Here is a 110,569-nt window from a genome sequence, read left to right on the forward strand (position 1 = left end):
GCGCCGCGCCGGCGCCGCTGGCGGCCGCCCGCGCCTGCTCGACGCGGGCGATCGACGCCGCCAGGTCCAGGTTCTGGCTCAGCGCGCGCTGCACGACTTCGGTCAGCATGGCGTCGTTGAAGCCGGTCCACCACTGGTCGATCGCCACGCTGGCGCCGGCTTGGACCTGGTTATGGAACGGCGCCAGTTCGGTCTGTGGCGCGTGGTAGTCGGGACCGACCGCGCAGGCCGACAGCACGGCGCTGAACATCGCGGTCAGCGCCAGCCGCATTGGAATGGAATATTTGCGTGTCATGATGCGCTCCTCGAACCAAGTTTGCGGATGAAGGTGTAGAAACTGGGGGTGAACAGCAGGCCGAAGATCAGCACACCGATCATGCCGGCGAACACCGCGGTGCCCAGCGACTGGCGCATCTCCGCGCCGGCGCCGCTCGCCACCACCAGCGGGAACACGCCGAGGATGAAGGCGAACGAGGTCATCAGGATCGGCCGCAGGCGGATGCGGGCGGCCGAGGTGGCGGCCTCTTCCGGCGCGTCGCCGTCGTGGTCTTCCTTCTGGCGGGCGAACTCGACGATCAGGATGGCGTTCTTCGCCGCCAGCCCGACCAGCACCACGAACGCGATCTGCGCCAGGATGTCGATCGGCATGCCGCGGAAGGCCAGGCCGGTGGCCGAGGCCAGCAGGCACATCGGCACGATCAGCACGATCGCCAGCGGCAGCTTCCAGCTTTCATACTGGGCCGCCAGCACCAGGAATACGAACACGGCGGCCGCGGCAAAGATGGCGATGGTCGGAATGCCTTGCTGTTGCTGCTGGTGCGACAACTCGGTCCACTCGACCTCGAAGCCGGGCGGCAGCACTTCCTTGGCGATCTCTTCCATACGCTTCATGGCGGTGCCCGAGGCCACGTCCGGCGCGGCAGAACCGAGCACGTCGGCTGCGGCGTACAGGTTGTAGCGAGGCTGGCGGTAAGGCGTGGTCTGGTACTTGAAGGTCGCCACCGAGCCGATCGGCACCATCTGGCCGCCAGCATTGCGCACTTTGAGGCGCGCTATGTCTTCCGGCGAGCGACGGAAACGTTCATCCGCCTGCGCCACCACCTGATAGGTGCGGCTGAGGTAGTTGAAGTCGTTGACATAGGCCGAGCCCAGGTACAGCTGCAGCGTCGAGAACACGTCGGTCGGGGTCAGGCCGACTTTCTCCGCCTTCTCGCGGTCGATATCGACGTACAGCGACGGCGCGCCGGCGTTGTACAGGGTGAACACGCCGCCGAAGTGCGGATCCTTGTTGGCGGCCGCCACCAGCTTGTTGGTGGCGTCGGCCAGTTCCTGCGCGCTGTGGTCGCCGCGGTCTTCCACCATCAGCTTGAAGCCGCCGGCGGCCCCCAGGCCCTGCACGGCGGGCGGGTTGACCACGATCACGGTCGCTTCCTTGATGCCGGCCAGCGCGGCGCGCACACGCGGCAGCATGGTCGCCGCGTTCACCCCCGGCACATGTTTGCCGTACAGCGAGGGCAGCGAGTAGAACACGGTGCCGACGTTGGGCGCGATGGTCGAGGTGGTGACATCGAGGCCGGCCACCGGCGAGTTGTGCTCGACGCCCGGCACTTTCAGCACGATGTCGTTGACCTTGCGCACCACTTCATCGGTGCGCGCCAGGCTGGAACCCGGTGGCAGGATCACCACCACCGCCTGGTAGCCGATGTCCTGGTCGGGAATGAAGCCGGTCGGCAGGCGCGACATCTGCACACCGGTCAAGGCGATCAGGCCCAGGTAGACCACGCCGACCATCACGGTGGCACGGACGAAGCGCGCGGTCATCTTGCCGTAGCTGTCGGACAGCCATTCGAAACCGTGGTTGAAGCGGGCGAAGCCATTGCGCAACAGACGGTTGAGGCCACGTGGTTCGGCATGCGCGTCGTGCGGTTTCAGCAGCACCGCGCACAGCGCCGGGCTCAGCGTCAGCGACACGATCACCGAGATGATGGTCGAGGCCGAAATGGTCACCGCGAACTGGGTGAAGAACAGGCCGGAAATGCCGCTGATGAAGGCCGACGGAATGAACACCGCGCACAGGGTCATGGCGATGCCGATCAGCGCGGTCGAGACTTCCTTCATGGTCTTGTGCGAAGCTTCGCGCGGGTCCATGCCGAGCGCGATATTGCGTTCGACGTTTTCCACCACCACGATGGCGTCATCGACCACGATACCGACGGCCAATATCATGCCGAACATCGACAGGTTGTTGATCGAGATGCCCAGCAGGTGCAGGATGGCGAAGGTGCCGACCAGCGAAATCGGGATCGCCACCACCGGGATGATGGTCGCGCGCCAGGTTTGCAGGAACAGGTAGACCACGCCCACCACCAGCAGGATGGCTTCGATCACGGTGACGATCACTTCGTCGATGGACTGGCTGACGAATGTGGTCGGGTCGTAGATCTTGATGTAGTCCATGCCTTTCGGGAAGGACTTCTTCAGTTCGGCCATCTTGTCCCAGATAGCGTGCTCGACCTGCACCACGTTGGCGCCGGGCACGGCGATCGGGAACCAAGGCGCCGACGGATAGCGGTCGGCGTAGGCGATCGAGCCGTAATCCACCGAGCCGAGTTCGACGCGGCCGATGTCGCGGATGCGGGTGATGCGGCCCTGCTGGTCGGACTTGACGATGATCTCGCCGAATTGTTCCGGCGTGGTCAGGCGGCCCAGGGTTTCGACGTTGATTTCATAGGCGGCCTTGGTCGATACCGGCGGCGCGTTCAGCACGCCGGCCGAGACCTGCGCGTTCTGCGCCCGCAGCGCGCCGAGGATGTCGCTGGCACTGATACCGTCGGCGGCGGCCTTGTCGGGATCGACCCAGATGCGCATGGCGTACTCGCGGTTGCCAAACAGCTGGAAGTCGGCCACGCCCGGCAGGCGGGCGACCTCGTCGCGGATTTTCAGCATGTAGTTGGAGATGTACTCCACGCTGCGCGATCCGTCGGGCGAATACGGGTGTATGCCCAGCAGCAGCGCCTGGATGGTCTTCTTGACCTGCACGCCCTGGGCCTGCACCTCGACCGGCAGGCGCGACAGCGAATCCTGCACGCGGTTGCGGGTCAGCATCAGCGCGGTGTTGGGATCGGTGCCCAGCTTGAAGATCACGGTCACCGTCAGCTGGCCGTTGCCGGTCGACTGGCTGCTGACGTAATCCATGCCTTCGACGCCGTTGATCGCCTGTTCCAGCGGCGTGGCGACGGTGCGCGCCACCACCTCGGCCGAGGCGCCCGGATAGCGCGTCTGCACCTGGATGGTCGGCGGCACGATGTTCGGATACTGCGCCACCGGCAGGAACGACATGGCGGCCAGACCGAATACCACGATAAAGATATTGATCACCGCGGCGAAGCGCGGGTGGTCAATGAAAAAGTGAGTCAGCTTCATGACATAGCTCCTGGCGTGGTTATTTCACGTTGGCCTGCAGCGGCGCGGACTCGTCATCCGCATACTTGATGGCTTCGGCATGCATGGCCACCTTGGCGCCCGGATGCGCCATCGGCATGCCGTCGACGATCACCTTGTCGCCGGCGTCCAGGCCGGCGCGGATCACGCGCAGGCCGCCGCGCATCTCGCCCACCTTCACCGCCTTGGTCGCCACCACGCCGGCCTGGTCCACCACCAGCACGTAGTGCTCGGTCTGGTCGGGGAACACCGAGGCGTCCGGCACCAGCAGCAGCGGTTGCGGCTTGGTGGTGGCGATGCGCACCCGCGCGAAACCGCCCGGCGTCAGCTTCATGTCGCTGTTGGGCACCACGGCGCGCGCGTGGATGGTGCCGCTCGAACGGTCCAGCGCGTTGTCGATGAAGTTCAGCGTGCCGCTGCGGCTGTAATCGGTGGCGTCGCCCTGCGACACCGCCACCTTGTTGCTGCCGCCCTGCGCGCCGCGGGCGTAGGTGTTGTGGTCGGCCTCGCTCATGTCGAAGTCCAGGTAGATCGGATCGAGCGACACCAGGGTGGTCAGCAAGGTGGTCGGGCTGGCGCCGCCGCGGCTGCCGGCCACCAGGTTCCCTACCGAGACCTGGTGATCGCCGATGCGGCCGGTGAAGGGCGCGACGATGCGGGTATGGTTCAGATCGAACTGGGCGTCGCGCACCAGCGCCTGCGCGCCGTCCACGGCGGCCTGGGCGGCCAGGCGCTCGGCCACGCGCTGTTCCACGTTCTGGGTCGAACCGGCGTCGGTGGCTTTCAGGGTTTCGGCGCGCGCCAGTTCGCGCACGGCCAGGCCGAGGCGGGCACGCGCCGCTTCCAGCTGCGCCTGTGCCTGGCTCAGCTTGATCTGATAGGGCTCGGGATCGATTACGAACAGCACGTCGCCCTTGTGCACGATGTCGCCGTCCTTGAAGTTGATGGCGGTCAGGGTACCGCCAACCTGGGCGCGCAGCTCGACCTTGTCCACCGCCGAATACTGGCCGAGGAAACTCAGCTGCGATTCCAGTTCGCGCTGCAGCGGCACGCTGACGCCAACCGTCGGCAGCGGCGCCGGCGCCTCGCTGGCCTTGCTGGACGATTGATGCAGGGCGGTGCCGGCCAGCGCCAGGCTGATGGCCAAGGCGGCGGTAGTGCCGATCCATACTTTCAGCTTCGGTTTGACGGCGGTGAGCGGGTCGCGTTGTTCATTTTGCTTATTCATTTTCAGCCTCACTAAAAAGTCGATTTATAGATGATGATGTGTCACTCATGGCGCGTGAGCAGCCCTGCACGGCGCGTGCATGAGTGCATGCAAAACAGTGGAAAATCAGCCGATCAGGTAGCGCGCGGCGGGCTTGCGGAAGGACAGTTTGTCGCGCAGCGCGTGGCGGGCGGCGTCGAATTTGTCCCAGTCGGCGGTGTCCGGCAGCGATGGCAGGGTGGCGAATTCGCCCTGGTCCAGGCCGGCCAGCGCGGCGTCGACCAGGTCGTCCACGCACATCACCATGTCGCCCGGGATGTCGTCGATGGAGGTGCCGGAATCGTCCCAGAATTCGGTGCGGATCACGCCGGGCAGGACCACCTGCACGCGCACGTTTTTGCCGTCCAGTTCGGTGGCCAGCGACTGGCTGAAGGCCAGCACATATGCCTTCGATGCGCCGTACACGCCGTTGAGGAAATCGGGCGCCACCGCCACGCCGGAGGAGATGTTGATGATGGTGCCGCCGCCACGGCGCAGGAATTCCGGCGCCACCGCATAGCTCAGGCGGGTCAGCGCGGTGACGTTGATGTCGATCATGGCTTCCATGCTGTCGACATCCGAGCCGACCAGCGGCGTGGCGCTGCCGACTCCGGCATTGTTCACCAGCATGTTCAGGCGCGCTTCCTGACGGGCGATGGCCTCGACTTTGCGCAAGTCATCGGGCTGGGTCAGGTCGGCGGTGACGACGCTGATCTGGCGGCCGGTCGCCACTTTCAGGCGGTGGCTGAGGTCATCCAGCTTGCCGCGGTTGCGCGCCACCAAGATTAGATCGTGACCGCGTCGGGCCAGCCGATCGGCATAGGTCGCGCCTATGCCCGCCGAGGCGCCGGTGATCAGGGCGACGCCGGAAGAAGGTGTGGTATTCATCGTTGAGCTCCTCAATATTTAAGTGACATGTCATCATCTTAGTGCTAAAGTTTCGTTATCGAAATGCCGTATAACCGTCTTTTTCAGACACCGGGAGAACAAGATGATCCGCATAGGAATTCTGCTGTACCCACAATTCCAGATGATTAACCTGGCGATGACCACGGTGTTTGAATACGCCAATTTGTCGATGGACGAACCGCTGTACGAAGTGACACTGATCTCGGAGCAAGGCGGACTGGTGCGGTCATCGTCGCTGGTGGAAGTGAATACCATGCCGTTCGGCGACACCCGCTACGACACCCTTCTGGTAGCCGGCGGCAACGACTCCACGGTCGGCTCGCCAGCGCTGATCGACTTCCTGCGCAAGTCCGCGCGCCGCACACGCCGTCTCGGCGGCCCCTGCACCGGCGCCTTCAACCTGGCCGAGGCCGGACTGCTGAACGACCGCCGCGCCACCACCCACTGGTTCCACGCGCTGACCATGCGCCACAAATATCCGGAAGTGAAGCTGGACGAGGACAGCATCTTCGTCCACGATGCGGGCATCTGGACCTCGGCCGGCGCCACCGCCTGCATCGACATGGCGCTGGCGTTCGTGGAAGACGATGCGGGCGTGGACATCGCACGGGTGGTGGCGAGAAAACTGGTGGTGTACCACCGCCGCATGGGCGGGCAGTCGCAGCACTCGGCGCTGCTGGAAATCGCACCGCGCACCGACCGCATCCAGAAAGCGCTGATCTATGCCAAGAGCAATTTGAATCAGAAACTGTCGGTCGAGGAACTGGCGGAGGCGGTCCACCTGAGTCCGCGCCAGTTCAGCCGCGCGTTCACGGATGAGACCGGCATGACGCCGGCCAAGGCGGTCGAACGCCTGCGCATGGAAACCGCGCGGCTGATGATCGAATCGAGCAGCGTGCCGATCGAGACGGTGGCGAAAGACACCGGCTTCGGCGACCCCGACCGCATGCGCCGCGCCTTCATCCGCGTCTACGGCCAGCCGCCGCAGGTGATCCGGCGCGCTTACGGCACTTGAGGAAATGATGAGTTACGACTATATGTGGGTGGATTCGCCCGTGGGGAAACTGCAACTGGTGGCGAAGGGCGATGCGCTGGCGGCCATCCTGTGGGAAGTGGACCGTCCCAACCGGGTCAAGCTGGAATCCAAGGTGGAAAACAAGCACAGCGCGGTGTTGAGGACAGTGGCGCAGCAACTGAGCGAATATTTCGCCGGCAAGCGTGACCGCTTCGACGTCAAACTGGATTTCAAGGGCACGGCATTCCAGAAAAAAGTCTGGGCCGCCTTGCTGACGATACCGTTCGGCGAAACCCGCAGCTATGGCCAGATCGCCGAGCAGATCGGCCACCCTTCAGCAGTGCGGGCGGTGGGCGCGGCCAACGGCCGCAATCCCATCTCCATCATCGCGCCGTGCCACCGCGTGATCGGCGCCACCGGCGCGCTGACCGGCTTTGCCGGCGGCATGCGGGCCAAGCAGGTGCTGCTGACGGTGGAGGGCTGCCTGATCGAAGGCGGCAAGGCCGTCGAAAAGATGGCCGACCGGCAGCAATCGCTGTTTGCCTGATTGCCGCCGGTGCGGGATCAGATACCTTCCCTGGTCGGCATGATCACGATCTGCTGCATGTTCACGTGCTTGGGCATGGACACGATGAAGCCGACCGTGGCGGCGATGTCTTCGGCTTTCAGGAACTCGATCGATTGGGCGGCGTTTGCCAGCCAGTCGATCGCGCCCTGGAAGGTAAAGTGGCCTTGCAGTTCGGTCTCCGTGATGCCGGGCTCGATCACCGACACGCGGATATTCTTCGGTCCCAGTTCCAGCCGCAGATGGCGCGTCAGATGGCTGACGAACGCCTTGGTGGCCGAGTACACGGCAAAGTAGCCGTACACATACTGGCTGGCGATCGACGAGGTGTTGATCAGATCCACTACCTTACCCTGCGCCGCTGCCGCTTCCAGCTGCGGCACGAAAGCCTGGATCACGCGCATGGCGCCGGTAACGTTCAGGTCGATCTGCGTTTCCCACTCACGCTGCGGCTGCGCCCCGATGGCGCCCGGCAGCATCAACCCGGCGTTGTTAAACACCAGATCCGCGTTGCCGAATTCAGCCAGCACGGCCGCCGCCGCCGCCTCGACCGAAGCAGGGTCGGTGACGTCGGTGGGGATGGCCAGCGCCGTGCCGCCCTGCGCACGGATGTCGGCGGCCAGCTGCTCCAGCGCATCCTTGCGGCGCGCCAGCAGGGCGACCCTGGCGCCGCGCGAAGCCAGCAGCAGCGCGGTGGCGCGGCCCATGCCGCTGGAAGCGCCGGTGATCACTGCGACACGGCCGGTCAGATCTTGAGCGATGGTATTCATGGTGGTTCTCCTTGCGTGGTTGGATGTTTGTCGGTTGACGGGATCCACTGTACGGATTGCCGCACCGCCCCGGTAGCCGCTGTCGGGCGACATCAATCACAACCAACGGTTGCCAATGCGATATACTCGCCAGTATCCAACCTCACTCAGAACCGCCATGGACGAACTTCGCGCGATTGCCACCTTCATCCGCGCCGCCGAGCTGGGCAGCTTCAACCGTGCCGCCAATGCGCAGGGCATCACGCCGCAGGCGGTCAGCAAAAATGTGCGGCAGCTGGAACAGTATCTGGGCGTGCGCCTGTTCCACCGCACCACGCGCAAGAGTTCACTGACCGAGGATGGCCAGCTGCTGCTGGACTCCGTGCGCACCAGCATGGAAGGCTTTACCAGCGCGCTGAACCGCGTGAAGAACGCCGCGCGCGAGGATGAGGGATTGATACGCATCAGCGCCGGCGGCGCCGTCGGACGCAAGGTGCTGATGCCGCTGGTGGCCGAGTTCAGCCGCCAGCATCCCGGCGTGACGTTCGACCTGGTGCTGGAAGACGGCGCCACCGATGCAGTCGGCGAACGCATCGATCTGGGCTTCAAGGCCGGCAATGCGCCGACCGCGCAGGTGGTGTCGCGCCGCCTGTTTCCGATCCAGCTGGTGGTGTGCGCCACGCCGGCTTATCTGCAGGCGCATGGCACGCCGCGGACCATCGAAGCGCTGGCCGGTCACCGCTGCATAGGCTACCGACAGCCGGGGACGGGACGGCCGGTGCCGTGGGAATTCCAGGTGAGCGGCGAGACGCAGTACAGGACGATGCAATACGTGGTGTGCTGCAGCGATCCGGAAGCCGAGATGCACGCGGTGCTGAGCGGCATCGGCATCGGCCAGATTGACAGCATCAACGCCACCACCAGACTGCGCAGCGGCGAACTGGTGCCGCTGCTGGCCGACAGCACCAGCGACCGCATGGGCCTGTATCTTTACTATGCCCAGCGCACCGATATGCCCAGCCGCGTGCGCCGCTTCATCGATTTTGCCGCGGAACGGCTGCGCGGCAGCGCGGATTTTCATGTGCCGGCGGCGGGGTTCGCCTAACCGATCTCCCGAAGTGCACACCCATGTGCCGGGCCGAATACTTCAGCGTGACTTTTTCAAGTGGCAGATCAACCGTTGCAGATGCCGCAAATAGCATCCAGTTTCTCAAGTGCGGCATCCAGCACCTTGCTGTGACCACCACCCCACGGGTGTTTCGTCGCACCTCGCTCCAACCAGTCAAACGATTTTGGCTGAAACGCCAGTATGTAGCCGACCTCACTTTTTGTCCCTAGGCATACCTTTCCCAACGTGTGGGCTGTGGTTCACGTAGATCATTTCGCCCTGATCAAGAACCCACTTAACGGAAGAGGAGGGCGCCATCAGAGAGCTACATTGCCGACCGCTGGAACCGCCATCACTTCACCACCGTGCTTCAACTTGTCAAACGAGGCCAACATTTCACTCAAACTCGGCTTGCGGTCGATCATCTCGGCGATGATTTTCCCGGCTGCGCAGTGATGCGAACAGGCGTGCCGTCAGCAATGCGGGCTGTCTTTGATATCACCTTATTCAAACGCAAGGCAAGGCCATTACCCCAAGTATTGGTCGAAGTCTCATTGCTTTTTGTGCCATGGCATTTTCCCCCAAACGCACAAGTTGTAGACACAACAATATGCACCCGAGTCAATGTGATACGCCCTCTTGCAGACGATCGGCTGGGCGAGCGAGAGATGACAAAAACTGACTCACTCGACCGTTACAGATTTAGCCAGGTTACGCGGCTTGTCGACGTCGGTGCCGCGCGCGACGGCGGCGTGGTAGGCGAGCAGCTGCAGCGAGACCACGTGCAGAATCGGCGACAGCAGGCCGTAGTGTTCCGGCAGCCGGATCACGTGCACGCCTTCGCCCGGGGTGATGCGCGAGTCGACGTCGGCGAATACGTACAGCTGGCCGCCGCGCGCGCGCACTTCCTGCATGTTGGATTTGAGCTTTTCGATCAGCGCGTCGTTTGGCGCCACCGTCACCACCGGCATTTCCTCCGTCACCAGCGCCAGCGGGCCATGCTTCAGTTCGCCTGCGGGATAGGCTTCGGCGTGGATATAGGAAATTTCTTTCAGCTTCAGTGCGCCTTCCAGCGCGATCGGGTAGTGCATGCCGCGGCCGAGGAAGAGGGCGTTTTCCTTGCGCGCGAAGTCTTCGGCCCAGGCGATGATCAGCGGTTCCAGCGCCAGCACGGACGAGATGGCAACCGGCAGGTGACGCATGGCTTTCAGGTGGGTGGTTTCTTCCTCGTCGCTGAGGCGGCCGTTGACTTGCGCCAGCGCCAAGGTCAGCAGGAATAGCGCGGCCAGCTGGGTGGTGAAAGCTTTGGTCGAGGCCACGCCGACTTCGACGCCAGCACGGGTGATGTAGGCCAGTTTGCATTCGCGCACCATGGCGCTGGTGGCGACGTTGCAGATGGTCAGTGTGTGTTCCATGCCCAGGCTGCGCGCGTGCTTGAGCGCGGCCAGGGTGTCGGCCGTTTCGCCGCTCTGCGAGATGGTGACCACCAGGGTGTTCGGATGCGGCACGCTGTCGCGGTAGCGGTATTCGGAGGCGATTTCGACATTGACCGGGATTTTGGCCACCGATTCGATCCAGTATTTGGCGGTTAGGCCGGAATAGTAGCTGGTGCCGCAGGCCAGGATCAGCACACGGTCGATCTGTTTGAAGACGTTGTAGGCGCCGTCGCCGAACAGCTCGGGCATGATGCCGGTGACGCCGTCCAGGGTGTCGCCGATCACGCGCGGTTGTTCGAAGATTTCCTTTTGCATGTAGTGACGGTACGGCCCCAGCTCGGCAGCGCCGGTGTGCGCCTGCACGGTTTTCACTTCGCGCTGCACCTGCTTGCCGTTGGCGTCGACGATCCAGACGCGTCCCAGCTGCAGGTCGACCACGTCGCCTTCTTCCAGGTAGATGATCTGGTCGGTGGTGCCGGCCAGCGCCATGGCGTCGGAGGCGACGAAGTTTTCGCCCTGGCCCAGGCCGACGATCAGCGGCGAACCCTGGCGCGCGGCCACCACGCGGTGCGGTTCTTCGCGGCAGAACACGGCGATCGCATACGCGCCTTGCAGACGTTTGACGGCTTGCTGCACGGTGTCGAACAGGTCGCCGTTGTACATGTGGTCGACCAGGTGGGCGATCACTTCGGTGTCGGTCTGGCTCTGGAACACGTAGCCGAGCGCGGTCAGTTCGGCGCGCAGTTCGTCGTGGTTTTCAATGATGCCGTTGTGGACCAGCGCGATGCGCGCCTGCTCGGCCGACGGCGAGAAGTGCGGATGGGCGTTGTGCGACGCCGGCGCGCCGTGCGTGGCCCAGCGCGTGTGCGCGATGCCGGTGAATCCTTGCAGGTGCACTTCTTCGACCTGTTTTTGCAGGTCGGCCACGCGCGAGGTGCTGCGCGAACGCTGCAGTTTGCCATCCACGTGCAGGGCGACGCCGCAGGAGTCGTAGCCGCGGTATTCCAGACGTTTCAAGCCTTCGAGCAGGACAGGGGTGATGTTGCGTTGCGCTACCGCGCCGACGATGCCGCACATGGTGAACCTCTTAGTTATTTGATGAAACCATCGTATTTCAGCGGTAATGAAATATGCTTTCTAAATTTCCCACCAAATGCAATAAAATTTCGCGATACTGATATCATGAAATTTTCTTTCATTTTTTGATTTAATTTTTATGGATGAGATAGATCGCCGTATTTTGAATGCTCTGCAAATGGATGCGTCGCAGACGAACGCCGAGCTGGCAGCCACTGTGCACGTGTCGCCGCCGACGTGTTTGCGCAGGGTCAAACAGTTGACCGAAAGCGGTGTGATCCAACGCCAGGTCGCCATCGTGGCGCCGGAAAAGGTGGGGCCCAGTTTGACCGCCATTGTGGAAATCTCGCTGGATGTGCAGGCTGCCGAGCGCATGGCGCAATTCGAAAGCCTGGTCGCCGACGAAGCGGCGGTACTGCAATGCTATCGCGTGGCGCCGGGGCCGGATTTCGTGCTGGTGGTGCAGGTCGCCGATATGCCGGCCTACCACGCGCTGGCGCACCGTGTGTTCACCAGTAATGCGAACGTGCGCAATGTGAAGGCGTATTTCTCCACTTTCCGTAGCAAATTCGAGACACGCATCGCTGTGTGAATAACGCTGTGCATAAGGCTGGAATAAAGTTGTACGCAGTTATCCTTTATATACGCACAAGCTATACACCTGCTTATCCCTTGCATTTGCACAGGCTTGCCCACAAGGATGTACACAGGCTTTACCTACTTCAACATGGTTTCTCATAGTATTCAGAATGCAGCAGAGTTATCCATGCGTTATCCGCATTATTTCATCTGCTTTTGCACAGCTTTATGCACAGCCACCAAAGTTATTCCGCAGTTATCAGCCGCTTATCCTTCAGTTACCCAGATGTTTACTCACAGAGTTATGCACATTTGCAGAAAACTGAGGCGGGGTTGCCCGGAAAACGCACAATGCCAGTGCTGTAAACCTGCGCCTTAAAAATACGCTGAGCTTACCCACCTGTTTTCCTGCTCTTACTCAGGCTTTACACACATGTTTATCCACAAATAAAAACGGCGCCCGATGGACGCCGTTGTGGAAAACCGTCTGCTTGCGGTTATTTTTTGGTCTTTACCGGGCGGACCCAGTTTTCGATAGTGATCTGGCGCGGACGCGAGATGGTCAGCTTGCCGGCCGGCGCGTCCTTGGTCAGCGTGGTACCGGCGCCCAGGGTGGCGCCTTTGCCCACCGTCACCGGCGCCACCAGTTGGCTGTCGCTGCCGATGAAGGCGTCGTCTTCGATCACGGTGCGGGACTTGTTGGCGCCGTCGTAGTTGCAGGTGATGGTGCCAGCGCCGATGTTGACGCGCGCGCCGATGGTGGCGTCGCCGATGTAGGCCAGGTGGTTGGCCTTGCTGTGCGCGGCCACCTGGCCGTTTTTGATTTCGACGAAGTTACCCACATGGACGTCTTCCGCCAGCACGGTGCCGGGACGCAGGCGCGCATACGGGCCGATGATGGAGACTTCTCCCACCACCGCATCTTCGATGTGGCAGAACGGCTTGATCTGCGCGCCGGCCAGGATGCGCGCGTTGATGATCACGCTGTTGGCGGCCACGGTCACGCCGTCGCCCAGTTCAACCTTGCCTTCAAACACGCAGCCGACGTCGATGGTCACATCGCGGCCACAGACCAGTTCGCCGCGCACGTCGATGCGCGCCGGATCCAGCAAGGTCACGCCCTGTTCCAGCAGCCGGTTGGCGATGTTGCGCTGGTGGATGCGTTCAAGCTCGGCCAGCTGCACCTTGCTGTTGACGCCGGCAACTTCCCACACCGCCGCCGGCTGGGCCGACACCACCGGCACGCCATCCGCCACGGCCAGCGCGACGATATCGGTCAGGTAGTACTCGCCCTGGGCGTTGTCATTCCTGATGGCGCTCAGCCACTGCTTCAGTTTGACGGTCGGCGCGACCATGATACCGCTGTTGATTTCCTTGATGGCGCGCTCGGCCTCGCTGGCGTCCTTTTGCTCGACGATGCGGACGATCTGGCCCTGCTCGCGGACGATGCGGCCCAGGCCGAACGGATCGTCCTGCTCCACCGTGAGGATGCCGAGCTTGTCGTTGCCGGCCACGTCCACCAGCTGCTGCAGCGTCGCGGCGCTGGTCAGCGGCACGTCGCCGTACAGGATCAGGGTGGGGACGCTGTCGTCCAGTTGCGGCAGCGCTTGCATCACCGCGTGGCCGGTGCCCAACTGCTGTTCCTGCAGCGCCATGGCGACCGGTTCCGGCTGTTTGGCAAGCAACTCCTGCACGGCTGCGCCGCCATGTCCGTAAATCACGCATACTTTGGCCGAAGCGTGCTGGTTCGACACACTGCGCGCCGTGTCCAGCACATGCTGCAACAGCGGCTTGCCCGCCAATGGATGCAACACTTTCGGCAGCGCGGATTGCATACGCTTGCCCATGCCGGCGGCGAGGATAACTACATTCATAGGTGCGGAATCGGGAGAGTTAATCAATGCGAAAGTCTAACATGCGACTGTCTGGCGGCCGGACGTTCTACGGCCTGTTTCTGCTGATGCTGATGGCTGCGATGACAGCCTGCAGCTCGCTCAGGCTGGCCTACAACAACGGCGACACGTTGCTGTACTGGTGGATCGACGGCTATGTCGATCTCAACGGCGATCAGAAGGAGTGGGTCAAGGACGATATCGACAAGCTGTTCCGCTGGCACCGCAAGACCCAGCTCAACGATTACATACAGTTGCTGCAGACGGCCCAGCGCCAGTTGACGGTCGGGCCGACCCAGGCCGATCTGCAAACCGATTTCGACGAGATCAAGAAGCGCACGCAGTCGCTGCTGATGAAGGCCGCGCCGGAACTGGCCGACCTGGCGCGTTCGCTGCAACCCGACCAGATCACCGCGCTGGAGCGCAAGTTCGCCTCCAACAACGCCGAATTCCGCAAGAAAAACATGCGCGGCGACGCCGAGGCGCAGCAGCGCTTCCGCTACAAGAAATCGATGGATCAGTTCGAGCTGTGGTTCGGCGGTTTCACCTCAGAACAGGAAGAGGCGATCCGCAAGGCGTCCGATGCGCGCCCGCTGAATAACGAGATATGGCTGGATGAGCGCATCCGCCGCCAGAAAGCCATCGTCGCGCTGGCGCGCAAGGTGCAGGCGGAAAAAATGAGCAAGGAAGCGACCACCGCCGCGATCCAGGAGCTGATCAAGGATGGCTTCGAACGGCTCGACAAATCCGAGCGCAGCGCCTTCTTCGATGCTTACGAGGCCGCCAATCTGAAACTGGTGCTGACCGTGATCCAGCTGGCCACGCCGGTGCAGAAAGCCCACGCGCAAAAGCGCATGCAGGGCTGGATCGACGACTTCCGCACCCTGGCGGCCGACCAGCGCTGACCCTGCCTGTGATATGATGGCCTGTTGAATCAAAGACTTAGATCACAGAGCCACATGTCCAGGAAGCCCGTCAGCAAATCCGCCAAGCCCGCCAAAGTCCCGGTCCACGGTCCCCAGCACGCCAATCAGGTGCGCATCATTGGTGGACAGTGGAAACGCACACCGCTGCCGGTGCTGAGCGCGCTGGGCCTGCGCCCGACCCCGGACCGCGTGCGCGAAACCGTGTTCAACTGGATCAACCATTTGCGCGATGGCGAGTGGGCCGGCACCCAGGTGCTGGATCTGTTCGCCGGCAGCGGCGCGCTCGGCTTCGAGGCGGCCAGCCGCGGCGCGCAGTCGGTCACCATGATCGACGCCAATGCCCAGGTCACGCGCCAGCTGGAAGAGATCAAGCTCAAGCTGAAAGCCGAGAACGTCACCATCACGCGCGGCGATGCGCTGGCGGCCGCGCAATCGGCCGCCGCGCGCGGCCAGCAGTTCGATCTGATTTTCCTCGATCCGCCTTACCAGCAAGGCTTGCTTGAACGTAGTTTGCCATTGTGTGCCAAACTACTGAAAGCCGGTGGCCTGGTGTACGCCGAATCCGGGCTGGCGCTGGAGTTCGCCGAGGGCGAAGCACCCGATTGGCTGGCGCCATGGGAAGTCATTCGCGCCGACAAGGCCGGCATGGTGTTCTATCATTTATTAAAATACACAGCTTAAAACGACGCGATCTGGGGTGAAAACTGCCCTAAATTAAGGCGAATTTAAGCGAAAAGCCGTTTTTCGGGCATAATGCGCGTTCTATATTGGTGCATATGCAGGGAGCCTAAATGGTAACAGCTGTTTATCCGGGAACTTTCGATCCGCTGACCCGTGGTCACGAAGATCTGGTGCGTCGCGCATCGGGTCTGTTCGACACGCTGGTGGTCGGCGTGGCGGACAGCCAGAACAAGAAGCCTTTTTTCTCGCTCGCTGAACGGCTGGAGATTGCCAACGAAGTCCTGGGCCATTATCCGAATGTGAAGGTGGAGAGTTTCTCCGGCCTGCTCAAGGATTTCGTGCGCGAGCACGATGCGCGCGTGATCGTGCGCGGCCTGCGCGCCGTGTCCGACTTCGAGTACGAGTTCCAGATGGCGGGCATGAACCGCTACCTGTTGCCGGACGTCGAAACCATGTTTTTGACGCCGTCCGACCAGTATCAATTTATCTCCGGCACCATCGTGCGCGAAATCGCCATGCTGGGCGGGGATGTGTCCAAATTTGTGTTCCCTTCGGTCGACCGTTGGCTGCAAAAGAAGATTGCCGCCACGCGCGCCGAGTAAGCGAGTCCTGCCATGTCTTTGATGATCACCGACGACTGTATCAATTGCGACGTTTGCGAGCCCGAGTGCCCGAACGACGCGATTTACATGGGCGCGGAAATTTACGAAATCAATCCCGATAAATGCACCGAGTGCGTCGGCCACTTCGATGAGCCGCAGTGCCAGCAGGTGTGCCCGGTCAGCTGCATCCCGTTCAATCCCGAACGCCGCGAAACCAAGGAACAGTTGTTCGCCAAGTTCGAGCTGTTGCAGGCCGCCAAGGCCTGACAGGCCAAAAAAGCATGACCGTGCGGCGGGGACGCGCCGCGCTCTCTCAGCGGTGGTATAGTCGGTCAGGTCCAACCCTGGAGACATACATGAACCGTAGACAAATCCTGCGCGGCCTGGTTGCTGCCGCCCTATTTGCCAGCCTGCCCGCATTTGCCGCCATCGATGTGGCCGGCGTGAAATTCGATGACACCACCACCGTCGCCGGCCAGCCGCTCAAGCTGAATGGCGCCGGCCTGCGCACCAAGTTCGTGTTCAAGGTGTATGCGGCCGGCCTGTACCTGACCGAGAAGAAAACCAGCGTGGCCGAGGTACTGGCCGTGCCCGGCCCGCGCCGCGTGGCCATCACCATGCTGCGCGACGTGCCGTCGGAGGATTTCGGCAAAGCCTTTACCGAGGGCTTGAACGCCAATACCAGCAAGGAAGAGCGCAACAAGATCTTGCCGCAGATCATGAAGTTCGGAGAAATCTTCGCGCAGACGCCGACGCTGAAGAAAGGCGACCAGCTGACGCTGGACTGGACGCCGAACGAAGGTACCCAGTGCTACCTGAATGGAAAGAAAATCGGCGAGATGATGCCGGACCAGGCGTTTTATAACGCCGTGCTGCGTATTTGGCTAGGTGATAAGCCGGTGGACAGTTCGCTCAAGCCGGCCTTGTTAGGCGAAAAATAATGTTGCGTTGCGATATACAGGCTTAAGTACGCGTCGCCAGCGCGCGCTGTTTCACCGCCAGCACGGCAGCACGCGCGCAACCGCGCAGCAATGGCTTGAACAGGGTCAGCAAGCCGCCAGCGGCTGCGATAAGCAGCGCCAGCTCAACGGCTTGAAACAATGAAAAATCTTGTATTGCGGAAATCATGATGGACATGGTGTAGCGCTAACCTATAGAATCTGATGTAACTATAGTGCGCCGCAACATAAGTATCCAATTAACTTTCTCGATAACAATTATGTGTTTCGTGAATGGGATATGTTATGTTGACCTAACTTTCTATCTGACTGAGCCGCCATGAGCTTTCTGACGCTGGACCTGAACCTGTTGCGCGTGTTCGACGCGGTGATGACGGAACAAAATCTGACCCGCGCCGCCGGCCACCTGGCCATGACCCAGCCGGCCGTCTCCAACGCCATCAAGCGGCTGCGCGAGAGCCTGGGCGACGAATTGCTGATCCGCACCGCCTACGGCGTCAAGCCAACCCCGCGCGCCGAGCAGCTGTGGCCGTCCGTGCGCAGCGCGCTGGCCAGTCTGGAGGCAGCGGTGGCGCCGGAAACTTTCGATGTCTCGGCCGCCCACGCGACCTTCCGGATGGCGATGGCCGACGCCACCGCCGCCATGTGGCTGCCCTCGCTGATGCGCTCGATCGAAAGCGAGGCGCCCGGCGTCAACGTGCGCATGGTGCCGCTGACCACGCGCGAACCGCGGCCGATGCTGCTGCGCGGCGATATCGACCTGGCGGTCGGCTTCTTCCCTGGCGTCGCCGCCCAGCTTTCGTACGAAACCGGTTCGCCGATCCGCCACGAGCGCCTGTATTCCGGTAAATATGTGTGCGTGATGCGGCGTGACCATCCGCTGTCCAAGGTCGAGCTGACGCTGGAAAATTATTGCGCCGCCAATCACCTGCTGGTCAGCTTCTCCGGCCGCGCCCACGGCCTAGTGGACGAGGCGCTGGCCCAGTTGCAGCGCGAGCGCCGCATTTTGCTGACGGTGAACCAGTTCTTCACCGCCGGCCGCGTGGTGGCCAATTCCGACCTGATCACCGTGCTGCCGCGCCACCTGATCGCCGCCACCGGCATGACCGACGCGCTGGTGCACAAGGAGCTGCCGTTCCCGCTGCCGGCCGTGCACCTGGACATGCTGTGGCACGAACGCGATGCGCGCAGCCCGGCGCACAAGTGGCTGCGCATGCATCTGGAAAAAATGAACTCGGTCACCCAGAGCAGGGTGGCCAATCCGCCCACCCCGCCGGCGTCTTCGCGCTGATCAGTGGCTGGAGCGGTAGCCGATACGGAAACCGCCCCAGTGCTTGCCGTTCACATAAATCGGCGCCGACAGGTCGTGCATCACCTCGCCGGTATCGCGCTTGTAGGTCTGTAGCAGGAACGGCTTGGTATTCGAGCCGCAACGCTTGCCGGTGCGGTCGCTGAAGATGCGCTTGGTGCGGTTGTTGACGATGTCGACATCGTAATCCCCCGTCAGCGGCTGCGAAAACTTCTTGTTGTGGGTGGGGAAATAACCATTGTTGTCCACAGCGCCGGCGTAGGCCAGCTGCGGCATGGCCTGCAGCAAGCCTTCCTGCAGCGGCGGCAGCACGCGGTCGGTGAAGTCGTCGAACTTGGTCTTGAACTTGGGCGGATCGGTGTTCGGAATCTGCACATAGGAACGGTCCCACAAGGCCTCGCGCGCGATCTTGCCGCTGCTTAGCGCCTGCTCGAACAGCTTGCCCACTTCCGCCGCCGCGCGCTGAGCCGCCTCGCGGATCTCGTCATGCGAGGTTTCGATCGCCGATTCGCCCAGCGCGCCGGTGATGATTTCCGCCCGTTCCGCCAGCGCCATCGCCGAACTGGCCGCGCGCGGCAGTTCCTTTTCGGTCGACAGCAGGCTGTCGCGGATGCTCTGGATGGCGGCGGCGATTTCCTCGGTGGTGACGACGTGCTCGCGCGAGGCGCGGGCGATTTCGCCGATCTGGCTTTCCGACACGCCCGACGATTCCTCGATATTGCCGAGCAGTCCGTGCACGGTTTCCACGTTGCCGGCCGCCTCGCTGACCTTGCTGGCCAGCGCGTTCATGCCGGACGCGGCCCTCTCCGCCTGCTGATTAATCTCGCGCACCATGGTGCTGATTTCGTCGGTGGCTTCCTTGGTGCGCAACGCCAGCTGGCGTACTTCGCTGGCGACCACGGCAAAACCACGGCCCTGTTCGCCGGCGCGCGCCGCCTCGATGGCGGCATTCAGCGCCAGCAGGTTGGTGCGCGCGGAGATTTCGCTGATCGCCTCGGTGAAACCGTAAATTTTGCGGGAATTGCTTTGCAGCTCGGACATGACCGCCGCGGCGGTCTGCGCATCTTCGCGCGCGGTGCGGATGCGTTGCAAGCCGTTGTCGGCTTCGGTACGGCCGGCCACGGTCTCGCCGCGCACCTGGGCGGCGATTTTCGCGGCGCGCTCGGCGTTGGCGGCGATGCGCTCGGTGGTGTCGGCGTTCTGGCTGGAGCTGTGAACGATGCCGCCGGCGGTGCTGACGTCCTGTTCGAGTTTCTTTTTGACCGAGTCGACGAAATACGAGGTTTCCGCCGCGCCTATCATGATGGCGTCGATTTCCTCGCCGACGGTGTGGGCGAAATGCCGCACGCCGCCTTCGTCGCTGTTCTGGCGCGCGCCCAGCCAGGCGATGGCGGCACCGCCCAGCGCGGCCGGAATGGCGGCAGTGACCGGTCCGCTTCCCATCAAATTGAACAAGTATGCGAGACAGGTGCCGCCTGCCGTCGCCCCCACCATCCACAATCCACGTTGCACCAGCTTATGCTGCAATTGCTTCATCTGTCTCCCCGTTTCTCAGAACAGGCGCCTAGGGCGGCCGGACTTATTTTATTTCTACGATGCTATTTTATGGGCAACTTGGTGGTATTCTTGACTTCCTCCATGACAGCATACGTGTGCGTCTCGCGTACGCCCTTCTGGAGCAGGGTTTTCCCCAGGAATTCGCGGTACGCCGCCATGTCCTTGACGCGCGCCTTGACCAGATAGTCGAAGCCGCCGGCAACCATGTGGCATTCCAGCACTTCCGGGATCACCTGCACGCTGTGTTTAAAGGCATCGAACACTTCCGGCGTAGTACGGTCGAGCACGACTTCGATGAACACCAGCAGGGACACATCCAGCAGCTGCGGATTCAGCTGCGCGGTGTAGCCCATGATATACCCGGACTCGTGCAGCTTGCGCACGCGTTCCAGACAGGCGGCGGGCGACAGGTTCACCCGCGCGGCCAGCTCCACGTTGGAGATACGGCCATCGCTCTGCAATTCCATCAAGATTTTTTTGCTGATCTTGTCTAACATTTACGTGAACCCCCCAGATAAATATTATTTGGTTAAATTGTCTCACTAAAAACTATCTATTGCTAGTCCTTCGTATTACCAGAATTAATCCCGAAGGATTCACTCTACAATCGAATCATTAGCAGTTCGCCTTTTTCACGCTCGCCAGCGCCGCTGACGGGCGTGTTTTTACGTGTGGCTGCTCAAAACTATTCTTTTGAGAGTTCGTTCCCATGCAAGCTGTTACCACCGGTTTTACCCCGTTTGCCGCCCTGCAGGCTGAAATCCTGCGCGATCCGTCGCCGCTGCGCGCGGCCGTCACCGCCGCCTATCGCAAGGATGAGGCCAGCGCCGTCCACTGGCTGCTGGATCAGCTGAAAAATCACGACGATGCAAGTCTGCAACAGGCGCAGCAGCTGGCGCATAAGCTGGTCAGCCAGGTGCGCGCCCAGCGCACTCGCGCCTCCGGCGTCGACGCGCTGATGCACGAATTTTCGCTGTCGTCGGAAGAAGGCGTGGCGCTAATGTGCCTGGCCGAAGCCCTGTTGCGTATTCCCGACAGCGCCACCGCCGACCGCCTGATCGCCGACAAGATCAGCAAGGGCGACTGGCGCAAGCACCTGGGCGAATCGCCGTCGCTGTTCGTCAACGCGGCCACCTGGGGCCTGCTGATCACCGGCAAACTGGTCTCGACCAACAGCGAGAACGGCCTGGGTTCGGCGCTGACCAAGCTGATCGCCAAGGGCGGCGAGCCGCTGATCCGCAAGGGCGTGGACCTGGCGATGCGCATGTTGGGCAATCAGTTCGTCACCGGCCAGACCATCGATGAGGCGATCAAGAACGGCCAGGCCAACGAGGCGCGCGGCTACCGCTATTCCTACGACATGCTGGGCGAGGCGGCGCTGACCGAGGCCGACGCCAAAAATTACTACGCCGCCTACGAAACCGCGATCCACGCGATCGGCAAGGCGTCCAACGGCCGCGGCATCCGCAACGGCCCCGGCATTTCGGTGAAGCTGTCGGCGCTGCACCCGCGCTACAGCCGCGCCCAGCACGCGCGCGTGATGCGGGAACTGTTGCCGCGCATGCGCGCGCTGGTGCTGCTGGCCAAGCAGTACAACATCGGCCTGAACATCGATGCGGAAGAGGCCGACCGCCTGGAACTGTCGCTGGACCTGATGGAAGCGCTGGCGCGCGACCCGGAACTGGCCGGCTTCGAGGGCATCGGCTTCGTGGTGCAGGCGTACCAGAAACGCTGCCCGTTCGTAATCGATTTCCTGATCGACCTGGCCAAGCGCAGCGGCCGCAAATTCATGGTGCGCCTGGTGAAGGGCGCTTACTGGGATGCGGAAATCAAGCGCGCCCAGGTGGACGGCATGAGCGGCTATCCGGTCTACACCCGCAAGGTCTACACCGACCTGTCGTACCTGACCTGCGCCCAGCGCCTGCTGGCGGCCACCGACGTGATCTATCCGCAGTTCGCCACCCACAACGCGCAGACGCTGTCGACCATCTACACCTGGGCCAAGCGCGACGGCATCACCGACTACGAATTCCAGTGCCTGCACGGCATGGGCGAATCGCTGTACGACCAGGTGGTGGGCAAGGACAATCTGGACAAGGCCTGCCGCATCTACGCGCCGGTCGGCACCCACGAAACCCTGCTGGCCTACCTGGTGCGCCGCCTGCTGGAAAACGGCGCCAACTCGTCGTTCGTCAACCAGATCGTCGACGAAGCGATTCCGATCGAATCGCTGCTGAAAGATCCGGTCGCCACCGCGCGTGAACTGGGCGGCAAGCCGCACGGCGGCATCGCCCTGCCGCTGGACATGTTCGGCGCCGAGCGCAAGAACTCGGCCGGCTTCGACCTGGCCAATGAAAACGTGCTGCGCGAACTGTCGCAAGCGCTGGCCCAGCCGCGCAGCTGGCATGCCGCGCCGCTGCTGGCGGGCGGCCTGAGCGCCGGTCAGCCGGTGCTGAACGTCACCAACCCGGCACAGCGCGGCGACATCGTCGGCCAACTGGTCGAGGCCAGCGCCACCGACGTCGAAACCGCGCTGACCAGCGCCAGCAATTTCGCCATGGACTGGCAGACCACCGAGCCGTCGCAACGCGCGGCCGCCCTGCGCCAAGCCGCCGACCTGTTCGAGGCCAACGCCACCGAACTGATGACCCTGGCCATCCGCGAAGCCGGCAAATCGCTGCCGAACGCCATCGCCGAAATCCGCGAAGCGGTCGACTTCCTGCGCTATTACGCCGGCGAAGTGGCGAACGCGTCGAACACGCTGGCGCTGGGTCCGGTGACCTGCATCAGCCCGTGGAACTTCCCGCTGGCGATCTTTACCGGCCAGGTGGCCGCCTCGCTGGCGGCCGGCAACGTGGTGCTGGCCAAGCCGGCTGAACAGACCCCGCTGATCGCCCATCGCGCGGTCGAGCTGATGCACGAAGCCGGCATTCCGCGCGCCGCGCTGCAATTCCTGCCGGGCCGCGGCGAGGTGGTGGGTGCCGCGCTGACGTCGGACAGCCGCGTCAAGGGCGTGATCTTCACCGGCTCGACCGAAGTGGCGCAGCTGATCAACCGCACCCTGGCCAAGCGCGCCGCCGCCGAAAACGCCGACATCCCGCTGATCGCCGAAACCGGCGGTCAGAACGCCATGATCGTCGACTCGTCGGCGCTGCCGGAACAGGTGGTGCAGGATGCGATTTCGTCGGCCTTCGACAGCGCCGGCCAGCGCTGCTCGGCGTTGCGCGTGCTGTTCCTGCAGGAAGATATCGCCGACAAGACCATCAAAATGCTGAAAGGCGCCATGCTGGAACTGAAAGTCGGCTCACCGGACCGCCTGGCGACCGACATCGGCCCGGTGATCGACGCCGAAGCGCAGCAAAACCTGCAGGCCCACATCAACAAGCTGAAAGCCACTGCGGTCGATTACTACTCGCTGGACCTGCCGCCGGACGTGACCGTCGCCGGCACCTTCGTGCCGCCGACCGTGCTGGAAATCCGCTCGCTGGCCGAACTGACCCAGGAAGTATTCGGCCCGGTGATGCACGTGATCCGCTACAAGCGCGCCGATTTGCCGAAAGTGGTGGAGCAGATCAACGCCTCCGGCTTTGGCCTGACGCTGGGCGTGCATTCGCGCATCGACGAAACCATCGACTACATCGCCGAGCGCGCGCATGTCGGCAATATCTACATCAACCGCAACATCGTCGGCGCGGTGGTGGGCGTGCAACCGTTCGGCGGCGAAGGCAAATCCGGCACCGGCCCGAAAGCCGGCGGTCCGCTCTACCTGAAACGCCTGCAACGCGGCGCGGTGACGGCGCCGGTGCACGAGCGCCAGGCCACGCCATCGCTGGATGCACTGGTGGTCTGGTCGAAAATGCACGGCCACGAGCGCATCGCCAGCCTGGCTGAGCAATACAGCCGCACCACCATGCTGGGCAGTCAGATCGCCCTGCCGGGCCCGACGGGCGAGCGCAACACGCTGGCGCTGGTGGCCCGTGGCACTGTCGCCTGCATGGCCGGCACCCTGGAGGGCTTGCTGAATCAACTGGCGGCGGCACTGGCGACCGGCAACATCGCCCTGGTGAGCGGCGCGACGGCGGCCTTGCTGCCAAATGATCTGCCGGCGGCGGTGCGGGACCGCATCCAGACCGTTCCGGCGCTGGAAAACAGCGAGTTCCAGATCGCGCTGGTGGAATCGATGATGGCCAAGAGCCAGCACAACCCGCTGGCGGCCCGTAACGGCGCCCTGGTGAGCCTGATCAGCACCAACGAGGAGAGCAGCATCCCCCTGTGGCGTCTGCTGGCTGAGCGCGCCCTGTGCGTCAACACCACCGCCGCAGGCGGCAACGCCAGCCTGATGACGCTGCAAGCGTCCTAAATAGTCGGGGTCAGGGCCGACATTCGGACATTTGATCGGTTGCGAATCAATATCCGAATGTCGGCTCTGACCCCGACTTGCAGAAGTTGTAAATCACTTCGAAGGCGTAGCGCGAGGCTACGGTTTTGATGAAGTGCATGAAATCCACCGCCGCATCGTCGTTGGCGTTGTCCGAGATCGTTCTGATCACTGCAAACGGTATTCCCAGCTCGAAACACACCTGGGCCACTGCCGCTCCTTCCATTTCCACTGCCAATACTGACGGTATGGCTGCTTTCAGGGCTTGAATCTGGCCGGGTTTGCCTATGAACTGGTCGCCGCTGGCGATCAGGCCGCGATGTACGCGCGTAACCGGCGCCGCGGCAGCGGCCAGTCTGTCAGTCAGATGGACGTCGGTGGCGAATTGCGACAGGCCGGTCAACGGGATTTCAAATCGCGGAAACAGCGGGCTGGCATCGAAGTCGTGCTGGATCAGCTGTTCCGCCACCACGATGTCGCCAACGGTGACGTTTTTATCGCCGCTTCCCGCCACGCCGGTGAAGACGATGTGCGTAACTCCGAACTTCTCCACAAGGATTGCCGCCGTCATGGCGGCGGCAACCTTGCCTATACGCGATAAAACACACACAGCGTCGATTTCCCACAGCTTTCCGGCCGTGTACTCCCTCATCCCATAAAAGTGCTTAAAAGGGCTCTCAAGGGCTTCTATGAGGCCGTGCTGTTCTTCAGCCAGGGCGCTGATGATGCCTAAACGCATGTTTTTTCTTTCTGAGCTGTGGAGAGCTACGCATTTTTCCACAACGCGTAGCGAAAAAAACTGAATTCTAAGGCGTTTTTAGGTGTGCAGATCGCTTTCAGATGCCAAGCAGGGCTGTATTTTCGTCTGCGGATTCGCAGAATGCGCGGTATTAGTTGTTTACAAAAGCTTTATATAAACATAGTGGTAGTAGTAAACGTGTAAGTTGCTGTGGATAAGTCGTGTATACGTTTACAAATCATTTGTTTACGGCGTAAACAAGGTGCTGAATAAGCGCTGTATCAGTTCAGGAATAAATTCTGGATAAAAATAGAGCCTGTGGCCAATCGAGTGGTTTGATCACATCCCATCCTGTGGATATCCAATCACTTATTCACAGGAGCGGACTAATTTTCAGCGGTTTTGGCCACTTTGGGCGGTTTGGCGTAGTAGTTGTAGTGATTCCGGCCATCTTGTTTGGCGGAATACATCGCCTGGTCGGCGTGTTTCATCAGCGTATCGGCGTCGCCACCGGCATCCGGGTCGAGCGCGATGCCGATACTGCCCAAAATATGGGCGGTGTCATCGCCAGGGGAGTAATTGCGGTCTGCGTAGGATGTGCCCAACACATCGGTTCGGCTGGAGGCCGCCAACGCAATCTCTTTGGCATCGATAAACATCAACGACAGTACATGCGCTTCCATCGGCCTCACATAGTGTTCGGTCTGGGTTTTGGCGGACAGTTCGCGTTCGACGTAGGAGCTGCGGAATTGGCTGACCACGACCGTGATGGCAATTGCCGCGATCAAAAAAAGGCCGGTGAGCAGGTGTAGCCGAAAGCGCAGATAAGCCGGCGACCAAGTTTTTCCTGTGCGGAGGACGAAAGGACTCCGGGCGGTTTGTTTGTCATTTCAGTATGTCGGGTTTCAAGGGGGGCCAGCCGGTGACGCCTGAGGTTTTTAGGGTTAAGGTTTACGCTAAAGATGAATATAAAAATAGTGATAGTTGTTAACACCGACACTTTTCTGTGGATAAGTAGCCATTTGAACGTAAAATCAGGTGTTTACGGGATGCATAAGCGGGCGCGTAAACCTTGTACTGGGACAGGGACGGTTTTTGGATAAAAAAACGGGTCCAAAAAAATCCACGGTTTACGCACATTCGATACCTGTGGATATGCATAGACTTATCCACAGCACCTGGGGGGCTTTTTTGGAATCAGCAGGCAGCTATGACTACATCATCATCGGCGCAGGTTCCGCAGGCTGCGTCCTCGCCAACCGGCTCAGTGCCGATCCCAATCTGGAAATTCTGCTGATCGAAGCCGGCGGGCGAGACGATTACGTCTGGATCCATATTCCTGTCGGCTATCTGCACTGCATCGACAATCCGCGCACCGACTGGAAATTCCGCACCGAAGCCGATCCCGGCCTTGGCGGCCGCAGCCTGCTATACCCGCGTGGCAAGGTGCTGGGCGGGAGTTCTTCCATCAACGGCATGATTTACATGCGTGGCCAGGCCGGCGATTACGACCGCTGGGCCGAACTGACCGGCGATGCCAGCTGGCGCTGGGAGTCGGTGCTGCCGCTGTTCAAAAAGAGCGAAGATTATTACGGCGGTCCGTCGGAATTTCACGGCGCCGGTGGTTTGTGGCGCGTGGAAAAACAGCGTTTATCGTGGCAGATACTGGATGCGTTCCGCGACGCGGCGGAGCAGGTCGGCATACGTAAAACCGATGATTTCAACCGCGGCGACAACGCCGGTTGCGGCTATTTCGACGTCAACCAGAAACGCGGCATCCGCTGGAATACGGCCAAGGCGTTTCTGCGGCCGGCGTCGAAACGGCCGAATCTGACCATCATGACCGGCTGCCATGTGGAACGCCTGCAAATTGGAGCGGGCGAAAACGGACCGGCGTGCAGCGGCGTGATTTTTACCGGCGGCGGCACGCAATATTCCGCCAGCGCCAGCAAGGAAACCCTGGTGGCGGCCGGTGCCATCGGGACGCCGCAGATTTTGCAATGCTCGGGCATCGGCCCGGCGGAGCGGCTGCATCAGCTCGGCATTCGGCCGCTGGTCGACCTGCCCGGCGTGGGCGAAAACCTGCAAGACCATTTGCAGCTGCGCATGGTCTACAAGCTGGGCAAGAATGCGCGCACCTTGAATACGATGGCTGCCAGCTGGTTCGGCAAGATGCGTATCGGGCTCGAGTATGCGATGTTCCAGAGCGGGCCGATGTCGATGGCGCCCTCGCAGCTGGGCGCGTTTGCGAAGTCGAATGGCGCCGAGCGCACGCCGAACCTGCAATATCACGTGCAGCCGCTGTCGCTGGAAAAGTTCGGCGATCCGTTGCACACGTTTCCCGCCTTTACGGCCAGCGTGTGCAATCTGCGGCCGACCTCGCGCGGCCACGTGCGCATCGCCAGCGCCGATCCATATGCGCCGCCGAAGATCGCGCCGATGTATCTGAGCACGGCGCAAGACCGTAAAACCGCCGCCGAGGCGCTGCAGCTGACCCGTCGCATCGTCGCCGCGCCGGCCATGCAAGCGTTTGCGCCGGAAGAGTTCAAGCCCGGCAGCCAATACCGCAGCGACGAGGAACTGGCCGCGGCCGCCGGCGCCATCGGCACCACGATTTTTCACCCGGTGGGCACCTGCCGCATGGGGCGCGCCGACGATCCTGGCGCGGTGGTCGATGGCCAGCTGCGTGTCAAGGGCGTGGCCGGGTTGCGTGTCGTGGATGCGTCCGTCATGCCGTTCATCACGTCCGGCAACACCAACTCGCCGACCATCATGATCGCGGAAAAAGCAGCCCAACTAATCCGCGCTGTTTGAATCCAGATCAAAAAATAGCCGTATTTATACTGTATTGTTAGCTAATTTGTTACTGTGTATGATGAGATAAAAATTAGTAGTTTGAAAAGAATAACAGGGAGACAGGATGTCCGACGTTATCTTGGAAACGAAGCATCTGACCAAGGAATTCAAGGGTTTTACCGCGGTCAACGATGTGAATCTCACGGTGCAGCGCGGCCATATCCACGCGCTGATCGGGCCCAATGGGGCCGGAAAAACCACATGCTTTAACCTGCTCACCAAGTTTCTGGTGCCGACTTCCGGCCAGATTCTGTTCAACGGCAGGGATATCACGCCGGCGCGGCCGGCACAGATCGCGCGCATGGGCGTGATCCGTTCGTTTCAGATTTCCGCCGTGTTTCCGCACCTGACAGTGTTGCAGAATGTCCGCATCGGCCTGCAGCGCCAGCTGGGCACCAGTTTCTTCTTCTGGCAGAGCGAACGGGCGCTGGACCGCCTCAACGAGCGTGCCATGCAGCTGCTGGCCGAGGTCGATCTGGCCGGCTTTGCCGACACCATCACGGTCGACATGCCCTACGGCCGCAAGCGCGCGCTGGAAATCGCCACCACGCTGGCGATGGAACCGGAGCTGATGCTGCTCGATGAGCCGACCCAGGGCATGGGCCACGAAGACGTGCACCGCGTCACCGAGCTGATCAAAAAAGTCTCGGCCGGCCGCACGATATTGATGGTAGAACACAATATGAAGGTGGTGTCCGGCATTTGCGACAGGATATCGGTCCTGCAGCGCGGCGCCATGCTGGCCGAGGGCACGTATGCGGAAGTGTCGCGCAACCCGCAGGTGATGGAAGCGTACATGGGCACCGAAGCCTCCGAGCTGGAAGGAGCGCACTGATGGCTGCCGCGCTCGACATCGCCAATCTGCAAGCCTGGTATGGCGAATCGCACATCCTGCACAACGTCAACATGTCGGTGCAGCCGGGCGAGGTGGTGACGCTGCTGGGACGCAACGGCGCCGGCCGCACCACCACCTTGCGCGCGATCATGGGCCTGACCGGTACGCGCAAGGGTTCGATCAAGGTCAACGGCGCAGAGGCGATCGGCCTGCCGACGCACCGCATCGCCCACCTCGGCATCGGCTATTGCCCGGAAGAGCGGGGGATTTTTTCCTCGCTGTCGACCGAGGAAAACCTGATGTTGCCGCCGCAGTTGAACGGCAGCGGCAAGGGCATGTCGGTGGCGGAAATCTACAGCATGTTTCCGAATCTGGAAGAACGCCGGCACAGCCAGGGCACGCGGCTGTCCGGCGGCGAGCAGCAGATGCTGGCGGTGGCGCGCATCCTGCGCACCGGCGCGCGCCTGCTGCTGCTGGACGAAATCTCGGAAGGGCTGGCGCCGGTGATCGTGCAGGGTCTGGCGCGCATGATCACCACGCTGAAATCCAAGGGCTACACCATCGTCATGGTGGAACAGAATTTCCGGTTTGCCGCACCGCTGGCCGACCGGTTTTATGTGATGGAACACGGTCAGATTGTGGAGACCTTTGTTGCATCGGAATTGAACGCCAAGATGCCGGTGTTGAACGAGCTTCTGGGTGTTTGAGCAACCATGGAAGGGAGACAAAAAATGAAAATCAAAGCCATCACTCTCGCAGCGGCCGTGTGCGCGTCGTTCTCTGCCCAGGCGCAGATTTCCGGCGATACGGTCAAGATCGGTTTCATCACCGACATGTCGGGCCTATATACGGATATCGATGGCGCCGGCGGCGCCGAGGCCATCAAGATGGCGATCGCCGATGCGGGCGGCAACATCAATGGCAAGAAGATCGAATTCGTGTCGGCCGACCATCAGAACAAGGCCGACATCGCCGCCTCCAAGGCGCGCGAATGGTTCGACCAGCAGGGCGTCGACATGCTGATCGGCGGCACCAATTCCGGCGCCAACCTGGCCATGGCCAAGGTGGCGGCCGAAAAGAAAAAAATCTTCATCTCCATCGGCGCCGGCTCGGCACGGCTGACCAACGAGGAATGCACACCGTACACGGTGCATTACGCTTACGACACCATCGCCCTGGCGCGCGGCACCGGCGGCGCGATCGTCAAGCAGGGCGGCAAGAACTGGTATTTCATGACCGCCGATTATGCCTTCGGCCAGTCGCTGGAAAAGGATACGGCGGACCTGGTGAAGACCTCCGGCGGCAAGGTGCTGGGGGCGGTCAAGCATCCGTTGTCGGCGTCGGATTTTTCGTCTTTCCTGCTGCAGGCGCAGTCGTCGGGCGCGCAGATCCTGGGCCTGGCCAATGCCGGCGGCGACGCGATCAATTCGATCAAGGCGGCCAACGAGTTCGGCATCACCAAGAAGATGAAGCTGGCCGGGCTGCTTATCTTCATCAATGACGTGCATTCGCTGGGCCTGAATCTGACCCAGGGCATGTACCTGACCGACGGCTGGTACTGGGACACCAATCCGGAAACGCGCGCCTGGTCCAAGCGCTACTTCGAAAAAATGAAGAAGGAGCCGTCAATGCTGCAGGCGGCGGATTTTTCGGCGGCGTCGAATTATCTGAAAGCGGTGAAGGCGGTCGGCACCGACGATTCGGACAAGGTGATGGCTTACCTGAAGGCGAACAAGATCAACGACATGTTCGCCAGGAATGGCGTGATCCGTCCCGACGGCCGCATGGTGCACGACATGTATCTGATGGAGGTGAAGAAGCCGTCCGAGTCGAAATATCCATGGGATTACTACAAGCTGGTGGCCACCATCCCCGGCGATCAGGCATACGCCACCAAGGCGGAAACCAAGTGCAGCCTGTGGAAATAAGCCGAGTTGCAAGCTGAGTTATCCCCGCCTTTCGGGCGGGGTCATCGATCTCTGAATAACGGATTCCCATGGAAATCTTTGGCGTTCCCATGCCCGCGATGATGAGCCAGCTGCTGCTGGGTCTGGTCAACGGTTCGTTTTACGCGATGTTGTCGCTGGGCCTGGCGGTGATTTTCGGCCTGCTGAATGTGATCAATTTTTCCCACGGCGCGCTGTACATGATGGGCGCCTTCCTGGCCTGGATGGGCATCGAGTATTGGGGCCTGAATTACTGGGTCATGCTGGTGCTGGCGCCGCTGCTGGTCGGCGTGTTCGGGGTCATCGTCGAAAAGACCATGCTGCGCCATCTGTACAAGCTGGACCACCTGTACGGCCTGCTGCTGACCTTCGGCATCACGCTGCTGGTGGAGGGCGTGTTCCGCTCGTTCTACGGCGTCTCCGGCCAGCCGTTCCAGGTGCCGGACGCGCTGGCCGGCGCCACCGACCTCGGCTTCATGGTGATGCCGAATTACCGCGCCTGGGTGGTGGTGGCGTCGCTGGTGGTGTGTCTATCGACCTGGTTCGTGATCGAGAAAACCAAGCTCGGCTCGTATCTGCGCGCCGGCACCGAGAATCCCAAGCTGGTTGAAGCGTTCGGCATCAACGTGCCGCTGATGGTGACGCTGACCTATGGCTTCGGCGTCGCTTTGGCGGGCTTTGCAGGGGTGCTGGCGGCGCCGATCATCCAGGTGCAACCCCTGATGGGGCAGAACCTGATTATCGTCGTGTTCGCCGTTGTGGTGATCGGCGGCATGGGGTCCATCATGGGCTCGATCCTGACCGGGCTGGGGCTGGGCGTGATCGAGGGGCTGACCAAGGTGTTCTACCCGGAGTTTTCCTCGACCGTGGTGTTCCTGGTCATGGTGGTGGTTCTGCTGCTGCGCCCGGCAGGTTTGTTCGGCAAGGAAAAATGAGATGAACAAAAAAATCGGTTACCTGATTGCGTTTGCCATTGCTGTCGCCGCGCCGTTTGTCGGCTATCCGGTGTTCCTGTCCAAGCTGCTGTGCTTCGCCTTGTTCGCCTGCGCGTTCAATCTGCTGATCGGGTTCACCGGTTTGCTGTCGTTCGGCCACGCGGCGTTTTTCGGCATGGCCGGCTATGTTGCCGGCAATGCGATCAAGGTGTGGGGCTTGCCGGTCGAGCTGGGGATGCTGAGCGGGGTCGCCGCCGGCGCGCTGGTCGGGCTGGTGATGGGCGCGCTGGCGATACGCCGACAGGGCATTTATTTTTCCATGATCACGCTGGCATTGGCGCAGATGGTGTATTTCGGCGCGCTGCGGGCAGGGGAGTTCACCGGCGGCGAAGATGGGCTGCAAGGCGTTCCACGTGGAAAACTGCTGGGCGTTATCGATCTGGGCAGCGACCTCAATCTGTATTTCTTTGTGCTGGGCATCTGTGTGTTGGCCTTCATGCTGATCGTGCGCACCGTGCATTCGCCGTTCGGGCAGGTGCTGAAGGCGATCAAGGAGAACGAACCGCGCGCGGTGTCGCTGGGCTATGACGTCGACAAGTACAAGCTGCTGGCCTTCGTGCTGTCGGCCGCGCTGTCGGGGCTGGCGGGCGCCAGCAAGACGCTGGTGCTGGGCTTTGAAACGCTGACCGATGTCCACTGGACCATGTCCGGCCTGGTGATCCTGATGACGCTGGTGGGCGGCATGGGCACGCTGGCCGGGCCCATGCTGGGCGCCATCCTCATCATCGCGCTGGAAAACAAGCTGGGCGATTGGGGCGCGCTGCTGGCGCGGCTGAGCGGTATCGAATGGTTCAACACCATCGGCGAAGCGGTCAACATGGTGGTGGGGCTGATCTTCATTGTTTGTGTGCTGTCGTTCCGGCGCGGGATCATCGGCGAGTTCATTGCCCTGGCCGGAAAACGAAAACCCGTGTGAGGAGCGTATGCAAATTAAAACCGTTGTGCTGGCGCTGGCCGGCGTCACCCTTTCCGCCTGCGGCTCGGACCATCGCGAGGACCAGCTGGAAAATCTGAACGCGAAGCCGGCTTATCTCGGCGCCATCACCGCCAATACCTACGACGGCGTCAGCGACGATCTGCTGACCGCTGGGCTGGGCAAGACCGGGCTGGCCGGCGCCGCGCCGGCGTATGCCGACCCCGTCAATCCCACCGCCGCCGAACTGCGGCGTAACGCGATCTACGCCAATTATCGCGCGGTGCTGGATATTTCGGCCAACAGCGGCTACGGCAGCCTGTACGGCCCCAACGTCGACGCCAAGGGCGTGGCCGGCACGGGCGAGGGCAGGATCGGCGGCACGGAATATATCGCCTATTCAGACGATGGCAGCGGCACGCAGAATGTGACCTTGCTGGTGCAGGTGCCGACCGGGTTCGACGCGAAAAATCCCTGCATCGTCACCGGCACCTCGAGCGGTTCGCGCGGGATCTACGGCGCCATCGGCAGCGCCGGCGAATGGGGGCTGAAAAATAACTGCGCGGTGGCCTATGCCGACAAGGGCAGCGGCACCGGCCTGTACACGTTCGACGACGACAGCGTGAACCTGCAGAACGGTGTGCGGGCCACGCGCACGGCGGCCGGCAAGAACGCCAGCTTCGCGCCAGCGCTCGGCGATGCCGAACGGGCGGCGTTCGCCGCGGCTTCGCCGGGGCGCATCGCATTCAAGCATGCGCATTCGCAGCAGAATCCTGAAAAGGACTGGGGCAAGTACACGTTGCAGGCGGTGGAATTTGCCATGTACGTGCTCAACGAAAAGTACGGCACCCTGGCCAAGGACAACAAGAGCCACATCGTGATGTTCACGCCGCAGAACACGATCACCATCGCCTCCAGCATTTCCAACGGCGCCGGCGCGGCGCTGCTGGCGGCCGAGCAGGATACCAAGGGATTGATTTCCGGCGTGGCCGCGACGGAGCCGCAGGTCCAGCCCAAGAGCGCCACCGGCTACACAGTGCGCCAGGGCGCCGCGGTGGTGAGCGGGCAGGGCAAGCCGCTGTTCGATTATTCGACGTTTGCCGCGCTGTATCAGCCCTGTCTTGCCGAGACGGCGGCCGCGCCGGGACGCTGCACGGCGCTGGCCAGCAAGGGCCTGCTGAACGGTACCGATCTGGCCTCGCGGCAGAACGACGCCAAGGCGCGCCTCAAAGCCTATGGCTGGCTGGCCGATTCCGATGTATTGCAGGCGGCGCATGCGGGCACCAATATCCTCGTCGCCGTGACCTACGCTTATGCCTACGGTAAGTTTTCCGTGACCGACAAGGTGTGCGGTTTCAGCTTCGCGTCGACTGACGCGACCGGCGCACCGATCGCGTTCACGGCAGCGCAGAAGGCGTCCAGCTTTGCCACGCAGAACGGCATCGTCGGCAATGTGGTGTACGAGGATTCAGTCGGCGGCGCCCGGGTGTACAACCTGGGGGTATCGCCGAGCACGCAGTTGGCGGATCAGTCGCTCGATGGTTTCCTCTGCCTGCGCTCGCTGGCGACCGGGGTGGATGCCGTGACCGGCGCGGCGCTGACCGGCACGCTGGCGGCGCAAAGCGCCCGTGTCCGCGCCGGCATGGCGGAGGTGGCGGCGACGGGCAATCTGAAGGGCAAACCGGCCATCATCGTGCAGGGACGCAGCGATACCCTGATCCCGGTGAACTTTGCTTCACGCGCCTATGCCGGGCTGAATGCCTCGGTGGAGGGCAGCACCAGCAAGCTGCGTTATATCGAGGTGACCAACGCCAACCACTTCGATTCGTTCACCAACGCGCTGCCGGCCAACGTGGTGCCGCTGCACGTGTATCTGTTCCGCGCGCTGGATGCGATGCTGGCCAACCTGCGCAACGCGACGCCGTTGCCGCCGTCGCAGGTGGTCAGGACGGTGACGCGGGCCGATAACACCGTGCCCATCACGGCCGCCAATGTGCCGCCGTTCACCGCGTCGCCGGCCAACAACAACACGATTACCGTCAGCGGCACGACGGTCTCGGTACCGGATTAAAGCGCCGCCGCGTAGATCGCCCGCGCATCGCCCCTGGTGACGGTGCGCGGGTTATTCCCCAACAGACGGGTTTGCAGCATGGCTTCGTCGGCCAGCCGATCCAGGTCCGTTTCCCTGATGCCCACCTGCTGCAGCGTTCTTTCGATCCCCGTCACGGTAGCGATTTGTTGCATCGCAACAGCCAAGGCCTCGGCCCGCGCTTCCTGTGAGCCGGTGGCGGCCGGTACCACGATCTCCGCCAATTCCGCATACAGGTGCGCCGCTGCGGGCGCGTTGAAGCGCAATACATGGGGCAGCACCAGCGAGTTCGACAATCCATGTGGCACGTGGAACACACCGCCGATCGGGTAGGCGAGGGCGTGCACGGCCGCAACCGGCGCGTTGGCAAATGCCTGCCCGGCCAGCATGGCGCCCAGCAGCATGGCCTGACGCGCCGGCAGGTTGCGGCCGTTTTCGCAGACATGGATCAGATTGGATGACAACAGCTTCAGCGCCTGGCGCGCCAGCATGTCCGACAACGGATTCTTTTTGTGTCTGCTGGTGTAGGCTTCGATCGCGTGGACCATGGCGTCGATGCCGGTGGCAGCGGTGACGGTCGCCGGCAAGCCGATGGTCAGCTCGGCGTCCAGCAATGCCATATCGGCATAGAGTTGCGGCGCGACCACGCCCATTTTTGTGGTGGCGCCGGTGGTGACGATGGCGATGTTGGTGACTTCGGAGCCGGTGCCGGCCGTGGTCGGAATCTGCACCAGCGGCAGACGCTTGCCCTTCACATTGCCGATGCCGTAAATATCGGCGATAGGCTGATCGCTATTGGCCAGGATGGCAATCAGCTTGGCCACATCCATGGAACTGCCGCCGCCCAGGCCGATAATGATGTCGGCGCGAAAGGCGCGCGCTGCGCCCACCGCTTCCATCACCACCAATTCCGGCGGATCGGCCACCACCTGTGAATAGATATCCACCGCGATGCCTGTCGTGCGCAGACTCTCTGCGGAGATTTCCGGTAGGCCGGTCCGCAGGAAGCCTGGATCGGTCACGAGCAGGGCGCGGCGGATGCCCGGAAAGTGCTGCGCCACGTGTTCGCCCAGTCGGCTGGCGGCGCCCGGTTCGGACACAATATGGGGAACGGTGCTGAAACTGAAGGCCGGAAAATCAGTCATGATGGCATCCGCTGAATGGTAGGGTTCAGCTGCAAGCTTACCCCAACCATGCGCCATCGGCATCAACTAGCGCAGATTTCTTCCGTACAATGGAGCCTTTGCTCGTTGAGGATGCAGGGTCATGGTGGATTTTCTGGTGTTGGGGGTGGCCGCGTTTGGCGCCGGTCTGGTCGATGCGGTGGTGGGCGGGGGAGGCCTGATCCAGCTGCCGACCATGTTCACGGTGTTCCCCAATATGGCGCCGGCCACGCTGATCGGCACCAACAAGCTGGCCAGCATCTTCGGCACCAGCGTGGCTGCGGTAAGCTATGCACGGCGTGTTGCCATCGCCTGGTCGGTAGCGACGCCGGCGGCGCTGGCGGCGCTGGTGTTCGCCTTCCTCGGCGCCTATACCGTGACCCATGTATCGGCCGACTTCATGCGTACCGCGCTGCCGGTGGTGCTGCTGCTGGTAGCCATCTACACGTTTGCCAGGAAGGATTTCGGCAGCGTTCACGCGCCCATCCATTCGGGCGCCAGGGAACAGTCGCTGGCGCTGGTCGTCGGCGCGGCCATTGGTTTCTATGACGGCTTTTTTGGTCCGGGCACCGGTAGCTTCCTGGTGTTCCTGTTCGTACGCGTGTTCGGCTTCGACTTCCTCGGCGCATCGGCGGTGGCCAAGATCGTCAACGTGGCGTGCAACTTCGCCGGCCTGATCTGGTTCGGTTATAGCGGCCACCTGATCTGGCAGCTGGGCCTGACCATGGCTGTGTGCCAGATCGCCGGCTCGCTGATCGGCTCGCGGCTGGCGATGAAGCACGGCAGCGGCTTTGTGCGCAAGCTGTTCCTGGTGGTGGTCTCGGTGCTGATCCTGAAGACCGGACACGATGCATGGTTGCGGTGGTGATACTGTTTCACGTGGAACAAAGTTGGGAAAAAGGGACACTTGCAGTGTCCCTTTTTCATTGTTTCACGTGGAACACTACAACAATATTTTTGCCTAAAAAAGTCGCAGCTGCAAAAAAACTCTATAATTTGACCTTGATCCCTTCGCTTTAAATTTTCCACCATGCTATTCCCTACGAAATTCGACGTCATCGTTGTCGGCGGTGGTCACGCCGGTACCGAGGCCGCGCTTGCTTCAGCCCGTATGGGGCAGAAGACCTTGCTGCTTACCCACAACATCGAGACGCTGGGCCAGATGTCGTGCAACCCATCCATCGGCGGTATCGGCAAAGGCCATCTGGTCAAGGAAGTCGATGCCCTGGGCGGCGCCATGGCGATCGCCACCGATGAATCGGGCATCCAGTTCCGCATCCTGAATTCCTCCAAGGGGCCCGCCGTGCGCGCCACCCGCGCCCAGGCCGACCGCATTCTGTACAAGGCCGCGATCCGTTCGCGCCTGGAAAACCAGCCCAATCTGTGGCTGTTCCAGCAGGCCGTGGACGACCTGATGATCGAGGGCGAGCGCGTAGTCGGCGCCGTGACCCAGATCGGCCTGAAGTTCCTGGCGCCGGCCGTGGTGCTGACCGCCGGTACTTTCCTCGACGGCAAAATCCACGTCGGCCTGCAGAATTTTTCGGCCGGCCGTGCCGGCGATCCGCCGGCGATTTCACTGTCGGCACGTCTGAAAGAACTGAAGCTGCCGCAAGGCCGCCTGAAGACCGGTACGCCGCCGCGCATCGACGGCCGCAGCATCGACTTCACCCAGATGACCGAACAGCCTGGCGATCTGGACCCGGTGCCGGTGTTCTCGGTGATGGGCAATGCCGCCATGCACCCGCAGCAGATGCCGTGCTGGGTGACCCACACCAACCAGCAAACCCACGACATCATCCGTGGCGGCCTGGACCGTAGCCCGATGTACACCGGCGTGATCGAGGGTGTCGGCCCGCGCTATTGCCCGTCAATCGAGGACAAGATCCACCGCTTTTCGTCCAAGGAATCGCACCAGATTTTCCTGGAACCGGAAGGCCTGACCACGCACGAATTCTATCCAAACGGCATCTCCACCAGCCTGCCGTTCGACGTGCAAATCGAGCTGGTACGATCGATGAAGGGCCTGGAAAACGCCCACATCCTGCGTCCCGGCTATGCCATCGAATATGACTATTTCGACCCGCGCGGGCTGAAAGCGTCGCTGGAAACCAAGGCCATCAATGGCCTGTTCTTTGCCGGCCAGATCAACGGCACCACCGGCTACGAGGAAGCGGCGGCGCAGGGCCTGCTGGCCGGCGTCAACGCCGCGTTGCAGACACAGGGCCGTGACGCCTGGACCCCGGCGCGTTCGGAAGCTTATCTGGGCGTGATGGTGGACGACCTGGTGACCCAGGGTGTGATGGAACCGTACCGCATGTTCACCAGCCGCGCCGAGTACCGTCTGAGCCTGCGCGAAGACAACGCCGACATGCGCCTGACCGAGATCGGCCGCAAGCTGGGCGTGGTCGGCGATGCGCAGTGGGAAGCCTTCGACCGCAAGCGCGAGGCGGTGGCGCAGGAACTGGAGCGCCTGCGTTCCACGTGGGTGAATCCGCGCATCCTGGAGGCGGCCGAGTCCGAACGTGTGATCGGCCAGGCGATCGAACGCGAGTATTCGCTGGCCGATCTGCTGCGCCGTCCGGGTGTGGAATATGACAAGCTGATGAGCATGACCGGCGCCGATGGCCGCGAGCTGGCCGGCCCCGGTGTGACCGATGCGGCCGTCAAGGAACAGATCGAAATTCAGCTCAAGTATTCGGGTTATATCGACCGCCAGCTGCGCGAGGTGGAGCGTCACGAGCACTACGAAAACCTCAAGCTGCCGGAAAACTACAACTACCTGGACATCACCGCGTTGTCGGTGGAGGTGCGCCAGAAGCTGCATGCCCAGCGCCCGGAAACCCTGGGCCAGGCATCGCGTATTTCGGGTGTGACGCCGGCGGCAATTTCGCTGCTGCTGGTACACCTGAAGAAGGCCGGTTTCGGCGGTTTTGCAGGTCAGAAAGATGAGGCAGCATGAAGGTGTATGACCGCGCCGTCGTAGCGGATGTTTTGAAAAAAGGCATCAAGCAGCTGTCGTTGGAGCTGAGCGAGGCACAGGTGGAACAGTTGCTGGACTACCTGGCCCTGCTGAACAAATGGAATTCGGTGTACAACCTGACCTCGGTGCGCGATCCGCTGGAGATGGTCAAGCTGCACCTGTTGGACTCGCTGGCGGCGGTAGCGGCGTTTGCCGGCGCTGCCAACGTGCTGGACGTGGGGGCGGGCGGAGGATTACCGGGCATGGTGCTGGCGATCAGCCGTCCGGACATGAAAGTGGCCATGATCGACACGGTGCACAAGAAAACCGCCTTCCTCAATCAGGTGAAGGCGGAGCTGGTACTGGGCAACGTGACGGTGTACACCAAGAAAGTGCAGGAGCTGGAAGTGAAGACGAAATTCGACGTCATCACTTCGCGGGCCTTCGCGGACCTGTCGGACTTCGTCAACTGGTCCGGGCACCTGCTGGCCGAGGGCGGACAATTCATCGCCCTCAAAGGCACGGCGCCGGCGGAGGAGCGCGAGCGACTGCCAGCACCATGGAAAGTGCAGAAACTGGAACCGCTGCAAGTACCAGGACTGGATGCGGAACGCCACCTGGTCTTCATCAAGGAAGAAACCGTATAAACGATTTATACGATATAAATGTTTTATACCGTATAAACAGTATAAACCGTTTATATCGTTTATACTGTATAAATCAAAAGCAACGACAAACATAAGAAATACATGGCAAAAATTTTTTGCGTAGCAAATCAAAAGGGCGGCGTAGGCAAAACCACCACCACCGTTAATCTCGCCGCCGGTCTGGCAAAACTGGACCAGCGCGTGCTGCTGGTCGACCTGGACCCGCAAGGCAACGCCACCATGGGCGCGGGCATCAACAAGGCAGGGCTGAAGGCGTCGACCTACGAGGTGATGCTGGGCAGCGCCGACGTGGCCACCGCGCGCCAGCGTTCCGAGCCCGGCCACTTCGACGTGCTGCCATCCAACCGCGAGCTGGCCGGCGCGGAAGTGGAGATGGTGGAGCTGGACAACCGCGAGCGCCGCCTGAAGGAAGCCCTGGCCCTGGTCGACAAGGAATACGACTTCATCCTGATCGACTGTCCGCCGGCGCTGTCGATGCTGACGCTGAACGGCCTGTGCGCCGCGCATGGGGTGATCATCCCGATGCAGTGCGAGTACTACGCGCTGGAAGGGCTGTCCGACCTGGTCAACACCATCAAGAAGGTACACGCCAACCTGAATCCGGATCTGAAGATCATCGGCTTGCTGCGCGTGATGTTCGATCCGCGCATGACGCTGTCGCAGCAGGTGTCGGCCCAGCTGGAACAGCACTTCGGCGACAAAGTCTTCAAGACCATCATCCCGCGCAACGTGCGCCTGGCCGAAGCGCCATCCTACGGCGTGCCGGGCGTGACCTTCGATCCGTCGTCCAAGGGCGCGCAGGCGTACATCGCCTTTGGCGCCGAGATGGTCAAGCGCATCAAGAAAATGTAAGGCAGATCATGGCAACCAAAAAACTCAAAGGCCTGGGTCGCGGCCTGGACGCGCTGCTCGGCGGCGACGGCGACCTCAGCACGGCGGACGCCAACACCCCGTCCGAACTGAACGTGAAACAAATGCAGGCCGGCAAGTATCAGCCGCGTACCCGCATGGACGAGGGCGGTTTGCAGGAACTGGCCGCCTCGATCAAGACTCAGGGCATCATGCAACCGATCCTGGTGCGGCCGATCGGCAAGGACAAGTACGAAATCATCGCCGGCGAACGCCGTTTCCGTGCCGCCCAGCTGGCCGGACTGGAAATGTTGCCGGTGCTGGTGCGTGACGTCGACGACCAAGCCGCCGCCGCGATGGCGCTGATCGAGAACATCCAGCGCGAAGACTTGAACCCTCTTGAAGAAGCGCAAGGCATCCATAGATTGATCACCGACTTCAGCTTCACCCACGAACAGGCGGCCAACGCCGTCGGCCGTTCGCGCAGCGCGGTGTCCAACCTGCTGCGTCTGATGAACCTGGCGTCGCCGGTGCAAACCATGCTGATGGCCGGCGATATCGACATGGGCCATGCGCGCGCGCTGCTGGCGGTCGACGCCGCCACCCAGATCAACCTCGCCAACATGGTGGTGGCGAAACGGCTATCGGTGCGCGAAACCGAGAAACTGGTCAGCAAAACCATCGAAGATCTGAAATCGTCGCCGAAAGAGGCGCGCCTCAAGGAAAAGTCGGGCGACATCGTGCGGCTGGAAGAAGAACTGTCCGACACGCTGGCCACCCCGGTGATGTTCAAGATGGGCGCCAAGGGTCGTGGCCAGCTGATCATCGACTTTGCCGACCTCGACATCCTCGACGGCGTGCTGGCCCGCCTGCGTACTTGACAGTCGGGGTCAGAGCCGACATTCGGACATTGAATCGCGCGCGACCCAAGGTCCGAATGTCGGCTCTGACCCCGATCTGCGAAGTGGGGCCAACTTGGTGCAAAAAAAGCGGAAAAGTTTCTAAAAGCGTCTCATTCGTGCACTAAACGCTCTGGTGCGGTGCAGCATGTTTGACGTGATACATGAAGACACATATAATCACGCGGCTTTGGGGTTTAATCGGCTGATTTAAAGGAGGCTCGCAGATGAATGATTCGACGAGCATCGCCCGGCCGGTGTTCCGAGTCGTCGCCCTCCAATGTGCCATCGCCGTTGGATTCGCCTTGCTCGCCTGGAATCTCGGCGGAGTACAAAAAGCTTGGTCGGCCGCCTATGGCGGAGCAATCGCAGTCATCGGGAGTCTGGTGTATGCGATTTTTGTTGCGGGCGGAGCAAATGACGCCAAAAAAGCCTTTCGCGCGCATGTGCGCGGAGAAGTAACGAAGATTTTTATCACGGTAGTGCTGTTCGCGTTGGCACTAACGTTGTTTCAGTCGGCCTCATGGTTATGGCTGATCTTGGGTTTCGCGGCGACGACCTGCGCTTACTGGTTGGCGCTGCTCGCAATTTAATCACCAAAATCTTATATTTTTATGACCACTGAACACGCAGGGCACGAAGCGCCCACCAATATCGAATATATTCAGCACCACCTTAGCCACCTGAAATCGGCCGACGGCATGTATAACCTGGACACGTTCTGGGTTTCCGCCATTCTGGGCCTGGTGTTCCTCGGCGTCTTCTGGCTGGCCTCGCGCCGCGCCACCGCCGGCGTGCCGGGCAAGCTGCAGAACTTCGTCGAAGCGACCATGGAAATCGTCAACGACGTGGTCAATTCGGCGTTCCACGCCAAGAGCAAGGTGATCGCGCCGCTGGCCATCACCATCTTCTGCTGGGTCTGGCTGATGAACGCCATGGACTTCCTGCCGGTCGACCTGCTGCCGAAAATCCTGAGCTTCTTCGGCGTCCACAAGCTGCGCGTCGTGCCGACCGCCGACGTCAACCACACTTTCGGCATGTCGTTCGGCGTCATGCTGTGCATTATTGGTTTCTCGATCAAAGCCAAAGGTCTCGGCGGCTGGGGTAAGGAGCTGCTGACCGCGCCGTTCCACGCGCATGGCTTCATGGCCATCATCCTGGCGCCGGTCAACTTCATCTTCCAGATGATCGAGTTGCTGGCCAAGCCACTGTCGCTGTCGCTGCGTTTGTTCGGCAATATGTACGCCGGCGAACTGCTGTTCATTCTGATCGCTCTGCTGCCTTGGTGGGCGCAGTGGCTGCTCGGTGGTCCGTGGGTGATCTTCCACATTCTGGTGGTGACCCTGCAAGCGTTTGTGTTCATGGCGCTGACGGTTGTGTATCTGGCCATCGCGGTTGAGAAGCACTAAGCAATTCGTTTTTAACTTTTTAGTATCTGTAGTCTTTTTTAAATCTTAGGAGAAATTTCAATGCAAGCTCTGATCGCACAAGTACAAAGCATGACCGTTCTGGCCGCCGCTATCATCATCGGCCTGGCCGCCATCGGCACCGCTCTGGGTTTCGCCATTCTGGGCGGTAAATTCCTGGAAGCCTCGGCCCGCCAGCCAGAACTGATGCCACAACTGCAGACCAAGCTGTTCGTTATCGCCGGTCTGCTGGACGCGATCTCGATGATTGGCGTGGGTGTTGCTCTGCTGTACACCTTCAGCAACCCATTCCTGGCTGCCGTTCTGTCCGCTGCTCAGTAATTCGCTCCACCCTGGGAGAAACTTTTAGTTAGGAGCAAAGGTATGGACATCAATATGTCTCTCATCGGCCAGATGATCACCTTCGCGGTGTTGGTCTGGGTGTCGATGAAGTTCGTATTTCCATCGCTGAACGCAGCGCTGGATGAGCGTGCCAAGCGCATCGCCGATGGTCTGGCCGCTGCCGACCAAGGCCAGCAAGCTATGGTGGTCGCCGAGAAGCGCGCCGCCGAAGCGCTGTCGGGTGCACGCGAAGAAGCTACGCAACGCGTTGCCGACGCTGAAAAGCGCGCGCAGCTGGTGGCGGAAGAAATCAAAGCGCATGCACAAGCCGAAGCCGAGCGCATCGTCGCGCAAGCCAAGGCCGAAGCCGAGCAGCAACTGGCCAAGGCGCGCGAAGCGCTGCGCGCTCAGGTGGCTGACCTGGCTGTGAAGGGCGCCGAGCAAATCCTCAAGCGCGAAGTCAACGCCTCGGCCCACGCCGATCTGTTGTCGCGCCTGTCTGTCGAGCTGTAATCATGGCAGAAAACGCAACCGTCGCCCGTCCCTACGCGGAAGCTCTGTTCCGCGTAGCCCAAGCAGGTAAGGAATCGTTCAACCTCGCGGCGTGGTCCGAGCTGGTGGCCGAACTGGCCCAGATCGGCGCCCACCCCGAGGTGCAAGCATTCGCCCGCAACCCGAAAGCGTCGGCCAGCGACATCGTCGCCGCGTTCAAGGCCCTGGTGAAATCGCCGCTGAACAAGGAAGCCGATAACTTCCTGTCCATGCTGGTTGAGAATGGCCGTATCAGTCTGCTGCCGGAAATCGGCGCGCAATTCCAGGCGTTGAAGAACGCCGGCGAAGGTGCGGCGGACGCGGTCATCACCAGCGCCTTCGACCTGACGCCCGCCCAGGTGAGCGAGCTGGTCGCCACGCTGGAAAAGAAGTTCAGCCGCAAGCTGAACCCAGTGGTGAGCGTCGATCCAGCGCTGATCGGCGGTGTGCGCGTGGTCGTCGGCGACGAAGTGCTGGACACTTCGGTGCGCGCCAAGCTGCAGCAAATGCGTGTTGCACTGGTCGCTTGAGTTAACCCTCGGCGGCCTGCTTAGAGAACAGATTCTTCATCTCGCGCAAGCTGAGAGAAACCCTATTTAGGAGTTAGTATGCAACTCAACCCATCTGAAATCAGCGAGCTGATCAAGAGCCGTATCGAAGGCCTTGATGGTGGCGCTGAAGTCCGTAACCAAGGCACGGTGATTTCCGTGGCCGACGGCATCGTCCGCATCCACGGCCTGTCCGAAGTGATGCAGGGCGAGATGCTGGAATTCCCCGGCAACACCTTCGGTCTGGCGATGAACCTGGAGCGCGACTCGGTCGGCGCCGTGATCCTGGGTGCTTACGAGCACATCTCGGAAGGCGACACCGTCAAGTGCACCGGCCGCATCCTGGAAGTGCCGGTCGGTCCGGAACTGCGTGGCCGCGTGGTCAACGCCCTGGGCCAGCCGATCGACGGCAAGGGCCCGGTCACCACCGCGCTGACCTCGCCGATCGAAAAGATCGCGCCGGGCGTGATCGCGCGTGAATCCGTGTCGCAGCCGATGCAGACCGGCCTGAAGTCGATCGACGCCATGGTGCCGATCGGCCGTGGCCAGCGTGAGCTGATCATTGGCGACCGTCAGACCGGCAAGTCGGCGGTGGCGGTGGACGCCATCATCAACCAAAAAGGCCAGGGCATGACGTGTATCTACGTCGCCATCGGTCAAAAAGCCTCGACCATCAAGAACATCGTGCGCTCGCTGGAAGAGCACGGCGCGCTGGAGTACACCATCGTGGTGGCCGCCTCGGCGTCGGAATCGGCGGCGATGCAGTACATCTCGGCCTACTCGGGCTGCACCATGGGCGAATACTTCCGCGACCGCGGCGAAGACGCGCTGATCGTCTACGATGACCTGTCGAAGCAAGCCGTTGCTTACCGTCAGATCTCGCTGCTGCTGCGCCGTCCGCCGGGCCGCGAAGCGTATCCGGGCGACGTGTTCTACCTGCACTCGCGTCTGCTGGAGCGCGCCGCGCGCGTCAACGCCGACTACGTCGAAGCGTTCACCAAGGGCGAAGTCAAAGGCAAGACCGGCTCGCTGACCGCGCTGCCGATCATCGAAACCCAGGCGGGCGACGTCTCGGCCTTCGTGCCGACCAACGTGATTTCGATTACCGACGGCCAGATCTTCCTGGAAACCTCGCTGTTCAACTCGGGCATCCGTCCGGCGATCAACGCCGGTATCTCGGTGTCGCGTGTGGGTGGTGCGGCGCAGACCAAGGTCATCAAGAACCTGTCCGGCGGTATCCGTACCGACCTGGCGCAGTACCGTGAACTGGCCGCGTTCGCGCAGTTCGCCTCGGACCTGGACGAATCGACCCGCAAGCAGCTGGACCGCGGCGCGCGCGTGACCGAACTGCTGAAGCAGAAGCAGTACTCGCCACTGTCGATCTCGCTGATGGCCGCCTCGCTGTTCGCCGTGAACAAGGGCTACCTGGACGACGTCGAAGTCAAGAAAGTGCTGCCGTTCGAAGCCGGCCTGCACGCTTACCTGAAGACCAAACAAGCCGATCTGCTGGCCAAGATTGAATCGTCGAAGCAACTGGACAAGGACGGCGAAGCTGCGCTGGCCGCCGCCATTGCCGACTTCAAGAAATCCGGCGCATTTTAATGGCTTGGCGCTCCCCCTTGCGGGAGCGCCTTCAGCGCAGAAGGAGTAAGGACTCATGGCAGTAGGCAAAGAGATACGTGGCAAGATCAAAAGCGTAGAAAATACGAAGAAGATCACCAAGGCGATGGAAATGGTCGCCGCATCGAAAATGCGCAAGGCGCAGGATCGCATGCGCGCCGCCCGTCCCTACAGTGAGAAGGTTCGTAACATCGCCGCCAATCTGGCCAACGCAAATCCAGAATACACGCACCCGTTCCTGGCCGACGAAGCCAAGGATGCGGCCAAGGCGATTGGTTTCATCGTGGTCACGACCGACAAGGGTCTGTGCGGCGGCATGAACACCAATATCCTGCGTCTGGTGACCAACAAGTCGCGTGAGCTGGAAGCCGCCGGCAACAAGATTGCCGCAGTGGCGATCGGCAACAAGGGTTTGGGTTTCCTCAACCGCGTCGGCGTGCCGGTGGTTGCGCAAGTGACCCAGATCGGCGACACCCCGCACCTGGAAAAACTGATCGGCCCGGTCAAAGTCATGCTGGAGAAATTCCAGAACGGCGAGGTCGACGCGGTTTACCTGTGCTACACCAAGTTCATCAACACGATGAAGCAGGAGCCAGTGGTGGAACAACTGCTGCCGCTGCCTGCCGCGAAGAAGCAGGCCGATGCCGGTAATCACAACTGGGATTACATCTACGAGCCAGACGCGGCCACCGTGATCGATGAACTGCTGGAGCGCTACGTGGAAGCGCTGGTGTACCAGTCGGTGGCGGAAAACCTGGCGTCCGAGCAATCGGCGCGGATGGTGGCGATGAAGGCGGCCAGCGACAACGCGGGTAACGTGATCGGCGAACTGAAGCTGATCTACAACAAGACCCGTCAGGCTGCGATTACCAAAGAACTCTCCGAAATCGTCGCCGGTGCGGCTGCGGTTTAAGAACGAAATTACTTATATTTGAAGGAACGAACATGGCTGATGGCAAAATCGTTCAGTGTATCGGCGCGGTGGTGGACGTGGAGTTTCCACGTGACGCAATGCCCAAGGTATTCGATGCCTTGAAGATGGAAGGCTCCGAGCTGACTCTGGAAGTACAACAACAATTGGGCGACGGCGTGGTCCGTACGATTGCTCTGGGTTCGTCGGACGGTCTGCGTCGCGGCATGAACATCCAGAACACCGGCAAGCCGATCATGGTGCCGGTGGGTCCCGCGACCCTGGGCCGCATCATGGACGTGCTGGGCAACCCGATCGACGAATGCGGCCCGGTTTCGCACGACCAGATCGCCTCGATCCACCGCACCCCGCCTGCCTACGACGAGCTGTCGCCATCGCAGGATCTGCTGGAAACCGGCATCAAGGTGATCGACCTGGTGTGCCCGTTCGCCAAGGGCGGTAAAGTCGGCCTGTTCGGCGGCGCCGGCGTGGGCAAGACCGTGAACATGATGGAACTGATCAACAACATCGCTAAAGCGCACTCGGGTCTGTCCGTGTTCGCCGGTGTTGGCGAGCGTACCCGTGAAGGTAACGACTTCTACCACGAAATGGCCGACGCCAAAGTGGTGGATCTGGAAAACCCGGCCAACTCGAAAGTGGCCATGGTCTACGGCCAGATGAACGAACCGCCAGGCAACCGTCTGCGCGTGGCGCTGACCGGCCTGACCATCGCGGAATCGTTCCGTGACGAAGGCAAGGACGTGCTGTTCTTCGTGGACAACATCTACCGCTTCACCCTGGCCGGTACCGAAGTGTCGGCACTGCTGGGCCGTATGCCTTCCGCCGTGGGCTACCAGCCTACCCTGGCCGAGGAAATGGGCCGTCTGCAGGAGCGCATCACCTCCACCAAGACCGGTTCGATCACCTCGATCCAGGCCGTGTACGTGCCAGCGGATGACTTGACCGACCCGTCGCCAGCCACCACCTTCGGCCACCTGGATTCGACCGTGGTGCTGTCGCGTGACATCGCCTCGCTGGGTATCTACCCGGCGGTGGACCCGCTGGACTCGACCTCGCGTCAGCTGGATCCGCTGGTGGTCGGTCAGGAACACTACGAGACCGCGCGCGCCGTGCAGGGCACCCTGCAGCGCTACAAGGAACTGCGCGACATCATCGCGATTCTGGGCATGGACGAACTGGCGCCGGAAGACAAGCTGACCGTGGCGCGCGCGCGTAAGATGCAGCGTTTCCTGTCGCAGCCATTCCACGTCGCGGAAGTGTTCACCGGCGCGCCTGGCAAGTACGTGTCGCTGAAGGACACCATCAAGGGCTTCAAGATGATCGCCTCGGGCGAACTGGATCACCTGCCAGAGCAAGCGTTCTACATGGTCGGCACGATCGAAGAAGCCATCGAGAAAGCCAAGAAACTCAACTAATGGTTGAGTCGTTCGATCCCGCTGTGAGGCGGGATCGTTCCACCCGATAGGACACACATGGCAAACACTATTCACGTTGACGTGGTTTCTGCTGAAGAGCAGATCTACTCGGGCGAAGCCGAGTTCGTCGCGTTGCCGGGCGAGCAGGGCGAGCTGGGGATCTATCCCAAGCACACCCCGCTGATCACCCGCATCCGTCCGGGCGCGGTGCGCATCCAGGTGCCGGGCCAGGCCGAAGAGGAATTCGTCTTCGTCGCCGGCGGTCTGCTGGAAGTGCAGCCGAACGCCGTGACGGTGCTGGCGGACACCGCGATCCGCGGCAAGGATCTGGACGAAGCCAAGGCGACGGCGGCGAAGAAGCGCGCCGAAGAAGCCCTGGCCAACAACAGCTCCGGCATCGACTACGCGAAAGCGCAAGCCGAACTGGCGGCGGCCATCGGCCAGCTGGCGGCGATCGCCAAGCTGCGTCAGGTAGCAAAGCACTAAGCACGATACAGCATCGGCAAAAAAGGCAGCTTCGGCTGCCTTTTTTTACGCCCGCAGCTCGACCAACGTGCGCGGCGGCAGGACAGCTAATGCACGTTTTGGCAAACCAGATACGATGCAGCTTTCAGCGCGCTGGTTACCATTTTTCTGGTTACTGATGGGTAGCTTTCGAGAAATGACTCAATGGTCTCCCCGGCTTCCAAATAGTCGAAGAGAAAAGATACCGGTACCCTGGTCCCCAAGAATACAGGCGTCCCTCCCATGATTTCTGGATCACTGTGTATAACCTTGTTTTCCATATAGCCTCCATCGGCGTATTTATTTAACATAGTACGCTCATGACGGTGATTCGCTTTTCTGACAAGAAATGCAAGATGAGTTAGAGTTCGCAGGGGCCGCTACCGCCAAAAACAGACCCCGCGTAACCATCAACAATATCAGGAAAGTTACTCCTGCAATGCACCGCCACCTGCCGGAAAAGCCGCGCAGGCCGATGATATCGAATCACAGGTCTAGATGATGCCACGTCAATACTACTCGCATCGCAAGGGAACGAATCCGAATCTAAATGGGCTTCCTCTTACTGATGTATTGGATCTCTTTGCCCGCGTTTATGATCAACTCAGGACCGACGGGTACTTTGACGAATCCTTTGGTTCTTACTCCCTCTCGGCACAATCAGCTTAGGCGAATGCTATCGGACCTCATGGGGCAGACTAAGCTTGAGCTATTACAGCTTAGATCTACTGCCGATGATATGCGTGCCGGTTCGGTTTGGTAGGTCAGGTTATGGTTGTGGCATAGGGATAGAGTCAGGACAGCTGAGAATCTTGGCGATGAGTGTGGATGCCTCTTTTGTTGGCTGTTCTCGCCGTTGTTCCCAACTCTCTAACGTTAGCGTGGAAATACCTAACAATCTGGCAAACTCTTCGTATGATAGTCCAGTCTTTTCACGTGCTGCGATAAGCGGGGAGTACACCACTCGTCCAAGGCCAGCCTGGATATCTTCGGCACCTTGCAGTAACTCCGCGAATAGATCTCGATTGGCCTCATACACTTCCAACTCATCACCATTAAGCGGTAGGTTTTCTCTCGTATTCACGACGTAACTCCTTGAGTTGAGCAGCGGTCAAATTAGCCAGCGCTGCCTTTGCGTAGATTGTTAATAGAACCAGTTCGTCTTCCGCGTTGCGAATGAAATAAATCACTCGAACGCCGCTGGATTTACCCATGCCAGGTCGTGTCCATCGGACTTTTCGAATGCCTCCCGATTTTGGAACAACAACCCCGGCGTTTGGCGCTTTTCGGATAAATTCGATGAAGGCATGGTGGTCGGCCTCTTGCCAATATTTGGGCCAGTGGGTTTGAAAGTATCGCGTCTCGACGATGGTCAGCATCTGCCGACTGTACTTCATTGAAGTATAAGCGACTTGGCGCTGAATCAAACTATGGATTGCAGCTGCGGCGGTAGTCGGCCGGTGGTTTGCCGATGAGCTTTTCGAAGTCGGTGGTGAAGTGGGACTGGTCGTAGTAGCCGAGTTGCTGGGCCAGTGCGGCGAGGTCGGCGTCGCTGCCGCGCGCCAGCAGGTCGGCGGCGTCGAGCAGGCGGTTGCGGCGGATGACCCACTTGGGACTGGCGCCCACGTAATCCTTGAACAGCATCTGCAGCTTGCGCACGCTGGTGCCGGTGTGGTCGGCCAGTTGTTGTACTTGGGTGATGCCGGCTTGCTGCGCGATTACCTCGAGGATCTGCGCGATGCGCGCGGTTGCGGGATCGGGCGCGGGCAGCGCGCGGCGCAACAGGGCGGTGGCGGCCGCCACCATGCCGGCATCGTCCGCGGCGGCCAGCACGCTGTGCTCGGCCCCGGCATCATTGCAGTCGAAGACGGCCGATAGCGGCAGCTGGCGGTCGGTGATCGTTTGCACTTCCTTCTTCAGAAACGCGCGGAAAGCGCCCGGTCGGAAACGCACGCCCAGTACCCGCCCGCTGCCGCGCAACGTGTAGTCGAACGCGCCCGTCATGACGCCGAACACCGCCGTGCGGCCGGCGTCGAACACCACGTGGATGCAGGGCGAGGGCAGGGTGCGCTGCACGTGCACCCTGCCTTCCGGCAGGGCCCATGCCACCAGCCAGAAGTGCTCGACAAACGGCGCCAGCTCCGTATCGGGCAGGTAACGCTCCAGGCGGAAAATCTTTTCGCCCGCCGCCGGATTCACCACCCCGCGGGTGGGACGCGGTACACTCTGCAGTGTTGTCATCATGGCTTCGCGTTTTTACAAGACCATCATCATAACAAGCCTTATCGTGAGTTTTTCAACACCGATCGGAGAAACGCATGAACCAGCAAATCACCTTGTACCACTGCCCGCATACACGCTCGACCGGCGTGCTGACGCTGCTGGAGGAATTGCATGCTCCCTACGAGCTGCACGTGATGAATATGAAGAAGGGCGAGAACCGCGCCGCGCCGTATCTGGCCGTCAACCCCATGGGCAAGGTGCCGGCGATCCGCCATGGCGACGCCGTCGTTACCGAACAGGTGGCGATCTACCTCTACCTGGCCGACCTGTTCCCCGAAGCGAAACTGGCGCCGCCACTGGGCGATCCCTTGCGCGGTCCCTACCTGCGCTGGATGGCCTTCTACGGCAGCTGCTTCGAACCGGCCATCATCGACCAGTGGATGCAGAACAAGCCTGGCAACAAGACCGCCTGCCACTACGGCGACTTCGACACCATGTTCAACACCATGATGGAGCAGTTGTCCAAAGGCCCGTATCTGCTCGGTGAACAGTTCAGCGCGCTGGATGTGCTGTGGGCCACGGCGTTCGGCTGGATGGGCTATTTCAACCTGCTGCCCAAGTTGCAGGTGATCGATGATTACGTCGCCCGTGTCAACAGCCGTCCGGCCGCCATCGCCGCGCGCGAGAAGGATGCGCAATTGGCCGAGGAACAGGCCGCCGCATGATCGCGACACTGTGCGGCCTGCTGCTGGCGCTGGGTCTGCCGTCGCTGTTCGCTTTCATCAAGCACGGCGACCGGCATGCGCCGTTCAAGCAGACGCGCCATCTGCTGATGGCCTGGGGCGGCTGTCTGGCCTTGCTGGCGCTGATGCTGCTGTGGGAGCAGCGGCCGATGGCCAGCATCGGCATCGTTTGGGGCAACTACCTGGCCTGGCTGATCGGCGCCGCGCTGGGCCTGACGGTGATGACGATGTCGGTGCTGTCGCTGATCCAGGCCAGCAGCAGCGGTCAGGGCGCGCTGCCGGACGGCGCGGCCGAGGGCATGCTGCGGCTGGCGGCGACGCCGCCGTGGTTCCGCTGGGCGGTGGTGCTGACCGCCGGCATCACCGAAGAAATCATGTTCCGCGGTTATCCCATCGAGCGGCTGACGGAGCTGACCGGCAGCCTGTGGCTGGCGGCCCTGTTGCCGCTGGCCGTGTTCACGCTGGCGCACCTGGGCGGCTGGTCGCGCAGCCACCTGGTGGGGGTGCTGTTCGGCGGCGGTCTGCTGACGGGGCTGTATCTGTGGCAGCGCGACCTGGTGGCCTGCATGATTGCCCACGCGCTGATCGATTCAGTACTGATCTTCCTGCCCTGGTTGCTGAAAAAACTGGCAGCGCGTCAGACTCAGCGTTTTTCTTCCGTCAGCGCCAGCAGGTGATGATCGGGATCGCGGAAGAACGCCATCCATAGCTCGTGGTCCGGCATCTTGGCCACCAGATGGGCACCGCGCTCGAAGTGCACGCCCTTGGCTTGCAGCCCGGCGGCGACGTCCTCGATCTGTGCGACCTTGAAGCAGTGGCACACGCCGGTGCCGGTATCGATCTTGTCCTTACCGCCTTCCAGCATCAGGCGCCGCCGCCGCAATCGAAAAACACCAGCTCGCCTTAGCGGAAGAGTTTTTTCAGACCCAGTACCTCGCCATAAGACTGCTGAAGGTTCGAGTACACCTGCACCTCGGCCGGCAGCGGACCGGCCAGCTGGGCTTTCGGCGCATCGAGGATTCGCTGATCTGGGTGAAGCCCATGTCCGCCTGTCCGGCCGCGACGGCCTGCGGCGCGGTGATCTTGTCGATGATGACGGTCTTGGCGTTCATTGCCTCGCTGATGCCGAACGATTCTAAGATTTTCTTCATGGTCGGCCCGGTCGCGCCTTGCGCCGAGTAGGTGATCGACCTGGCAGCCAGCAGCGTGCGCTTCAATTCCTCGGCGCTGCCGATCGCCGGCCTGGGCGCGTTCTTGGCCGCGGTCACGCCGACACCGCTGCGCGCCACCACCGTCTTGCCTGCGCCGTCCACTTTGCCTTGTTTGATCAGGTCGTCCAGCGCGGCTGGCGCTTCATGCTTGAACGCCCGTGCGGTTGATGGATTTGACGCTGGTAGTCAACGGCTGCAGCGTGCGTTCGATGAGAGCAAGCGCTAACTCCGGCTGCGCGCTGCCGCACATGAAAATGTCCGCGGCGGCAAAGCCGCACTCGGGCCAGGTGTGGATGGTGATGTGCGACTCGGCCAGCAGTACCACGCCGGTCACGCCCTGGCCGTCGCCAAAGGTATGGAAATGGCTGAACAGCACGTGTGCCTCTGCCGCCTCGGCGGCGCGGCACAGCAGGGTCTGCAGCAGCTCGCAGTTGCTCAATTTTTCGGCAGCGATGCCGCTCAGGTCGGCCAGCACGTGGGTGCCGGATGGCGCATGGATGGGCGGGATGTCGCGTTTCATTTGTGGCCTCCGCCGCCCGAGCCGCTGCCCCAGGCGCCGCCGCCACCGCCGGTGTGCGAGCTCCAGGCGCTGCCGCGAGGGCCGCTGCCGCCGCTGCCGCCCATCAGCCGCACCCAGCTGCTGCCCGAGGTGACGAGCACGACCATGATTGCGTAGATGAAGAATTTGCTCATGTCTGATCGTTGTTATCCAGGAAGATCGCCGGCAGATAAATCGCCAGCGCGCCGATCGCGGTCAGGAACCAGGTGCCGGAAAAATTCGCCAGCAGCGGGATCGCGTTCACCGCCAGCATGAACCAGATGATGTACTTGGCGGTGGTGCGATAGCGGTTGTGGCCGAACGGTTCGCTTTTCGACGGCGCCTTGATGCGTCCCTTGAAGGCCGCGCCGAACCAGGCCTTCAGCTGGTCGGCCGACACCGGCGACGAGCGCGACCATGTCATTTCGTGTTCGGTGGCTTCGGCGGCCAGGCGCAGCTGGCCGGCTTCGAACTCTTCGACGTTGGTGCTGTCGCCCACGGCCACGCGCCAGTTGAAGGCGCCCACGGCGTAATTCACCACCGCTTCATAGCTGTATAGCGCCGAATACTGCACCTTGCCGACCGTGACGGTGGACGCGCCTTGCCGGTACTGCATCGGCCACTCGGCCAGCACGTCGGCGCCGGACCAGCCGTCGTCGGTCTCCACCAGCCAGGAAAAGCCGGCGCGCGGGCCGTACATCAGGTACTCGTTCCATTCATTGCCCTCATCGTCGGCGCGGCGCATCATGCCGATGATGGTGAATTGCTGGTTGTTGATGCTGGCGGTGGCGCCCAGTTCCAGCGTCAGCGGCACCGCGGCCATGCGCTCGCCGGCCGCCACCACCTGTGCTTTCGGGCTGGCCGCGTCGATCTGCGTGTGGCACGCCGGGCAGACCAGGTTGGCCGTCACGCCCGGCAGGAACTTGATCGGGCTGCCGCAGGCCGGGCAATCGAGGGCATCCAGCTTGCCGCGATAGCGGCCGGCGGCGCGCTGGATGGTGTCGTCGTCGCGCAGCAGCTGGCATTGCAGGCCGTCCAGCGTGACCGAGATGCCGGTGTAGATCACCGGCCGCGGCGAGTCGGAATAATCGAGGGTGATGAATTCCGTGCCGCGCCGGAAGTCGGCCACCTTGGCCTGATAGCCGTCGCCGACCTGGAACGGCAGCTCGCCCTGGCCGCCCACGCAATCGGCGACGCGCACCTCGGCCGCGATGTAGGGACCGCCGTTGATCGCATACGTCTCGCCCGGCTCCAATTGCTCGAACGCCGGCACCGGCGCGTTGCTCCGGTACTCGGCGGTGATGGTGTACATGCCGGACGAATCGCCCAGCCATGAGGTCTTGCCGTCGTCGAACAGCAGATACCACTCGTTCCACATGCCGGCCGAATAGCGCAGCTGGATGCGGCCCACCACCGTGAACGGCCTTCCACCCAGCACGCCGGCGGTGCCGATCTGGATCGGCGAATAATCCTCCAGCACGGACGAGATCTTGCCCAGGTCCTTGACCGCGTCGCCATCCTTCAGCACCCGTGTGCTGCAGTATTCGCACACCGCCATGACCGAGGCGTGCGAGCGGAATTTGACTTCCGCGCCGCAGCTGGGACAGGATACGATCTGCACGCGCTCAGCCGATCAGTTTCTTCAGCAGTTCTGCCTTGGTGCTGTCGTAGTCGGCGGCCGAGATCAGGCCCTTGTCCAGCAGGCCTTTGAGTTTGCCGAGGCGGTCTTCGATCGACTCCTGCGCCGGCGCGGAAGGCGCGGCCGGCTGGCCCATGTTGCCGCCCATGGCCTGGCCGATCGCCTGGCCCACCGCGGCGCCGGCGCCCAGGCCCGCGCCCAGGCCGGCCAGGCCGCCCTCGTTCTGCGCCGCCAGCGGAATCGCGCTGGCCACCTGGTACTTGGTGAAGCCGGCCAGCTTGTCGGCGCTCATGCCGCCCTTCATGCCGGCCGAGATGCGCTCGTCCAGCGCCGCCTGCAGTTCTTCCGGCAGGCTGACGCTGGCCACGTTGAATTCATCCAGCGCCACCCCGTAGCGCGCGAAGGCGGTGGTCAGGTCGCCCTTGACCTGCTGCGCCATCAGCGCCTGGTTGGCCGCCATGTCGAGGAAGGGCACCTGCGAGGCGCCCAGCGAGCTGGCCATGCTCGCCATCAGGATGCCGCGCAACTGATCTTCCACCTCGTCGCGGGTGTAGATTTCGCGCGTGCCGCTGACTTCCGTGAAGAAGGCACGGGCGTTGGTGATGCGGTAGGAGTACATGCCGAAGGCGCGCACGCGCACCATGTCGAAGTCCTTGTCGCGGATGGTGATCGGCTGCGGCGTGCCCCATTTGCGGCCGGTCTGCACGCGGGTGCTGAAGAAGTACACGTCCGATTTGAACGGCGAGGCAAACAGCTTGTCCCAGTTCTTCAGGTTGGTCAGGACGGGCAGGGTCTGGGTGGTCAGGGTGTGGGTGCCGGGGCCGAATACGTCGGCGATCTGGCCCTCGTTGACGAACAGCGCCACCTGCGATTCGCGCACCACCAGTACGCCGCCGTTCTGGATCTCCTGGTCGGCCATCGGGTAGCGCCAGGCCAGCACGCCTTCGGTGTCCTCGTTCCATTGCAGTACATCGATAAACTGCTTCTTGATAAAGCTGCCGATACCCATGATGGTCCTCGCTCGAAATTAGGAAATGCAGGCGCCGTTGATGACGCCGATGGAAATGGAGATCGCGCCCAGCAGGCCGCCGAAGGCGGTGTTGTTCGCTTCGATCTGGTCTTTCGACATGCCCAGCACCCGGGTGGCGATCGCGTACGCCAGCATCTGCACCACCATCGCGCCGAAGGCCCAGGCGAAGAATTCGCGGTAATCGGCAGTATGCATCAGCGCGGAACCGACAGTGATGGAAAAACCTATCAAGGCCCCGCTCAGCGATAGCGCCGCCGCCTGATTTCCCTGGCGGATCAACAGGACTTCGTTGAAGGGCGTCATCCAGGTGTAGGCTTTGAAGAACACCGCCAGCAGCACGGCAGCCAGCAACAGGTGGATCAGATAATTTAGGATGGCGGGCACGGCACACCTTCAGGTAAAGTGATTGATTGATAATAATGCAAACTGCGTAAATGACCAAAAAGATTCTGATCCTGTCCGTTTTCGTAGTGGCCTCCTGCGGCTTGGCCTATGAGCTGATCGCCGGCGCGCTGTCCAGTTATCTGCTGGGCGATTCGGTGCTGCAGTTCTCCACCATCATCGGATGCTATCTGTTTGCGATGGGCGTCGGCGCGCACTTTTCCAAGTACGTAAAGGACGAGGACGTGCTGGCGCGCTTTGTCGATATCGAGCTGGCGGTCGGCCTGGTTGGCGGCGTGTCGGCGGCGGTGCTGTTCCTGACTTTTTCGTGGATGGCGGCGCCGTTCCGCACCTTGTTGTACATGATGGTGTTCCTGGTCGGCGCCTTCGTCGGTATGGAGGTGCCGCTGGTGATGCGCGCGCTGAACGCGCGCCAGACCGAATTCAATGAGCTGGTCAGCCGGGTGCTGACCTTCGACTATCTGGGCGCGCTGGCGGTGTCGCTGCTGTTCCCGCTGGTGCTGGCGCCGTATCTGGGCCTGGTGCGCACCGGCTTTTTGTTCGGCATGCTGAACGTCGGCGTCGCCCTGTGGACAATCAAGGCGTTTTCCACAGAGCTGAAAAACGTCACCGGCCGCCTGCTGCGCGCCTGCGCCGTAATGTGCGCGCTGGTGTTCGGCTTCGCCTTCGCCGACAAGCTGACGTATTGGGGCGAGCATGGCCTGTTCGGCGACGAGATCGTGTTTGCCACCACCACGCCTTACCAGCGGCTGGTGATCACGCGCTGGAAGGACGATCTGCGCCTGTACATCAACGGCAATCTGCAGTTCTCTTCGCGCGACGAATACCGCTATCACGAAGCGCTGGTGCATCCGGTATTGCAACCGATGCCGTGGGCGAAGCGCGTGCTGGTGCTGGGCGGCGGCGATGGCCTGGCGTTGCGCGAAATCCTGCGCTACCCGAACATCGAGCATGTGACGCTGGTCGACCTGGACCCGGCCATGACCGGCGCCTTCACGCATCGCGAGGAACTGGTCAGGTTGAATCACGGCTCCTTCAGCGACAAGCGCGTGCAGGTGGTGAACGCCGACGCGGCGATCTGGTTGCAGCATAACGACGACATGTTCGATGCGGTGATCGTCGATTTCCCCGATCCGTCCAGCTTCGCGCTCGGCAAGCTGTATTCGGTGCCGTTCTACGGCATGGTGCGCAAGCATCTGGCGGCGAATGGCTTGATGGTGGTGCAGTCCACGTCGCCATTCTTCGCGCCGCACGCTTACTGGACCATCGACTCCACGCTGCGTGAGGTGGGCATGAAGACCTATCCGTACCACGCTTACGTGCCTTCGTTCGGCGAATGGGGCTTCATCCTGGCGACGCCGCAGGCGGACTACCATCCTCCCACCAGCTACCGCCTGCCGATGCGCTACCTGAACGGCGACACCACGCGCGAAATGTTCATCTTCCCGCCCGATATGAAGCCGATGGCGATGGAGCCGAACCGCCTCAACACCCAGTCGCTCGTGCATGAGTTCGAGCAGGACTGGCGCCGGGTGATACGCTGATGTTGCGTCGTTCCTTTCTGGTGTGGGCCGGCGCGTCCGGGCTGGCGGCGGCCGGCAGCGGGCTGGCTTTCCAGCGCTGGCGGGAGATCACGCCGACGCTGAATTACGCCGGCCGCGACGAAGGTCACTTCCTGCGCGAGCGCCGCGCGCTGCCGCCGCCAACCGAGGTGATACACACCGATATCGCCATCCTCGGTTCCGGCATCGCCGGCCTCACCGCCGCGTGGAAGCTGAAAAAGCTGGGCAAGACCGACATGCTGATGATCGACGGCCCCCAACCCTGGGGCAATGCCGCCGGCGGCGCCTTCGGCGAATACGAATATCCGACCGGGGCGCATTATTTGCCGCTGCCGTCGCCGGAATCCACCCATGTGCGCGAGATACTGGCCGACCTGGGCATCATCCAGAAAGATCCCTACGCGGAAAAGCCGTACTATGACGAGCGCTTCATCCTACATGCGCCGGAAGAGCGGCTGCTGTTCAACGGTCATTGGCAGGACGGTTTCATCCCCACCGATGGCGTGCCGCAATGGGAGCTCGATGAGCACAAGCGTTTCTTCGCCGAGGTGCAGCGGCTGCGCCAGACCAGGGGCGCGGATGGGCGCCGCGTCTTCGTGTTTCCGACCGTGCTGTCGTCGGACGATCCGCAGTGGCTGGCGCTGGACCGCATCACGCTCAAGCAGTGGATGGAGCAGAACGGCTACAGATCGCCAACCCTGCACTGGTATCTGAACTACTGCTGCCGCGACGATTACGGCACGCGCTACGACAAGGTATCGGCCTGGGCCGGCCTGCACTACTATTGCAGCCGCTGGGGACAGGCGGCCAACGCCGGCAACGGCGCCTGGCTGACCTGGCCGGGCGGGCTGCAACCGCTGGCGGCCGGCATGGCGCGCGCGGCGCAGATCAAGCGCAGCGCCGGCACGGCGGTATCGCTGAAGACCACGGCCGACGGGGTGGAAGCGTTGTGCTTCAAACTGGAGAACGGCAAGCCATCGACCTATCTGCTGCGCGCCCGCAAGGCCATCTGTGCCATGCCGACCTATGTGGCGGCGCGGGTGGTGGAGAATATCGCCGCTTACGGTTTCGATCCGGCGCGCCATGCGCCGGAGTACGCGCCGTGGCTGATCGCCAATTTCCTGCTCAAGCGCTTTCCGGAGGAGTTGCAGGGTGGCGCCAACCCGCAGCCGCTGTCCTGGGATAACGTGGTGTACAGCGAGCCGGGGCTGGGCTTCGTGGTCTCCACCCACCAAGACATCCGCGTGCGGCCGCCGGAAAAGACGGTGTTCACCGCCTACGTCGCGCTGTCGGACCGCAAGCCGTCCGCCGCGCGGCACTGGATGGCGGCGGCGTCGCCGCAGGAATTGCTGGCGCTGGCGAGCGCCGACCTGCAGAGCGCTTATGGCGCCCCGTTCGCCGCCTGCGTCGAGCGGGTCGACATCACCTTGCGCGGCCACGCCATGGCCGCGCCGTGGCCGGGTTTCCGCGGCAACGCGGGCATGAAGGCGTTGCGCGAGGCGGATGGCGCGATCCTGTTCGCCCATGCCGACCTGTCCGGCTTTTCGGTGTTCGAGGAGGCGGCGTGGTGGGGATACCGCGCGGCAGAGCTTGCGGCTAAGTGATATGCTCGGCGCATGACACACAACGCCCGACAGCGCTTCCGCGCCCCCGCCAAACTGAAACTGCGCGACAAGGATGCCGATGACAGCACGTTCTCGACGCGTTCCGCCAATCCCAAGCTTGGCAAGTCGCGCGCCAAGCGACTGGACCACGAGCGTACGGCCGCGCTGATCGACCGCATCGGCGATCTGCAGGACAAGTTGTACGCGCAGCACAAGCAGAAGGTGCTGCTGATCCTGCAGGGCATGGACACGGCCGGCAAGGACGGCACCATCCGCGCCATGTTCAGCGGCATCAGCCCGATGGGCCTGCGCGCGGTGGCGTTCAAGGGACCGACCGACAACGAGCTGGCCCACGATTACCTGTGGCGCGTGCATGCGCATGTACCGGTCAAGGGCGAGATCGCCATCTTCAACCGCAGCCATTACGAGGATGTGCTGATCACCCGCGTACAGGGTATGATCGATGACGAGGAATGCAAGCGGCGTTACGCGCAGATCCGCGATTTTGAGCGTATGCTGGCCGAAACCGGCACGGTGATCATCAAGGTGTTCCTGCACATCGCCAAAGAAGAACAACGCCAGCGCCTGCAAGAGCGGCTGGACGATCCGGACAAGCAGTGGAAATTCAATCCAGAGGATATCAAGCAGCGCGGCAAATGGGACGACTACCAGCGCGCTTACGAAAAGGCGATCCGCGAAACGGATGCGCCGCATGCGCCGTGGTACATCGTGCCGGCCAATTCCAAGACCCACCGTAACCTGGTGGTCGCCAGCCTGCTGCTGGAAACGCTGGAAGGCATGGACCTGCACTATCCGCCACCGCATCCCGACCTGTCGTCCTTCACCGTGGAGTAGAAGGAGTGCGCGATGTTGCGATTGAAAGACCCGGACCTGCTGCGCCAGCAGGCTTACATCAACGGCCAGTGGGTCGACGCCGATAGCGGCGTCACGCGGCCCGTCAGCAATCCCGCCACCGGCGAGCAGATTGGGGTGGTGCCGCTGATGGGCGCCGCCGAGACCAGGCGCGCCATCGAGGCCGCCAACGCCGCCTGGCCGGCCTGGCGCAAGAAGAGCGCGCGTGAGCGCGCGCTCATCCTGCGCAAGTGGAACGATCTGATTCTGGAAAACACCGACGACCTGGCGCTGCTGATGACCTCCGAGCAGGGCAAATCGCTGACCGAGTCGCGCGGCGAGGTAGCGTACGGCGCCTCGTTCATCGAATGGTTCGGCGAAGAGGCCAAGCGCGTGGCCGGCGAGACGGTGGCCTCGCCGTGGCAAGACAAGCGGGTGCTGGTGACCAAAGAGCCGATCGGCGTCTGCGCCGCCATCACGCCGTGGAATTTTCCGATCGCGATGATCACCCGCAAGGCCGGGCCGGCGCTGGCGGCGGGGTGCCCGATGGTGCTCAAGCCGGCCGAAGCCACGCCCTACTGCGCGCTGGCGCTGGCGGTACTGGCCGAGCGCGCCGGCGTGCCGGCCGGGGTGTTCAGCGTGCTGACCGGCTCGTCGAAGGAGATCGGCGGCGAGATGACGTCCAATCCCGTCGTGCGCAAGGTCAGCTTCACCGGTTCGACCGAGGTCGGGCGGCTGCTGATGGCGCAGAGCGCGCCGACCATCAAGAAGCTGTCGCTGGAACTGGGCGGCAATGCGCCGTTCATTGTGTTCGACGACGCCGACCTGGACGCGGCGGTGGAGGGCGCCATCGCTTCCAAGTACCGCAATTCGGGCCAGACCTGCGTCTGCGCCAATCGCATCTACGTGCAGGATGGGGTGTACGACGCGTTCGCCGACAAACTGGTGGCGGCGGTGGAGAAGCTCAAGGTCGGCAACGGTGTGGAGGAGGGTGTCACCCAGGGGCCGCTGATCGATGACAAGGCCGTCAAGAAGGTCGAGCAGCATATTGCCGATGCGCTGGCCAAAGGCGGCCGCCTGCTGCTGGGCGGCAAGCGCCATGCACTGGGGCACAGCTTCTTCCAGCCCACCGTGCTGGCCGACGTCAACGACAGCATGCTGCTGGCGCACGAGGAAACCTTCGGCCCGGTGGCGCCGCTGTTCCGCTTCCGTACCGACGAGGAAGCGGTGGCGCTGGCCAATGCGACCGAATTCGGCCTGGCCAGCTATTTCTACTCGCGCGACGTCGGCCGCATCTGGCGCGTGGCCGAGGGGCTGGAAAGCGGCATGGTCGGCGTCAACACCGGCCTGATTTCGACCGAGGTGGCGCCGTTCGGCGGCGTCAAGCAGTCCGGCCTGGGGCGCGAAGGCTCGCGCCACGGCATCGAGGATTACCTGGTGATCAAGTACATCTGCCTGGCTGGCATCTGAGGTTGTCCGCGCTGGTCAGCCGGTCCACCATGCGTTTGACGGCCGCCATCTGGCGGCCGCTTTTCTGCGCGTAGCGCGTGTCGTCGTAGGCAAACCAGTCCCAGCACGCGTTGGGATTGGTGAAGGTCGAGGCCGCCTGCGGATACAGGATCAGCAGGCGGTTGCTGTCGGCCCACAGGTTGTAGCCGGTCTGACGCACGAAAGTGGTGCCGATGTTTTCCGGCGCCTGCAGGCAGCCATGGAACGCCACGTGCACGCGGCAGCCGCCGCTTTCGCAGGCGGCCGGCACGTACAGATAGCCGATATTGGCCATGCCATGCCACAGCGGCACGCTGATGAATTCGGTCTGGTCGAAACTCAGCAGGCGGCCGCCGGCCGTGCCGCTGCGCGCGGCCAGCGGGCCGTAGATCCAGTTCAGCATTTCGCCGGCGGCGTCGTAGCCGCAGTTGTTGATGTAGGGCGTGCCCAGGGTCAGGCAGGAATTGCCGTAGCTGTCGGTCGGCATGGCGTGTTCGACGCTGATGTCGCGCTTGTAGAGGATGCGGCTGGGATTGACGTAATGGCTGTAGTAATCGAGCAGGTCGTCCATCACCGGCTGCGGCACCACGCTGTCGGCGCTGCCGGAAAACATCCACACGCGATGCCCGGCCAGGGCGGCGGTGGGATCGATGGTTTGCGACGAGGCGAACCAGTCGGTGATGGCGATCAGATCCTGCACGTGGGTGCCGCCGGGGCGCACGCGGCAGCTGAAGAAATCATTGGTGCAGCTGCACAGGGTGGTGGCGGTGAACACGCTGCCCTGCGAGCAGAAGTAGGGACCGCCGGCGATGATGCCGGCGCCGATCACGGTGCGCGAATACGCCACTTCGAACTGCACCGCCATGTAGGCTCCCGAGGACAGTCCGGACACGCTGACCTGGCCGGCACGCATGGCCGGCAGGGGAACGACCTGCGCCCAGGCGGCGCCGGCCCAGAACAGCAGCAAAAGCAAGATACGCATGGTCCACCTCCGCGCGATGACAATAACGCCGTGAGGTGCGCCTCTTTTAATCTCCGTCTAGAGTGCATGCGGAACTTTTTGCCGTTTCCTCGGCAACGGCGCACAGTTTGGACTAGAATGTTTTTTTCTTATCCTTTCCGGCCAATCATCATGCCCAAGACCTTTGCCCAGCTGTGCCTCGTTTCCTCGCTGTCCATGCTGGCCGGCGCTGCCGCGTTGGCCCAGGCGCCCGCCGCCGCGCCCGCCGGCGCCGCGGCAACCGCATCGGCCGGCAGTTGCCCGGCCATCCTGCACCAGACCTTCAAGCGCCTGCAGGACGACACGCCGCAGGACCTGTGCCAGTACGCGGGCAAGGTGATCCTGGTGGTCAACACCGCCTCCTACTGCGGCTTCACCAACCAGTATGAAGGGCTGGAAGCCATGTACGCCAAGTACGGCAGCAAGGGCTTCGTGGTGCTGGGCTTTCCGTCCAACGACTTCGGCCAGCAGGAGCCGGGTTCGAGCAAGGAGATCGCCGATTTCTGCTACAACACCTACGGCGTGAAATTCCCGATGTTCGCCAAGTCGGTGGTGTCGGGCAAGGAGCCGAATCCGCTGTTCGCCAACCTGATCAAGGCGACCGGCAAGGCGCCAGCCTGGAACTTCCACAAATACCTGATCGACCGCAACGGCAAGGTGGTGGACAACTTCGGCAGCAAGGTCACGCCGGGCGACAAGCAGCTGGTCGGCGCGGTCGAGAAAGCGCTCGGCAACAGCTGACCGGCTGGCGTCAGCCGGCGGCGGCCTTCACGGCCGCCAGCTGGCGGTCGAAATCCGCCGGGTCGAAGTAATCGCGCCAGACGGTGATTTCGCCGTTTTCCACGGTCAGCGTGCCCATTACCGGCAGCGTGATGGTGCCGCCGCTGGTGTGGCGGAAAATGTCGATGCGCTCGTTGAGCACCACGTTGCCGGCGGCGGCTATCCGGGTCACTTTCCAGTCCAGCAGAAAGTCGGTGCCGATGCCGAAACCGCGGTGGAATTTTTCCACTTCCGCGCGGCCGATGATGTCCGGGAACGGCACATTGTCGTACAGAACGTCCGCCGACAGCATGGCCAGGGCCTGGTCGATGCGATTGCGGTTCCAGTGGTCGAAGAAGATGTGTGCGACTTCGATCGGGGTGGGCGCGGCGTCTGGCATGGCGTTTCCTTGGTCACGATTGGGGGCTAGGCAACGATAGTACAGATTGCCGCCGCGTAGTGACGAAATCGGCGCGAATAACTCTATCAAGGGGAGGGCTGCAGCGTAAACCCCTCATCCAGCCAGCCGGTGACGCCGCCGGCCATCAGCTTGACCGGGCGGCCCAACTGCGCCAGCCGCACGGCGGCGCGCGCGGCGCCGTTGCAGTGCGGCCCGGCGCAGTACACCACGAACACGGTGTCGGCCGGGAATGCCGCCAGCTTGGCGGCGACGATCTTGCGGTGCGCCAGGTCCAGCGCGCCCGGCACGTGGCCGGCGCGGTATTTGTCCGTGCCGCGCACATCGAGCAGCACGAAGTCCTGCTTGCCGTTGCTTAGCGCGTCATGCACGTCCCAGCAGTCGGTCTCGTAGCGCAAGCTGGCCTGGAAGTGCGCCAGGGCGGCGCCGCTGTCGGCGGCGGCGATTTCGGTGACGTGGGACATGCGGTGCTCCTGAGTGGTTGGCGATGACCGCATTGTCGGCCCGCGCGGCGTCGGCCGGAAGTGGCGCGGATGCCATTCTGCGGTAAGATTGCGCCATGAAAAAACATCTGGTTGTCGCGCTGGCTTACGACCGGCTCTGCACTTTCGAGTTCGGCTGCACGGTCGAGCTGTTCGCACTGGAACGGCCGGAACTGGGCGTGGATTGGTACGACTTCGCCGTCTGCGCGGTCGAGCCGGGACCGATACGGGCGGCCGGCGGCATCACGATACAGGCGCCGTACGCGCCCGAACTGCTCAGGCGGGCCGACACCATCGTCATTCCGGGCTGGCGCGATGCCGACGAGGCGCCGCCGCCGCCATTGCTGGACTGGCTACGCGCCGCCCACGCGCGCGGTGCGCGCCTGTGTTCGATTTGTTCGGGTGTGTTCGTGCTGGCCGCCGCCGGCGTGCTGGACGGTCAATGCGCCACCACCCACTGGCGTTACGCCGACCAGCTGGCGCGGCGTCATCCGCAAATCACGGTCGAGCCGGATCGGCTGTACGTGGATAACGGCCAGGTGATCACCGCCGCCGGTTCGGCGGCCGGGCTGGACATGCTGCTGCACCTGGTGCGGCGCGACCACGGCGCCAGGATCGGCAACCTGGTGGCGCAGCGGCTGGTGGTGGCGCCGCATCGCGAAGGCGGCCAGGCGCAGTTCCTGCCGCGTCCCATGGCCCAGGGCGAACAGGGCCGGCTATCGAAGCTGATGGACTGGCTGCGCAGCCATCCCGAACGAGCGCACACCGTGGCCAGCATGGCCGGGCGCGCGGCCATGAGCCCGCGCACCTTGCAACGGCAATTCCAGCAGGCCACCGGCTTGGGACCGGTCGAATGGCTGATCCGCGAGCGCGTCGCGATCGCCAAGGATATGCTGGAAGATCCGGACGTGCCGCTGACGCAGATCGCCGAGCGCGCCGGCTTCGGCTCGGCGGAATCGCTGCGCTATCATTTCCGCCGCCTGGCCGCCACCACGCCGCTGGCTTACCGCAAACGGTTTGCGCGCGCCGGCTGACGTGCTAACCTGAGTGCTCCCCCTTCGAGGAGACTATCATGCCCTACGTAGACGGTTTCGTGATCGCCGTGCCGAAGAACCGGCTGGATGACTACAAGAAAATGTCGCGGGAATGCGGCGTCGTGTGGAAGGAATACGGCGCGCTGGAATTCCGCGAAACGGTGGGCGACGACGTCCCGCCCGGCAAACTCACCTCGTTCCCGCAAAGCGTGATGCTGAAGGAGGACGAAGTGGTCGTATTCTCCTGGATCGTCTACGAATCGCGCGCCCGGCGCGACGAGATCAACGACAAGGTCATGCACGATGCGCGCATCGCTGGCTACATGGACCCGGCCAATATGCCGTTCGACGGCAAGCGCATGATCTACGGCGGCTTCGAGATGGTGATCGATCTTTAAAGCGTGGCGCGCAGCACGCCGCGCAGGGCGTTGCAGACGACGATGTCGTCGGCGCCGCGCAGCATGTCGCGCGTGATCACGGCTTCGCTGGCGTTCCAGGCCGGATCGTCGAGCAGCACGGCGCGCATCACGCCGGGCAGCAGGCCGCTGCCCAGGGGGGGCGTCAGCCACTGGCCGCCGAGGCGCACGAAGACATTGCTGCGGCCGCCCTCGGTCAGTTCGCCGCGCTCGTTGAAGAACAGGGTGTCGAACGCGCCCTGCGCTTCGGCGTCGCGCCAGGCGGCGTCGTAGCGGCCGCGGACGCTGGTCTTGTGGCGCAGGAACAGGTCGTTGCTGGCGGTGGCGTCGGCGGCCAGCAACACGCGCACGGTGTCGGCCAGCGGCGTCAGCGGCGCATGCTGCACGGTGAAGGCGCCGCTGGCGTTGAGCGCCAGGCGCAGGCGATAGGCGTCGTGGTGCGGCTCCAGCATCGCGCAGGCGGTGTCCAGGTAGGCGTCCGCCGCCTTCTGATCCCAGGGGAAGCCGAAGTAGGCCGCCGATGCGGCCAGCCGGCGCAGATGGCGTGCGCGGTGACGGATGCCGCCGGCCGGCGTGGCGTGCATGGTTTCGAACACTTCAAAGTCATTGTGCAGGCCGGTGAGGAAGCGCGCCTTGAGCTTGCACTCGGCATATTCGTCCGCCGCGTCGCTGTCGAACACGATGCCGGCGCCGACGCCCATTTCGCCGCGGCGCACGCCGTCGGCGCCGGGCGGCTGCAAGGTCAGCGTGCGGATCGGCACCGACATGCAGAAGTCGCCGATCCTGCCGTCGGCGCGCGGATCGAACCAGCCGATGGCGCCGGTGTAGATGCCGCGCGGGTCGGACTCCAGCGCGCGGATGATTTCCATGGTGCGGCGCTTGGGCGCGCCGGTGATCGAACCGCACGGATACAGCGCGCCGAAGATGTCGGCCAGCGTGGCGTCCGGCCGCAGTTGCGCGGTGATGGTGGACGTCATCTGCAGCACGCTGCTGTAGCGGTGCACCTCGAACAGCGCCGGCACCTCGACGCTGCCGGTGACGGCCACGCGCGCCATGTCGTTGCGCAGCAGGTCGACGATCATCAGGTTCTCGGCGCGGTTCTTGGGATCGGCGGCGAGGTTGGTGGCGCGCAGGATGTTTTCGGCGGCCTGGGTCGGCGGCGCGGCCGGCGCCGTGCCTTTCATCGGCCGCGCGGTCAGTACGCCGTCGGTGTGGCGCACGAACAGTTCCGGCGACAGCGACAGCACGGCGCTGCCATCCTCCAGCGCGATCAGGGCGCCATACGGCACCGGCTGGCGCCCGCGCAGGCGCGCATACAGCGCGTGGATGCCGCCAAACGCGTCAAAACGCAGCCGGTAGGTGTAATTGACCTGGTAGGTGTCGCCGGCCGCGATGTAGTCCTTGATGCGCGCCAGCGCCGCGCTGAAGGCCGCCTGATCGATGTTGGCACGGATGTCGGCCACGCCGGCCGGGCGTTCGATCGGGAACGAGCGCGCCGCCAGCCAGTCGGCCACCTGCCGCGAGGTCAGCTGGGTGCAGTCGCGGAACAGCAGGATCTGGCCCAGCGGTCCCTGCGCCGGCCTGCGCGCGCCGTCCAGCGCGATCAGGTGTTCGCCCAGTTCGTAGCTGCATACCGTGACCGCGTACTCGCCGCGCGCCAGCGCGGCGCGCATCTGCGCCAGCAGCTGCGGCCAGGCGGCGATGTCGTCGCAGCGCAGGGTGCCCAGATGGCCGCTGTACAGACGCGAGCGGTTGACGGCTTGCGCGCCTTCGGAACTGGCGTCGTCCAGCAACGCGAATACTTCGGTGTTCATGTCTACGATAACAGCATGGCGATGTGCAGCGCCGCGTCTTGCGTGGGGTTGTTCCTGAAGCCGCTCTTGGCGTAACGGTGCCAGCGGCCGATGACGAAGCTGGTCAGCAGGGCCGCGCGCGCCACCGCGTCCGCTTCGTGCGCCTGGCCTTCGCTGGCGGCCACGCGCAGCGCCTGCTTGAGCGCCAGTTCGACGCGGTCGTAGAACTGGTTCATGCGCAGCTGCAGGCGTTCATCCTCGTTGACCAGCGCATCGCCGATCAGCACCCGCGTCATGCCGGGATTCTGGGCGGCGAAGTTGAGCAGCATGGCGAGGATGTCGCGCGCCTGCGCCAGGCCGTCGTTGTGGCGCTCGGCGATCTGGTTGATCAGGCCGAACACCGACGATTCGATGAACTCGATCAGTCCCTCGAACATCTGCGCCTTGCTGGCGAAATGGCGGTACAGCGCGGCTTCGGAAAACTCCAGCTTGCGCGCCAGCGCGGCGGTGGTGATCTTGTCGCCCTTGGGCTGTTCCAGCATTTCCGCCAGCGCTTGCAGGATTTGCAGGCGGCGCTGGCCCGGCGGTGTGCTTGCCATGGTGTTCTCTCGACTGAATGAGGGTTAGCGCAGGCGATGCAGACGCGCCGGCAGGTTCCTGACAGATTTTACTTTGACATCGACGTAAGCGGGGCGAATTAACCGTTTTTGCGGATGCGCCAGGCCGGCCGTGTCGCCGATGGTCAGGTACTGCGTGACCCAGGCGGTGCGCATGCCGAGCGTGCGCGCGGCGCGCAGATTGGCCAGCGTGTCTTCGACCAGGATGCAGCGGCGCGGCGTCAGCTGGTGATGACGCAGCAGGCGGCGCAGCATCAGCGTCGACGGCTTGGGCCGCATGTGGCGGTGCACGGTCATCGCCTCCACCGCCACGTGATGCTGGAACTGGCGGTGCAGTCCCAGGTGGCGCAGCACCTGCGACGAATACCGGTGCGGCGCGTTGGTCAGCAGGATTTTGCGGCCGGGCAGGCGGCGCAGCAGCTGGCGCAGGCCGCGCTCGGCGCGGATCATGGACGGCAGGTCGTCGAAGCGGTGGGTTTCCTCGAGAAAGTGCGCGGCCTTGACGCCGTGGTGCTTGACCACGCCCAGCGTGGTGGCGCCGTAGCGCTGCCAGTACAGGGTGCGGGTGGCGTTGACCACGTCCTCGCCGGCGGGCGTGACGCCGTCGCCCAGCAGGCGCGCCAGGTAGCGGTTCATGCCGGCCATGATCTGCGGGAAGATGGCGTGCGAGGCGTTGTGCAGGGTGTTATCGAGATCGAACAGCCAGACCGGAGCGGAGCGGGTAATATTCACGTCATACCTATACCAACAAAGGAAACCATGTTTAAAGCCATGCAGCGCCAGATTATAGTGATGTTCTGCGGTTTGTTCCTGTTTGCCGTTGGTGCGGCCTGGGCGGCGGACCCGGCGGCGGCGCCCAACCGCGGCGCGCTGTTCAAGGTACAGCAGGGCGGACATACCTTGTACCTGTTCGGCACCATCCACGTCGGCGCCCGGGATTTTTATCCGCTCGAGCCGCGCGTGGCCGGCCTGTTGAAGAAGGCGCCGGTGCTGGCGCTGGAAATCGATCCGCTGGCCGATCCGCAGAAGATGGCGCGCGCGGTGCAGCAATACGGCATTGCTCCCGGTGGCGCATCGGGCCTGTCGCCCGACTGGCGCCAGCGGCTGGAGCGGCTGCTCAAGGACTACCGTATCGAGCCGCAGACGGTGGCGAGCATGAAGCCGTGGCTGCTGGCGACGCTGCTGACGGTGAGCGAATTCTCGGCCCAGGGCTACGACGCCGCGCTGGCGGTGGATGCGCATCTGGCCGGCGAGGCGCACGCCGCCGGCAAGCAGGTGGTGGAGCTGGAATCGGCTGACAGCCAGATGGCGCTGTTCGACAAGCTGAGCGCCGCCGAGCAGCTGCAGTTCCTGCAGGAGACCATTGCCGGCATCGAGGACAAGGAGCAGGCCGACCAGGCCCGCGAGATCGCCGACGCCTGGCGTCACGCCGACGTCAAGGCGCTGGAGGCGCTGGCGCAAAAGGCCGAAGAGGATGACACCTTCTCCGGCCGCTTCGTGCAGAAGGTGCTGCTGGAGGGCCGCAACCCGACGCTGGCCGACGGCATGGTCAAGCTGATGGCGCGCGAAAACAACAGCGTGGCGGCGATCGGCATCCTGCACCTGGTCGGCAAATACAGCGTGCCGGAAGTGCTGCGCAAGCGCGGACTCAGTGTCGAGCGGATCTACTAAGCGGGGAAGGGTGCTGCGGAAGAGTGGTGCCCTTGACGTGGATTGAACACGTGGCCTCTCCCTTACCAAGGGAGTGCTCTACCACTGAGCTACAAGGGCATTTGAAACGTGGCGGTTTCACCGAACCGGCGACACCGCCGTTTTTTCAGTGAGACCGGATCATAGTGCCAAAAGCCTGTTCGGTCAAGACTTCCAGCAACAAAGAGTGTTCAATTCGTCCGTCGATGATGTGGACGGTGTTCACGCCGGACTTGGCGGCGTCCAGCGCTGACGAAATTTTAGGCAGCATGCCGCCCGAAATCGTGCCGTCGGCGAACATTTCGTCGATCTCACGCGCCGACAGGTCGGTGACCAGATTGCCGCTCTTGTCCTGCACGCCGGCGATGTTGGTCATCATGATCAGCTTTTCCGCTTTCAGGATTTCGGCGATCTTGCCGGCCACCACGTCGGCATTGATGTTGTACGCCTGGCCATCCTGGCCGAAACCGATCGGCGAAATGATCGGAATGAAGGCGTCGTCCTGCAGCGCTTTGACCACGGCCGGGTTGATGGCGTCGATTTCGCCGACGAAGCCGATGTCCAGGGTCTGGCCCGGATTGTCCTTGTCCGGCATGGCCATCTTGCGCGCGCGGATCAGGCCGCCATCCTTGCCGGTCAGGCCGACGGCCTGGCCGCCGTAGTGATTGATCAACATCACGATGTCCTGCTGGACCTCGCCGCCCAGCACCCATTCCACCACTTCCATGGTTTCCTCGTCGGTGATGCGCATGCCCTGCACGAAGGTGCCCTGCTTGCCGATTTTTTTCAGCGCGTTGTCGATCTGCGGACCGCCGCCGTGCACCACCACCGGATTCATGCCCACCAGTTTGAGCAAAATGACATCGCGCGCGAAGCCGTGTTTCAGGCGTTCGTCGGTCATGGCGTTGCCGCCGTATTTGATGACGATGGTCTTGCCGTGGTAGTTGCGGATATAGGGCAGGGCCTCAGCCAGAATTTGCGCCTTGATCCGTGGTTCTACGGCGTTCAGTTCGTCGGCGTCATTGCCTAAATTCAGGTTGGTCAGTTGGGTCATGGCGATTCCGGGATGAGATGTCAATTTTGGGCGCAATTTTACAGCCTGTGGCTGCAACCAAGTAGGCATTATAGGGCCATCTGGTTGTAATTTCCTGCAAGCTCCGTTAGGCTGGCTTGCATGAGTACCTGTTCCCGCTGCGGCGCGCAGTTTTCGTGCGCGATGAAAGATGCCGATCCGGCGGCGCCGGCGCAGCCGTGCTGGTGCACCCTGCTGCCGGCCGCCGTGGCCGTGCCCGCCGGCGCGGACGCCAGCTGCTGGTGCCCGGACTGCCTGAGACAGCATATCGCCCAGACCAGCCGCCCCGCGCACGATTGAGCCAGCTCAAACCCTGCTGAACCCAGGGCCGGACAATCGGCTGATATCCCGCCGGGAGTCGGAAATGAACCAGACCTCGCTTGACAAGCAAAGTGGCGATGCTGAAGATGATCATCTGGCACGCATCGTGCGCCTGGAGACCAATATGGAGAATGTCGCCAGCATCCTTCTTCAGCTGCAGCGCAGGGAGGAAGAGCATTTTCACTACACCCTGGCCGAGCTGACGCGCCTGCGCGACAGGATCGACAGTTCACGCGACCGCATGGATCATCTGCACCAGATTGCGATGGATAAAATCGATCGCAATACCTACTGGATCATCGGCCTGATGTTCGCCCACATCACGGCCACCGTCGGCATTCTGGTGCGCCTGATGATCAGCTGACCGTGCGGAAAAAGCGCAGCATTTCGCGGCTCGCGTCCGGCCCTTTGGCATCGGTGTAGGTGCCCAGCGCGCTGCCGCCCGACCAGGCGTGGCCGGCGCCGTGCACCACCCAGTGCTCACCCACCGGCGAACCGTCCGGCCTGGTGTGCGTGGTCTGCGTGTAGCTGTAGCCGTTCGGCACCTCGCCCGACTGCACGCGCGGGCGGCGCAGGTTGCGGTGATGGTGCAGGCGCTGCTTCATCACCTGCTCGCCGTTGACCGGATGGACAGTGGTGTCGCTGTCGCCGTGAAAAACAATAATCGGCTGCGCATCGTTGCCGGCTTTGGCCGCCGATTTCACGCCGCGCTTCATCGCCGTCAGCGCCGACGGCAAATCCTGGGCCGACGCGAACGGCAAGCCCGAATGCACGCCGACCGCCGCGAACAATTCCGGATACAGCGTGCCGACAATCACCGCCATCGCGCCGCCGGCCGACAGGCCCGCCACGTACACCTGGCGCTCATTGACCGGATATTCCTCGATGATCTGCTGGGCGATGCCGGCAATGATCGATGGCTCGCCCTGGCCGCGCTGCTGGTCGATCGCGTTGAACCAGTTCCAGCACTTGGAGTGGTTGGCCTGCGCGTTCTGCTCGGGATAGACCACCAGGCATTCCATTTCTTCCGCCAGTTGATTCATCTGCGTGCCGGCGGCAAAATCGTCTGGATTCTGGGTGCATCCGTGCAGCATCACCAGCAGCGGCATGGCTTGCCCGTGATAACTGGCCGGCACGTACAGCTTGTAGTGGCGTGTGCCCGCGTGATTGCTGTAGCTGCCGCGAATGAACTGCGCGCCTTCCGGTAGCGGCGGTGTCGGTGACGGTTGGCGCAAGGTTCCGAGGTCGATGGCGCGATCGAGATTGGCCTGCAAATCGATGCGGATTCCCATGCGTTCGAGGATGTCTTGCGCGAACTCGGCAGGATGGCTGGCCGGATTCGGCGCCTCCCCCCTGGCGCTGTGCGGCGTCTGCTGCGTGGTGGCGGCGGGGGGCGGGTTGATGTCGCGCATCGCCTGCGCAGCGCGGCCGGACGAACGCTGGAGTGGGCTGCCTTTACTCAGCAACTGCTGGGCGGCTTCCCGCATTTGGGTCAGAAAATTCAATTTCATGGCTATCCTTAGTGGATGCGTTGAGCCAGAGCGGTCTTGAGAACAGCGCTGGCATGTAGCGAACCGAGCACAAAGATCGATTCGATGGTGGCCAGTGCCAGCTCGACGGAAACGTCGCTGGCGATGCTGGCCAGGCCCAGTACCTGAATCTGCAGGCGTTCGCCCGCCGCCCGGATGGCTTCCAAATCGGCGCGCGAATAATGCTGCATGCCCAGTACCAGGCTTTTGCGCGCCACGGTCTGTTTCACCACGTCGGCGTGCTGGTTCAGCTGATTGCGGATCGCTGTGCGGATCAAATCGGTACGGTTGGAGTAAAAACCTTCCTGCACCAGCAAGTCGATTTGCCCCAGGTCGATCGGACCCAGATTGATCGTGATCTTTTCCGATTCCGCGGTTTTCAGCTTTATTTCTTGCTTGGCCATATGTCTCCATCTATTTACCATCTATATGGATGGTAGTTTAGGCGCCTCTGCCGCCAGGTCAAGGAGATTCGCGGCATAATGGGGGCATGAGTGAAGCAACCAACATAATCTCCTCGCCGGTGCCGTCGCCGTGCGTCAGCCTGTGCAAAATGGATACAGAACGGCGCTACTGCATGGGCTGCCTGCGCACCATCCCCGAGATCGTCGCCTGGAGCAAGGCCGATGACGACTACAAGCGCGCGGTCTGGGCCGAGCTGGCCCAGCGCCGTGCCAGCGTGCGTTTCGACGACGAAGAACCATGAGCCTGCTGCCGGCATCGATACAGGTGTTTGAGCGCGGTTGGCTGTCGTCCAACAACATCATGCTGCTGGGCCGGCACGACACGGCCATCATCGATACCGGCTACGTCAGCCATGCCGCGCAGACACTGGAGCTGGTGCGCCACGCCCTGCACGGGCGGCACCTGGACCAGATCATCAACACCCATCTGCATTCCGACCATTGCGGCGGCAACGCCATCCTGCAAGCGCACTACGGCTGCCAGACCTCGATTCCCGCAGCGGAAGCGGACAAGGTGCGGCACTGGGACGTGGAAGCGCTGAGCTTCAAGGCCACCGGCCAGCGCTGCGACCGCTTTACCTTCGACGCCACCATCGCGCCGGGCGACGTGCTGCAACTGGCCGACATGGAATGGCAGGCGCTGGGTGCGCCCGGCCACGACCCGCATTCGCTGATCTTCTACTGCCCGCAGGAACGGGTGCTGATCTCCGCCGACGCCCTGTGGGAAAACGGCTTTGGCGTCATCTTCCCTGAACTGGACGGAAAATCGGGCTTCGCCGAAGAACGCGCCACGCTGGACCTGATGGCCGGCCTGGACGTGCGGACCGTGATTCCGGGGCACGGCCGCCCCTTCAGCGACATCGGCGCGGCCCTGGCGCGCGCGCGCTCGCGGCTGGACTACCTGCAGGCGGATCCGCTCCGCAACGCCGAGAACGCGCTGAAAGTGCTGCTGAAGTTCCTGCTGCTGGAACGCCAGCGCATCCCGCTGGCCGACGTGCCGACGCTGCTGACGTCGATGCCGGTGTTCGCCGCCGCCAACGACAACTACCTGCAGCAGACGCCCGAGGCATTGGCCGACTGGGCCGTCGCCCAATTGGTACGCGCGCTGGCCGCCCGTATCGAAGGTGAGTACCTACTTAACGCATAAATGTCGGCTCTGACCCCGAATTTAGAGGGTTAGCCCTAAGCTTAGGCACGGTCGTACTATTTTGGTTCTATAATCGTTCGCACGATAACTTCCATCCGCGAGTCCGCCATGTCCCTGCCTGCCGTGCTGCAAAATCTTACCCTTCCCGTCATCGCGTCGCCGATGTTCATTGCCAGCGGCCCGGCGCTGGTGGCGGCGCAGTGCAAGGCCGGTATTGTCGGTTCGTTCCCGGCGCTGAATGCGCGTCCGGCGGAGCTGCTCGACGCATGGCTGACCGATCTGCAGAAGCAGCTGGCCGAGTTTCAGGCCGCGCATCCGGACCGGCGCGTCGGCCCGATCGCCGTCAACCAGATCGTGCATCAGTCGAACGACCGGCTGGCGCATGATGTCGAGGTGTGCGTGAAACACCAGGTTCCGATCATCATTTCCTCGCTGCGCGCGCCGCCGAAGGAGATGCTGGATGCCATCCACAGCTACGGCGGCATCGTGCTGCATGACGTGATTTCCATCCGCCACGCCGAGAAGGCGCTGGAGGCCGGTGTCGATGGCCTGATCCTGGTGGCCAGCGGCGCCGGCGGCCATGCCGGCACGCTGTCGCCGTTTGCACTGGTGGGCGAGGTGCGCAAGTTCTTCCACGGGCCGATTGCCTTGTCCGGCTCGATCGCCACCGGCGACGCCATCCTGGCGGCCCAGGCCATGGGCGCCGATTTTGCGTACATCGGCTCGCGCTGGCTGGCCACCAAGGAGTCGAATGTCAGCGACGGCTATCGCGAGGCGATCATCGAATCGACGGCGGCTGATATCGTCTATTCGAATCTGTTCACCGGCGTTCACGGCAATTACCTGAAAAAGTCCATTGTCGCCGCCGGCCTGGACCCGGACGCGCTGCCGACCGCCGACAAGACCGCCATGAATTTCGGTTCCAGCAGCGCCAAGGCCTGGCGCGATATCTGGGGCGCCGGCCAGGGCGTGGGCTTGATGGATGACATTCCTTCCGCCGGCGAGATGGTGGCGCGCCTCAAACGCGAATACGACGCCGCGCGCGCGCGCCTCGCGCTGTAGGAATTTATGCAACCCCGGTTGCTTTTCAGGTAAGATGGACCTGAACACAACCGGGAGCTGCAATGAACCTGCACCAGACCTTGTTAGCCGCGGCGCTTGCATTGGCGCTGGCCTGCCCGGTGTGTCGCGCGCAGGATGCGATCAACGCCACGGCGCGCACCTTGATCGATGAAGGCAACGTGCTGCTGACCAAGGGCCAGGGCAACGACGCGCTGGTAAAATTCATTGCCGCCGCCAAGGCCGATCCGGAGTCGTCGTTGCCGCCGGCCAGCATCGCCCACATTCTGTTCACCGCGTCGAAACTGGCCCAGGGCGACCAGGCCGACCAGCTGCGTCAGAAGGCCGAAGCCGCGGCCCGCTATTCACTGAGCAAACACCCCGGCAACCCGATCGCGCTGGAAGTGTTACGCATGCTCAGCGAGGAACAGCCTTTGCAGCTGCATCAGCCTACCCCCGAGGCGGCCAAGGCCCTGCATGAGGGTGAGGTGCTGTTCAGCCAGCAGAAGCTGGACGAGGCGCGCGCGCAGTACGAACGCGCGGCGACGCTCGATCCGCTGTATTCCGCCGCCTGGATCTATGCCGGCGACTGTCTGTTTGCACAGAAAAAATACGCCGAGGCCGAGCAGCGCTTCCGCAAGGGCGTGGAAGTGGAGCCGCTGAATGCCCAGGGCTGGCGCTTTCTGGCCGACGCGCTGGCGCTGCAGGGCAAGCCGGGCCCGGCCGAAGGGGCGCTGATGAACGGCATCGCCGCCCAGCCGAGCCAGATGCCGAACTGGCTCAAGCTGAACCAGTTGCGCAGCACCAGCGGTTTCCCGCTGACGCCGGCGCATCTGGCGCGCAAAACGACCGAGCCCGCGTTTGCCGCCGAACTGGCGGCCTGGCGCAAGGCGCTGCAGGCCGACGCGCCGGCGGACGAAGACGGTCAACTGAAGGCCATGCGCGCCCTGGCCAAGGCCGATCAGCTGGAAGCGGCGTTGCTGCTGCTGCTGTATCGGGAATCCTGGCGCGCCGAGCTGGAGGCGTGGAAGCAGGCTCATCCGGAAGGCGTGCGCAAGTTCATCGACGCCTACCAGTTGCGACCCTGATCAGTTGCCGGTCTTGATCGCCCACAGGCCGGGCAGGTTGCGCCAGTAGCCGTAAGCATCCATGCCGAATCCGACCACGAAGCGGTTGGGAATGGTGATGCCGACGATGTCGGCCTTGACTGGCTTGGCCTTGCCGATCACCTTGTCCGCGAACACGGCCAGGATCACTTCCCTGGCGCCCATGTCCAGCAGACGCTGTTTGACGTGCGCCAGGGTTTCGCCTTCGTCGAGGATGTCGTCCAGCACGATCACGGTGCGGCCGCTGACGTTCGAGCGCGGCACCACTTTCCACACCACCTCGCCGCCGCGGTCTTCATCGCCGTAGCGGCTGACGTGGATGTAGTCGAATTCGAGCGGGAAGGTCAGCTGCGGCAGCAGGTTGCCGGTGAAGACCACGGCGCCGCCCATCACGCCCAGCACCAGCGGGAATTCTTCGCTGTCCGGTTGATCAAAGCGGGCGTTCAGCGTCCCGGCCATCTGGGTGACGGCGTGGTCGACGTCCTGTTTGCTGAACAGTTCTTCGGCGTCGGCCAGCAGGGCGCGCGCGCGGTTGTGGTGGAAGTCTTGCATGATCTTGCGATTTTCTGAACGTGAAGGCCGTTATTATCCCTAATTACTGGTAATCGCGCACGTCCGCGATCACCTTGCCGTCGTTCGGCAGGCTGCCCACCGCGACGAACCGCACCTCGCCGCGCAGCTTGGTCACCTTGCGTATCGAGTCGACGATGGCGGCGTTGGTGCTGGCATCGGCCGCGGCGGGATCGCCGACTTCGCAGTGCAGCGTCATGCTCTCCTCGGCCACCTTGCCGGAGACCACCAGCCGCGACTTGACGATTTCCGGATGACGGCGTGCGATGTCATGCACCTGCGACGGATGCACCAGCATGCCGCGGATCTTGGTGGTCTGGTCGGCGCGGCCCAGCCAGCCCTTGATGCGGACGTTGGTGCGGCCGCAGGGCGATGGCGGCGCATCGGTCAGTATTGCCGACAGGTCGCCGGTGGCGAAACGGATCAGCGGATAGTCCGGGTTGAACACGGTGACCAGCACCTCGCCCACTTCGCCATCCGGCACCGGGTCGCCGCTGCCGGGGCGGACGATTTCCAGTATCACGTCTTCGTCCAGCACCATGCCGGGGTCGCGCACGTCGCCGCTGCGGGTTTCGTAAGCGATGCTGCCGACATCGGCGGTGGCGTACATCTGCAGCACATGCCGCATGCCGTGTTGCGCGAACCAGGCGCGCAGCGATTCCGGCAGGGCTTCCGCCCCCACCATGGCGTGCTTGATGCAGCTGATATCGACGCCCATCTCCCGCGCCTTTTCGATGATGATCTTCAGGAAGGATGGTGTGCCGACGTAGGCATCGGGCCTGAGCGCATGGATGGCCTGGACCTGCATTTCGGTCTGTCCGCTGCCGGCCGGGATCACGGCGCAGCCGATGCGCGCGGCGCCGCCTTCCACCATGAACGCCGCCGGCGTGAAGTGATACGAGAAGCAGTTCTGCAGCACGCCGCCGGCGCGGATGCCGGCCGCGTACATGGGGCGGGCGAAGCGCCACCAGTCCTTGCCGCGTCCTTCCGGATCGAAGATCGGCCCGGGCGACATGTAGATGCGCGACAGCTGCGCCACCGGCGTGGTATTCAGGCCGCCGAACGGCGCCTGCTGCTGCTGCAGCGCGTGCAGTTCCGATTTGCGCGTCACCGGCAGCGCGGCCAGGGCGGCGCGGCTGGTGATGTCGGAGGCGTTGACGTCCTTCAGAATGCGCGACCATCCGGCCGCCGCCTTGGCCAGCGCCACCAGTTGCGGCAGGCGTGCCATCAGTTGGCGTTCGCGCTGCTCCGGTGGGCGCAGCTCCAGGCTGTCCAGGGTAGAGGGCATGGTCATGTCCTTATGCCAGCCAGCGCTTGCGGCGCCGGTAGAATTTCATGTCGCGGAAGCTCTTGCGTCCGGCGCCGGAGACGCCCAGGTAGAACTCCTTGACGTCTTCATTGCCCGACAGGGCGGCCGCCGTGCCCTCCATCACCACGCGGCCGTTTTCCAGGATGTAGCCGAAGTCGGCGTAGCGCAGGGCGATGGCGGTGTTCTGCTCGGCCAGCAGGAAGGAGACGTTTTCCTTGCTGTTCAAGTCCTTGACGATGCCGAAGATTTCTTCGACGATCTGCGGCGCGATGCCCATCGAGGGCTCGTCGAGCAGAATCATCGATGGCCTGGCCATCAGCGCGCGGCCAATGGCGCACATCTGCTGTTCGCCGCCGGACGTGTAGCCGGCCTGGCTGGTGCGGCGCTCCTTCAGGCGCGGGAAGTAGTGGTAGACCTTCTCCAGCGCTGCCTTGAGTTCCGCGCGTGAGGCGTGGCGGGTGTAGGCGCCGGTCAGCAGGTTTTCTTCGATGCTCAGGTGGCCGAAGCAGTGGCGTCCCTCCATCACCTGCGACAGGCCGCGTTTGACCAGTTCATTCGGCGTCAGATGGTCGACGCGTTCACCCTTGAACTGGACTTCGCCCTTGGTGACGTCGCCCCGTTCGCCGCGCAGCAGCGTAGAGATGGTTTTCAGCGTGGTCGATTTGCCCGCGCCATTGGCGCCCAGCAGGGCGACGATTTTGCCTTCGGGGACCTGCAGCGAGACGCCTTTCAGCACCAGGATCACGTGGTCGTAGATCACTTCCACGTTATTCACAGAGAGGTAGCTCATTTCAGGCAGGCCGGCGTGATTTTTTTCTCGGCCGCATAGGCGTTGGAGGTTTCCTCCAGCAGCTTGCGGGTCAGCGCCTTGTCGCCGACGATCCAGTTGGGCGTGATGGCGTTCCACTTCTTGCCGTCCCATTGCTGGACTTTGACGGCGCCGGAGCCTTCGTGGTCTTCGCAACTGGTCTTCACCGGCGGCAGCATGTTGAGCGCGCCGATGGCTTTCAGCCGCGCTTCATCGACGTTGAGGTTCTCCAGGCCCCAGCGCAGCTGTTCGCCGCTCACGCGCTTGCCCTTGCCGTACTTGTCCTGCGCCGCGCGCATCGCTTCCACCCACAGGATGGCCGCGCTGACGCCGCGCATGTGATAGACGCTGCCGATGCGGTTCGGATCGGCCAGATTGCCCTTGCCGGCGGCGTACAGCTTTTTACGGATTTCGTCCAGCACCGGGTAGTTGCCGGGCGTGTTGATGGTCATCGCCGTATAGCCCTTGGCCGCGTCGCCGGTCGGCACGGTGTCCTCCTCCGAACCGGCCCACCAGACGCCGAGGATTTTGTCGCGCGGGAAGCCGTTGCGCTGCGCGGTCTTGATGGCCACCGCATTCATCGAACCCCAGCCCCACAGGATCACATGGTCGGGCCGCGCCTGGCGGATCTGCAGCCATTGCGATTGCTGTTCGCTGCCCGGCGGCGTGACGGGAATCTTGATCAGTTCAAAGCCGTGTTGTTTGGCCAACGCCTCCAGCACCGGCAAGGGTTCCTTGCCGAAGGCCGAGTCGTGGTAGAGATGGACGATCTTTTTGCCTTTCAGCTTGTCCATGCCGCCGTTCTTGTCGCCGAGGTATTTGATCATGGCGGCGGCCTGGTTCCAGTAGCTGGTGATCAGCGGGAAGACGTAGGGGAAGACCTTGCCGTTGGCGGCATCGGAACGGCCGTAGCCGATCATCGTCATCGGTATCCTGTCCACCGCCAGGCGGTCTAGGATGCCGTAGGCGACGCCGGTGGACAGCGGTTCCACCAGCGTGGCGCCGCCGTTTTTGGTCTTCAGGCGCTCGTAGCATTCGACGCCGCGCGACGGGTTGTATTCGGTCTCGCATTCTTCCCAGCTGATCTTGACGCCGTTAACGCCGCCGGAAAGGTTGACCAGGTTGAAGTAGTCGATGATGCCGCCGTAGAAGCCGGAACCGCCCGCCGCGTACGGCCCGACGCGATAGGAGGGCAGGGCGATGTACTGGTCGGCGGGCTGCGCGAGGGCGGCGCCGCTGGCGGCGAGCAGGATGGCGGCGACGACGGATGCAAGGCGTTTCATTGTCTCTCTCCTCATTTTTATTCGTGCGGGAAGGGCCACAGACGCAATTTCTCTTTACCGATTTGCCACAGACGCGCCAGGCCATGCGGCTCGACGATCAGGAAAAATATAATCAGCGCGCCGAACACCATCAGCTCCAGGTTGGAGGCGACGCTGGTGGGCAGCAACAGGCTGTGCGCGATCACGTTCAGCATTACCGGCAGCAGCACGATGAAGGCCGCGCCAAGGAAGGAGCCGAGTATCGAACCGACCCCGCCGATGATGATCATGAACAGGATGCGGAACGACAGATCGAGGTTGTATGCCTCCGGTTCCACCGTGCCGAGGTAGGCATACGCATACAGCGCGCCGGCCACGCCGCAGTAGAAGGAGCTGACGGCAAACGCCAGCAGCTTGGTGCGCATCAGGCGGAAGCCGATCACTTCGGCCGCCACATCCATGTCGCGCACCGCCATCCACGAGCGGCCGACGTTGGAGCGCACCATGTTCTTGGCCAGCAGCGCCATCACTGCCACCACGCACAGCACCAGCAGGTATTTGCGTTCCGGCGTATCGAAGGCATGACCGAGGATGACGATGGGCTGCGCGGTGATCACGCCGGAGGCGCTGTAATTGGTGAGATACGGGATCTTGGTCAGACACCAGACCACGAAGAATTGCGTCGCCAGCGTGGACGCGGCCAGGTAGAAGCCGCGAATGCGCAGCGACGGCAGGCCGAAGGCGATGCCGACCAGCGCCGCGCTCAAACCGCCCAGCACAAACGCCAGCAGTACCGGCAGGCCGGGCAGGCGCAGGATGAAATTATAGGAAGCGAAGGCGCCCACCGCCATGAAGGCGGCCGTGCCCAGCGACAGCTGGCCGGCGTAGCCGGTCAGGATATTCAGACCGATCGCGGCCAGCGAAAAGATCAGGAAAGGTATCAATATCGCCGACAGCGTGTAAGCCGACGCGCACAGCGGCACCGCCACGATCGCCAACGCCATCATCGCCAGCAGCGCGACGCGGTCCTGCAGGATCGGGAAGATCTGGCCGTCGGCCTCGTAGCTGGTCTTGAACTGTCCTGCCTCGCGGTAGAGCATGGGCGTTCCCCTCAGATTCTGCGGATGATTTTTTCGCCAAACAGGCCTTCCGGCCGCACCAGCAGGAACAGCAGGGCCAGCACGTAAGGGAACCAGCCTTCGATGCCGCCGCCGACATACGGGCCGATGAACACCTCGGCCAGTTTTTCGGAAGCGCCGATGATCAGGCCACCGACGATCGCGCCCGGCATGGAAGTAAAGCCGCCCAGTATCAGCACCGGCAGCGCCTTCAGCGCGACGAAAGTCAGCGCGAACTGCACGCCATTGCGCGCACCCCACAGCAGGCCGGCCACCAGCGCGACCAGTCCGGCGACTGACCACAGCACGGCCCAGATGCGCTTCAGCGGGATGCCGACCGCCAGTGCGGCCTGGTGGTCGTCCGCCACCGCACGCAACGCCCGTCCCACCTTGGTTTTCGAGAACAGCAGGGCCAATGCGGTGACCAGCAGGCCGCACACCGCCGCGGCCGTGATGTCGAACTGCGAGACGACGATGTTGTACTTCTCCATCAGGTACTCGGAGGGCACGTCTTCGATCGGCAGTTCCAGCTTACGCACGCCGGCGCCCCACAGCAGCTGGGCAAGGCCCTCGATGAAGAAGGCCATGCCGATGGTGGCCATGAACAGGGTGATTTCCGGCTGGTTGACCAGTGGCCGCAGCACCACGCGCTCCACCGCGATGCCGAGCAGGATCATCACGACAATGGTGACCGGAATCGCCGCCCACAGCGAGACGCCGAATTTTTCGGTCACGCCCACGCAGGTCAGCGCGGCGAAGTAGACCATCGCGCCCTGCGCGAAGTTGAATACGCCGGAGGCCTTGTAAATCAGCACAAAGCCGATCGCCACCAGCGCGTACATCACGCCGGACAGCAGCCCGCCGATCAGCACCTCGAAGAAGAAGTTGAGGTTCATGCGCAGCCCACTCCGAGGTAAGCGTTGATCACATCCTGGTTGCAGCGTACCTCGTCCGGTGTGCCGTCGCCTATCTTGCGGCCGTAATCCAGTACCACCACCCTGTCCGAGATATCCATCACCACGCCCATGTCATGCTCGATCAGCACGATGGTGGTGCCGAATTGATCGTTGACGTCCAGGATGAAGCGGCACATGTCCTGCTTCTCTTCCACGTTCATGCCGGCCATGGGTTCGTCGAGCAGCAGGATTTCCGGCTCGGCGGCGAGGGCGCGGCCCAGCTCTACGCGTTTTTGCAGGCCGTAAGGCAGGCGGCCGACCGGCGTCTTGCGGATCGCCTGTATCTCCAGGAAGTCGATGATCTCCTCGGCCTTGATGCGGTGGGCGATTTCCTCGCGCCGCGCCGGTCCCCAGTACAGCGCCTGCATCAGGAAGCTGGACTTCATCTTCAGATTGCGGCCGGTCATGATGTTATCGAGGACCGTCATCCCTTTGAAGAGCGCGATGTTCTGGAAGGTGCGGGCGATGCCGGATTTGGCGGCCGTATGGCAGTCCATGTTCCCGCGCACCTCGCCGCGGTAGACGATCTGCCCCTGCTGCGGGCGGTAGACGCCGTTGATCACGTTCAGCATCGAGCTTTTGCCGGCGCCGTTCGGGCCGATGATGGCGCGGATCTCGTGCTGGCGCACGTCGAAGGAGATATTGGTCAGCGCCTTGACGCCGCCGAAGGAGAGCGAAATATTCTGCAGATCGAGGATCACCGGTCCCGCCTGGCGGCGGGTGCTGAAATGGACGTCTGGTTCGTTCATCTGCATGGTGGCGCTCTCCGTCATGCGGCTGCCTGCACGGCAGGGTAGGTCTGGCAGGGCTCTATTCTCAGGTCGGCGGCGATCAGGCCGCTGCGGCCGTCCTCGAACTTCACTTGCGTTTCAATGTATTGCGAGGTCTTGCCGTCGTAAAGCGCGTCGATCAGCACCGCGTATTTTTCGGCGATGAATTTGCGGCGTACCTTGCGTGTGCGGGTCAGCTCATCGTCGTCCGGGTCCAGCTCCTTGTGCAGCACCAGGTAGCGGTGGATCTGGGTCTCGCTCATCGCCGGCTCGGCGGCCAGGTCGGCGTTGACCTGTTCCATGCATTCCCTCACCAGGCCATACACGGCCGGGTGTGCGGCCAGGTCGGTGTAGCCGGAGTAGGCGATGCTGCGGCGCTCGGCCCAGTTGCCCACCGCTTCCATGTCGATGTTGATGAAGGCGCACACTTCGTCGCGTTGATGGCCGAACACCACCGCCTCTTTAATGAAGGGGAAGAACTTGAGTTTGTTTTCCACATAGTTGGGCGCGAAGATGGCGCCGCTGTTCATGCGGCCAACGTCGGCGGCGCGGTCGATGATCTTCAGGTGGCCGTCGTGATCGAACAGGCCGGCGTCGCCGGTGTGGAAATAGCCTTGCGCGTCGATGGCTTCGGCGGTGGCGTCGGGGCGTTTGTAATAGCAGTCCATCAAGGTTGGCGATTTCACCAGCACCTCGCCGTTGTCCGCCAGTTTGACTTCGACGCCCGGCGCCGGCAGGCCGACGCTGTCGAACTTGATCTGGCCGTCCGGTTGCAAACAGATGTAGGCGCAAGTCTCGGTGGAGCCGTAGAACTGCTTCAGATTGACGCCGATGGAGCGGTAGAAGCGGAACAGGTCCGGTCCGATCGCCGCGCCGGCGGTGTAGGCGACGCGGATGCGCGACATGCCCAGCACATTTTTCAACGGTCCGTACACCAGCACGCGGCCCACGGCATAGCGCAGGCGGTCGGCCAGCGGCACCGGCTTGCGGTCCAGCATTTGCGCACCGCAGCGGCGCGCCACCGCCATAAAGTAGCGGAACAGGTGGCGTTTGAACGCGCCGGCGTCTTCCATCCGTATCATCACGGTGGTCAGCATGTTCTCGAACACGCGCGGCGGAGCGAAATAATAGGTCGGGCCGATTTCGCGCATGTCGTTCAGCACCGTCGCGCCGGATTCCGGACAGTTGACGGTGAAACCGGCCGTCATGGCCTGGGCAAACGAGAACAAACAATCGCCGACCCAGGCCATGGGCAGGTAGGACAGGATGTCTTCGCCATCGGTGAGTTTTTCGAAACCGACGCCGCCTTCGCCGGCCGCCAGCAGCGCGGCGTGGGTCTGGCAGACGCCTTTCGGCTTGCCGGTGGTACCGGAGGTGTAAAGGATGATGGCATTGTCGCTGTTCCGGCCTTCGGCCACGGCGGCGTCGTAGTAGCCGGGGTGCTCGCGGTCCCAGGCGCGACCGATTTCCTGCAGCCTGGCGTAGGACAGCAGGCTTTGCTGACGATAGTGACGCATGCCGCGTTCGTCATCGTAGGCAATGTGGCGCAAATGCGGATACACTGATTGCAGTTCTAATAACTTGTCGACCTGCTCCTGGTCTTCGACGATGGCGTAGCGGATCTCGGCGTTTTCCAGCACGTAGACCATGTCGGCGGCCGGGGCATCCTGGTACAGCGGCACCGGCACGCCGCCCAGGCATTGCGCCGCCAGCATGGCCCAATACAGCCGGGGACGGTTGTCGCCGATGATGGCCAGGTTCATGCCGCGCTGGAAGCCGAGCGCGGCGAGGCCACAGGCGAGGGCGCGCACTTCGTCGTTGACCTGGGCCCAGTTCCAGCTCTGCCAGATGCCCAGGTACTTTTCGCGGAACGCGGGTTTCCCTGGCCGGTTTCGGCCATGGGCAAGCAGACGGCGCGGAAAGGTCTCATTCTGAGTTTGCACCAGTGTCTCCTGTTGCTGCTTCTTTTTGTAGAGTGATATTAACTTGCCTTTTAAACGCAGGTTGTCTTTTCGACGACAATTGACCGACTTTTCTATGGTGCATCGCAAAAATGTCTGATCGGCATCAAATAACTTTGCGGGAAGCCTTACGGTCGACGCTGTGGGCCAAAGCGCTGACGCCGGAACAAATGGCGCGCGTGGAAGCCGATACGGTTGAAATATCGGTTGCCAAGGGCGGTTATGTGTGCCGCAAGGGCGAGATGGTGGAACATTGGCTCGGCGTAATCGATGGCCTGGTGAAAATGAATAATTTCTCATCCACCGGAAAAAGCGTGACATTTACCGGGATGACCCCAGGCAGCTGGTTTGGCGAAGGGACCGTTTTAAAACGGGAACATCTGAAATACGATGCCATTGCTTTACGTGACAGCCGTATCGCACGCATGCCAATATCGACGTTTATGTGGCTGGTCGATAACAGCCTGCCTTTTACGCGATTTTTGCTGATGCAATTAAATGAGCGATTGGGGCAGTTTATCGGCATGCTGGAAAACGAGCGCCTGTTAGATCCTGACACCCGTATCGCCCGCTGTCTGGCATCGATGTTCCACAGCCAGTTATATCCCGGTCTGGAAAATACGATACTGATATCGCAGGAAGAACTCGGATATTTATCGGGCACATCGCGCCAGCGCGCAAATCAGGCGCTGCAGCGTTTGGAAAAGCTGGGATTGCTGAGTCTTGATTACGGCGGAATCCGCATCCTCGATCTGGACGGATTACGACGATATGAGGCTTAGCGGACTTTTTTTATCCAGATCGTGCTAACTATTGGCACGTACCCGCCAATTTCCGGCGCGTGCGGTATCCACGAAGGCGCGCAGCTTCGCGTCCTGCTGGGTGCGGGCGGGAAAATACAGGTAGAGTCCCGTGCTGCGGGGAATAAATGCCTGCAAGGTTTTTTCGAGTTTTCCGCTGCTCAGATCGGTACTGATTTCTATTTCGGGGAGATATGCCAGCCCTTGTCCCTGTCGGCAAAACTCGGCAATTAAAGTCGTGTCGTTGACAATTAATCCGCCAGTCGTTTCTATTTCAAAGCTGTGCTGATCGCGCAAGAAGCGCCAGCGATGCAAGGCGCCAGAAGAAGTAAAGCGATAGCGTATGGTTTGATGGTGTATTAATTCTTCCGGCTTGGCTGGCGCACCATATTGGCGGAGATATGTCGGCGACGCGACGACGGTCCACTCCAGTTCCGGTATTAATGACACCATGACCATGTCCTGCGCGACCGATTGGCCTAGCCGGATACCTGCATCGAAACCGGTAGAGATTAAATCGACCGCGCCATCGTTCAATGAAATATCGAGCGATACATCGGGATATTCACGCCTGAATTGCGGTGCCAAGGTTTTTAGTACCAGGCCGCCCAAGGCACGCGGAACCGTTAAACGCAGTGTGCCGATCGGTTTGTCGCGATAGGCATTCAGGGAGGAAAAAGCGTCGTCTATTTGCGACGTTGCCGAACGTAACTGCGCGTATAAACCGGTACCGGCTTCGGTCAGCGCCACGCTGCGTGTGGTGCGCTTGAATAAAACCACGCCATGACGCTGCTCCATTATCTTGATCGCTTTGCTGGCGGCGGTGGTGGTGATGCCCAATTGCGCAGCGGCCGCGCTGAAACTGCGGTGTTCGGCGACGGCCAGAAATGTGCGGACGCCATCCAGGGTTGCGGTTTTCATGCTTGTCATTGTGAACTTGTAATTCACAGAGCATATCAGGCATAGCTCTTTTTGCTCACAATTGTGCAGCCTAAGATGACGTTTTTTACGACAGGAGTTCGTATGTCTTCTTTGCAAAATCGCCGGGTACTGGTTACGGGTGGCACCAAGGGCGTCGGCCGGGAGGTGGTGGCGCGCATGCATGCCGAAGGCGCGAGGGTGTTGACCACCGCACGCAGCCTGAGCGGCGAGTTGCCGCCGGATGTCATTTTCGTTTCTTCCGACCTGACCACGGCCGCCGGTTGTGCCACCGTGGCGGAAGCGGTGCACGAACGGCTTGGCGGCGTGGACGTGATCGTGCATGTGGCGGGCGGCTCCAGTGCGCCGGCCGGCGGGTTTTCCGTCCTGGACGATGTGGAGTGGGAGCGCGCACTGAATTTCAACCTGATGCCGGCGGTTCGCCTGGACCGCGCGCTGGCGCCGGGCATGGTGGAGCGGGGGCAGGGCGTGATCATCCATGTAACATCGATCCAGGGCCGTCTACCGTTGCCGGCATCCACCACCGCCTACGCGGCGGCCAAGGCGGCGTTGTCCAACTACAGCAAGAGCTTGTCGAAGGAAATCAGCCCCAAGGGCGTACGCGTGCTGCGCGTGTCGCCGGGCTGGATCGAGACCGAAGCCGCTACCGCCTTCGTCAACGAACTGGCGGCCAAGGCCGGCCACAGTTATGAAGAAGCTAAAGCCGGCGTGATGCAGGCGCTCGGCGGCATCCCGCTCGGCCGCCCGGCCCAGCCGCGCGAAGTGGCGGACCTGATCGCCTTCCTGGCAATCTCCGAGGGGCTGACCGGCCAAGAATTCATCATTGACGGCGGTACCATCCCGGTCGCTTAAGCGGCATCGCGTTGCCTGGCTTGCCAGCGGTCGCACATTTCCTGCATGGCGAGCCAGCTTCCCGCAGATCTACCTAATGAGCGTGAAAGAATTTGTGCCATTGCAGGGCTCACTCGTCCTTGCCCATTCAAAATGCGATTGAAGGTTGACGCAGCCACGCCAAGCTGTGCAGCAGCCCTTCGGCCGCTAATGTTCTGCGGCCGTAAATAAACTTCCAAAATAAATTCACCCGGATGTAGTGGGTCATGCATTTCCATTAGTGATAGCCCTCATAATCGACATCATAAGCATCACTCAAGATGAATTCGAACGTTAGCCGCCGGAGACGATCATGATCACTATAGGCCATGGTTGTAAACACAACAAGCTCAGCCATTTAATCATTCTCCCGACCGTGTCACGTGGCGCTAAATCAAACCTGGGAATCGGGGTATCATAGCGACAAGCTATGCCGCAGTGGCGGCGCACAGGATTTGAATCTTTCCATGCATACTCCAGACCCCTCCCAAGTCGCCGAGCGCCTGGCGCTGTTGCGGGCGGCGATGCGTCAGCAGCAGGTCGACGCGCTGATGGTGCCGTCCGCCGATCCGCATCTGTCCGAATACCTGCCGGAACGCTGGCAGGGCCGCGAGTGGATGTCGGGTTTCACCGGTTCGGTCGGAACTTTCATCATCACCCTCGAATTTGCCGGCATCTGGACCGATGCCCGCTACTGGACGCAGGCCGAGCAGCAACTCGCCGGCACCGGCATCCAGCTGATGAAGATCACTTCCGGCGCCAGTGTGCAGTACATCGACTGGCTGGCAGCCCAGCTGAAGCCGGGCCAGACCCTGGCCGTCGATGGCGCCGTGCTGGGGCTGGCCATCGCCCGCCTGCTGCAACAGGCACTGGAGCCTAAAGACATCAAACTGCGCACCGATCTCGATCTGCTGGACCAGGTGTGGCAGGACCGGCCGGCGCTGCCGGCTGCGCCGATCTTCGAGCATCTGCCGCCATATGCGTCGAAAAGCCGCAGCGGCAAGCTGGCCGACCTGCGCAATGCGATGCAGCAGGCCGGCGCCAACCGCCACCTGATTTCCACGCTGGACGACATCGCCTACCTGTTCAACCTGCGCGGCGCCGACGTCAACTTCAATCCGATCTTCCTGGCGCATGCCCTGATCACGCCAACCCGCGCCACGCTGTACGTTGCCGACGGCAAGATCGCGCCGGAACTGCGCGCCGTGCTGGCTGACGAAGGCATCGATGTGGCATCGTACGGGCAGGCCGCCGCCGCGCTGGCCGCATTGCCGGCCGACGCCGTGGTGCTGCTCGACCCGCGCCGCATCACCCACGGCACGCGCCAGTGGATCGCACCCAAGATCAAGGTGATCGAGGCGATCAACCCGACCACGCTGGCCAAGTCGCGCAAGAGCGAACAGGACGCCGCCCACATCCGCGCCACCATGGAGCAGGACGGCGCCGCCCTGTGCGAATTCTTCACCTGGCTGGAACATACCCTGGCCAATCCCGACCGCGAACCATTGACCGAACTGGACATCGACCGCCAGATCACCGCCGCGCGCGCGCGGCGCCCAGGCTTCATCAGCCCGAGTTTCGCGACCATCGCCGGCTTTGCCGAAAACGGCGCCATCATGCATTACCGCGCCACCGAGGCGCGCCACGCCGTCATCCACGGCAACAGCCTGCTGCTGATCGACTCCGGCGGCCAGTACCTGGGCGGCACCACCGACATCACGCGCGTGGTGGCGGTCGGCCGCATCACCGAGGAACACCGCCGCGACTTCACGCTGGTGCTGAAGGGGATGATCGCGCTGTCGGCCACGCGCTTCCCGCGCGGGACCAAGTCGCCGATGCTGGACGCGATCGCGCGCGCGCCGCTGTGGGCCGAGGGTCTGGACTTCGGCCACGGCACCGGCCATGGCGTCGGCTACTTCCTGAACGTGCACGAAGGCCCGCAATCGATCTCGCCGTCGGCCATGCCGGAACCGCAGACGGCGATGGAACCGGGCATGATCACCTCCATCGAACCTGGCCTGTACCGGCCGGGCCGCTGGGGCATCCGCATCGAAAACCTGGTGCTGAACCGTCCCGCCGGCCATACCGAATTCGGCGAATTCCTCAACTTCGAGACACTGACCTTGTGCCCGATCGATACCCGCTGCATCGAACCCGCCCTGCTGCGCGATGAGGAAAAGCGCTGGCTCAACGATTATCACGCGACAGTGCGCAAGCGCCTGTCGCCACTGCTGTCCGGCGATGCGCTGGCCTGGCTGCAGACCCGTACGGAGGCATTATGAGCGCACGCGCAACCCGGGCCACCAGCGCGGTAGACCGTCTGAAACGCCGCACCGGCAACAGCAAATATTCGATGACGGTGACCGGCAGCGGCCACTTCTTCCTCAGCGAAGGCGCCGGCAATCCGCCACTGGGGCCGCCGATGGAGCTCGATGAATTCGTCGCCTTCGTCAACGGCATAGAACCGCCGGCGCCCAAGCGCGTCAGCAAACTCGATATCGCCTTCGAAAAGCAGCTCACCAAAACCAAAAAATAAAGGCATCTCATGCCCGGCTTCGATTTTCTTACGGCTTACTGGTCCCAGTCGGAGCTGGCGACCAATGCGGTCATCATCTTGAACCTGCTGGGCGCGCTGGCACTCGGTCTGCTGGTCGGCTACGAGCGCTCTTACCATGGCCGCGCGGCAGGCATGCGCACCTATGGGCTGGTGTGCATGGCGTCCGCCGCGCTGACGGTGATCGGGGGTTATCCGGCGCACTGGTTCGGCGGCCATGTTTCGCAGTACCTGGTCAGCTCCGATCCGACCCGCATCGTGCAGGGCATCGTCACCGGCATCGGCTTCCTCGGCGCCGGCGTGATCATGCGCGAGGGATTCAACATCAGCGGTCTGACGACGGCGGCCTCGATCTGGGCTTCGTCGGTGATCGGCGTGATGGTGGGCGTGGGCTTCTACATGGGCGCCATGGGGCTGGCGCTGCTGTGCGCCTTCTCCATGATTTACCTGACCAAACTGGAAGCCTGGCTGCCGTCGCGCCACGCCATCGCCATCACCATGCGCTTCAAGGAAGGCTACCGCCCGCAGGAACAGGCGCTGCGCCAGATGGCGCTGCAGCGCGGTTATGAAATCGCCGGCGGTTCGATGATGATCGCCAGCGACCGCAACATGCAGGAGTGGCGCTTCGTCGCCATCGCGCTGAGCAAACACAGTGGTTCGCCGATGTCCGTGCTGTGCGCGGAACTGGCGGACTTTGAAGGTATCCAAAGCTTCCAGATGACGCACGCGCGCAACTGACATGAATCCACAAGCTCAAGCCGTATTCGATTTCTGGTTCACGCCTGCCGCCGGCCAGGACCCTGAACAGCCGCGCCGCGAATGGTTCCAGAAGAACGACGCCTTCGACCGCGAGATCGCCCAGCGCTTCGGCACCGAAATCGAACAGGCGCTGGCCGGCGGTCTGCGCGACTGGGATACGCAAGGTCCGCGGGCGGCGCTGGCGCGCATCCTGCTGCTGGATCAGTTCTGCCGCAATGTCTACCGTGGCACGCCGCAGGCGTTTGCCGGCGACACGGAGGCGCTGCCGGCCGCGCTGAACATGATCGCCACGGGGGCCGACCAGGCGCTGGCGCCGCTGCAGCGCGTCTTCGTCTACATGCCGCTGGAGCACGCGGAAGACATGACGATGCAGGAACAGTGTGTGCGCCTGTTCACGCGCCTGGCGGCGGAGCGGCCCGACAATAAAGGCATCGCCGGCAATCTCGATTACGCGCATCGCCATTACGAAGTGATACGGCGCTTCGGCCGCTTCCCGCATCGTAACGCCATCCTGGGCCGCGTTTCGACGCCGGAAGAAGTGGTATTCCTCAAGCAGCCGGGATCGGGCTTCTGATGGCGCCAGCGCTGAACCTGATCGGCGCCGGCCATGTCGGCCGCGTGTTCGGCCGGCTGCTCGCGCGGCACGGCGGCTTCCGCATCCAGCAGGTGCTGACGCGCAGCGCCGCGTCGGCGCGGCAGGCGGTGGATTTCATCGGTACGGGCAGCATCGCCATCGCGTATGAACAGCTGCAGCCGGCCGCCGTCCACATACTGGCGGTGGGCGATGACCAGATCGCCGCAGCCTGCGAGGCGTTGGCGCGCGCCGTGCCACTGAAGGACAGCATCGTCTTCCACTGCAGCGGCGCACTGGCGTCCGATGCATTGCAGGCCGCGCGCGATGCCGGCGCGCTGACCGCCAGCGTGCACCCGATCCGCAGCTTTGCCGATCCGGCCGCGGTGGCAGAGCAGTTCGCCGGTACTTTCTGCGGCATGGAAGGCGATGCAGACGCGCTGGCCGTGCTGACGCCGGCGCTGCAAGCCATCGGCGCGCAGCCGGTGACTATCGATGCCGCCGCCAAAACCGTGTACCACGCGGCGGCCGTCTTCGCCAGCAATTACCTGGTGACGGTGCTGGACGCCGCCTTGCGCGCTTACCAGGCCGCCGGCATTCCCGAAGAGATCGCGCGCCGGCTGGCGCAACCGCTGGCCAGCGAGACCATGGACAATGTCTTCCGCCTCGGCGCCGCCGCCGCGTTGAGCGGTCCGATCGCGCGCGGCGATCTGGCCACGGTGGCACGCCAGCAGCAGGCGGTCACAGCATGGGATGCGCCAACGGGAGCGTTGTATCGGTCTCTTGTCGCGCCAACCACAGACTTGGCGAAACGCAAACACGCGAATGAGCGCTTCGGTGCCTAATTTCTGGCAAATTACCGCTTAACAACTATATTTCAACTGGATGCAGTACTTGTCCGGGACAAGAATGTTGTGGTTTGACTGCGCTTTCGCCACAAATAAGTATCGGGATCAGTCGACAAACCTGAGAATTCGCAATAAGCTTTGTTTTCTAGAAGAATTATCGAGCCTGAGGGGTAAGACATGTTATTTCTGAAAAGTACAACCGTTACGAAAGCCCCTGGCATTTACGACGTCGACATCGCCGCCAAGCCGCCAGGCAAGACCTTTGGCGTATTCCTGGCCACCGACCCGGACAATCCGCCGACCGAGGTGCTGAACCAGCTGACGGCGCTGGGCTTCAAGAATACCTACAGCGGTCCTTACACCCACAAGGACCGCGGCAAGGTGCTGGACCTGCACTTCCAGAAAGACGGCACCGATCTGTTCCAGGGCTGGAAAACCGAAGAGATGGAAGCCAACATGGCCGCCATCACCGCCCTGTTCAACAGCGTCGGCATCACCATCACGCCGCGAGTTATGAGCCTGGCGGAAGCGTACGCTTAAGAGGTCTCTAAGCCTGCACGTCGATGTGATACAAGCCCCAGGGGCACAGGCCGTAGCGGTCCGCCAGCGGCCTGGCAGCCATCTCGGGCACCTTGTCCGCCTCGTACACCGCCCATAGCGGGCCGAGTCCGCCCAGCGGCATCGGTGCGCCATCCAGATGGGTGGCCACGATGTAGCGCTGCGCGCGCGCCTGCGCCACCGTCACCGTCGCCGCGAAGCCATCGATCGCGCGCAGCACCAGTCTGGTGTTGTCGTTCAGCCTGGCGCCGGCCGCCTTCATCACCTCCAGCAGCAACGGGCCTTGCAGCGTATGCTGCTTCGCATCGTATTCCAGCGTCGGCTTGATGGCGATGGCCGGCAGCGCCGTCAGCGCGGCGAAATCGAAAGCATGCGCCTTGTCGAACGATTGCTTCTGCTTGACCATCATCTGATCCTTGACCGGATCGAGCTTGCCGCGGTTGGTCAGGCTGATGGCGCCGGTGACGGTCAGCAACGCCGGACCGGCGCTGGCGGCGGCCTGCGCGCGCGTGGCGGTTGCGGCGGACAAGCCTACCAGTGCGGCGCTGCCCAGGAACTGGCGTTTTTTCATGCGTGATACTCCAGAAAAGTCAGGTGCCGTATCATAACGCGCATGGACTTATTTGCCGACGACACCCGCCTCAATCCCATCCCCATCGAAGACGGCGAATTATGGTTCCAGCAGCGCCTGGCGCTGGACCTGCCGCCCGACGAGGTGATGCGGCGCCTGCTGGCCGAAACCGACTGGCGCGAGGAACAGATCCAGGTCTGGGGCAAATTGCACATGCAGCCGCGTCTGTCGGCCTGGCATGGCGAGGCCAGCTACCGTTATTCCGGCAAGACCTTCCATCCGCAGCCATTCACCGCGCTGCAACTGCACATCAAACAGGCGGTCGAACGCGTTACCGGACGGCAGTTCAACAGCGTCCTGCTCAATTACTACCGCAACGAACGCGACAGTATGGGCTTCCATGCCGACGACGAGCGCGAACTGGGCCGCAATCCGGCGGTTGCCTCGGTCAGCTTCGGCGCGCCGCGCACCTTCATCCTCAAACACCGGCGGCTGCCGAAAACCGTCAAGCTGGCGCTGGGCGACGGTTGCCTGTTATTGATGGCCGGCGCGCTGCAAAGCCACTGGACGCACGGCATCAACAAGGAGCGCACCCCGCGCGGACCGCGCATCAACCTCACTTTCCGGCAAATTCACCCCGATTTTTAAAGTCCCCTTAAGTTTGGCTTAAGTGAATTTAAGCCAGTGATAATTCTGCTTACATGATGTAACACTTATTATTAAATTGGTCCACACAGCAGTTGGCCGAAGTGCTATCTTGAACCCATCGCAATTCACAAGGAACTGCGATCCCAGGCAAGACCTTGTTAAACCAATGCTGAAAGATCCAATATCATGAAAAATACTCTGATCGCACTGATTGCCACCGCTGCCGCTCTGGGCGGTTCCGCTGCTTACGCACAAAACAACCAGGACGCCGCCGGCACCGCCTACATCGGCGCCGGTGTTGTCGGCAGCCGTTATGACTTCGACGCCGCGGGCGCCGGCGCTGTCAGCGGCGACAACCACAGCGGCACCAAAGCCGGTGGCAAAATTTATGGCGGTTACAACATCACCAATACCTGGGCGGTGGAAGCCGGCTACACCGACTTCGGCAAACGCAGCTACAACTACAGCGTAGGCGGCGCGGCCGGCGGCCTGCAGACCGATGCCCACTCCTACTACGTGGCCGGTAAGGGCACCTGGCCAGTCGCCAACGACTTCGCCGTGTTCGCCAAACTGGGCGTGGCGCGCAACCACAACGAAGTGAACACCTCCGGTATCGCTTCGGTGAACGGCAGCGACAACAAAACCGCGCTGTACGCCTCGGTGGGTGGCGAGTATGCCATCAACAAGAACGTCAAAGTCTCGCTGGAGTATGAAAACTACGGCAAGAACGACATCGATGTCGGCCGCAAAAACGGCGCCATCACTGCTGGCCTGCGCTACAACTTCTAAGCGCACCGCCGTCTGACCTCTTCAAGTACGAAGGGCCGGATTCTGCTCCGCAGGGTCCGGCCCTTTCGTTTTGCTGGCCCGGAGCGGGATGGTGCGCTTGCGCTTGAGCATGGATTCCTCGTTGGCGGCCAGCGAGGCACCCCAGAAACTGCGCAACGTCAGTGTGCTTTTCTTCAGCCGCGCGCTGAACAGGAACTCCAGGATTTCGTGTATCCACACGCGCCGCCCCATGCGGGTGTACCAGCGCATGCCGTGCCGTACATGCTGGTCCTTGCCCAGCAGGATGCGCAGGATGGCCTTGGGCCGCGCCTGCATGATTACCTCGATCGCCTTCACCCACAGCAGCACGCGCCACGGCGGTACCCTGGCGGTGGCCAGCACCTGGTGCTTGTAGTCCCATTTGGCGCTGTCGGTCTCGATCACCTTGCGGTTCTCCACCGTTTCAAAATACGGCGTCCAGCGATGCGGCGTCACGTACAGCATCTGGATCTGGTCGGGGTCATAGCGCAGCAGATGCTTGAGCGAGCGCCAGTAGTCGGCGTCGGTCTCTTCTTCAAAGCCCACCACATAGGTCGCCATCGACAGGATGCCGTGCTGGCGCAGCAGCCGGATGGCCTGTTGGTCGTCGCTGGTGGTGGTGCCCTTGCGGATGGTCTGGAGCATGGCTTCGTCGTAGCTTTCTATGCCCAGCAGGAAGCGGATCACCCCGGCCTTCTTATACAAGTGCAGGATATCGGCATCGCGCACGATGTCGCCCGTGCGGGTGGAGCCGACCAGCGTCAGGTTGACGTTCTCGGCGATCAGCGCTTCGAGGAAGGCCAGCCATGCCTTGCGCGAGCCGGTGGGCAGCTCGTCGGCAAAATTGATCAGCTGTACGCCATGGTCACGGTGCAAACGCGCCAGTTCCTTGGCGAATTGCACCGGATCGCGGTGGCGCCACTGGGTCCAGAAGCCACGCTGGCCGCAATAGCTGCACAAGTAGGGACAGCCGCGCGAAAATTGCACCACCACCGCGCGCATGCCGCCCCAGTAGGAATAGCGGTTGTGATCGATGAGTTCCCAGCCGACCCGGTAATCGTCCAGATTGCGTATCATCTCGGCCGGCGCGGTGGCCAGCGGCAGGCCGTCCCTCCGCAGCGCGATACCGTCCACTTGCGCGAGATCGGCGCCGCGCGACCAGGCCAGCATCAATTCGGTCGTGGTACGCTCGCCTTCGCCGCGCACGATGTAATCGATCTGCGGATAACCGCGCAGGATGTCTTCCCAATGGTAGGTCGGATAGACGCCGCCATAGACGATGGGCAGTCCGGGGCAGGCCAGCTTGACGCCTTCGGCAATGCGCATGATGGTGTCGTGTGCCGAGGTGGAGCCGGAGTGGCCCAGCATCAGCACGTCCGGCGCGTGCGCCGCGATCCGGTCGATCACGGCGGCTACCGTCATGGGGCCGAATTCGGCGTCGAGCAGGCTGACCTCGAAGCCGGCGTCGATCAGGGGACCGCCCACGCTGAGCAGGCCCAACGGCGGTAATTGTTCCTTCGGTATGCGGCTGCCGATGGCGGTGTGCGGCGGATTGACCAGCAGGATGCGCTTCTTGGAATTCATGGCGCCAGCTTAACATCTTGCCATGCCGAAAATCTCTCGCTTTCTCACGTAGAATGCATGCCAGCCTCAATACTCAACTCGAGACGCGTATGGACAGGATACAGGCCATGTCGGCCTTTCTGGCGGTGGTGGACACGGAAGGATTTTCCGCGGCGGCGCGCAAGCTGGGCGTGTCGCCGTCGGTGGTGACGCGCGCCGTCACCGAGCTGGAAGAACGCCTGGGCACGCGCCTGCTGACGCGCACCACGCGCTTCGTGCGCCTCACGGACACCGGCCGCGTGTATGCCGAGAATTGTCGGCGCATCCTGGCCGATCTGGACGAGGCGGACAGCACCGCCGCCGGCACGCATGCGGCGCCGCGCGGCCAGTTCACGGTAACTTCATCGGTCAACTTCGGCTGCATGCACGTGGCGCCGGTGGTGCGCGATTATCTGAGCCGGTACCCGGAAGTGACCATCCACTGCTGGTTCATCGACCGCAAGGTCAACCTGGTGGATGAGGGCGTCGATGTGGCGGTGCGTATTGGCGCGTTGCCGGATTCGTCGCTGCAGGCGATCCGGGTGGGACGGGTGCGGCAGGTGCTGTGCGCGGCGCCCGAGTATCTCGAACGCCACGGCGTGCCGCGGCGGCCGGAGGAACTGGAGCGGCACACCATCGTCACCGCCACCGGCGTCACGCCGACACCGGAATTCCGCTTCCGCGATGAGCTGAAAATACGGCTGCAGCCACGCATGACCACCAGCACCAACGAATCGGCGGCGGCCATGGCGCTGGCGGGGTTCGGCATCACGCGTTTGCCCTTGTACCAGATTGCGCCGGCGCTGCGGCGCGGCGAGCTGCAATTGCTGCTGGAAGAGTTCGAGCGTCCGCCGCTGCCCATCCATGTCGTGCACCGCGAAGGGCGCAATGCCGCGCCCAGGATCCGCACCTTCATCGACATGGCGGTGGCTGCCCTGCGTCAGGACGCCAGCCTGCAATAAGGCCGCTTACTTGCCGGCCAGCGCCGACTGCAGGTACTGGTCCGTCAGCATGGCCACTTCGTCCAGTCTGGTATCCATCGCAAAATGGCCGGCATCGAGGACTTCGATGCGCGCCGCGGGCAGATCGCGTTTGAAGGCCAATGCGCCCGCCACGGTGAAGGCCAGATCGTGCTTGCCCCACACCACCAGCGTCGGCAACTGATGCGCGGCCAGCCACCGCTGCCACTGCGGGTAGGCGGCGATATTGTGCTGGTAATCGTAAATCAGCTCGGACTGGATCGCGGCCTGGCCGGGACGGTTCAGATAGGCGTATTCGTCCATCCACAGATCGGGGTCGTAAGCTTCCACCTGCGGATCGCTGCCGATGTGGCGGGCCCTGGTGACGGCCACTGACAGATGGGCGCTGCGTACTGCCTGCTCGTGCGCGGCGCGATCGCTCCAGAACGGTTTGCGCGTGGCCCACATCGCGCCCAGGCCTTCCTCGTACACATTCCCGTTCTGGAAAATCATGCCCTGCACGGCGGCCGGACGCATGGTGGCCAGGCGCATGCCGACCGGCGCGCCATAGTCCTGCATGAACAGCACGTAGCGCTGGACGCCGACGGCGTCGGTAAATTTCCGCATCACTTCCGACAGGTGCTCGAAGCTGTAGACGAAGCGGTCTGGGCCGGCGCGTCGCTGTGGCCGAAACCCGGATAGTCGGGCGCGATCAGGTGATAGCGGTCGCCCAGCTTGCGCATCAGGCCGTCGTACATGCGCGACGAGCTCGGCACGCCGTGCAGCAGCAGCAAGGTTGGCTTGTCGGGCGAGCCGGCCTCGCGGTAGGCGATGTTGACGCCGTCGATGCTGACATTGCGGTAGGCCACCGGGGCGGCGAGGGCGGTGGTGCTGGCGGCCACGGCCAGCGCGGCGGCGGCGAAGACTTGTTTGGTATGAGGGCGCATCATGGTTCCTTATCGAGTGGTTGGCAGGCAGCGCCAGTGTCGTCGATAAGGAAACGGCTGAGAATCGCCACGCCCGGCAATGCACTTTTGCCGAAACGAGAATAAAAAAACCCGAAAGCCGGGGCTTTCGGGTTTGGCTGATGATCAGGTCGTCAGCGGCTTGTAGCGGATACGCTTGGGCTTGGCGCCTTCCTCACCCAGGCGTTTCTTCTTGTCGGCTTCGTATTCCTGGTAGTTACCGTCGAAGAAGGTGACCTGCGAGTTGCCTTCGAACGCCAGGATGTGGGTGGCGATACGGTCCAGGAACCAGCGGTCGTGGGAGATCACCATCACCGAGCCGGCGAATTCCAGCAGCGCGTCTTCCAGCGCGCGCAGGGTTTCCACGTCCAGGTCGTTCGACGGTTCGTCCAGCAGCAGCACGTTGCCGCCCTTGAGCAGGGTCTTGGCCAGGTGCAGTCGGCCGCGCTCACCGCCGGACAGGTTGCCGACGATCTTCTGCTGGTCGGCGCCCTTGAAGTTGAAGCGGCCCAGGTAGGCGCGCGACGGCATTTCGAAACGGCCGACGTTGAGGATATCGGCGCCGCCCGAAACGTCTTCGAACACGGTCTTGGCGTCGCTCAGCTTGTCGCGGCTCTGGTCGACCAGCGAAATCTTCGCGGTCTGGCCGATCACCACTTCGCCGCTGTCCGGCTTGTCCAGACCGGCGATCATCTTGAACAGCGTCGATTTACCGGCGCCGTTCGGGCCGATGATGCCGACGATGGCGCCCGGCGGGATCGTGAACGAGACGTTGTCCAGCAGCAGGCGGTCGCCGAAGCCTTTCGACACGTTCTTGAACTCGATCACTTCGTTACCCAGACGCTCGGCCACAGGGATGAAAATCTCCTGCGTCTCGTTACGCTTCTGGTATTCGTATTCGCTCAGCTCGTTGAAGCGGGCCAGACGGGCTTTCGACTTGGCCTGACGCGCCTTCGGATTCTGACGCGCCCATTCCAGTTCCTTGGCCAGCGCTTTCTGGCGCGCCGATTCGGTCGCCTCTTCCTGCTTCAGACGGTCCTGCTTCTGATCCAGCCAGGACGAGTAATTGCCCTTCCACGGGATGCCGTGACCGCGGTCCAGTTCCAGAATCCACTCGGCGGCGTTGTCCAGGAAGTAGCGGTCGTGGGTGATGCCGACCACGGTACCCGGGAAGCGCACTAGGAATTGTTCCAGCCATTCCACCGATTCCGCATCCAGGTGGTTGGTCGGTTCGTCGAGCAGCAGCATGTCCGGCTTGGACAGCAGCAGCTTGCACAGCGCCACGCGGCGCTTTTCACCGCCGGACAGCACGCCGATCTTGGCGTCCCACGGCGGCAGGCGCAGCGCGTCGGCGGCCATTTCCAGCTGCAGGTTCAGATTGCCGCCATCGGCTGCGGCGATGATGGATTCCAGCCGCTCCTGTTCCTTGGCCAGCGCGTCGAAATCCGCGTCCTCTTCGGCGTAGGCGGCGTACACGGCTTCCAGCTTGGCTTGCGCTTCGAACGCTTCGCCCAGGCCCGATTCCACTTCCTGGCGCACGGTTTTTTCCGGGTCCAGCTGCGGTTCCTGCGGCAGATAGCCGATGTTCAGGCCCGGCATCGGGCGCGCTTCGCCCTGGATGTCGGTATCGATGCCCGCCATAATTTTCAGCAAGGTCGACTTACCGGAGCCGTTCAGGCCCAGCACGCCGATTTTCGCGCCCGGGAAGAAGGACAGCGAAATATCTTTCAGAATCTGGCGCTTGGGTGGGACGATTTTGCCCACGCGGTTCATGGTATAGACGTAATTGGCCATTACTGAGGCTTTCTCAAAAAAATAAACACCGTCATTGTAAACGGCGATGGGCGCCAGCAGGCGCCCACACCGCTTTATTTCAGCGCCGTGCTGGCCGGCACCACCGGCAGCAGCACCGAGCTGGCGCCGGCCGTGCCGCGCTGGACGGAAATTGTGGCCTTCTGGAAATCTTCAGGCTTGGCGAAGAAGATGTTCGGCACGAAGGTCTGCGGATTGCGGTCGTACAGCGGGAACAGCGACGACTGGATCTGCACCATGATGCGGTGACCCGGCTTGAACACGTAGTTCACGGTCGGCAGGCGGAACTTGTATTCCTGCACTTCGCCGGCCGGGATGGCGGTCGGGTGTTCGAAGCTCTGGCGGTAGCGGCCGCGGAAGATGTCCAGGCTGATCGGCAGCTCGTAGCCGCCCATTTCCGGCTGCTCGGCCACGAACGGCGGGAACACGTCGATCAGCTTGACCACGAAGTCGCCATCGGTGCCGCTGGTCTTGGCAAAGATGTCGGCGATCGGCGCGCCCTGCAAGGTGACCGGGCTGGTCAGCACTGGCGTCTTGTACGACAGCACGTCGGTGCGCGTGCTCAGCGCACGCTGGTCCTGCAGCAGCCAGGTGGTCCAGCGCGAGCGGTCGCCGAACTCCAGCGGCGGCGCCAGGAAGGGCACCGGCTTGGCCGGGTCGGAGACGTAGCTGTCCTCGCCGGCGGCGGCCGGCTGGAAGGCCAGGCCGCTGTTGGCCTGCAGGTACAGCGGCGTCAGCTGGGTGGTGCCCGGCCAGTCGGCGAACTTGTCCCAGTGGTTTTCCGCGGCGTTGTAGATCAGCACCGGCGGCAGCGGCTCGGCCGGTTTCTGGTCCTTCAGGTAAGTGTTGAAGAAGGGGATCAGCACATTGCGGCGGAAATCGGCGGCGGTGTCGCCCTTCCACTTGAACGGGCCCAGGCGCTCGGCGTTGCCGTTGACCTGGCTGTGGTACCACGGACCCATCACCAGGTGATTGTTGCCGGTCAGCCCCTTGGCCTTCAGCGCTTCCCAGGTCATGACGGCGCCGTACATGTCTTCCTGGTCCCACAGGCCCTGCAGCCACATGGTCGGCACCTTGGATGGCTTGGCCACCACGTGCTTGTCCAGCGCCTGCAGCTGCCAGAAGGCGTCATAGGCCGGATGGGCCGACAGGCGGTTCCAGAAGCCGAGCTGGTCGAAGCCATGCCGTTTGGCCCAGTTGCCGGCCGTGCCCGCTTCGAGGAAGGTCTGGTAATCGTCGGTGCCCGGACGCGGCACGTCGTCGCCCTTGCCGGTTTTGGTGGTCTGGCCGGCGAAGTAATCGAGGTTGACCTGGCGGAACGCGCCATAGTGGAACCAGTCGTCGCCCATCCAGCCGTCGATCATCGGGCTTTCCGGCGCGGCCACCTTCAGCGCCGGGTGCGGGCCGAGCAGGGCCATGGTCACGGTCCAGCCGTCGTACGACGAGCCGATCATGCCGACGCGCTGGTTGCTTTCCTTGATGTTCTTCACCAGCCAGTCGATGGTGTCGTAGGCGTCGGTGGTGTCGTCGGTCTTGCTCGGATTCAGCGGGCCGATCGGCGGACGGGTCATCACATACTTGCCTTCCGAACCGTATTTGCCGCGGATGTCCTGGAACACGATGATATAGCCGTCATCCACCCATTCGCGGTCGAGCGCGCCGACGGTATCGCGCAGGTTCAGCTTGCGGACCTTGGCGCGGTCGGCGTCATATGGCGTGCGCTCCAGCAGCATCGGCAGATTGCTGGCGCCCTTGGGAATGAAGATGACCGTGTGCAGCTTGACGCCGTCGCGCATCGGGATTTCCACCACCCGTTTCTCGTAATCGTAGCCAGCTTCCGGCGCCTGCCATTTGGCCGGAATATCGCTGCCGTTCTGGATCATGGATGGATCCAGCTTCTGCGCGGCGGCCGAGGTAGCGGCCAGTGCGGTGGTCAGGAGGAGGGGGAGGAGATGGTATCGCATGCCGCAGGTCCTTTTTGCCGGGTGGAAAATGGACGATTGTAGACCAAGCGGCATGCAAACACGTCAGGCGCTCGAGGTATTTCTGCGGCCGCTCCACCAGCCCTCCAGCAGGTACAGCATCAGCGCCGCCCAGATGATCAGGAAACCGATCAGGCGGGCCTGCGGGAAGGCTTCATGAAACACCCACACGCCCAGCAGCGCCTGCATGGTCGGCGACAGATACTGGATCAGGCCCAGCACCGCCATCGGAATCTTGCGCGCGCCGGCGGCGAACAGCAGCAGCGGAATCGCGGTGATCGGCCCGGCGGCGGCCAGCAGCCAGCGCGTGCCGTCGTGCGGCGTGTTGATGAAGGCGTTCTCGCCGTGCCAGCTCAGCCACAGCACATACACCAGCGCCAGCGGGAACAGGATCATGGTTTCCAGCGACAAACCCTCCAGCGCCGCCAGCGCGGCGGTCTTGCGCAGCAGGCCGTAGCCGCCGAAGGTGATGCCCAAAATCAAGGCAATCCACGGCAGCTGGCCGGCATCCCAGGTCAGCCAGGCCACGCCGCCGGCGGCCACCGCCATCGCGATCCACTGGCCGCGACGCAGCTTCTCCTTCAGCACGATCAGGCCCAGCAGCACATTCACCAGCGGATTGATGAAATAGCCGAGGCTGGCGTCGATCACATGGCCGTTATTGACCGACCAGATATACAGGCCCCAATTGGCCGTCAACAGCAGCGAACTGGCGACAAAACTGCCGAGGATACGCGGCTGGGCCAGCACCCTGGGCAGCCATTTCCACTGCTGGCGCGCGCTCAGCACGATCACCAGAAACAACAGCGACCACAACATCCGGTGCGCCAGGATCTGCATCGGCGGCACCTCGCCCAGCGCATGGAAATACAGTGGGAACAGCCCCCAGAAAAAGAAGGCGGAGGTGGCGTACAAGATACCTGGATTCATGGCGCGCATTATACCCGGGGTCATACCCCTATCCGGGGTCAGGTCTTCCATTGCGTCACAGGCTCTGCTGTAGCGTCGCTACAGCAGAGCCTGTGACGCAATGGAAGACCTGACCCCGGAGGAGTACACTGGCGGTATTGACGAAACTGAACGCGGCCGATGCCAAAATCTCCTTGCCTTTTGCATAGTCTTATCCTATTGTGCAATGCACCAAAACAACAACAGGTGCAATCTTGACCGAGCAACATCAGAAGAGCAGTCTCGCGGCACTCACGCTGGCGGCTGTCGGCATCGTCTATGGCGACATCGGTACCAGCCCCCTCTATACCCTCAAAACCATCTTCGATCCCGAGCATGGCCTGGCACTCACGGAGGCCAATCTGCTGGGCATCGTCTCGCTGATCTTCTGGGGTCTGACCCTGATCGTTTCCCTCAAATACGTGACGCTGGTGCTGCGCGCCGATAACCGCGGCGAGGGCGGCATCATGGCGCTGATGGCGCTGGTGCTGAATTCCGTCAGCAAGGCGGCGCCGCGCTGGCACTATCCGCTGATGCTGCTGGGCGTGTTCGGCGCCACCATGTTTTATGGCGACAGCGTGGTCACCCCAGCCATCTCGGTGCTGGGCGCGATCGAAGGTCTGGAAGTGGCCGCGCCCGGCCTGGAACAATACATCGTCCCGCTGACCATCATCGTGCTGGTGACCTTGTACGCGGTGCAGCGCCACGGCACCGCCGGCATCGGCCGCTGGTTCGGTCCCATCATGATCGTCTGGTTTGCCGCGCTGTCCATCATGGGCGTGATTAACATCGTCGCCGCGCCGCAGATTTTGTGGGCGCTGAATCCGTTCCACGCGCTGCGCTTCATCCTCGAAAACCGCCTGATCGCGTTCGTCGCGCTGGGCGCGGTGGTGCTGGCCTTCACCGGCGCCGAGGCGCTGTACGCCGACATGGGCCACTTCGGCAAGAAGCCGATCCGCGCCGCCTGGTTCCTGGTGGTGTTCCCGGCGCTGGCGCTGAATTATCTGGGGCAGGGCGGCCTGCTGATCACCCATCCGGAGGCGATCTCGAATCCCTTCTTCCAGCAACTGGGCTCCTGGAGCGTGTTCCCGCTGGTGGTATTGTCCACCATGGCGGCGGTGATCGCCTCGCAGGCGACGATTTCCGGCACCTTCTCGATGACCAAGCAGGCCATCGCTCTGGGCCTGCTGCCGCGCATGCGCGTGGTGCATACTTCGGAGCGCGAGATCGGCCAGATCTATATCCCGGCCGTGTGCTGGCTGCAGCTGATCGTGGTGCTGATCGCGGTGATCGGTTTCGGCTCCTCCGACAAGCTGGCCGGCGCTTACGGCATCGCGGTGACGGCGACCATGCTGTGCACCACCTTCCTGACCTTCTTCGTCACCCGCTACCGCTGGCACATGCCGCTGGCGCTGTGCCTGGGCGCGACCGGCTTTTTCATCGCCATGGACATTGCGCTGTTCTCGGCCAGCACGCTGAAGCTGTTCCACGGCGGCTGGTTCCCGCTGTTGCTGGGCTCCGTGCTGTTCACCATCATGCTGACCTGGAAGCGCGGTCGCGCACTGGTGTTCGAAAACCTGCAAAAGCATGCGATCCCGCTGGAAGACTTCCTCGATTCGCTGTTCGTGGCGCCGCCAACGCGCGTCTACGGCACCGCCATCTTCCTGCGCGGCGAGAGCGATGGCGTGCCGCACGCTTTGCTGCACAATCTGTCGCACAACAAGGTGCTGCACGAACGCGTGGTGTTCCTGACCGTGCACATCGTCGAGGAGCCGTACGTGGCGGAAGCGGATCAGGCCAAGGTCACCGACCTGGGACACCAATGCTACCAGCTCAACGTGTATTACGGCTTCAAGGACGAACCGGATATCCCGAGTGTGCTCAAGCTGTGCGAGTGTCTGGGCCTGCCGTTCGAGATGATGGAGACCTCGTTCTTCATCGCCCGCCAGACCGTGATCTCGACGCCGGGATCAGGCATGGCCACCTGGCGCGAGCACCTGTTCGTGACCATGTCGCGCAATGCGCGCGGCGCCGCCGACTACTACCAGATTCCACCCAACCGCGTGATCGAACTCGGTACGCAAGTGGAAATTTGAGACAAAAATATGTAACTGAATGTAGTCACCGGAGTGGAAGCGGCGCTGTCTGCTAAACTTCTGCGCCGGGACTCTGAATATCCATCAAAGGTAATTATGAAATCGATGTTGAAATATGTCGCCGCTGCCGCCTGCGCAGTGGCTTTGGTCGCCTGCGGCGGCGGGCCGAAAACCACCACCGTGGCCGTCGCGCCGCAGCCGGACTACAAGCTGACGACCACCGCGACCGGCACCGGCAATATCGCCGAAGCGGGTGATACCATCGTGTTCAACTACGTCGGCTACCTGTACGACGCCACCAAGGCGGACGGCAAGGGCGCCAAGGTGGAAAGCTCGGTCGACCGCAATCAGCCGTTCAGCGGAACCGTCGGCGTGGGCGCCCTGAAGGATAACGGCGTTGTGATGACCGGCTGGGATCAGGCCCTGCTGGGCATGCAGGCCGGTGGCAAGCGTACCGCCGTGCTGCCGGCCAATCTGGCTTACGGCGTCTATGCGCTCGATGCACAAGCGGCCGTCAACGGCAACACCTATGCCGCCATCCCGGCCAACTCGCCGCTGGTGTTTGACTTCGAGATGCTGTCGGTGACCAAGAAAGTCACCATCCCGAGCGTTCCGCCGCCAACCGTGACCACGATTACCGACGTCACCGTCGGCACCGGCACGGTGGTCACCGCGGGCAGCAAGGTCAATGTGCGCTACACCGGCTGGCTGTATGACGGCACCCGGGCCAACTTCAAGGGCACACAATTCGACAGCAATGCGACCAGCACTACCTATTTGCAGGTTACCGTCGGCACCGGCGTGATCGCCGGCTTTAGTACCGGCCTGACCGGCATGCAGGTGGGCGGCAAGCGTACCGTCATCATCCCGCCGGATCAGGGCTATGGCGCCACGGCGCAAACCACGTCGAACGGCACGATTCCCGCCAATTCGACGCTGGTATTCGACATCGAAGTCATCTCGTTCCAGTAAAACGATCCACTTCGAAAAAAAGGCAGCCGTGTGGCTGCCTTTTTTTACGCCCGCAGCGCCTGCACCGGCGCGATACGCATCGCCGCCAGCGTGTGGCGCGCGGTGGCGGCCGCCACGATCAGCAGTGCAAGTCCCAGTGCCGCCAGCGGCGCCCAGCCTCCCAGCGGCGAGCGCTCGGCAAACGGCGCCAGATAGCGCGCGATCGCCAGCCACGCCAGCGGCAGCGCGCACAGCGCCGCCACCGCAGTCAGCGTCACGAATTCGCGTCCCACCAGCATGCCGATGGCCAGGCGGCCGGCGCCGTGCAGCTTGCGCAGCACGATCTCGCGCGCACGCCGCTGCACGCTGTGCGCCGCCAGCACATACACGCCGAACGCCGCCAGCACCAGCACCGCCGCCGTGGCCCAGGCCAGCATGCGCGCCAGCCGGATATCGTCCGCATAGGCCTGGGCGTAATAGCCGGCCGCGCGGCGTATCACAGGCGGATGGGCGGGGAAATAGCGCTGCCACAGTTCTGCCATGGCCGTCTCCATCAGCTCCGGCGCGGCGGCGACGCGCACCGTCAGCAGAGTGCTGTCGGCGGCCAGTTCATACATCATCGGACGCACCGGATCGCGCAGCGTCTCCCAGCGCAGCTCCGGCGCCACGCCGACGATGCGCAGCGCGCTGCCGTTGATGCGCTGGCCCACCGCCTCGCCGGGCATGGACCAGCCCAGCGCCCGTACCGCGGCCTGGTTGATCACCACGTGCTGTTCGCCTTCCGTGCCTGGCTGTTCAATGCGCGGATCGAACATGCGGCCCGCCAGCGGCTTCAGATCATAGACCCGGAAAAAGTCCGCGCCGATGAATTGCACCGACATGCCGATGCTGCTGCCGTCGACCCGCTTGACGGTCTCGCTGCCGCGGGTGCCGGTATGGTCGTCGCGGCCCGGCACATTGCGGCTGTCGGCCACGCCGCTGACACCGGGCAGCTGCGCCAGCGCGTCGCGGAAGGCGCGGCCGGCTGGCGTGTTCACATTCTCCGGCAGCTCGGCCACCAGCAGCGGCGCGGGATCGAAACCGGGCGGCGCGGCGGCGGCAAATTCGCTCTGCCACAGCATCGCCAGCGCCAGGCTGCCCATGCCCATCGCCACGGCGAATTGCAGCGCGGTCAGTACGCGCCGCAGCCATGCGCCGCCGGCCGTTTCGCCGCTGCGCTGGGACAGCGTGGCGCGCATGTCGGCACCGCGCGCCAGCCAGCCGGGATAGAGGCCGGCCAGCGCTCCGACGATGGCGCCGAACGCCAGGCAGGCCACAATGGTCGTCGTCGTGAATTCGCTGTCGAGAGTCCGCTGCAGCAGGTCGGAGGCCAGCGGCAGCAGCATCCAGGCCAGCAGCACGCCGAGCGCCGCTGCCGCCACAGACAGCAGCATGGCCTCCGCCATGAACTGCATCAGCAGCCGCCGGGTGGTGGCGCCCAGCACGCGGCGCATGGCGATTTCGCGCTGGCGGCGCAGGGCGCGCACGGTGGCGAGGTTGACGTAATTGACCACCGTCAGCAGCAGGATCAGCAGGCCGGCCACGCCCAACGCCAGCACCATGCGCATGTCGCCGCGTGGGCCGGTGCCCATGGTGTTGGCCACGCTGCGGTCGAAATAGGCATCCGCCAGTGCGCCCGGTGCGATGTCGACCATCTTGCGTCCACCCAGTGCGGCCTTCATTTCCGGCGTCGCCATGCTGGCCCACGGCGCCTGATCGATCGCCTTTTGCAGCGCGGCTTGCAGCGCACGCGGATCGGCGGCGGTCTTCACGTAAATCCGGCCGCCGATACCCATCCAGTTGGACAGCGCCTGCCGCCGTTCCTGTTCCGGCCACAGCGCGCTGCCGATGCCGACCAGGGCGCCGAACTGTATCGTGCTGTTGGACGGGCGGTCCGGCAGCAGCGCGCGCACCTGCAGGGTTTGATGATTGAGACTGACGCTGCGGCCCAGCGCCTCCGCGGTGCCGAACAGCTGCAGCGCCGCCGTCCGCGTCAGCGCCAGGCCGTCCGGCCGGGTCAGCGCCTGTTGCAGGTCGCCGGCCGATACGCGCAAGCCGGCGATCTGCTGGAACGCCGGATCGACCGCCGTGACGTCGAACGTACGTTGCCGGCCGTTCTGTTCCAGCAGCGCCTCGCGCGGCCACCACGCGCTGACCTGCAGCGGCAGACCGCTTTGCAGCGCCACCTCGCGCAGGGCGAACGGCGTGTACTCCATCCACTGCGGCTGCGGGATGAAATTCAGCCGGTGCTTGATCAGGTAGACCTGATCGCGCAGCGGCACGTCGCGGTCATAGCCGAAGGAATAATGTACGAAAGCCAGCAGAACGAAGCAGATGGCGAAACCGGCCGCCAGTCCAAGCAGTTCCACCGCGGCGTTGAAGGGCTGGCGCAGCAGCAGGCGCCAGGCGATGCGGAAGTCATGGGGCGCCATCCCGCTTACGCCGCCCGCAGTGCATCGACCATCACCCGGCCATCCAGCAGATTCAGGCTGCGCGAGGCTTGCGCGGCGTGATCGGGCGAGTGGGTGACCATCACCACCGTCGTGCCTTCGGCATTGATGTCGCGCAGCAGGCGCATGACTTCGTTGCCGTGTGCGCTGTCCAGGTTACCCGTCGGTTCGTCGGCCAGCAGCACGGCGGGGCCGGCCACCAAGGCGCGCGCGATCGCCACGCGCTGCTGCTGGCCGCCGGACAGTTGCGACGGCCGGTGGCTGGCGCGGTGGCCGACACCGAGTTTTTCCAGCATCGCTGTTACGCGCTCGCGCCGTTCGCGCGCCGGCGTGCCGTTGTACTCGAGCGCCAGTTCGACGTTTTCGAACACGCTCAGTTCTTCGATCAGGTTGAAGCTCTGGAAGATGAAGCCGATACGGCCGCGCCGCAGCCGGTTCAGTTGCGCCTCGCTCCAGCCGGCGACGTTCCGGCCTTCGAACCAGTATTCGCCACGGGTCGGCACGTCCAGCAGGCCGAGGATGCCGAGCAGCGTCGATTTGCCGCAGCCGGAAGGCCCGGTGATGGCGACGTATTCGCCCGCTTCGATTTCCAGGTCGATGCGGTCCAGCGCCGTGGTCTGGATGTCGCCCGCCTGGTGGATTTTGCTGACGCCGACAAGTTTGAGCATGGATGTCTGCCTTTCGAATGGTTTTGAAGAGGTTACTGCGTAATCTGCAGCCGTGGTGAATTTCCGTAGGCGGCGTAGCTGGACAGGATCACCTTGTCGCCCGCCGTCAGCCCTTCCAGCACTTCGATCTGGCTGTTGTTGCGGCGGCCGGTGCGCACCGCGCGGCGCTCGGCATGGCGGCCGTCCGCGTCCAGCACGTAGACCCAGGCGCCGCCGCTATCGTTGATGAAGGCGCCGTTCGGCAGCAGCAGCGCCGACGCCGGTTCACCGAGCGTGATACGCGCATCCAGACCCTGACCGGGATTCAGCACCGGCGGCTGCCCGTCGGTGAACACCATCTCGACGGTGAAGCGGCCGTCCTTGATCTGCGGGTAGATAGTGCTGATGTCGGCGGCGTAGCGATGACCGTCCTGCTGCACGCTGCCGTGGCGGCCGACCGCCATGCGGTTCAGGTAATACTCGTCGACGCTGGCGGTCAGCTTGAAGCGCGCCGGATCGTCGATGCGGCCGATGTTCTTGCCGGTGGCGATAGACTCGCCGATCTGCAGACGGAAGTTGGTCAGCCGTCCATCCGCAGGCGCAC

General features: G+C 62.8%; 113 protein-coding genes, 1 tRNA gene and 1 pseudogene (1 of these 115 cut by a window edge). 61 read left to right on the forward strand and 54 right to left on the reverse strand.

What is annotated here, in order from left to right:
* From E4L98_RS30335 to E4L98_RS06935, 4 genes and pseudogenes are all read right to left on the reverse strand, one after another.
* Positions 1 to 295 (reverse strand): annotated as a pseudogene (locus tag E4L98_RS30335) (hypothetical protein); the annotation flags it as partial.
* The gene (locus E4L98_RS06925; RefSeq protein WP_135200833.1) at positions 292 to 3,423 is read right to left on the reverse strand and encodes an efflux RND transporter permease subunit; all 3,132 of its coding nucleotides are present in this window, start codon (positions 3,421 to 3,423) and stop codon (positions 292 to 294) included. The pseudogene E4L98_RS30335 and the gene E4L98_RS06925, both read right to left, overlap by 4 nt.
* Positions 3,424 to 3,442: 19 nt before the next feature.
* Positions 3,443 to 4,669, reverse strand: a complete 1,227-nt coding sequence (locus E4L98_RS06930) for an efflux RND transporter periplasmic adaptor subunit (protein WP_135200834.1) — start codon at positions 4,667 to 4,669, stop codon at positions 3,443 to 3,445.
* Positions 4,670 to 4,774: 105 nt separating this feature from the next.
* Positions 4,775 to 5,575, reverse strand: coding sequence for an SDR family NAD(P)-dependent oxidoreductase (locus E4L98_RS06935; protein WP_135200835.1), 801 nt, complete (start codon positions 5,573 to 5,575; stop codon positions 4,775 to 4,777).
* A 103-nt stretch (positions 5,576 to 5,678) separates the two neighbouring features.
* Between E4L98_RS06935 and E4L98_RS06940 the strand changes: the two genes are divergently transcribed.
* Together E4L98_RS06940 and E4L98_RS06945 are read left to right on the forward strand one after the other, a co-directional pair.
* Complete coding sequence (locus E4L98_RS06940) at positions 5,679 to 6,611, forward strand: GlxA family transcriptional regulator (protein ID WP_135200836.1); 933 nt, start codon at positions 5,679 to 5,681, stop codon at positions 6,609 to 6,611.
* A gap of 22 nt (positions 6,612 to 6,633) precedes the next feature.
* Positions 6,634 to 7,158 (forward strand): methylated-DNA--[protein]-cysteine S-methyltransferase, encoded by a 525-nt coding sequence (locus E4L98_RS06945; RefSeq protein ID WP_371857199.1) that lies wholly within the window; start codon positions 6,634 to 6,636, stop codon positions 7,156 to 7,158.
* 17 nt (positions 7,159 to 7,175) lie between these two features.
* On the opposite strand, the gene E4L98_RS06950 is transcribed toward E4L98_RS06945, so the two are convergent.
* Positions 7,176 to 7,946, reverse strand: coding sequence for an SDR family oxidoreductase (locus E4L98_RS06950; RefSeq protein ID WP_135200838.1), 771 nt, complete (start codon positions 7,944 to 7,946; stop codon positions 7,176 to 7,178).
* 157 nt (positions 7,947 to 8,103) lie between these two features.
* Here E4L98_RS06950 and E4L98_RS06955 point away from each other — a divergent pair, with 157 nt between their 5' ends.
* On the forward strand, positions 8,104 to 9,030 hold the full coding sequence (locus E4L98_RS06955; RefSeq protein ID WP_135200839.1) for a LysR family transcriptional regulator: 927 nt from the start codon (positions 8,104 to 8,106) through the stop codon (positions 9,028 to 9,030).
* A gap of 686 nt (positions 9,031 to 9,716) precedes the next feature.
* On the opposite strand, the gene glmS is transcribed toward E4L98_RS06955, so the two are convergent.
* On the reverse strand, positions 9,717 to 11,546 hold the full coding sequence (glmS, locus tag E4L98_RS06965; RefSeq protein WP_135200840.1) for a glutamine--fructose-6-phosphate transaminase (isomerizing): 1,830 nt from the start codon (positions 11,544 to 11,546) through the stop codon (positions 9,717 to 9,719).
* 139 nt (positions 11,547 to 11,685) lie between these two features.
* Between glmS and E4L98_RS06970 the strand changes: the two genes are divergently transcribed.
* Entirely contained in the window at positions 11,686 to 12,138 is a 453-nt protein-coding gene (locus tag E4L98_RS06970) for an Lrp/AsnC family transcriptional regulator (RefSeq protein ID WP_135200841.1), read from the forward strand.
* Positions 12,139 to 12,622: 484 nt separating this feature from the next.
* Here E4L98_RS06970 and glmU read toward each other — a convergent pair whose 3' ends face one another.
* Positions 12,623 to 13,999 (reverse strand): bifunctional UDP-N-acetylglucosamine diphosphorylase/glucosamine-1-phosphate N-acetyltransferase GlmU, encoded by a 1,377-nt coding sequence (gene glmU / locus E4L98_RS06975; protein WP_135200842.1) that lies wholly within the window; start codon positions 13,997 to 13,999, stop codon positions 12,623 to 12,625.
* Between the two features lie 41 nt (positions 14,000 to 14,040).
* On the opposite strand from glmU, the gene E4L98_RS06980 reads away from it, so the two are divergent.
* The 5 genes from E4L98_RS06980 to E4L98_RS07000 all read left to right on the forward strand — a co-directional run bounded on the left by E4L98_RS06980 (position 14,041) and on the right by E4L98_RS07000 (position 17,167).
* Positions 14,041 to 14,922, forward strand: a complete 882-nt coding sequence (locus tag E4L98_RS06980) for a DUF6279 family lipoprotein (protein ID WP_135200843.1) — start codon at positions 14,041 to 14,043, stop codon at positions 14,920 to 14,922.
* Between the two features lie 54 nt (positions 14,923 to 14,976).
* A complete protein-coding gene (gene rsmD / locus E4L98_RS06985) occupies positions 14,977 to 15,624 on the forward strand; it encodes a 16S rRNA (guanine(966)-N(2))-methyltransferase RsmD (RefSeq protein WP_135200844.1) in 648 nt (215 codons plus the stop codon).
* Between the two features lie 110 nt (positions 15,625 to 15,734).
* Entirely contained in the window at positions 15,735 to 16,226 is a 492-nt protein-coding gene (coaD, locus tag E4L98_RS06990; protein WP_135200845.1) for a pantetheine-phosphate adenylyltransferase, read from the forward strand.
* A gap of 12 nt (positions 16,227 to 16,238) precedes the next feature.
* Entirely contained in the window at positions 16,239 to 16,493 is a 255-nt protein-coding gene (locus E4L98_RS06995; protein WP_135200846.1) for a YfhL family 4Fe-4S dicluster ferredoxin, read from the forward strand.
* A gap of 89 nt (positions 16,494 to 16,582) precedes the next feature.
* Complete coding sequence (locus tag E4L98_RS07000; RefSeq protein ID WP_135200847.1) at positions 16,583 to 17,167, forward strand: chalcone isomerase family protein; 585 nt, start codon at positions 16,583 to 16,585, stop codon at positions 17,165 to 17,167.
* A gap of 22 nt (positions 17,168 to 17,189) precedes the next feature.
* On the opposite strand, the gene E4L98_RS29950 is transcribed toward E4L98_RS07000, so the two are convergent.
* Complete coding sequence (locus tag E4L98_RS29950; protein ID WP_167761291.1) at positions 17,190 to 17,363, reverse strand: hypothetical protein; 174 nt, start codon at positions 17,361 to 17,363, stop codon at positions 17,190 to 17,192.
* 141 nt (positions 17,364 to 17,504) lie between these two features.
* Between E4L98_RS29950 and E4L98_RS07005 the strand changes: the two genes are divergently transcribed.
* Positions 17,505 to 18,476: a LysR family transcriptional regulator gene (locus E4L98_RS07005; protein WP_135200848.1), complete on the forward strand. Its 972-nt coding sequence runs from the start codon at positions 17,505 to 17,507 to the stop codon at positions 18,474 to 18,476.
* Here E4L98_RS07005 and E4L98_RS07010 read toward each other — a convergent pair whose 3' ends face one another.
* Both E4L98_RS07010 and E4L98_RS07015 read right to left on the reverse strand, forming a co-directional pair.
* On the reverse strand, positions 18,477 to 20,030 hold the full coding sequence (locus E4L98_RS07010) for a methyl-accepting chemotaxis protein (RefSeq protein ID WP_135200849.1): 1,554 nt from the start codon (positions 20,028 to 20,030) through the stop codon (positions 18,477 to 18,479).
* 62 nt (positions 20,031 to 20,092) lie between these two features.
* Positions 20,093 to 20,548, reverse strand: coding sequence for an Lrp/AsnC ligand binding domain-containing protein (locus E4L98_RS07015; RefSeq protein ID WP_008443393.1), 456 nt, complete (start codon positions 20,546 to 20,548; stop codon positions 20,093 to 20,095).
* Between the two features lie 212 nt (positions 20,549 to 20,760).
* Here E4L98_RS07015 and putA point away from each other — a divergent pair, with 212 nt between their 5' ends.
* Positions 20,761 to 24,411, forward strand: coding sequence for a trifunctional transcriptional regulator/proline dehydrogenase/L-glutamate gamma-semialdehyde dehydrogenase (putA, locus tag E4L98_RS07020; RefSeq protein WP_135200850.1), 3,651 nt, complete (start codon positions 20,761 to 20,763; stop codon positions 24,409 to 24,411).
* 46 nt (positions 24,412 to 24,457) lie between these two features.
* Here the strand turns inward: putA and E4L98_RS07025 are convergent, their stop codons facing one another.
* Positions 24,458 to 25,168 (reverse strand): 5'-methylthioadenosine/adenosylhomocysteine nucleosidase, encoded by a 711-nt coding sequence (locus E4L98_RS07025; protein ID WP_135200851.1) that lies wholly within the window; start codon positions 25,166 to 25,168, stop codon positions 24,458 to 24,460.
* 386 nt (positions 25,169 to 25,554) lie between these two features.
* A complete protein-coding gene (locus E4L98_RS07030; protein ID WP_229257292.1) occupies positions 25,555 to 25,956 on the reverse strand; it encodes a diguanylate cyclase domain-containing protein in 402 nt (133 codons plus the stop codon).
* A 403-nt stretch (positions 25,957 to 26,359) separates the two neighbouring features.
* Between E4L98_RS07030 and E4L98_RS07035 the strand changes: the two genes are divergently transcribed.
* The 7 genes from E4L98_RS07035 to E4L98_RS07065 all read left to right on the forward strand — a co-directional run bounded on the left by E4L98_RS07035 (position 26,360) and on the right by E4L98_RS07065 (position 34,784).
* On the forward strand, positions 26,360 to 27,982 hold the full coding sequence (locus E4L98_RS07035; protein WP_135200852.1) for a GMC family oxidoreductase: 1,623 nt from the start codon (positions 26,360 to 26,362) through the stop codon (positions 27,980 to 27,982).
* Between the two features lie 106 nt (positions 27,983 to 28,088).
* Positions 28,089 to 28,859, forward strand: coding sequence for an ABC transporter ATP-binding protein (locus E4L98_RS07040; protein ID WP_135200853.1), 771 nt, complete (start codon positions 28,089 to 28,091; stop codon positions 28,857 to 28,859).
* Positions 28,859 to 29,566: an ABC transporter ATP-binding protein gene (locus E4L98_RS07045; RefSeq protein ID WP_135200854.1), complete on the forward strand. Its 708-nt coding sequence runs from the start codon at positions 28,859 to 28,861 to the stop codon at positions 29,564 to 29,566. Before E4L98_RS07040 ends, E4L98_RS07045 begins: the two co-directional genes overlap by 1 nt.
* Positions 29,567 to 29,590: 24 nt before the next feature.
* Positions 29,591 to 30,787: an ABC transporter substrate-binding protein gene (locus E4L98_RS07050; protein ID WP_135200855.1), complete on the forward strand. Its 1,197-nt coding sequence runs from the start codon at positions 29,591 to 29,593 to the stop codon at positions 30,785 to 30,787.
* 68 nt (positions 30,788 to 30,855) lie between these two features.
* Entirely contained in the window at positions 30,856 to 31,740 is an 885-nt protein-coding gene (locus tag E4L98_RS07055) for a branched-chain amino acid ABC transporter permease (protein WP_135200856.1), read from the forward strand.
* 1 nt (position 31,741) lies between these two features.
* A complete protein-coding gene (locus E4L98_RS07060) occupies positions 31,742 to 32,716 on the forward strand; it encodes a branched-chain amino acid ABC transporter permease (protein ID WP_135200857.1) in 975 nt (324 codons plus the stop codon).
* 7 nt (positions 32,717 to 32,723) lie between these two features.
* The gene (locus E4L98_RS07065; RefSeq protein WP_135200858.1) at positions 32,724 to 34,784 is read left to right on the forward strand and encodes a 3-hydroxybutyrate oligomer hydrolase family protein; all 2,061 of its coding nucleotides are present in this window, start codon (positions 32,724 to 32,726) and stop codon (positions 34,782 to 34,784) included.
* On the opposite strand, the gene E4L98_RS07070 is transcribed toward E4L98_RS07065, so the two are convergent.
* Positions 34,781 to 35,947: an iron-containing alcohol dehydrogenase gene (locus E4L98_RS07070; RefSeq protein ID WP_135200944.1), complete on the reverse strand. Its 1,167-nt coding sequence runs from the start codon at positions 35,945 to 35,947 to the stop codon at positions 34,781 to 34,783. The two genes, E4L98_RS07065 and E4L98_RS07070, sit on opposite strands and share 4 nt — an antisense overlap.
* Positions 35,948 to 36,068: 121 nt before the next feature.
* Here E4L98_RS07070 and E4L98_RS07075 point away from each other — a divergent pair, with 121 nt between their 5' ends.
* From E4L98_RS07075 to E4L98_RS07140, 14 genes are all read left to right on the forward strand, one after another.
* Complete coding sequence (locus E4L98_RS07075; protein WP_135200859.1) at positions 36,069 to 36,833, forward strand: sulfite exporter TauE/SafE family protein; 765 nt, start codon at positions 36,069 to 36,071, stop codon at positions 36,831 to 36,833.
* Positions 36,834 to 36,995: 162 nt separating this feature from the next.
* Entirely contained in the window at positions 36,996 to 38,924 is a 1,929-nt protein-coding gene (gene mnmG / locus E4L98_RS07080) for a tRNA uridine-5-carboxymethylaminomethyl(34) synthesis enzyme MnmG (RefSeq protein WP_135200860.1), read from the forward strand.
* Positions 38,921 to 39,571 carry a 16S rRNA (guanine(527)-N(7))-methyltransferase RsmG gene (gene rsmG, locus E4L98_RS07085; protein WP_135200861.1) on the forward strand — a complete coding sequence of 217 codons (651 nt, stop codon included), beginning with the start codon at positions 38,921 to 38,923 and terminating at the stop codon, positions 39,569 to 39,571. Before mnmG ends, rsmG begins: the two co-directional genes overlap by 4 nt.
* 102 nt (positions 39,572 to 39,673) lie before the next feature.
* Positions 39,674 to 40,444 (forward strand): ParA family protein, encoded by a 771-nt coding sequence (locus E4L98_RS07090; RefSeq protein ID WP_135200862.1) that lies wholly within the window; start codon positions 39,674 to 39,676, stop codon positions 40,442 to 40,444.
* An 8-nt stretch (positions 40,445 to 40,452) separates the two neighbouring features.
* Entirely contained in the window at positions 40,453 to 41,322 is an 870-nt protein-coding gene (locus tag E4L98_RS07095) for a ParB/RepB/Spo0J family partition protein (RefSeq protein ID WP_135200863.1), read from the forward strand.
* 245 nt (positions 41,323 to 41,567) lie between these two features.
* Positions 41,568 to 41,933, forward strand: a complete 366-nt coding sequence (locus E4L98_RS07100; RefSeq protein ID WP_135200864.1) for an ATP synthase subunit I — start codon at positions 41,568 to 41,570, stop codon at positions 41,931 to 41,933.
* 21 nt (positions 41,934 to 41,954) lie between these two features.
* The gene (atpB, locus tag E4L98_RS07105) at positions 41,955 to 42,749 is read left to right on the forward strand and encodes a F0F1 ATP synthase subunit A (RefSeq protein WP_135200865.1); all 795 of its coding nucleotides are present in this window, start codon (positions 41,955 to 41,957) and stop codon (positions 42,747 to 42,749) included.
* 60 nt (positions 42,750 to 42,809) lie between these two features.
* Complete coding sequence (gene atpE, locus E4L98_RS07110; RefSeq protein ID WP_135200866.1) at positions 42,810 to 43,088, forward strand: F0F1 ATP synthase subunit C; 279 nt, start codon at positions 42,810 to 42,812, stop codon at positions 43,086 to 43,088.
* A 42-nt stretch (positions 43,089 to 43,130) separates the two neighbouring features.
* Positions 43,131 to 43,601, forward strand: a complete 471-nt coding sequence (locus E4L98_RS07115) for a F0F1 ATP synthase subunit B (RefSeq protein WP_135200867.1) — start codon at positions 43,131 to 43,133, stop codon at positions 43,599 to 43,601.
* A 2-nt stretch (positions 43,602 to 43,603) separates the two neighbouring features.
* The gene (locus E4L98_RS07120) at positions 43,604 to 44,149 is read left to right on the forward strand and encodes a F0F1 ATP synthase subunit delta (RefSeq protein WP_135200868.1); all 546 of its coding nucleotides are present in this window, start codon (positions 43,604 to 43,606) and stop codon (positions 44,147 to 44,149) included.
* A 78-nt stretch (positions 44,150 to 44,227) separates the two neighbouring features.
* Positions 44,228 to 45,769: a F0F1 ATP synthase subunit alpha gene (atpA, locus tag E4L98_RS07125; protein ID WP_135200869.1), complete on the forward strand. Its 1,542-nt coding sequence runs from the start codon at positions 44,228 to 44,230 to the stop codon at positions 45,767 to 45,769.
* Between the two features lie 55 nt (positions 45,770 to 45,824).
* Positions 45,825 to 46,700 carry a F0F1 ATP synthase subunit gamma gene (atpG, locus tag E4L98_RS07130; protein ID WP_135200870.1) on the forward strand — a complete coding sequence of 292 codons (876 nt, stop codon included), beginning with the start codon at positions 45,825 to 45,827 and terminating at the stop codon, positions 46,698 to 46,700.
* Between the two features lie 32 nt (positions 46,701 to 46,732).
* Complete coding sequence (atpD, locus tag E4L98_RS07135) at positions 46,733 to 48,133, forward strand: F0F1 ATP synthase subunit beta (protein ID WP_135200871.1); 1,401 nt, start codon at positions 46,733 to 46,735, stop codon at positions 48,131 to 48,133.
* 57 nt (positions 48,134 to 48,190) lie between these two features.
* Positions 48,191 to 48,619, forward strand: coding sequence for a F0F1 ATP synthase subunit epsilon (locus E4L98_RS07140; protein WP_135200872.1), 429 nt, complete (start codon positions 48,191 to 48,193; stop codon positions 48,617 to 48,619).
* 86 nt (positions 48,620 to 48,705) lie between these two features.
* Here the strand turns inward: E4L98_RS07140 and E4L98_RS07145 are convergent, their stop codons facing one another.
* The 4 genes from E4L98_RS07145 to E4L98_RS07160 all read right to left on the reverse strand — a co-directional run bounded on the left by E4L98_RS07145 (position 48,706) and on the right by E4L98_RS07160 (position 50,881).
* Positions 48,706 to 48,948 carry a DUF433 domain-containing protein gene (locus tag E4L98_RS07145; protein WP_307722091.1) on the reverse strand — a complete coding sequence of 81 codons (243 nt, stop codon included), beginning with the start codon at positions 48,946 to 48,948 and terminating at the stop codon, positions 48,706 to 48,708.
* 458 nt (positions 48,949 to 49,406) lie between these two features.
* On the reverse strand, positions 49,407 to 49,721 hold the full coding sequence (locus E4L98_RS31145) for a helix-turn-helix domain-containing protein (RefSeq protein ID WP_135200873.1): 315 nt from the start codon (positions 49,719 to 49,721) through the stop codon (positions 49,407 to 49,409).
* Positions 49,693 to 50,016 carry a type II toxin-antitoxin system RelE/ParE family toxin gene (locus E4L98_RS07155; RefSeq protein ID WP_135200874.1) on the reverse strand — a complete coding sequence of 108 codons (324 nt, stop codon included), beginning with the start codon at positions 50,014 to 50,016 and terminating at the stop codon, positions 49,693 to 49,695. The genes E4L98_RS31145 and E4L98_RS07155 overlap by 29 nt, the downstream gene beginning before the upstream one ends.
* Before the next feature lie 49 nt (positions 50,017 to 50,065).
* Positions 50,066 to 50,881, reverse strand: a complete 816-nt coding sequence (locus tag E4L98_RS07160; protein WP_307722092.1) for an AraC family transcriptional regulator — start codon at positions 50,879 to 50,881, stop codon at positions 50,066 to 50,068.
* 74 nt (positions 50,882 to 50,955) lie between these two features.
* Here E4L98_RS07160 and E4L98_RS07165 point away from each other — a divergent pair, with 74 nt between their 5' ends.
* Positions 50,956 to 51,585, forward strand: a complete 630-nt coding sequence (locus E4L98_RS07165) for a glutathione S-transferase family protein (RefSeq protein ID WP_135200875.1) — start codon at positions 50,956 to 50,958, stop codon at positions 51,583 to 51,585.
* A complete protein-coding gene (locus E4L98_RS07170) occupies positions 51,582 to 52,280 on the forward strand; it encodes a CPBP family intramembrane glutamic endopeptidase (protein ID WP_135200876.1) in 699 nt (232 codons plus the stop codon). Before E4L98_RS07165 ends, E4L98_RS07170 begins: the two co-directional genes overlap by 4 nt.
* On the opposite strand, the gene E4L98_RS07175 is transcribed toward E4L98_RS07170, so the two are convergent.
* The 7 genes from E4L98_RS07175 to E4L98_RS07200 are packed head-to-tail and all read right to left on the reverse strand — an operon-like array spanning position 52,247 to position 56,405.
* Positions 52,247 to 52,468 (reverse strand): VOC family protein, encoded by a 222-nt coding sequence (locus tag E4L98_RS07175; RefSeq protein WP_135200877.1) that lies wholly within the window; start codon positions 52,466 to 52,468, stop codon positions 52,247 to 52,249. The two genes, E4L98_RS07170 and E4L98_RS07175, sit on opposite strands and share 34 nt — an antisense overlap.
* Positions 52,469 to 52,523: 55 nt before the next feature.
* On the reverse strand, positions 52,524 to 52,943 hold the full coding sequence (locus E4L98_RS07180) for a substrate-binding domain-containing protein (RefSeq protein WP_135200878.1): 420 nt from the start codon (positions 52,941 to 52,943) through the stop codon (positions 52,524 to 52,526).
* A 13-nt stretch (positions 52,944 to 52,956) separates the two neighbouring features.
* Positions 52,957 to 53,334, reverse strand: a complete 378-nt coding sequence (speD, locus tag E4L98_RS07185; RefSeq protein ID WP_135200879.1) for an adenosylmethionine decarboxylase — start codon at positions 53,332 to 53,334, stop codon at positions 52,957 to 52,959.
* Entirely contained in the window at positions 53,331 to 53,507 is a 177-nt protein-coding gene (locus E4L98_RS29955) for a hypothetical protein (protein WP_167761293.1), read from the reverse strand. Before E4L98_RS29955 ends, speD begins: the two co-directional genes overlap by 4 nt.
* Positions 53,504 to 54,973 carry a DUF4178 domain-containing protein gene (locus tag E4L98_RS07190; RefSeq protein ID WP_135200880.1) on the reverse strand — a complete coding sequence of 490 codons (1,470 nt, stop codon included), beginning with the start codon at positions 54,971 to 54,973 and terminating at the stop codon, positions 53,504 to 53,506. The genes E4L98_RS29955 and E4L98_RS07190 overlap by 4 nt, the downstream gene beginning before the upstream one ends.
* Positions 54,974 to 54,977: 4 nt before the next feature.
* Positions 54,978 to 56,000 (reverse strand): SPFH domain-containing protein, encoded by a 1,023-nt coding sequence (locus E4L98_RS07195; RefSeq protein WP_135200881.1) that lies wholly within the window; start codon positions 55,998 to 56,000, stop codon positions 54,978 to 54,980.
* A gap of 18 nt (positions 56,001 to 56,018) precedes the next feature.
* On the reverse strand, positions 56,019 to 56,405 hold the full coding sequence (locus tag E4L98_RS07200; RefSeq protein WP_135200882.1) for a DUF350 domain-containing protein: 387 nt from the start codon (positions 56,403 to 56,405) through the stop codon (positions 56,019 to 56,021).
* A gap of 50 nt (positions 56,406 to 56,455) precedes the next feature.
* Here E4L98_RS07200 and E4L98_RS07205 point away from each other — a divergent pair, with 50 nt between their 5' ends.
* Genes E4L98_RS07205 through E4L98_RS07220 form a run of 4 tightly spaced genes read left to right on the forward strand, consistent with a single transcriptional unit; the run spans position 56,456 to position 61,911 of the window.
* Complete coding sequence (locus E4L98_RS07205; RefSeq protein WP_135200883.1) at positions 56,456 to 57,967, forward strand: polyamine aminopropyltransferase; 1,512 nt, start codon at positions 56,456 to 56,458, stop codon at positions 57,965 to 57,967.
* Entirely contained in the window at positions 57,967 to 59,589 is a 1,623-nt protein-coding gene (locus E4L98_RS07210) for an NAD(P)-binding protein (RefSeq protein ID WP_135200884.1), read from the forward strand. Before E4L98_RS07205 ends, E4L98_RS07210 begins: the two co-directional genes overlap by 1 nt.
* A 12-nt stretch (positions 59,590 to 59,601) precedes the next feature.
* Complete coding sequence (locus E4L98_RS07215; RefSeq protein ID WP_135200885.1) at positions 59,602 to 60,444, forward strand: polyphosphate kinase 2 family protein; 843 nt, start codon at positions 59,602 to 59,604, stop codon at positions 60,442 to 60,444.
* 12 nt (positions 60,445 to 60,456) lie between these two features.
* Positions 60,457 to 61,911, forward strand: a complete 1,455-nt coding sequence (locus tag E4L98_RS07220; protein WP_135200886.1) for an NAD-dependent succinate-semialdehyde dehydrogenase — start codon at positions 60,457 to 60,459, stop codon at positions 61,909 to 61,911.
* Here E4L98_RS07220 and E4L98_RS07225 read toward each other — a convergent pair.
* Positions 61,883 to 62,911 (reverse strand): extracellular catalytic domain type 2 short-chain-length polyhydroxyalkanoate depolymerase, encoded by a 1,029-nt coding sequence (locus E4L98_RS07225; RefSeq protein WP_229257293.1) that lies wholly within the window; start codon positions 62,909 to 62,911, stop codon positions 61,883 to 61,885. The two genes, E4L98_RS07220 and E4L98_RS07225, sit on opposite strands and share 29 nt — an antisense overlap.
* Positions 62,912 to 63,061: 150 nt before the next feature.
* On the opposite strand from E4L98_RS07225, the gene E4L98_RS07230 reads away from it, so the two are divergent.
* A complete protein-coding gene (locus E4L98_RS07230; RefSeq protein WP_135200887.1) occupies positions 63,062 to 63,670 on the forward strand; it encodes a glutathione peroxidase in 609 nt (202 codons plus the stop codon).
* 10 nt (positions 63,671 to 63,680) lie between these two features.
* Here E4L98_RS07230 and E4L98_RS07235 read toward each other — a convergent pair whose 3' ends face one another.
* A complete protein-coding gene (locus tag E4L98_RS07235; RefSeq protein WP_135200888.1) occupies positions 63,681 to 64,088 on the reverse strand; it encodes a limonene-1,2-epoxide hydrolase family protein in 408 nt (135 codons plus the stop codon).
* Between the two features lie 86 nt (positions 64,089 to 64,174).
* Positions 64,175 to 64,570, reverse strand: a complete 396-nt coding sequence (locus tag E4L98_RS07240) for a rhodanese-like domain-containing protein (protein WP_135200889.1) — start codon at positions 64,568 to 64,570, stop codon at positions 64,175 to 64,177.
* 95 nt (positions 64,571 to 64,665) lie between these two features.
* On the opposite strand from E4L98_RS07240, the gene ftrA reads away from it, so the two are divergent.
* The gene (gene ftrA / locus E4L98_RS07245; RefSeq protein ID WP_135200890.1) at positions 64,666 to 65,622 is read left to right on the forward strand and encodes a transcriptional regulator FtrA; all 957 of its coding nucleotides are present in this window, start codon (positions 64,666 to 64,668) and stop codon (positions 65,620 to 65,622) included.
* 38 nt (positions 65,623 to 65,660) lie between these two features.
* Positions 65,661 to 66,020: a DUF1428 domain-containing protein gene (locus E4L98_RS07250; RefSeq protein ID WP_135200891.1), complete on the forward strand. Its 360-nt coding sequence runs from the start codon at positions 65,661 to 65,663 to the stop codon at positions 66,018 to 66,020.
* On the opposite strand, the gene pabB is transcribed toward E4L98_RS07250, so the two are convergent.
* From pabB to E4L98_RS07265, 3 genes are read right to left on the reverse strand one after another with little or no spacing between them, the layout of a single operon-like run.
* A complete protein-coding gene (pabB, locus tag E4L98_RS07255; RefSeq protein WP_135200892.1) occupies positions 66,017 to 67,852 on the reverse strand; it encodes an aminodeoxychorismate synthase component I in 1,836 nt (611 codons plus the stop codon). The two genes, E4L98_RS07250 and pabB, sit on opposite strands and share 4 nt — an antisense overlap.
* A 2-nt stretch (positions 67,853 to 67,854) precedes the next feature.
* A complete protein-coding gene (gene slmA, locus E4L98_RS07260) occupies positions 67,855 to 68,430 on the reverse strand; it encodes a nucleoid occlusion factor SlmA (protein ID WP_135200893.1) in 576 nt (191 codons plus the stop codon).
* A 24-nt stretch (positions 68,431 to 68,454) separates the two neighbouring features.
* Positions 68,455 to 69,180, reverse strand: a complete 726-nt coding sequence (locus E4L98_RS07265) for an HAD-IA family hydrolase (RefSeq protein ID WP_135200894.1) — start codon at positions 69,178 to 69,180, stop codon at positions 68,455 to 68,457.
* 27 nt (positions 69,181 to 69,207) lie between these two features.
* On the opposite strand from E4L98_RS07265, the gene E4L98_RS07270 reads away from it, so the two are divergent.
* The gene (locus E4L98_RS07270; protein ID WP_229257294.1) at positions 69,208 to 70,119 is read left to right on the forward strand and encodes a TraB/GumN family protein; all 912 of its coding nucleotides are present in this window, start codon (positions 69,208 to 69,210) and stop codon (positions 70,117 to 70,119) included.
* A 24-nt stretch (positions 70,120 to 70,143) separates the two neighbouring features.
* Here the strand turns inward: E4L98_RS07270 and E4L98_RS07275 are convergent.
* A tRNA-Thr gene (locus tag E4L98_RS07275) sits at positions 70,144 to 70,218 on the reverse strand.
* Positions 70,219 to 70,264: 46 nt separating this feature from the next.
* Positions 70,265 to 71,191: an acetylglutamate kinase gene (gene argB / locus E4L98_RS07280; RefSeq protein WP_135200895.1), complete on the reverse strand. Its 927-nt coding sequence runs from the start codon at positions 71,189 to 71,191 to the stop codon at positions 70,265 to 70,267.
* 120 nt (positions 71,192 to 71,311) lie between these two features.
* Between argB and E4L98_RS07285 the strand changes: the two genes are divergently transcribed.
* Together E4L98_RS07285 and E4L98_RS07290 are read left to right on the forward strand one after the other, a co-directional pair.
* Positions 71,312 to 71,509, forward strand: a complete 198-nt coding sequence (locus tag E4L98_RS07285; protein WP_135200896.1) for a cysteine-rich CWC family protein — start codon at positions 71,312 to 71,314, stop codon at positions 71,507 to 71,509.
* Positions 71,510 to 71,573: 64 nt separating this feature from the next.
* Positions 71,574 to 71,894 carry a hypothetical protein gene (locus E4L98_RS07290; RefSeq protein ID WP_135200897.1) on the forward strand — a complete coding sequence of 107 codons (321 nt, stop codon included), beginning with the start codon at positions 71,574 to 71,576 and terminating at the stop codon, positions 71,892 to 71,894.
* Here the strand turns inward: E4L98_RS07290 and E4L98_RS07295 are convergent.
* Together E4L98_RS07295 and E4L98_RS07300 are read right to left on the reverse strand one after the other, a co-directional pair.
* On the reverse strand, positions 71,887 to 73,041 hold the full coding sequence (locus tag E4L98_RS07295) for an extracellular catalytic domain type 1 short-chain-length polyhydroxyalkanoate depolymerase (RefSeq protein WP_229257295.1): 1,155 nt from the start codon (positions 73,039 to 73,041) through the stop codon (positions 71,887 to 71,889). The genes E4L98_RS07290 and E4L98_RS07295 overlap by 8 nt on opposite strands.
* Before the next feature lie 8 nt (positions 73,042 to 73,049).
* Positions 73,050 to 73,463 carry a ribbon-helix-helix domain-containing protein gene (locus E4L98_RS07300; protein ID WP_135200898.1) on the reverse strand — a complete coding sequence of 138 codons (414 nt, stop codon included), beginning with the start codon at positions 73,461 to 73,463 and terminating at the stop codon, positions 73,050 to 73,052.
* Between the two features lie 86 nt (positions 73,464 to 73,549).
* On the opposite strand from E4L98_RS07300, the gene E4L98_RS07305 reads away from it, so the two are divergent.
* From E4L98_RS07305 to E4L98_RS07320, 4 genes are all read left to right on the forward strand, one after another.
* On the forward strand, positions 73,550 to 73,765 hold the full coding sequence (locus E4L98_RS07305) for a DUF1289 domain-containing protein (protein WP_135200899.1): 216 nt from the start codon (positions 73,550 to 73,552) through the stop codon (positions 73,763 to 73,765).
* Positions 73,762 to 74,670, forward strand: a complete 909-nt coding sequence (locus E4L98_RS07310; protein WP_135200900.1) for an MBL fold metallo-hydrolase — start codon at positions 73,762 to 73,764, stop codon at positions 74,668 to 74,670. The genes E4L98_RS07305 and E4L98_RS07310 overlap by 4 nt, the downstream gene beginning before the upstream one ends.
* A gap of 108 nt (positions 74,671 to 74,778) precedes the next feature.
* On the forward strand, positions 74,779 to 75,732 hold the full coding sequence (locus E4L98_RS07315) for an NAD(P)H-dependent flavin oxidoreductase (RefSeq protein ID WP_135200901.1): 954 nt from the start codon (positions 74,779 to 74,781) through the stop codon (positions 75,730 to 75,732).
* 62 nt (positions 75,733 to 75,794) lie between these two features.
* On the forward strand, positions 75,795 to 76,817 hold the full coding sequence (locus tag E4L98_RS07320) for a tetratricopeptide repeat protein (RefSeq protein ID WP_135200902.1): 1,023 nt from the start codon (positions 75,795 to 75,797) through the stop codon (positions 76,815 to 76,817).
* Here E4L98_RS07320 and E4L98_RS07325 read toward each other — a convergent pair whose 3' ends face one another.
* Genes E4L98_RS07325 through E4L98_RS07360 form a run of 8 tightly spaced genes read right to left on the reverse strand, consistent with a single transcriptional unit; the run spans position 76,818 to position 85,574 of the window.
* Positions 76,818 to 77,387: a hypoxanthine-guanine phosphoribosyltransferase gene (locus E4L98_RS07325; RefSeq protein ID WP_135200903.1), complete on the reverse strand. Its 570-nt coding sequence runs from the start codon at positions 77,385 to 77,387 to the stop codon at positions 76,818 to 76,820.
* 43 nt (positions 77,388 to 77,430) lie between these two features.
* Positions 77,431 to 78,693 (reverse strand): phenylacetate--CoA ligase family protein, encoded by a 1,263-nt coding sequence (locus E4L98_RS07330; protein WP_205746676.1) that lies wholly within the window; start codon positions 78,691 to 78,693, stop codon positions 77,431 to 77,433.
* Positions 78,694 to 78,703: 10 nt separating this feature from the next.
* Positions 78,704 to 79,504, reverse strand: coding sequence for an ABC transporter ATP-binding protein (locus E4L98_RS07335; protein WP_135200905.1), 801 nt, complete (start codon positions 79,502 to 79,504; stop codon positions 78,704 to 78,706).
* Positions 79,501 to 80,805 (reverse strand): ABC transporter substrate-binding protein, encoded by a 1,305-nt coding sequence (locus tag E4L98_RS07340; RefSeq protein WP_135200906.1) that lies wholly within the window; start codon positions 80,803 to 80,805, stop codon positions 79,501 to 79,503. The genes E4L98_RS07335 and E4L98_RS07340 overlap by 4 nt, the downstream gene beginning before the upstream one ends.
* A 17-nt stretch (positions 80,806 to 80,822) precedes the next feature.
* On the reverse strand, positions 80,823 to 81,884 hold the full coding sequence (locus E4L98_RS07345) for a branched-chain amino acid ABC transporter permease (RefSeq protein ID WP_135200907.1): 1,062 nt from the start codon (positions 81,882 to 81,884) through the stop codon (positions 80,823 to 80,825).
* Between the two features lie 11 nt (positions 81,885 to 81,895).
* On the reverse strand, positions 81,896 to 82,798 hold the full coding sequence (locus tag E4L98_RS07350) for a branched-chain amino acid ABC transporter permease (RefSeq protein WP_135200908.1): 903 nt from the start codon (positions 82,796 to 82,798) through the stop codon (positions 81,896 to 81,898).
* Positions 82,795 to 83,631: an ABC transporter ATP-binding protein gene (locus tag E4L98_RS07355; RefSeq protein WP_135200909.1), complete on the reverse strand. Its 837-nt coding sequence runs from the start codon at positions 83,629 to 83,631 to the stop codon at positions 82,795 to 82,797. Before E4L98_RS07355 ends, E4L98_RS07350 begins: the two co-directional genes overlap by 4 nt.
* Positions 83,628 to 85,574: an AMP-binding protein gene (locus E4L98_RS07360; protein ID WP_371857201.1), complete on the reverse strand. Its 1,947-nt coding sequence runs from the start codon at positions 85,572 to 85,574 to the stop codon at positions 83,628 to 83,630. The genes E4L98_RS07355 and E4L98_RS07360 overlap by 4 nt, the downstream gene beginning before the upstream one ends.
* A gap of 107 nt (positions 85,575 to 85,681) precedes the next feature.
* Between E4L98_RS07360 and E4L98_RS07365 the strand changes: the two genes are divergently transcribed.
* Complete coding sequence (locus E4L98_RS07365) at positions 85,682 to 86,371, forward strand: Crp/Fnr family transcriptional regulator (RefSeq protein WP_135200911.1); 690 nt, start codon at positions 85,682 to 85,684, stop codon at positions 86,369 to 86,371.
* Positions 86,372 to 86,395: 24 nt separating this feature from the next.
* On the opposite strand, the gene E4L98_RS07370 is transcribed toward E4L98_RS07365, so the two are convergent.
* Positions 86,396 to 87,310: a LysR family transcriptional regulator gene (locus E4L98_RS07370; protein ID WP_135200912.1), complete on the reverse strand. Its 915-nt coding sequence runs from the start codon at positions 87,308 to 87,310 to the stop codon at positions 86,396 to 86,398.
* A gap of 102 nt (positions 87,311 to 87,412) precedes the next feature.
* On the opposite strand from E4L98_RS07370, the gene E4L98_RS07375 reads away from it, so the two are divergent.
* Positions 87,413 to 88,180, forward strand: coding sequence for an SDR family oxidoreductase (locus E4L98_RS07375; protein ID WP_135200913.1), 768 nt, complete (start codon positions 87,413 to 87,415; stop codon positions 88,178 to 88,180).
* On the opposite strand, the gene E4L98_RS07380 is transcribed toward E4L98_RS07375, so the two are convergent.
* Positions 88,177 to 88,437, reverse strand: coding sequence for a HigA family addiction module antitoxin (locus E4L98_RS07380; RefSeq protein ID WP_135200914.1), 261 nt, complete (start codon positions 88,435 to 88,437; stop codon positions 88,177 to 88,179). The genes E4L98_RS07375 and E4L98_RS07380 overlap by 4 nt on opposite strands.
* Before the next feature lie 228 nt (positions 88,438 to 88,665).
* Here E4L98_RS07380 and E4L98_RS07385 point away from each other — a divergent pair, with 228 nt between their 5' ends.
* From E4L98_RS07385 to E4L98_RS07410, 6 genes are all read left to right on the forward strand, one after another.
* On the forward strand, positions 88,666 to 90,480 hold the full coding sequence (locus tag E4L98_RS07385; RefSeq protein ID WP_135200915.1) for an aminopeptidase P family protein: 1,815 nt from the start codon (positions 88,666 to 88,668) through the stop codon (positions 90,478 to 90,480).
* The gene (locus E4L98_RS07390; RefSeq protein WP_135200916.1) at positions 90,477 to 90,734 is read left to right on the forward strand and encodes a hypothetical protein; all 258 of its coding nucleotides are present in this window, start codon (positions 90,477 to 90,479) and stop codon (positions 90,732 to 90,734) included. Before E4L98_RS07385 ends, E4L98_RS07390 begins: the two co-directional genes overlap by 4 nt.
* 9 nt (positions 90,735 to 90,743) lie before the next feature.
* Positions 90,744 to 91,490 carry an MgtC/SapB family protein gene (locus E4L98_RS07395; RefSeq protein ID WP_135200917.1) on the forward strand — a complete coding sequence of 249 codons (747 nt, stop codon included), beginning with the start codon at positions 90,744 to 90,746 and terminating at the stop codon, positions 91,488 to 91,490.
* Position 91,491: 1 nt separating this feature from the next.
* Complete coding sequence (locus E4L98_RS07400) at positions 91,492 to 92,085, forward strand: DUF924 family protein (RefSeq protein ID WP_135200918.1); 594 nt, start codon at positions 91,492 to 91,494, stop codon at positions 92,083 to 92,085.
* Positions 92,085 to 92,927 (forward strand): Rossmann-like and DUF2520 domain-containing protein, encoded by an 843-nt coding sequence (locus tag E4L98_RS07405; RefSeq protein ID WP_135200919.1) that lies wholly within the window; start codon positions 92,085 to 92,087, stop codon positions 92,925 to 92,927. The genes E4L98_RS07400 and E4L98_RS07405 overlap by 1 nt, the downstream gene beginning before the upstream one ends.
* Before the next feature lie 180 nt (positions 92,928 to 93,107).
* The gene (locus E4L98_RS07410; protein WP_135200920.1) at positions 93,108 to 93,470 is read left to right on the forward strand and encodes a hypothetical protein; all 363 of its coding nucleotides are present in this window, start codon (positions 93,108 to 93,110) and stop codon (positions 93,468 to 93,470) included.
* 7 nt (positions 93,471 to 93,477) lie between these two features.
* Here the strand turns inward: E4L98_RS07410 and E4L98_RS07415 are convergent, their stop codons facing one another.
* Entirely contained in the window at positions 93,478 to 94,059 is a 582-nt protein-coding gene (locus tag E4L98_RS07415; RefSeq protein ID WP_135200921.1) for a putative pterin-binding protein, read from the reverse strand.
* 42 nt (positions 94,060 to 94,101) lie between these two features.
* Here E4L98_RS07415 and E4L98_RS07420 point away from each other — a divergent pair, with 42 nt between their 5' ends.
* Both E4L98_RS07420 and E4L98_RS07425 read left to right on the forward strand, forming a co-directional pair.
* A complete protein-coding gene (locus E4L98_RS07420) occupies positions 94,102 to 94,707 on the forward strand; it encodes an alpha-ketoglutarate-dependent dioxygenase AlkB family protein (protein WP_135200922.1) in 606 nt (201 codons plus the stop codon).
* Positions 94,708 to 94,893: 186 nt separating this feature from the next.
* A complete protein-coding gene (locus tag E4L98_RS07425; protein WP_135200923.1) occupies positions 94,894 to 95,496 on the forward strand; it encodes an outer membrane beta-barrel protein in 603 nt (200 codons plus the stop codon).
* A 21-nt stretch (positions 95,497 to 95,517) separates the two neighbouring features.
* Here E4L98_RS07425 and bchE read toward each other — a convergent pair whose 3' ends face one another.
* Positions 95,518 to 97,098 carry a magnesium-protoporphyrin IX monomethyl ester anaerobic oxidative cyclase gene (bchE, locus tag E4L98_RS07430; protein WP_135200924.1) on the reverse strand — a complete coding sequence of 527 codons (1,581 nt, stop codon included), beginning with the start codon at positions 97,096 to 97,098 and terminating at the stop codon, positions 95,518 to 95,520.
* An 89-nt stretch (positions 97,099 to 97,187) separates the two neighbouring features.
* Here bchE and E4L98_RS07435 point away from each other — a divergent pair, with 89 nt between their 5' ends.
* Positions 97,188 to 98,078, forward strand: a complete 891-nt coding sequence (locus E4L98_RS07435) for a LysR family transcriptional regulator (protein ID WP_135200925.1) — start codon at positions 97,188 to 97,190, stop codon at positions 98,076 to 98,078.
* A 6-nt stretch (positions 98,079 to 98,084) separates the two neighbouring features.
* Here E4L98_RS07435 and E4L98_RS07440 read toward each other — a convergent pair whose 3' ends face one another.
* From E4L98_RS07440 to rarD, 5 genes are all read right to left on the reverse strand, one after another.
* Positions 98,085 to 98,702 carry an alpha/beta fold hydrolase gene (locus E4L98_RS07440; protein ID WP_267874882.1) on the reverse strand — a complete coding sequence of 206 codons (618 nt, stop codon included), beginning with the start codon at positions 98,700 to 98,702 and terminating at the stop codon, positions 98,085 to 98,087.
* Positions 98,702 to 99,025 (reverse strand): alpha/beta fold hydrolase, encoded by a 324-nt coding sequence (locus tag E4L98_RS31045; protein WP_267874883.1) that lies wholly within the window; start codon positions 99,023 to 99,025, stop codon positions 98,702 to 98,704. Before E4L98_RS31045 ends, E4L98_RS07440 begins: the two co-directional genes overlap by 1 nt.
* Positions 99,026 to 99,166: 141 nt before the next feature.
* Positions 99,167 to 100,834, reverse strand: a complete 1,668-nt coding sequence (gene ettA / locus E4L98_RS07445; RefSeq protein ID WP_135200926.1) for an energy-dependent translational throttle protein EttA — start codon at positions 100,832 to 100,834, stop codon at positions 99,167 to 99,169.
* 74 nt (positions 100,835 to 100,908) lie between these two features.
* Complete coding sequence (locus tag E4L98_RS07450) at positions 100,909 to 102,816, reverse strand: CocE/NonD family hydrolase (protein ID WP_135200927.1); 1,908 nt, start codon at positions 102,814 to 102,816, stop codon at positions 100,909 to 100,911.
* Between the two features lie 63 nt (positions 102,817 to 102,879).
* Positions 102,880 to 103,764 carry an EamA family transporter RarD gene (gene rarD, locus E4L98_RS07455; RefSeq protein WP_135200928.1) on the reverse strand — a complete coding sequence of 295 codons (885 nt, stop codon included), beginning with the start codon at positions 103,762 to 103,764 and terminating at the stop codon, positions 102,880 to 102,882.
* A gap of 233 nt (positions 103,765 to 103,997) precedes the next feature.
* Between rarD and E4L98_RS07460 the strand changes: the two genes are divergently transcribed.
* On the forward strand, positions 103,998 to 105,878 hold the full coding sequence (locus E4L98_RS07460) for a potassium transporter Kup (RefSeq protein WP_135200929.1): 1,881 nt from the start codon (positions 103,998 to 104,000) through the stop codon (positions 105,876 to 105,878).
* A gap of 105 nt (positions 105,879 to 105,983) precedes the next feature.
* Positions 105,984 to 106,850 (forward strand): FKBP-type peptidyl-prolyl cis-trans isomerase, encoded by an 867-nt coding sequence (locus tag E4L98_RS07465; RefSeq protein ID WP_229257296.1) that lies wholly within the window; start codon positions 105,984 to 105,986, stop codon positions 106,848 to 106,850.
* 44 nt (positions 106,851 to 106,894) lie between these two features.
* Here E4L98_RS07465 and E4L98_RS07470 read toward each other — a convergent pair whose 3' ends face one another.
* The 3 genes in view from E4L98_RS07470 to E4L98_RS07480 are tightly spaced (at most 32 nt apart) and all read right to left on the reverse strand, a layout consistent with a single transcriptional unit that may run on beyond the window.
* Positions 106,895 to 109,300, reverse strand: a complete 2,406-nt coding sequence (locus tag E4L98_RS07470; RefSeq protein ID WP_135200931.1) for an ABC transporter permease — start codon at positions 109,298 to 109,300, stop codon at positions 106,895 to 106,897.
* A gap of 5 nt (positions 109,301 to 109,305) precedes the next feature.
* Positions 109,306 to 109,986 carry an ABC transporter ATP-binding protein gene (locus tag E4L98_RS07475; RefSeq protein WP_135200932.1) on the reverse strand — a complete coding sequence of 227 codons (681 nt, stop codon included), beginning with the start codon at positions 109,984 to 109,986 and terminating at the stop codon, positions 109,306 to 109,308.
* A gap of 32 nt (positions 109,987 to 110,018) precedes the next feature.
* Positions 110,019 to 110,569, reverse strand: partial view of an efflux RND transporter periplasmic adaptor subunit gene (locus tag E4L98_RS07480; RefSeq protein ID WP_229257297.1) — the final stretch only. The gene runs 754 nt beyond the window's last position; 551 of the gene's 1,305 nt are visible here — the last part of the coding sequence; the start codon falls outside the window, past its right edge; its stop codon occupies positions 110,019 to 110,021.

The sequence above is a fragment of the Duganella callida genome (assembly GCF_004614165.1).
Classification (GTDB): Bacteria; Pseudomonadota; Gammaproteobacteria; order Burkholderiales; family Burkholderiaceae_D; genus Rugamonas; species Rugamonas callida.

Bases quoted from the DNA above. Each gene is read 5' to 3' on its own strand.
- E4L98_RS06925 (WP_135200833.1), bottom strand. From the start codon at position 3,423: ATGAAGCTGACTCACTTTTTCATTGACCACCCGCGCTTCGCCGCGGTG.
- E4L98_RS06930 (WP_135200834.1), bottom strand. From the start codon at position 4,669: ATGAATAAGCAAAATGAACAACGCGACCCGCTCACCGCCGTCAAACCG.
- E4L98_RS06935 (WP_135200835.1), bottom strand. From the start codon at position 5,575: ATGAATACCACACCTTCTTCCGGCGTCGCCCTGATCACCGGCGCCTCG.
- E4L98_RS06940 (WP_135200836.1), top strand. From the start codon at position 5,679: ATGATCCGCATAGGAATTCTGCTGTACCCACAATTCCAGATGATTAAC.
- E4L98_RS06945 (WP_371857199.1), top strand. From the start codon at position 6,634: ATGTGGGTGGATTCGCCCGTGGGGAAACTGCAACTGGTGGCGAAGGGC.
- E4L98_RS06950 (WP_135200838.1), bottom strand. From the start codon at position 7,946: ATGAATACCATCGCTCAAGATCTGACCGGCCGTGTCGCAGTGATCACC.
- E4L98_RS06955 (WP_135200839.1), top strand. From the start codon at position 8,104: ATGGACGAACTTCGCGCGATTGCCACCTTCATCCGCGCCGCCGAGCTG.
- glmS (WP_135200840.1), bottom strand. From the start codon at position 11,546: ATGTGCGGCATCGTCGGCGCGGTAGCGCAACGCAACATCACCCCTGTC.
- E4L98_RS06970 (WP_135200841.1), top strand. From the start codon at position 11,686: ATGGATGAGATAGATCGCCGTATTTTGAATGCTCTGCAAATGGATGCG.
- glmU (WP_135200842.1), bottom strand. From the start codon at position 13,999: ATGAATGTAGTTATCCTCGCCGCCGGCATGGGCAAGCGTATGCAATCC.
- E4L98_RS06980 (WP_135200843.1), top strand. From the start codon at position 14,041: ATGCGACTGTCTGGCGGCCGGACGTTCTACGGCCTGTTTCTGCTGATG.
- rsmD (WP_135200844.1), top strand. From the start codon at position 14,977: ATGTCCAGGAAGCCCGTCAGCAAATCCGCCAAGCCCGCCAAAGTCCCG.
- coaD (WP_135200845.1), top strand. From the start codon at position 15,735: ATGGTAACAGCTGTTTATCCGGGAACTTTCGATCCGCTGACCCGTGGT.
- E4L98_RS06995 (WP_135200846.1), top strand. From the start codon at position 16,239: ATGTCTTTGATGATCACCGACGACTGTATCAATTGCGACGTTTGCGAG.
- E4L98_RS07000 (WP_135200847.1), top strand. From the start codon at position 16,583: ATGAACCGTAGACAAATCCTGCGCGGCCTGGTTGCTGCCGCCCTATTT.
- E4L98_RS29950 (WP_167761291.1), bottom strand. From the start codon at position 17,363: ATGTCCATCATGATTTCCGCAATACAAGATTTTTCATTGTTTCAAGCC.
- E4L98_RS07005 (WP_135200848.1), top strand. From the start codon at position 17,505: ATGAGCTTTCTGACGCTGGACCTGAACCTGTTGCGCGTGTTCGACGCG.
- E4L98_RS07010 (WP_135200849.1), bottom strand. From the start codon at position 20,030: ATGAAGCAATTGCAGCATAAGCTGGTGCAACGTGGATTGTGGATGGTG.
- E4L98_RS07015 (WP_008443393.1), bottom strand. From the start codon at position 20,548: ATGTTAGACAAGATCAGCAAAAAAATCTTGATGGAATTGCAGAGCGAT.
- putA (WP_135200850.1), top strand. From the start codon at position 20,761: ATGCAAGCTGTTACCACCGGTTTTACCCCGTTTGCCGCCCTGCAGGCT.
- E4L98_RS07025 (WP_135200851.1), bottom strand. From the start codon at position 25,168: ATGCGTTTAGGCATCATCAGCGCCCTGGCTGAAGAACAGCACGGCCTC.
- E4L98_RS07040 (WP_135200853.1), top strand. From the start codon at position 28,089: ATGTCCGACGTTATCTTGGAAACGAAGCATCTGACCAAGGAATTCAAG.
- E4L98_RS07045 (WP_135200854.1), top strand. From the start codon at position 28,859: ATGGCTGCCGCGCTCGACATCGCCAATCTGCAAGCCTGGTATGGCGAA.
- E4L98_RS07050 (WP_135200855.1), top strand. From the start codon at position 29,591: ATGAAAATCAAAGCCATCACTCTCGCAGCGGCCGTGTGCGCGTCGTTC.
- E4L98_RS07055 (WP_135200856.1), top strand. From the start codon at position 30,856: ATGGAAATCTTTGGCGTTCCCATGCCCGCGATGATGAGCCAGCTGCTG.
- E4L98_RS07060 (WP_135200857.1), top strand. From the start codon at position 31,742: ATGAACAAAAAAATCGGTTACCTGATTGCGTTTGCCATTGCTGTCGCC.
- E4L98_RS07065 (WP_135200858.1), top strand. From the start codon at position 32,724: ATGCAAATTAAAACCGTTGTGCTGGCGCTGGCCGGCGTCACCCTTTCC.
- E4L98_RS07070 (WP_135200944.1), bottom strand. From the start codon at position 35,947: ATGACTGATTTTCCGGCCTTCAGTTTCAGCACCGTTCCCCATATTGTG.
- E4L98_RS07075 (WP_135200859.1), top strand. From the start codon at position 36,069: ATGGTGGATTTTCTGGTGTTGGGGGTGGCCGCGTTTGGCGCCGGTCTG.
- mnmG (WP_135200860.1), top strand. From the start codon at position 36,996: ATGCTATTCCCTACGAAATTCGACGTCATCGTTGTCGGCGGTGGTCAC.
- rsmG (WP_135200861.1), top strand. From the start codon at position 38,921: ATGAAGGTGTATGACCGCGCCGTCGTAGCGGATGTTTTGAAAAAAGGC.
- E4L98_RS07090 (WP_135200862.1), top strand. From the start codon at position 39,674: ATGGCAAAAATTTTTTGCGTAGCAAATCAAAAGGGCGGCGTAGGCAAA.
- E4L98_RS07095 (WP_135200863.1), top strand. From the start codon at position 40,453: ATGGCAACCAAAAAACTCAAAGGCCTGGGTCGCGGCCTGGACGCGCTG.
- E4L98_RS07100 (WP_135200864.1), top strand. From the start codon at position 41,568: ATGAATGATTCGACGAGCATCGCCCGGCCGGTGTTCCGAGTCGTCGCC.
- atpB (WP_135200865.1), top strand. From the start codon at position 41,955: ATGACCACTGAACACGCAGGGCACGAAGCGCCCACCAATATCGAATAT.
- atpE (WP_135200866.1), top strand. From the start codon at position 42,810: ATGCAAGCTCTGATCGCACAAGTACAAAGCATGACCGTTCTGGCCGCC.
- E4L98_RS07115 (WP_135200867.1), top strand. From the start codon at position 43,131: ATGGACATCAATATGTCTCTCATCGGCCAGATGATCACCTTCGCGGTG.
- E4L98_RS07120 (WP_135200868.1), top strand. From the start codon at position 43,604: ATGGCAGAAAACGCAACCGTCGCCCGTCCCTACGCGGAAGCTCTGTTC.
- atpA (WP_135200869.1), top strand. From the start codon at position 44,228: ATGCAACTCAACCCATCTGAAATCAGCGAGCTGATCAAGAGCCGTATC.
- atpG (WP_135200870.1), top strand. From the start codon at position 45,825: ATGGCAGTAGGCAAAGAGATACGTGGCAAGATCAAAAGCGTAGAAAAT.
- atpD (WP_135200871.1), top strand. From the start codon at position 46,733: ATGGCTGATGGCAAAATCGTTCAGTGTATCGGCGCGGTGGTGGACGTG.
- E4L98_RS07140 (WP_135200872.1), top strand. From the start codon at position 48,191: ATGGCAAACACTATTCACGTTGACGTGGTTTCTGCTGAAGAGCAGATC.
- E4L98_RS07145 (WP_307722091.1), bottom strand. From the start codon at position 48,948: ATGTTAAATAAATACGCCGATGGAGGCTATATGGAAAACAAGGTTATA.
- E4L98_RS07155 (WP_135200874.1), bottom strand. From the start codon at position 50,016: ATGCTGACCATCGTCGAGACGCGATACTTTCAAACCCACTGGCCCAAA.
- E4L98_RS07160 (WP_307722092.1), bottom strand. From the start codon at position 50,881: ATGATGACAACACTGCAGAGTGTACCGCGTCCCACCCGCGGGGTGGTG.
- E4L98_RS07165 (WP_135200875.1), top strand. From the start codon at position 50,956: ATGAACCAGCAAATCACCTTGTACCACTGCCCGCATACACGCTCGACC.
- E4L98_RS07170 (WP_135200876.1), top strand. From the start codon at position 51,582: ATGATCGCGACACTGTGCGGCCTGCTGCTGGCGCTGGGTCTGCCGTCG.
- E4L98_RS07175 (WP_135200877.1), bottom strand. From the start codon at position 52,468: ATGCTGGAAGGCGGTAAGGACAAGATCGATACCGGCACCGGCGTGTGC.
- speD (WP_135200879.1), bottom strand. From the start codon at position 53,334: ATGAAACGCGACATCCCGCCCATCCATGCGCCATCCGGCACCCACGTG.
- E4L98_RS29955 (WP_167761293.1), bottom strand. From the start codon at position 53,507: ATGAGCAAATTCTTCATCTACGCAATCATGGTCGTGCTCGTCACCTCG.
- E4L98_RS07195 (WP_135200881.1), bottom strand. From the start codon at position 56,000: ATGGGTATCGGCAGCTTTATCAAGAAGCAGTTTATCGATGTACTGCAA.
- E4L98_RS07205 (WP_135200883.1), top strand. From the start codon at position 56,456: ATGACCAAAAAGATTCTGATCCTGTCCGTTTTCGTAGTGGCCTCCTGC.
- E4L98_RS07210 (WP_135200884.1), top strand. From the start codon at position 57,967: ATGTTGCGTCGTTCCTTTCTGGTGTGGGCCGGCGCGTCCGGGCTGGCG.
- E4L98_RS07215 (WP_135200885.1), top strand. From the start codon at position 59,602: ATGACACACAACGCCCGACAGCGCTTCCGCGCCCCCGCCAAACTGAAA.
- E4L98_RS07220 (WP_135200886.1), top strand. From the start codon at position 60,457: ATGTTGCGATTGAAAGACCCGGACCTGCTGCGCCAGCAGGCTTACATC.
- E4L98_RS07225 (WP_229257293.1), bottom strand. From the start codon at position 62,911: ATGCGTATCTTGCTTTTGCTGCTGTTCTGGGCCGGCGCCGCCTGGGCG.
- E4L98_RS07230 (WP_135200887.1), top strand. From the start codon at position 63,062: ATGCCCAAGACCTTTGCCCAGCTGTGCCTCGTTTCCTCGCTGTCCATG.
- E4L98_RS07235 (WP_135200888.1), bottom strand. From the start codon at position 64,088: ATGCCAGACGCCGCGCCCACCCCGATCGAAGTCGCACACATCTTCTTC.
- E4L98_RS07240 (WP_135200889.1), bottom strand. From the start codon at position 64,570: ATGTCCCACGTCACCGAAATCGCCGCCGCCGACAGCGGCGCCGCCCTG.
- ftrA (WP_135200890.1), top strand. From the start codon at position 64,666: ATGAAAAAACATCTGGTTGTCGCGCTGGCTTACGACCGGCTCTGCACT.
- E4L98_RS07250 (WP_135200891.1), top strand. From the start codon at position 65,661: ATGCCCTACGTAGACGGTTTCGTGATCGCCGTGCCGAAGAACCGGCTG.
- pabB (WP_135200892.1), bottom strand. From the start codon at position 67,852: ATGAACACCGAAGTATTCGCGTTGCTGGACGACGCCAGTTCCGAAGGC.
- slmA (WP_135200893.1), bottom strand. From the start codon at position 68,430: ATGGCAAGCACACCGCCGGGCCAGCGCCGCCTGCAAATCCTGCAAGCG.
- E4L98_RS07270 (WP_229257294.1), top strand. From the start codon at position 69,208: ATGTTTAAAGCCATGCAGCGCCAGATTATAGTGATGTTCTGCGGTTTG.
- argB (WP_135200895.1), bottom strand. From the start codon at position 71,191: ATGACCCAACTGACCAACCTGAATTTAGGCAATGACGCCGACGAACTG.
- E4L98_RS07285 (WP_135200896.1), top strand. From the start codon at position 71,312: ATGAGTACCTGTTCCCGCTGCGGCGCGCAGTTTTCGTGCGCGATGAAA.
- E4L98_RS07290 (WP_135200897.1), top strand. From the start codon at position 71,574: ATGAACCAGACCTCGCTTGACAAGCAAAGTGGCGATGCTGAAGATGAT.
- E4L98_RS07295 (WP_229257295.1), bottom strand. From the start codon at position 73,041: ATGAAATTGAATTTTCTGACCCAAATGCGGGAAGCCGCCCAGCAGTTG.
- E4L98_RS07300 (WP_135200898.1), bottom strand. From the start codon at position 73,463: ATGGCCAAGCAAGAAATAAAGCTGAAAACCGCGGAATCGGAAAAGATC.
- E4L98_RS07305 (WP_135200899.1), top strand. From the start codon at position 73,550: ATGAGTGAAGCAACCAACATAATCTCCTCGCCGGTGCCGTCGCCGTGC.
- E4L98_RS07310 (WP_135200900.1), top strand. From the start codon at position 73,762: ATGAGCCTGCTGCCGGCATCGATACAGGTGTTTGAGCGCGGTTGGCTG.
- E4L98_RS07315 (WP_135200901.1), top strand. From the start codon at position 74,779: ATGTCCCTGCCTGCCGTGCTGCAAAATCTTACCCTTCCCGTCATCGCG.
- E4L98_RS07320 (WP_135200902.1), top strand. From the start codon at position 75,795: ATGAACCTGCACCAGACCTTGTTAGCCGCGGCGCTTGCATTGGCGCTG.
- E4L98_RS07325 (WP_135200903.1), bottom strand. From the start codon at position 77,387: ATGCAAGACTTCCACCACAACCGCGCGCGCGCCCTGCTGGCCGACGCC.
- E4L98_RS07330 (WP_205746676.1), bottom strand. From the start codon at position 78,693: ATGCCCTCTACCCTGGACAGCCTGGAGCTGCGCCCACCGGAGCAGCGC.
- E4L98_RS07335 (WP_135200905.1), bottom strand. From the start codon at position 79,504: ATGAGCTACCTCTCTGTGAATAACGTGGAAGTGATCTACGACCACGTG.
- E4L98_RS07340 (WP_135200906.1), bottom strand. From the start codon at position 80,805: ATGAAACGCCTTGCATCCGTCGTCGCCGCCATCCTGCTCGCCGCCAGC.
- E4L98_RS07345 (WP_135200907.1), bottom strand. From the start codon at position 81,884: ATGCTCTACCGCGAGGCAGGACAGTTCAAGACCAGCTACGAGGCCGAC.
- E4L98_RS07350 (WP_135200908.1), bottom strand. From the start codon at position 82,798: ATGAACCTCAACTTCTTCTTCGAGGTGCTGATCGGCGGGCTGCTGTCC.
- E4L98_RS07355 (WP_135200909.1), bottom strand. From the start codon at position 83,631: ATGACGGAGAGCGCCACCATGCAGATGAACGAACCAGACGTCCATTTC.
- E4L98_RS07365 (WP_135200911.1), top strand. From the start codon at position 85,682: ATGTCTGATCGGCATCAAATAACTTTGCGGGAAGCCTTACGGTCGACG.
- E4L98_RS07370 (WP_135200912.1), bottom strand. From the start codon at position 87,310: ATGAAAACCGCAACCCTGGATGGCGTCCGCACATTTCTGGCCGTCGCC.
- E4L98_RS07375 (WP_135200913.1), top strand. From the start codon at position 87,413: ATGTCTTCTTTGCAAAATCGCCGGGTACTGGTTACGGGTGGCACCAAG.
- E4L98_RS07380 (WP_135200914.1), bottom strand. From the start codon at position 88,437: ATGGAAATGCATGACCCACTACATCCGGGTGAATTTATTTTGGAAGTT.
- E4L98_RS07385 (WP_135200915.1), top strand. From the start codon at position 88,666: ATGCATACTCCAGACCCCTCCCAAGTCGCCGAGCGCCTGGCGCTGTTG.
- E4L98_RS07390 (WP_135200916.1), top strand. From the start codon at position 90,477: ATGAGCGCACGCGCAACCCGGGCCACCAGCGCGGTAGACCGTCTGAAA.
- E4L98_RS07395 (WP_135200917.1), top strand. From the start codon at position 90,744: ATGCCCGGCTTCGATTTTCTTACGGCTTACTGGTCCCAGTCGGAGCTG.
- E4L98_RS07400 (WP_135200918.1), top strand. From the start codon at position 91,492: ATGAATCCACAAGCTCAAGCCGTATTCGATTTCTGGTTCACGCCTGCC.
- E4L98_RS07405 (WP_135200919.1), top strand. From the start codon at position 92,085: ATGGCGCCAGCGCTGAACCTGATCGGCGCCGGCCATGTCGGCCGCGTG.
- E4L98_RS07410 (WP_135200920.1), top strand. From the start codon at position 93,108: ATGTTATTTCTGAAAAGTACAACCGTTACGAAAGCCCCTGGCATTTAC.
- E4L98_RS07415 (WP_135200921.1), bottom strand. From the start codon at position 94,059: ATGAAAAAACGCCAGTTCCTGGGCAGCGCCGCACTGGTAGGCTTGTCC.
- E4L98_RS07420 (WP_135200922.1), top strand. From the start codon at position 94,102: ATGGACTTATTTGCCGACGACACCCGCCTCAATCCCATCCCCATCGAA.
- E4L98_RS07425 (WP_135200923.1), top strand. From the start codon at position 94,894: ATGAAAAATACTCTGATCGCACTGATTGCCACCGCTGCCGCTCTGGGC.
- bchE (WP_135200924.1), bottom strand. From the start codon at position 97,098: ATGAATTCCAAGAAGCGCATCCTGCTGGTCAATCCGCCGCACACCGCC.
- E4L98_RS07435 (WP_135200925.1), top strand. From the start codon at position 97,188: ATGGACAGGATACAGGCCATGTCGGCCTTTCTGGCGGTGGTGGACACG.
- E4L98_RS07440 (WP_267874882.1), bottom strand. From the start codon at position 98,702: ATGCGGAAATTTACCGACGCCGTCGGCGTCCAGCGCTACGTGCTGTTC.
- E4L98_RS31045 (WP_267874883.1), bottom strand. From the start codon at position 99,025: ATGATGCGCCCTCATACCAAACAAGTCTTCGCCGCCGCCGCGCTGGCC.
- ettA (WP_135200926.1), bottom strand. From the start codon at position 100,834: ATGGCCAATTACGTCTATACCATGAACCGCGTGGGCAAAATCGTCCCA.
- E4L98_RS07450 (WP_135200927.1), bottom strand. From the start codon at position 102,816: ATGCGATACCATCTCCTCCCCCTCCTCCTGACCACCGCACTGGCCGCT.
- rarD (WP_135200928.1), bottom strand. From the start codon at position 103,764: ATGAATCCAGGTATCTTGTACGCCACCTCCGCCTTCTTTTTCTGGGGG.
- E4L98_RS07465 (WP_229257296.1), top strand. From the start codon at position 105,984: ATGTTGAAATATGTCGCCGCTGCCGCCTGCGCAGTGGCTTTGGTCGCC.
- E4L98_RS07470 (WP_135200931.1), bottom strand. From the start codon at position 109,300: ATGGCGCCCCATGACTTCCGCATCGCCTGGCGCCTGCTGCTGCGCCAG.
- E4L98_RS07475 (WP_135200932.1), bottom strand. From the start codon at position 109,986: ATGCTCAAACTTGTCGGCGTCAGCAAAATCCACCAGGCGGGCGACATC.